Annotated in this window: 78 protein-coding genes (2 of these 78 only partly in view); 30 read left to right on the forward strand and 48 right to left on the reverse strand. The window is 70.9% G+C overall.

The window, feature by feature from the left end; translation table 11 throughout:
• The 3 genes from WME82_RS49470 to WME82_RS49480 form a co-directional block, all read right to left on the reverse strand.
• A protein-coding gene (locus WME82_RS49470) for a hypothetical protein (RefSeq protein ID WP_438041016.1) crosses the window boundary here: on the reverse strand, positions 1 to 1,675 show its 5' portion. It extends 761 nt beyond the left edge of the window; the window shows 1,675 of its 2,436 coding nt (coding positions 1-1,675); its start codon is at positions 1,673 to 1,675; its stop codon lies beyond the left edge, outside the window.
• 250 nt (positions 1,676 to 1,925) lie between these two features.
• Positions 1,926 to 4,355, reverse strand: a complete 2,430-nt coding sequence (locus WME82_RS49475) for a hypothetical protein (protein ID WP_438041017.1) — start codon at positions 4,353 to 4,355, stop codon at positions 1,926 to 1,928.
• A gap of 14 nt (positions 4,356 to 4,369) precedes the next feature.
• Entirely contained in the window at positions 4,370 to 8,428 is a 4,059-nt protein-coding gene (locus tag WME82_RS49480; protein WP_438041018.1) for an RHS repeat-associated core domain-containing protein, read from the reverse strand.
• Positions 8,429 to 9,009: 581 nt separating this feature from the next.
• Here WME82_RS49480 and WME82_RS49485 point away from each other — a divergent pair.
• A complete protein-coding gene (locus tag WME82_RS49485) occupies positions 9,010 to 9,555 on the forward strand; it encodes a hypothetical protein (protein ID WP_437857165.1) in 546 nt (181 codons plus the stop codon).
• 455 nt (positions 9,556 to 10,010) lie between these two features.
• On the opposite strand, the gene WME82_RS49490 is transcribed toward WME82_RS49485, so the two are convergent.
• Positions 10,011 to 11,003, reverse strand: coding sequence for a fatty acid desaturase family protein (locus WME82_RS49490; RefSeq protein WP_437857169.1), 993 nt, complete (start codon positions 11,001 to 11,003; stop codon positions 10,011 to 10,013).
• A gap of 189 nt (positions 11,004 to 11,192) precedes the next feature.
• On the opposite strand from WME82_RS49490, the gene fumC reads away from it, so the two are divergent.
• Together fumC and WME82_RS49500 are read left to right on the forward strand one after the other, a co-directional pair.
• Positions 11,193 to 12,617, forward strand: a complete 1,425-nt coding sequence (gene fumC, locus WME82_RS49495; RefSeq protein WP_438041019.1) for a class II fumarate hydratase — start codon at positions 11,193 to 11,195, stop codon at positions 12,615 to 12,617.
• Between the two features lie 462 nt (positions 12,618 to 13,079).
• Entirely contained in the window at positions 13,080 to 13,664 is a 585-nt protein-coding gene (locus WME82_RS49500; protein WP_438041020.1) for a hypothetical protein, read from the forward strand.
• A 29-nt stretch (positions 13,665 to 13,693) separates the two neighbouring features.
• Here the strand turns inward: WME82_RS49500 and WME82_RS49505 are convergent, their stop codons facing one another.
• Genes WME82_RS49505 through WME82_RS49515 form a run of 3 tightly spaced genes read right to left on the reverse strand, consistent with a single transcriptional unit; the run spans position 13,694 to position 14,783 of the window.
• On the reverse strand, positions 13,694 to 13,996 hold the full coding sequence (locus WME82_RS49505; RefSeq protein WP_438041021.1) for a hypothetical protein: 303 nt from the start codon (positions 13,994 to 13,996) through the stop codon (positions 13,694 to 13,696).
• Positions 13,993 to 14,343 (reverse strand): hypothetical protein, encoded by a 351-nt coding sequence (locus WME82_RS49510; RefSeq protein WP_438041022.1) that lies wholly within the window; start codon positions 14,341 to 14,343, stop codon positions 13,993 to 13,995. Before WME82_RS49510 ends, WME82_RS49505 begins: the two co-directional genes overlap by 4 nt.
• Positions 14,328 to 14,783, reverse strand: a complete 456-nt coding sequence (locus WME82_RS49515) for a hypothetical protein (protein ID WP_438041023.1) — start codon at positions 14,781 to 14,783, stop codon at positions 14,328 to 14,330. Before WME82_RS49515 ends, WME82_RS49510 begins: the two co-directional genes overlap by 16 nt.
• 842 nt (positions 14,784 to 15,625) lie before the next feature.
• Here WME82_RS49515 and WME82_RS49520 point away from each other — a divergent pair.
• Both WME82_RS49520 and WME82_RS49525 read left to right on the forward strand, forming a co-directional pair.
• The gene (locus tag WME82_RS49520; RefSeq protein WP_438041024.1) at positions 15,626 to 16,729 is read left to right on the forward strand and encodes a porin; all 1,104 of its coding nucleotides are present in this window, start codon (positions 15,626 to 15,628) and stop codon (positions 16,727 to 16,729) included.
• Between the two features lie 9 nt (positions 16,730 to 16,738).
• Positions 16,739 to 20,302 (forward strand): PHP domain-containing protein, encoded by a 3,564-nt coding sequence (locus WME82_RS49525; protein ID WP_438041025.1) that lies wholly within the window; start codon positions 16,739 to 16,741, stop codon positions 20,300 to 20,302.
• Between the two features lie 80 nt (positions 20,303 to 20,382).
• On the opposite strand, the gene WME82_RS49530 is transcribed toward WME82_RS49525, so the two are convergent.
• The 3 genes from WME82_RS49530 to WME82_RS49540 all read right to left on the reverse strand — a co-directional run bounded on the left by WME82_RS49530 (position 20,383) and on the right by WME82_RS49540 (position 28,422).
• Entirely contained in the window at positions 20,383 to 25,500 is a 5,118-nt protein-coding gene (locus WME82_RS49530) for an AAA family ATPase (protein WP_438041026.1), read from the reverse strand.
• Positions 25,501 to 26,015: 515 nt separating this feature from the next.
• Positions 26,016 to 27,512 carry an HTTM domain-containing protein gene (locus tag WME82_RS49535; protein ID WP_438041027.1) on the reverse strand — a complete coding sequence of 499 codons (1,497 nt, stop codon included), beginning with the start codon at positions 27,510 to 27,512 and terminating at the stop codon, positions 26,016 to 26,018.
• Entirely contained in the window at positions 27,406 to 28,422 is a 1,017-nt protein-coding gene (locus tag WME82_RS49540; RefSeq protein WP_438041028.1) for a hypothetical protein, read from the reverse strand. The genes WME82_RS49535 and WME82_RS49540 overlap by 107 nt, the downstream gene beginning before the upstream one ends.
• A 457-nt stretch (positions 28,423 to 28,879) precedes the next feature.
• On the opposite strand from WME82_RS49540, the gene WME82_RS49545 reads away from it, so the two are divergent.
• Positions 28,880 to 29,920, forward strand: coding sequence for an oxidoreductase (locus WME82_RS49545; RefSeq protein ID WP_438041029.1), 1,041 nt, complete (start codon positions 28,880 to 28,882; stop codon positions 29,918 to 29,920).
• Positions 29,921 to 30,462: 542 nt separating this feature from the next.
• Here the strand turns inward: WME82_RS49545 and sucD are convergent.
• From sucD to murA, 5 genes are all read right to left on the reverse strand, one after another.
• Complete coding sequence (sucD, locus tag WME82_RS49550; protein WP_437743365.1) at positions 30,463 to 31,344, reverse strand: succinate--CoA ligase subunit alpha; 882 nt, start codon at positions 31,342 to 31,344, stop codon at positions 30,463 to 30,465.
• Between the two features lie 95 nt (positions 31,345 to 31,439).
• Positions 31,440 to 32,636 (reverse strand): ADP-forming succinate--CoA ligase subunit beta, encoded by a 1,197-nt coding sequence (gene sucC, locus WME82_RS49555; RefSeq protein ID WP_438041030.1) that lies wholly within the window; start codon positions 32,634 to 32,636, stop codon positions 31,440 to 31,442.
• A 298-nt stretch (positions 32,637 to 32,934) separates the two neighbouring features.
• Positions 32,935 to 33,885, reverse strand: a complete 951-nt coding sequence (locus WME82_RS49560; protein WP_438041031.1) for a hypothetical protein — start codon at positions 33,883 to 33,885, stop codon at positions 32,935 to 32,937.
• Positions 33,886 to 34,010: 125 nt separating this feature from the next.
• The gene (gene hisG, locus WME82_RS49565; protein WP_437743368.1) at positions 34,011 to 34,646 is read right to left on the reverse strand and encodes an ATP phosphoribosyltransferase; all 636 of its coding nucleotides are present in this window, start codon (positions 34,644 to 34,646) and stop codon (positions 34,011 to 34,013) included.
• On the reverse strand, positions 34,643 to 35,911 hold the full coding sequence (gene murA, locus WME82_RS49570; RefSeq protein WP_437743369.1) for a UDP-N-acetylglucosamine 1-carboxyvinyltransferase: 1,269 nt from the start codon (positions 35,909 to 35,911) through the stop codon (positions 34,643 to 34,645). The genes hisG and murA overlap by 4 nt, the downstream gene beginning before the upstream one ends.
• Before the next feature lie 185 nt (positions 35,912 to 36,096).
• Here murA and WME82_RS49575 point away from each other — a divergent pair, with 185 nt between their 5' ends.
• Together WME82_RS49575 and WME82_RS49580 are read left to right on the forward strand one after the other, a co-directional pair.
• On the forward strand, positions 36,097 to 37,281 hold the full coding sequence (locus WME82_RS49575; RefSeq protein ID WP_438041032.1) for a hypothetical protein: 1,185 nt from the start codon (positions 36,097 to 36,099) through the stop codon (positions 37,279 to 37,281).
• Positions 37,256 to 37,807, forward strand: a complete 552-nt coding sequence (locus WME82_RS49580; RefSeq protein WP_437743371.1) for a DUF2452 domain-containing protein — start codon at positions 37,256 to 37,258, stop codon at positions 37,805 to 37,807. Before WME82_RS49575 ends, WME82_RS49580 begins: the two co-directional genes overlap by 26 nt.
• 13 nt (positions 37,808 to 37,820) lie before the next feature.
• Here WME82_RS49580 and WME82_RS49585 read toward each other — a convergent pair whose 3' ends face one another.
• Positions 37,821 to 38,807, reverse strand: coding sequence for an NAD(P)H-quinone oxidoreductase (locus WME82_RS49585; RefSeq protein WP_438045014.1), 987 nt, complete (start codon positions 38,805 to 38,807; stop codon positions 37,821 to 37,823).
• 25 nt (positions 38,808 to 38,832) lie between these two features.
• A complete protein-coding gene (locus tag WME82_RS49590) occupies positions 38,833 to 39,993 on the reverse strand; it encodes a serine/threonine-protein kinase (protein WP_438034326.1) in 1,161 nt (386 codons plus the stop codon).
• A gap of 512 nt (positions 39,994 to 40,505) precedes the next feature.
• On the opposite strand from WME82_RS49590, the gene WME82_RS49595 reads away from it, so the two are divergent.
• The 5 genes from WME82_RS49595 (at position 40,506) to speB (ending at position 51,217) form a co-directional block, all read left to right on the forward strand.
• Positions 40,506 to 42,173 (forward strand): protein kinase domain-containing protein, encoded by a 1,668-nt coding sequence (locus WME82_RS49595; protein ID WP_438041033.1) that lies wholly within the window; start codon positions 40,506 to 40,508, stop codon positions 42,171 to 42,173.
• 412 nt (positions 42,174 to 42,585) lie between these two features.
• The gene (locus tag WME82_RS49600; RefSeq protein WP_437743373.1) at positions 42,586 to 45,672 is read left to right on the forward strand and encodes an AAA family ATPase; all 3,087 of its coding nucleotides are present in this window, start codon (positions 42,586 to 42,588) and stop codon (positions 45,670 to 45,672) included.
• Positions 45,673 to 45,888: 216 nt separating this feature from the next.
• Entirely contained in the window at positions 45,889 to 48,105 is a 2,217-nt protein-coding gene (locus WME82_RS49605) for a SulP family inorganic anion transporter (RefSeq protein ID WP_438041034.1), read from the forward strand.
• A gap of 660 nt (positions 48,106 to 48,765) precedes the next feature.
• Positions 48,766 to 49,881: a polyamine ABC transporter substrate-binding protein gene (locus tag WME82_RS49610; RefSeq protein ID WP_438041035.1), complete on the forward strand. Its 1,116-nt coding sequence runs from the start codon at positions 48,766 to 48,768 to the stop codon at positions 49,879 to 49,881.
• Between the two features lie 355 nt (positions 49,882 to 50,236).
• Positions 50,237 to 51,217, forward strand: a complete 981-nt coding sequence (gene speB / locus WME82_RS49615) for an agmatinase (protein ID WP_438041036.1) — start codon at positions 50,237 to 50,239, stop codon at positions 51,215 to 51,217.
• Between the two features lie 134 nt (positions 51,218 to 51,351).
• On the opposite strand, the gene WME82_RS49620 is transcribed toward speB, so the two are convergent.
• From WME82_RS49620 to WME82_RS49645, 6 genes are all read right to left on the reverse strand, one after another.
• Positions 51,352 to 52,212: a carbon-nitrogen hydrolase family protein gene (locus WME82_RS49620; protein WP_438041037.1), complete on the reverse strand. Its 861-nt coding sequence runs from the start codon at positions 52,210 to 52,212 to the stop codon at positions 51,352 to 51,354.
• Between the two features lie 84 nt (positions 52,213 to 52,296).
• Positions 52,297 to 53,808, reverse strand: a complete 1,512-nt coding sequence (locus WME82_RS49625; protein WP_438041038.1) for a flavin monoamine oxidase family protein — start codon at positions 53,806 to 53,808, stop codon at positions 52,297 to 52,299.
• 850 nt (positions 53,809 to 54,658) lie between these two features.
• Positions 54,659 to 57,616, reverse strand: coding sequence for a TonB-dependent receptor domain-containing protein (locus WME82_RS49630; protein ID WP_438041039.1), 2,958 nt, complete (start codon positions 57,614 to 57,616; stop codon positions 54,659 to 54,661).
• 670 nt (positions 57,617 to 58,286) lie between these two features.
• Positions 58,287 to 59,117 carry an ABC transporter permease gene (locus WME82_RS49635; RefSeq protein ID WP_438041040.1) on the reverse strand — a complete coding sequence of 277 codons (831 nt, stop codon included), beginning with the start codon at positions 59,115 to 59,117 and terminating at the stop codon, positions 58,287 to 58,289.
• Positions 59,114 to 60,007: an ABC transporter permease gene (locus tag WME82_RS49640; RefSeq protein ID WP_012241768.1), complete on the reverse strand. Its 894-nt coding sequence runs from the start codon at positions 60,005 to 60,007 to the stop codon at positions 59,114 to 59,116. The genes WME82_RS49635 and WME82_RS49640 overlap by 4 nt, the downstream gene beginning before the upstream one ends.
• Complete coding sequence (locus tag WME82_RS49645) at positions 60,000 to 61,115, reverse strand: ABC transporter ATP-binding protein (RefSeq protein ID WP_437743381.1); 1,116 nt, start codon at positions 61,113 to 61,115, stop codon at positions 60,000 to 60,002. The genes WME82_RS49640 and WME82_RS49645 overlap by 8 nt, the downstream gene beginning before the upstream one ends.
• Before the next feature lie 421 nt (positions 61,116 to 61,536).
• On the opposite strand from WME82_RS49645, the gene WME82_RS49650 reads away from it, so the two are divergent.
• Together WME82_RS49650 and WME82_RS49655 are read left to right on the forward strand one after the other, a co-directional pair.
• Positions 61,537 to 65,367 (forward strand): serine/threonine-protein kinase, encoded by a 3,831-nt coding sequence (locus tag WME82_RS49650; RefSeq protein ID WP_438041041.1) that lies wholly within the window; start codon positions 61,537 to 61,539, stop codon positions 65,365 to 65,367.
• 119 nt (positions 65,368 to 65,486) lie between these two features.
• Positions 65,487 to 66,872 carry an IS4 family transposase gene (locus WME82_RS49655; protein WP_438037969.1) on the forward strand — a complete coding sequence of 462 codons (1,386 nt, stop codon included), beginning with the start codon at positions 65,487 to 65,489 and terminating at the stop codon, positions 66,870 to 66,872.
• Between the two features lie 128 nt (positions 66,873 to 67,000).
• On the opposite strand, the gene WME82_RS49660 is transcribed toward WME82_RS49655, so the two are convergent.
• The 3 genes from WME82_RS49660 to WME82_RS49670 form a co-directional block, all read right to left on the reverse strand.
• Positions 67,001 to 67,309, reverse strand: a complete 309-nt coding sequence (locus tag WME82_RS49660; protein ID WP_437743383.1) for a hypothetical protein — start codon at positions 67,307 to 67,309, stop codon at positions 67,001 to 67,003.
• Positions 67,310 to 67,456: 147 nt separating this feature from the next.
• Positions 67,457 to 68,950 carry an aminomethyl-transferring glycine dehydrogenase subunit GcvPB gene (gene gcvPB / locus WME82_RS49665; RefSeq protein ID WP_012241772.1) on the reverse strand — a complete coding sequence of 498 codons (1,494 nt, stop codon included), beginning with the start codon at positions 68,948 to 68,950 and terminating at the stop codon, positions 67,457 to 67,459.
• Positions 68,951 to 68,964: 14 nt separating this feature from the next.
• Positions 68,965 to 69,462 (reverse strand): hypothetical protein, encoded by a 498-nt coding sequence (locus WME82_RS49670; protein ID WP_438041042.1) that lies wholly within the window; start codon positions 69,460 to 69,462, stop codon positions 68,965 to 68,967.
• A gap of 374 nt (positions 69,463 to 69,836) precedes the next feature.
• Here WME82_RS49670 and WME82_RS49675 point away from each other — a divergent pair, with 374 nt between their 5' ends.
• Positions 69,837 to 71,588 (forward strand): FG-GAP repeat domain-containing protein, encoded by a 1,752-nt coding sequence (locus WME82_RS49675; RefSeq protein WP_438041043.1) that lies wholly within the window; start codon positions 69,837 to 69,839, stop codon positions 71,586 to 71,588.
• A gap of 145 nt (positions 71,589 to 71,733) precedes the next feature.
• On the opposite strand, the gene hemL is transcribed toward WME82_RS49675, so the two are convergent.
• Complete coding sequence (hemL, locus tag WME82_RS49680; protein WP_438041044.1) at positions 71,734 to 73,047, reverse strand: glutamate-1-semialdehyde 2,1-aminomutase; 1,314 nt, start codon at positions 73,045 to 73,047, stop codon at positions 71,734 to 71,736.
• 263 nt (positions 73,048 to 73,310) lie between these two features.
• On the opposite strand from hemL, the gene WME82_RS49685 reads away from it, so the two are divergent.
• Complete coding sequence (locus WME82_RS49685) at positions 73,311 to 74,795, forward strand: serine/threonine-protein kinase (RefSeq protein WP_438041045.1); 1,485 nt, start codon at positions 73,311 to 73,313, stop codon at positions 74,793 to 74,795.
• A gap of 43 nt (positions 74,796 to 74,838) precedes the next feature.
• Here the strand turns inward: WME82_RS49685 and WME82_RS49690 are convergent, their stop codons facing one another.
• Positions 74,839 to 75,402 (reverse strand): GNAT family N-acetyltransferase, encoded by a 564-nt coding sequence (locus tag WME82_RS49690; protein WP_438041046.1) that lies wholly within the window; start codon positions 75,400 to 75,402, stop codon positions 74,839 to 74,841.
• A gap of 303 nt (positions 75,403 to 75,705) precedes the next feature.
• Between WME82_RS49690 and WME82_RS49695 the strand changes: the two genes are divergently transcribed.
• Positions 75,706 to 76,218 carry a hypothetical protein gene (locus WME82_RS49695; RefSeq protein WP_437857456.1) on the forward strand — a complete coding sequence of 171 codons (513 nt, stop codon included), beginning with the start codon at positions 75,706 to 75,708 and terminating at the stop codon, positions 76,216 to 76,218.
• A 226-nt stretch (positions 76,219 to 76,444) separates the two neighbouring features.
• Here the strand turns inward: WME82_RS49695 and WME82_RS49700 are convergent, their stop codons facing one another.
• On the reverse strand, positions 76,445 to 76,807 hold the full coding sequence (locus WME82_RS49700) for a hypothetical protein (RefSeq protein WP_438041047.1): 363 nt from the start codon (positions 76,805 to 76,807) through the stop codon (positions 76,445 to 76,447).
• A gap of 1,342 nt (positions 76,808 to 78,149) precedes the next feature.
• On the opposite strand from WME82_RS49700, the gene WME82_RS49705 reads away from it, so the two are divergent.
• Both WME82_RS49705 and WME82_RS49710 read left to right on the forward strand, forming a co-directional pair.
• Positions 78,150 to 79,643, forward strand: coding sequence for a ferritin-like domain-containing protein (locus tag WME82_RS49705; protein WP_438041048.1), 1,494 nt, complete (start codon positions 78,150 to 78,152; stop codon positions 79,641 to 79,643).
• 156 nt (positions 79,644 to 79,799) lie between these two features.
• A complete protein-coding gene (locus WME82_RS49710; protein ID WP_438041049.1) occupies positions 79,800 to 80,543 on the forward strand; it encodes a DUF4142 domain-containing protein in 744 nt (247 codons plus the stop codon).
• Positions 80,544 to 80,736: 193 nt separating this feature from the next.
• Here WME82_RS49710 and WME82_RS49715 read toward each other — a convergent pair whose 3' ends face one another.
• The gene (locus WME82_RS49715; protein ID WP_438041050.1) at positions 80,737 to 82,179 is read right to left on the reverse strand and encodes an aldehyde dehydrogenase family protein; all 1,443 of its coding nucleotides are present in this window, start codon (positions 82,177 to 82,179) and stop codon (positions 80,737 to 80,739) included.
• 81 nt (positions 82,180 to 82,260) lie between these two features.
• Between WME82_RS49715 and WME82_RS49720 the strand changes: the two genes are divergently transcribed.
• The 7 genes from WME82_RS49720 to WME82_RS49750 all read left to right on the forward strand — a co-directional run bounded on the left by WME82_RS49720 (position 82,261) and on the right by WME82_RS49750 (position 91,538).
• Positions 82,261 to 83,682 (forward strand): aminotransferase class III-fold pyridoxal phosphate-dependent enzyme, encoded by a 1,422-nt coding sequence (locus tag WME82_RS49720; protein WP_437914244.1) that lies wholly within the window; start codon positions 82,261 to 82,263, stop codon positions 83,680 to 83,682.
• Positions 83,679 to 84,668 (forward strand): hypothetical protein, encoded by a 990-nt coding sequence (locus tag WME82_RS49725; RefSeq protein ID WP_438041051.1) that lies wholly within the window; start codon positions 83,679 to 83,681, stop codon positions 84,666 to 84,668. The genes WME82_RS49720 and WME82_RS49725 overlap by 4 nt, the downstream gene beginning before the upstream one ends.
• Before the next feature lie 186 nt (positions 84,669 to 84,854).
• A complete protein-coding gene (locus tag WME82_RS49730; protein ID WP_438041052.1) occupies positions 84,855 to 85,724 on the forward strand; it encodes a formate dehydrogenase accessory sulfurtransferase FdhD in 870 nt (289 codons plus the stop codon).
• Complete coding sequence (locus WME82_RS49735; RefSeq protein ID WP_438041053.1) at positions 85,721 to 88,045, forward strand: FdhF/YdeP family oxidoreductase; 2,325 nt, start codon at positions 85,721 to 85,723, stop codon at positions 88,043 to 88,045. The genes WME82_RS49730 and WME82_RS49735 overlap by 4 nt, the downstream gene beginning before the upstream one ends.
• A 34-nt stretch (positions 88,046 to 88,079) precedes the next feature.
• Positions 88,080 to 89,486, forward strand: coding sequence for an aminotransferase class III-fold pyridoxal phosphate-dependent enzyme (locus tag WME82_RS49740; RefSeq protein WP_438041054.1), 1,407 nt, complete (start codon positions 88,080 to 88,082; stop codon positions 89,484 to 89,486).
• Entirely contained in the window at positions 89,483 to 90,451 is a 969-nt protein-coding gene (locus tag WME82_RS49745; protein ID WP_438041055.1) for a histone deacetylase family protein, read from the forward strand. The genes WME82_RS49740 and WME82_RS49745 overlap by 4 nt, the downstream gene beginning before the upstream one ends.
• Positions 90,452 to 90,494: 43 nt before the next feature.
• Positions 90,495 to 91,538: a GAF domain-containing protein gene (locus WME82_RS49750; protein ID WP_438041056.1), complete on the forward strand. Its 1,044-nt coding sequence runs from the start codon at positions 90,495 to 90,497 to the stop codon at positions 91,536 to 91,538.
• A gap of 18 nt (positions 91,539 to 91,556) precedes the next feature.
• Here the strand turns inward: WME82_RS49750 and WME82_RS49755 are convergent, their stop codons facing one another.
• Positions 91,557 to 92,789: a hypothetical protein gene (locus tag WME82_RS49755; RefSeq protein WP_437914251.1), complete on the reverse strand. Its 1,233-nt coding sequence runs from the start codon at positions 92,787 to 92,789 to the stop codon at positions 91,557 to 91,559.
• Positions 92,790 to 92,845: 56 nt separating this feature from the next.
• On the opposite strand from WME82_RS49755, the gene WME82_RS49760 reads away from it, so the two are divergent.
• The 3 genes from WME82_RS49760 to thrC all read left to right on the forward strand — a co-directional run bounded on the left by WME82_RS49760 (position 92,846) and on the right by thrC (position 96,759).
• On the forward strand, positions 92,846 to 94,210 hold the full coding sequence (locus WME82_RS49760) for an NAD(P)/FAD-dependent oxidoreductase (RefSeq protein WP_438045015.1): 1,365 nt from the start codon (positions 92,846 to 92,848) through the stop codon (positions 94,208 to 94,210).
• A 70-nt stretch (positions 94,211 to 94,280) separates the two neighbouring features.
• A complete protein-coding gene (locus WME82_RS49765) occupies positions 94,281 to 95,366 on the forward strand; it encodes a serine/threonine-protein kinase (protein WP_438041057.1) in 1,086 nt (361 codons plus the stop codon).
• A gap of 52 nt (positions 95,367 to 95,418) precedes the next feature.
• On the forward strand, positions 95,419 to 96,759 hold the full coding sequence (thrC, locus tag WME82_RS49770; RefSeq protein ID WP_438041058.1) for a threonine synthase: 1,341 nt from the start codon (positions 95,419 to 95,421) through the stop codon (positions 96,757 to 96,759).
• Between the two features lie 28 nt (positions 96,760 to 96,787).
• On the opposite strand, the gene WME82_RS49775 is transcribed toward thrC, so the two are convergent.
• From WME82_RS49775 to WME82_RS49855, 17 genes are all read right to left on the reverse strand, one after another.
• A complete protein-coding gene (locus tag WME82_RS49775) occupies positions 96,788 to 98,629 on the reverse strand; it encodes an STAS domain-containing protein (RefSeq protein ID WP_438041059.1) in 1,842 nt (613 codons plus the stop codon).
• A 73-nt stretch (positions 98,630 to 98,702) separates the two neighbouring features.
• Positions 98,703 to 99,980 carry a type II secretion system protein GspN gene (gspN, locus tag WME82_RS49780; RefSeq protein WP_438041060.1) on the reverse strand — a complete coding sequence of 426 codons (1,278 nt, stop codon included), beginning with the start codon at positions 99,978 to 99,980 and terminating at the stop codon, positions 98,703 to 98,705.
• Entirely contained in the window at positions 99,977 to 100,573 is a 597-nt protein-coding gene (locus tag WME82_RS49785; protein ID WP_437743407.1) for a hypothetical protein, read from the reverse strand. The genes gspN and WME82_RS49785 overlap by 4 nt, the downstream gene beginning before the upstream one ends.
• Positions 100,570 to 102,084, reverse strand: coding sequence for a type IV pilus biogenesis protein PilM (gene pilM / locus WME82_RS49790; protein ID WP_437743408.1), 1,515 nt, complete (start codon positions 102,082 to 102,084; stop codon positions 100,570 to 100,572). The genes WME82_RS49785 and pilM overlap by 4 nt, the downstream gene beginning before the upstream one ends.
• Before the next feature lie 27 nt (positions 102,085 to 102,111).
• Entirely contained in the window at positions 102,112 to 103,584 is a 1,473-nt protein-coding gene (locus WME82_RS49795) for a general secretion pathway protein GspK (protein ID WP_438041061.1), read from the reverse strand.
• A 3-nt stretch (positions 103,585 to 103,587) separates the two neighbouring features.
• A complete protein-coding gene (locus WME82_RS49800) occupies positions 103,588 to 104,247 on the reverse strand; it encodes a type II secretion system protein GspJ (protein ID WP_438041062.1) in 660 nt (219 codons plus the stop codon).
• Between the two features lie 56 nt (positions 104,248 to 104,303).
• Positions 104,304 to 104,963: a type IV pilus modification PilV family protein gene (locus WME82_RS49805; RefSeq protein WP_438041063.1), complete on the reverse strand. Its 660-nt coding sequence runs from the start codon at positions 104,961 to 104,963 to the stop codon at positions 104,304 to 104,306.
• Positions 104,963 to 105,661, reverse strand: a complete 699-nt coding sequence (locus tag WME82_RS49810; protein ID WP_437857685.1) for a pilus assembly FimT family protein — start codon at positions 105,659 to 105,661, stop codon at positions 104,963 to 104,965. The genes WME82_RS49805 and WME82_RS49810 overlap by 1 nt, the downstream gene beginning before the upstream one ends.
• A 24-nt stretch (positions 105,662 to 105,685) precedes the next feature.
• Positions 105,686 to 106,135, reverse strand: a complete 450-nt coding sequence (locus tag WME82_RS49815) for a type II secretion system protein (protein WP_437743413.1) — start codon at positions 106,133 to 106,135, stop codon at positions 105,686 to 105,688.
• A gap of 3 nt (positions 106,136 to 106,138) precedes the next feature.
• Positions 106,139 to 106,552 (reverse strand): type II secretion system protein GspG, encoded by a 414-nt coding sequence (locus WME82_RS49820; protein ID WP_437857717.1) that lies wholly within the window; start codon positions 106,550 to 106,552, stop codon positions 106,139 to 106,141.
• A 6-nt stretch (positions 106,553 to 106,558) separates the two neighbouring features.
• Positions 106,559 to 107,785 (reverse strand): type II secretion system inner membrane protein GspF, encoded by a 1,227-nt coding sequence (gene gspF / locus WME82_RS49825; protein ID WP_437743414.1) that lies wholly within the window; start codon positions 107,783 to 107,785, stop codon positions 106,559 to 106,561.
• 8 nt (positions 107,786 to 107,793) lie between these two features.
• The gene (gspE, locus tag WME82_RS49830; protein ID WP_437857738.1) at positions 107,794 to 109,572 is read right to left on the reverse strand and encodes a type II secretion system ATPase GspE; all 1,779 of its coding nucleotides are present in this window, start codon (positions 109,570 to 109,572) and stop codon (positions 107,794 to 107,796) included.
• Positions 109,569 to 112,175, reverse strand: a complete 2,607-nt coding sequence (gene gspD / locus WME82_RS49835) for a type II secretion system secretin GspD (protein ID WP_438041064.1) — start codon at positions 112,173 to 112,175, stop codon at positions 109,569 to 109,571. The genes gspE and gspD overlap by 4 nt, the downstream gene beginning before the upstream one ends.
• Positions 112,176 to 112,225: 50 nt before the next feature.
• Positions 112,226 to 112,552: a hypothetical protein gene (locus tag WME82_RS49840; RefSeq protein WP_438041065.1), complete on the reverse strand. Its 327-nt coding sequence runs from the start codon at positions 112,550 to 112,552 to the stop codon at positions 112,226 to 112,228.
• Positions 112,553 to 112,593: 41 nt separating this feature from the next.
• Complete coding sequence (gene gspC / locus WME82_RS49845) at positions 112,594 to 113,577, reverse strand: type II secretion system protein GspC (RefSeq protein ID WP_437857771.1); 984 nt, start codon at positions 113,575 to 113,577, stop codon at positions 112,594 to 112,596.
• A 205-nt stretch (positions 113,578 to 113,782) separates the two neighbouring features.
• Complete coding sequence (locus tag WME82_RS49850) at positions 113,783 to 115,189, reverse strand: sigma-54-dependent transcriptional regulator (RefSeq protein ID WP_437762462.1); 1,407 nt, start codon at positions 115,187 to 115,189, stop codon at positions 113,783 to 113,785.
• Positions 115,190 to 115,319: 130 nt separating this feature from the next.
• Positions 115,320 to 115,343: the 3' portion of an isochorismatase family protein gene (locus WME82_RS49855; protein ID WP_438041066.1), read on the reverse strand. Its footprint extends 543 nt past the window's final position; only the last 24 of its 567 coding nucleotides appear in the window; the start codon falls outside the window, past its right edge; its stop codon occupies positions 115,320 to 115,322.

The raw sequence follows: 115,343 nt of genomic DNA on the forward strand, positions 1-115,343 counted from the left end.
GTACGCGCTCGGGATCGCCGAGGCCGCGCGCGAGCGCGGCGAGCGCTCGCGCCCGCGCGGGCCCAGGCAGCGCCTCCGCGTCGGGCCAGAGCGCCTCGGCGACCGCACGCGGGTAGCGATCGGCGAACAGGTCGAGATCGCCAGGATCTCCGCCGCTGTCACGGAGGACGGCGAGCGCCTCGCGCACGACGGCGATCCCTTCCTCTGGAGGCAACCACTTCGCCACGAAGAGCATCTGGCGCGCTCGCTCCTCCGCGTTCTCCGTGGTCCGATACGCGGCGAGCGCTTCCCGCGCGAACGCGTATCCCGCCTCGCCCCCGACGACGTCGGCGAGGCTCAGGAGGCCATCCCCGCGGAACTCGGCCGCCGGGGTGCGCCGTGCGGCGTCCGTGGCCCACGCGAGTACCTCGGCGCGCGCCGGGCCGGCCGTCATCGCCGCGCCGAGCGCGGTGAGCGCCCTGGCCTGATCTCGCTCGTCCGCGATCGGCGTTTCCCGGATCATGGGCTCGACGCCCACAGGAGCTTCGTGGTCCTCGCGGTCGGCGTATGAGTTCATGCTCGCCTCGACCAGAGCCGCGCGCACCGCGAGGGCCGTTGCCTCGTGACCCATTGGAAGCGGCTCGACGGCGCGGCGGCGCACGCGCTCGAGGTCGGCGACGAAGCCGAGGCAGCCCTCGGGCCGAGCCATCCAGCGGGCGAGGTGCTCCTCGGTGACCAGCGCGGCGAATGCCTGGAGCGGTGCGGCGGCCTGCTCGAGGTGGGCGCGCGCGTAGGCGCACGGATAGCCGTCCGGCGGGAGCGACAGCAGGCGGCGGAGTGACGCGTCCCGCGCGCAGCGGTCGAGGCGCTCCTCCACCTCACGGCGGGCCGCGTTCGAGCGGAACGCGTACGTGCCCTCGAAGGCTGCGACGAGCGGCTCGATCCCGGCGAGGGCGCCGTCGATCGGGGCTCCGAGGGCGGCGGTGATCTCGTCCTCACGAAGCCGGCCGTAGGCGACGGAGAGCAGGCCGAGGAGCTTGGCGGATGCGGCGCCCGCGGTCGCGAGGAGCTCCGCGGGATCGCCCGGCGCAGGCCAGGGCCGCGCCGGCAGTGGATGGATCCGCGTGCGCGCCGGATCGAAGCCGAGGCGCTGAATCCACGCGCGGGCCGCGGCGTCGTCGCCCTCGACGGTGGCGAGCACCTTGACGCGGGGACCCACGGCGGAGAACAGCGCTGGCCAGGCGACGAGCGGCTCCGCTTTCTCGACGTCGGTGATCGCGAGCAGCAGCGAGGGGTCGTCCTGCGTCGGCTCCGCGCGCAGATGCTCTTCCGCGATCCGCGTGCGCAGCAGCCGAGGCGGACCGCCCACATAGTCGGCGCGCAGCCGCGAGGTGAGCAACGCGACCAGGTCGCGCTCGAGCCTGAGATCAGGGCCGATGGGAGCGAGCTGCGCGTTCCATGCCGGGCTCTCCTGGGACGCGCGGACGATGTGGCCGCCCACGACCGCGCGCCGGCTCGGGCGCGGGCCGTGCAGGAGCGCATAGGGCTGGTCTGGCTCCTCGATCCACCGGCCGAGCGCGGCGAGTGCGGCTTGCTCTGCAGGGTCGAGCGTGGCGCGGGACGCCGTGTCCCAGGCGCAGCGGCAGGCGCGCTCGATGAGCCCGGGGGCGGGTATCCGGGGCGGGGGTGTCGTCATCGCACGTGGCTGGCTGCTCTGCGTGATGCTTCCAAATGAAGAGAGGTGTCCAGAGATATTCTGACGGGAGGGCGACTCGTAGAAGAAGGTGCGGTGTCGAATTCCTGCTGCGCGGGGGCGAGCTCGGATGGAGGATGGGTGAGAAGGTTCAGGGATGTTGCGAGGATAGCGGGGGTTGGCACTGAGCTGGCGAATGGCAAACACGCCGCTTCGCCAGGAACCGTGGTTCCGCGCTCCACCCGCTCGGCGCTCAGGGGAACCATGCCGCGACCTGCACGACCTCGCGCGCTGCGCCGGCCAGGCCCTCGTCGCCCGCGAGCGCTGCGATGAGCGGCGCCAGCCGCTCGAGGCTGACGCCATCGCCCGCGAGCGCGTCAGAGCGGATGTCTCCGGCCACCGCGTCGAGCAGGATGCCGAGCGCCGCGGCGGCCCCCTCGGCCGGGAAGTGGCGGGCCAGCGGGACCAAGTTGAGCACGCGGTCCGGCTCGTCGGCGCCGAGGCGCAGGGCCAGGGGAAGGGCCCGGCGCGTGAGCTCGGGTGCGTGCGCGGGATCGTGGCGCGCCAGGAAGCCGAGGGCGCACAGGTGGTGGGCGTCGCCGAGCGGCGCGATCCAGGCGAGCAACGCGTCGCTCTCGCCCGCAGCGCCGAGCCACGGGCCTACGTCGAACAGCAGCCCATAGCGATCGAGCGGCTCGGCCCGGCGCAGCGCCTCGTCCATTCGCGCCCAGAGCGGCCCCGGCTCGGTGGCGAACGGGAGGCTACGGGCCAGCGCCCGTATGCGCGATGATTCCGACAGCGCCTCGAGCAGGTCCTCGGCGGGATCGCCCTGCGCCCGCAGGCGCGGTATCAGCCCCTCGAGGAGCTCGGCGGCGTGCTCGCCGAACCCTGGCGCGAGCGCCGCGGCGCGGCGGGCCTCCGGGGCGTCGAGGAACGGCACGAGCCGCGCGAGCGCCCAGTGCTCGTTCAGGTCGTACGGCTCGATGTGCCGCTCCACCGCGGCGAACGCGTCGCGCACGCGGTCGGGATCGCCGAGGACCCCCGCGAGCGCGGCGAGCACCCGCGCCCGCGCGGGCCCAGGCAGCGCCTCCGCGTCGGGCCAGAGCGCCTCGGCGACCGCGCGCGGGAAATGTTTGGAGAAGCAGTCGACATCGCCAGGATCTCCGGCGCCGTCGCGGAGGCTGGCGAGCGCCTCGCGCGCGACCGCGGCTCCTTCCTCCGGAGGCAATCCCCCCGTCGCGACGAGCATCTGGTGCGCTCGAGCCTCCGCGTTCTCCGCGGTCCGGAACGTGGCGAGCGCTTCCCGCGCGAACGTGTACCCCGCCTCGCCCCCGACGACTTCGGCGAGGCTCAGGAGGACATCCCCGCGGAACTCGACGTCCGGGATGCGCCGTGCGGCGTCCGCGGCCCACGCGAGCACCTCGGCGCGCGCCGGGCCGGCCGCCATCGCCGCGCCGAGCGCGGTGAGCGCCCTGGCCTGCCGCCGCTCATCCGCGATCGGCGTTTCCCGAGTCATGGGCTCGACGCCCACAGGCGCATCGTGGTCCTCGCGGTCCGCGCATGTGTTCACGCTCGCCTCGACGAGGGCCGCGCGCACCGCGAGGGCCGCAGCCTCGTGACCCATTGGAAGCGTCTCCACAGCGCGCCGGCGCACGCGCTCGAGGTCAGCGACGAAGCCGAGATAGCCCTCGGGCCGAGCCATCCAGCGGGCGAGGTGCTCCTCGGTGACCAGCGCGGCGAATGCCTCGGGCGGCGCGGTGGCCTGCTGGAGGTGCGCGCGCACGTAGGTGCAGGGATAGCCGTCCGGCGGGAGCGACAGGAGCCGGCGGATCGACGTTTCCCGCGCGCCGCGGTCGAGCCGCTCCTCCACCTCGCGGCGGGCGGCGTTGCAGCGGAACGCGTAGGTGCCATCGACGGCCGCGACGAGCGGCTCGATCCCGGCGAGCGCGCCCTCGATCGGGGCTCCGAGGGCGGTCGTGATCTCGTCCTCGCGAAGCCGGCCGTAGGCGCCCGCGAGCAGGCCGAGCAGCTTGGCTGGCGCGGCGCCCGCGGCGGCGAGGAGCGTCGCCGGATCGCCCGGCGCGGGCCAGGGCCGCGACGGCAGCGGATGGAGCCGCGTGCGCGCCGGATCGAAGCCGAGGCGCGGGAGCCACGCGCGAGCAGCGGCGTCGTCGCCCTCGACAGTGGCGAGCACCTTGACGCGGGGACCCACGGCGGAGAATAGCGCCGGCCAGGAGACGAGCGGCTCCGCCTCCTCAACGTCGGTGATCGCGAGCAGCAGCGAGGGCTTGTCCTCCGTCGGTCCCACGCGCAGCTGCTCTTTCGCGATGCGCATGCGCAGCCACCGAGGAGGACCGCCACTGTACCCGGCGAGCAACCGCGAGGTGAGCAACGCGACCAGGTCGCGCTCGAGCCTGAGATCAGGCCCGATCGGCACGAACTGCGCAGCGTAGGCGATGCCTTCCTGCTGTACACGGACCAGGTGGGCGGCCACGACCGCGCGCCGGCTCGGGCGCGGGCCGTGCAGGAGCGCATAGGGCCGGTCTGGCTCCTCGATCCACCGGCCGAGCGCAGCGAGTGCGGCTTGCTCTGCAGGGTCGAGCGTGTCGCGCGACGCCTCGTCCCAGGCGCAGCGCCAGGCGCGCTCGACGGGCGCAGGGGCAAGGATATGGGGCGGGGGCATCGTCATTGCGCGGGTCAGGTGGTGAATGGGGGAGTCGTGGACCGCATCGTCCGGATGTTCTGTTGTCGAGAGCGCTTCCGCTGGCTGCTCTGCGTGATGCTTCCGTCCCACCGGCCCATCTTGTTCACCTTGGTTTCCGTTTCGTCGTTTGGGCCGACCACGCCGCCCTTCGCGTCGTTGCCGATGTTCGCCGGGTGGAGGCCGAGCTCGCGGAAGATCTGCGCGCACATGGGGCAGGGCGCCATGGCCTCGCCATCCTCGTTCGTGGTCTCGATCGTCGCACCGTTCCTGAAGCGCTTCTGAAGCGCAGCGCGCACTTCCTCATCGGTCATCTTAGGCTTCCCCTGCGCCGTTCGCTGTGCGTCTCCTTCGTTGCGGACCTGCCGCGCCATCTTGTGCAGCGCGTCCACCTCCGCGCATGTTGTGTCCCCCGTCGGAGTGTTACGCGGATCGTGCGCCCTCTGCGCGTTCTTGACGGCCTCGGTGATCGCAGGGTCCTTCAGCTTCTCGCGCTGCTGCTCTGCCGTGTTCCCGCCGCGCTCTCCCTGGCTCTTGCCCTCGATATCGGCCGGCACCCCGCGGCGGTTCTTCGGATCGGTGAAATCCTTGCCTCCAGGGTTGTTCCCGGCCGCGTTCCGGACGGTCGAGAACGGCATCAGCCCGCTCGGGTCGACGAAGCGCGTCGGCACGTTGCCGGCGTAGTCGAAGCCGTTGAACCCCCCGTCGAGGCCGGCCGGGTCCGCGCTCAGGTACCGGCCGAGCGCTGGATCGAAGTAGCGGTAGCGGTTGTAGACAAGCCCCGTCTCCTCGTCCTCGTACTGGCCCGGGAAGCGGAGCGGCGTCGTGGTTCGCCCGCCCTCCTTCACCTTCGCGCTGAACGCGGATCGGTCGAGCTCGCACACCACCTCGCCCGCTGAGCCGACCAGGCGCTCGGGGGCGCCCACGTCGTCGTTGAGGTAATGGAACCACGGGCTCTCCTCGCGGCGCCCGCCCGCCATGCGCGCGTCGCGGTGAGCCCAGGGGGCGTACCGGGCCTCCTCGAAGCAGTACGTGCGCTCCTCCACGATGGGATCGCCCGACGCCTGCGCCACGCGCTTGATCTCGTGGACGAGCACGCCGCCGTCCCACACGAAGCGCACGCTCGACACCTCGCGCCGCCGCCCGTCGGGCGCTCGTTCGAACGTGCATTTCCCGATGCGCCGCGCGAACGGATCGTAGCTGTGCTCGACCACCCTCCCGTCGGGCTTCTCGACTGCAGCGAGCAGCCCGAGGCTGTTCCATGTGTAGCGGGTCAGCCGGCCCTCCGCGTCTCGCGCGCTCGTGAGCCTGCCCGACTCGTCCCATGCATACGTGGTGTCGCCCTTCTGCAGCAGGCGGTTCCCGGCGCCGTAAGCGCGCCGCTCGCCGTCCGGCTCGTGGAGGTTGCCCGCGGCGTCGTACGCAAAGCGCTCGCCTTGGCCCCGCTCGTTGCGGACGCCCAGGATCTGCCCGGCGGAGTCGTGCTCGAACAGCCTCCGGCCGAGCGCGTCGTCCCACGTCTCGACGAGCTCCGAGCACGCCCCGTAGCGGAACGCCTGGTACACCGTCGTCCCCGGCGGGCGAGGGCCGACCCAGTCGGGACGACCCCCGCCGGCGCTGGCCTGCGCGGGGTGGCCCACCCAGCGCTGGGCCATGCGGCCGAGCGCGTCATAGACGACCTGGATGCGCCCGCCGTCCGGCAGCGCGCGGGCGATCTCGCGCCCGAGCGCGTCGTGCGCGACGCCGACCGTGACACGCCCGTCCAGCACGACCTGCGTGGCCCGGCCGCAGGCGTCCCGCGCGAAGGCGACCGAGTGGCCGAGCGACGTCGTCCGCTGGGCGACGTTGCCCATGAGATCGTACGTGCGCCGCACGAAGAACGCGTCCCCCGACGCGATCTGCCGCTCCTCCACGACCCAGCCCACGGCGTTGCGCGTGAACGTGAGCTCCCCGGCGGGCGTGACGGCGGCGATGAGGTGGCCGCAATGGTCGTACTCGAACGATTCCGTGGCGCCGTCCGGCAGGGTGCGCTGGACCAGCTGTCCGGCCGCGTCATAGGTGAACTCCGTGAGCTCGCCCGCGCCGGTCTTCTCGTGGAGGAGCTGCCCGGCCATGTCGTGCCGATAGTACTTCTCCAGCCCGGCGAACGTCCGCTCGTACACCATGCGGCCCGCTGTGTCGTAGCGCATGAGGTAGGCGTCTCCACGCGCGTTCTCGGCCCGCACGAGGCGACCCTCGCGATCGTAGCCGAGCCGGTTCACCTCACCGTTCGGGCGGCGGATCGCGCAGACCTTGTGCAGGCCTCCCCGATCGAAGCGCGTCGAGGTGCCGTCCGGGTGATCGACGCGCACGACGTCCCCGTTGCGGTCGTGGGCATAGCGGGTCACGCCCCCGTCCGGGTGGCGCACGGCGACGCGATCGCCCCGGTCGTTGTAGGCGTACGACGTGATGTGCCCGAGCGCGTCGCGCACCGACAGGCAGCGTCCCCAGGTGTCGTAGACGTGCTCGGTGACGGCGCCCGTCCCGTCGATCTTCTGGATCACGTTGCCGTGCGCGTCGTGGAGGAAGCGCGTGCGCGCGCCGTTCGGCGCGACGGTCTCCGTGATGAGCCCCCGCGCCTCGACGCGGACCTCGAAGGTCGCGCCGATCGGATCGGTCCAGTACAGGACGCCCGGGGTGCGCGTCACCTCCGTGACGCCGCCGGCCGGGTCGGTGACGCGGCGGATGTGCCCGTCCGGCTCGCGCTCGATGACGGTGGTGCGGCCCAGCGGATCGCTCACGCGGAGCGTGCGGCCGCGGGCGTCACGGACCCAGGTCGTGGTGGCCCCGAGCGGGTTGGTGAACGAGCGGAGATTGCCGTTCTCATCGTAGGTGCGGCAGTAGACGGCCCCGCCGGATACGGCCTTGTCGAGCTTGCCGAACTCGTTGGCGAAGTAGCGGTGCACGGTGATCGAGTCCGCCACCTCCGAGTACCCGTCGTCGCCGTAGACGAGCTTGCAGTGGTAGATCCCCCGGGCCTTCGTGCCGTCGGCGAGCGTCTCGGGCACGCCCTCCGCGAGGCCGAGGCGCCCGGGATCGGGGTGATCGCCCCAGGTCTCGACGCAGCGAGCACGCTCGTCGTACCGGAAATGGAAGGTGAGGTCCTCGGGATCCGTGCGCGACGTCAGCCGGTGATCGTCGTAGGTGTAGCGGGTGACGCAGCCCTCGGCGTCCATATCGGCGATCAGGTCGCCGCGCTCATCGTGGGTATAACTCCGGAGGGTCACCCATCTCCCTCGCTCGGGTGCGTTCTTGACCTCGAGCGCGGCGACGCGGCCGTCGGGCGTCCGCCGCACGCGCACGACGCGGCCGGCGGCGTCGGTGATCGACTCGATACGCCCCTCGCGGTAGGTGAGCCGCGTCGTGTTGCCATGGGCATCGCGCACGGCGGAGAGGCGGTATGTCGAGCCGTCGCGCTCGGAGAACAGGTAGAACGAGCCAGCGGCGTCATCGAGCACGAACCCGCTGGCGTCGCGGGTCAGCACCCAGCCGTCGGGGCCGACGCCCGCGTCTCCCTCGGCGATGGGGTCGAACGAGACCGCCGCGCCCGTGTCGGTCCACAGCACGGTGGTCTGGCGCCGCACCTCGACGGCCCACGCGAACGAGTGCACCCAGCCGAAGCCGAGGCCGACGTCGCGCTCGCGGGCGCTCGTGCTGTAGCGGCGCACGAACCGCAAGCCGAGAGGGCCGAGCAGCTCGAGGTCGACCACGGGATCGGTGAACACGCGGCCGGTGGCGACGTCGACGGGGTCGCCCTTCGACACCTTCCCGCTCTTCTTCGACCCGTGGTGGTTCGGGCAGCCGGAGCCGTCGCCGCCCGCGCCGCCGCAGGCCGACTTCCCTCCTCCGCTGGCGCCGTCGCCCCCGTTGGAGCCGTCGGCGCCCTGGTCCTTGCCGCTCCCCTTGCCGCCCTTGCCGCTGCCGCCGCCGCTGCCGCCGCCGCCGCCCATGATGAAGACGCCGGGGTTCATGCCGGGGATCGCCGGGATATTCGGGACGGGGGCCGTGCGCGCCATGGGCCGAGCGTAACAGGGGGCGCACAGCACCTGACAGCCGCATCCTCCCCCCACGGACGCACAGGAGAGCACGTCGATCCGATCGGGCAGCCGAGAGGTTCATCGCGCTGCCTCCTCGTCCGGCCTGTCTCAACACCGTTGGCACCTCCATGCGCCTCCGCGCAATTTTGTCCATTCCCGCGCAATTGGCGTATTTGCGCGCTCGATGTTGCGGCAAGAGGCGAGCTGTCGGTATCGTGCGCGCCATTCGCCCACTCAGGAGCTCTGCCGTGCACAAGATCTACCTCGCCCTTTCCGCAGCATTCCTCGTCACCTCTACGGCCTGCTCGGATGAATCCAATCCAAGCGGTACGAGTAATGATCAGTCCAGCAGCAGCACTTCGACCAGCAGCGCATCGGGCAGCGGTACCGGAGGCAGCGGCGGGTCAGGGAGCACGGGCGTCGGAGGAGGCGGCGCTGGTGCGACGAGCGGATCGGGCGGCGCAGGCGAGGGCGGTGCAGGCGAGGGCGGCGCGGGGACCGCTGGCGGGCCCGCGACCGGGGCCGGCGGGGACCCGGGCACCTCATCGCTGGGTTTCTTCGTGTCCACCCCGAGCGACAGCGGCGGCGATCTCGGAGGGATCGCCGGCGCGGACGCGACCTGCCAGGCGCTGGCGGCCGAGGTGGGCGCCGGCGGTCGCACGTGGCGCGCGTACCTGAGCACGAGCACGGAGGATGCCCGCGATCGCATCGGCAAGGGGCCCTGGGTCAACGCCAAGGGCGTCACGGTGGCCGCCACTGTCGAGGCGCTGCATGCGTTGCCCGGGGGCAACCCGGAGCTCTTCGTCGATCACAAAGGCAACCCCATCAACGGCCAGTGGCAGGGCTCTCCCTCGCCGATCGAGCACGATATCCTCACGGGCTCGGCGGCGGACGGCACGGCCCTGGCCGCCACGTGCAACGACTGGACGTCGTCCACCGCCACGCCTGGGCCGCAGGTGGGGCACTCCGACGGCCTCGGTCCGAACATGAACGGGCAAGCGCCCTACAACTCGTGGAACTCCGTGCACGCCCCCGCGGGTTGCAGCCAGCAGCAGCTCGCGGCGGTGGGCGGCGCGGGCCGTATCTACTGCTTCGCCGCGGACTGAGCCTTCGCCCGGCTCAGGCGGTCACGCCGGGCTGGACGCCGTTCAGCGCAATCACGTCCTGCTTGATCGACGCCCTCGTCGAGGCCGCGGCAGCGCCGGCGGCCTTCGCGAGGGCGTCGCCGCTCAACCGTCGAACGGGTGTATGCGATCACCGCAACCCGCGGCGCTCAACCACACAACGCTGGCAACCAGAAACCTGATGAGTCGCACGGACGCACCTCCCATGATGCGAGCATCGTGGATGCGACCGGGAGGAGCAAGACGATCTCGGTGACGCTGCCCCGGACAGCGCATCTCCGTCGGGCAACCCCATCCTCGTCGGGTTCACCGCGGCATCGGCATCGGGCGGCGCCGGCCGCGGGAGAATCGAGCTGGTGGATAGTCTATCGCGCGGCCTGCGGATGGCCGGAGTCTGGCGTTCGTCGACCGAACCTCGGTCGCGAGCGGGGCGAAGCTCAGGCGGTCGCGCCGGGCTGGATGCCGTTCAGCGCCATCATCTTCCGCCGCTCGTCGTCCTTGTTGAGGCCGCGGTACCGCTCGTCGAGCTTCGCGATATCGAGCTTCAGGATACGGCCGTAGAGCGAGAGGGCGAGGCCGACGATCGACGGGTGGCAGGCGGACTTCACCCGCTCGTCGTAGTAGGGATACGCCGCCTCGTGGAAGCTGCGCAGGTTGTAGAACGGGATGCCCGGGAACTTGTGGTGCTCGTTGTGGTACGTGACGTTGTTCCAGAGGAAGTTCGTGACGCGCGCGCTCGTCCCGTAGGTGCGAGAGCTGTAGGCGTCCTCCCCCGGGAGCATCTCGTAGTGCTCGATCATCGAGGTCACGCTGGCGAGGATGGCGCCGAAGACGAACGGCAGGACGTAGAAGAAGAAGAACACCTGGAGCGGCATGACCCAGAAGAAGAAGGCCATGAGTCCGTAGAAGCCGAGGAGCTCCACGTTCATCTTGACGCGCTGGAGCGGCGACAGCCGCTTCACGTACCGCGCCATGCAGCCGAGGAAGTAGAGCGGATAGGCGAACGTGTAGACGGCGAGGAGCAGGAGCCTCGCGAGGACGGGGTTCCGCGTGTAATCCGTGACGACGAAGTTGTCGACGTCAGGGTACGTGTTCGCGATCTTGTGATGATGAAGGTGGTAGTTCGTGTACAGCGTCACGCTCATGCCGGTGGGCGCCCAGCAGAGCAGGGCGATGACGTACGAGGTGAGCTTCGAGCGCGAGCAGCTGCCGTGGACGGCGTCGTGCGCCACGGCGCCGAGGCCGCGGACGAGGTTGGCGATCAACCACGAGCAGGCGACCCCGATCGGGATGGCGAGCGGGTGGTGCTGCGTCGCGTACAGCACCCACGTGACCGCGGCCCAGATGCCGAAATGAAGCGGGATCTTGAGCAGGTGAATCGGGTTGCGCCTGTAGGCAGCCTGCAGCAGCTCCCGCGGTACTGTGTCCATGCCGGCCATGCTGATCTCCGTGTTTCTCGCGCGTGCGCGGCCCGGAACTTCGCAAAAAACAGGCGGGAAAACAAGAGCACGCCCGCTTTTTACCCCCGCGGCGCGAATGCCCCTACGCGCCTGCGCAGGGGCCGGCGACAGGGCTTCGCGCCGCTTGAGGGGCGCGTTCGCCGCCGCTAAGACGCGGCCATGGGGACGCGCATCGAGAAGGACAGCTTCGGGCCGATCGCGGTGCAGGACGACCGCTACTGGGGGGCGCAGACGCAGCGTTCCCTCGAGAACTTCCGGATCGGGGGCGAGCGCTTCCCGCGGGAGATGATCGCCGCGCTCGCCACCGTGAAAAAGGCGGCGGCGCTCGTGAACCGCGATCTGGGGCTCCTGCCGGCGGACAGGTGCGCGCTCATCGTCGCGGCGGCCGACGAGGTCATCGACGGCAAGCTCGACGACCACTTCCCGCTCGTCGTCTGGCAGACGGGCAGCGGCACCCAGACCAACATGAACGTGAACGAGGTCATCGGGAACCGCGCGATCGAGATGAGCGGCGGCGTGATGGGCTCGAAATCGCCGGTCCACCCGAACGACGACGTGAACAGGTCGCAGAGCTCGAACGACGTGTTCCCGACGGCCATGCACGTCGTCGCCGCGCTCCAGATCGAGCGCCGCCTGCTCCCGGAGGTCCGCCGGCTGCGCGAGACCCTGGCGCAGAAGAGCGCGGCGTTCGTGGACATCGTCAAGATCGGCCGCACGCACCTGCAGGACGCGACGCCGCTCACGCTCGGGCAGGAGTTCTCCGGCTACGTGGCGCAGCTCGACGCCGGCATCGCCGCGGTGGAGCGCGCGCTCCCGCCGCTGCGCGAGCTGGCGCTCGGGGGCACGGCGGTCGGGACGGGGCTCAACGCCCACCCGGAGTTTCCGGCGAAGGTCGCCGCCAGGATCGCCGAGCTCACGGGGGCGCCCTTCGTCACCGCGCCGAACAAGTTCCAGGCGCTCGCGTCGCACGACGCCCTCGTCGCGGCGCACGGCGCGCTGAAGGTGCTCGCCTGCAGCCTGACCAAGATAGCGAACGACGTCCGCTGGCTCGCGAGCGGGCCGCGCTGCGGGATCGGCGAGATCACGATCCCGGAGAACGAACCGGGCAGCTCGATCATGCCGGGGAAGGTGAACCCCACCCAGGCCGAGGCGATGACGATGCTGTGCGCTCAGGTGCTCGGCAACGACGTCGCGGTCGGCATCGGCGGGGCGAGCGGCAACTTCGAGCTCAACGTGTACAAGCCGCTCATCGTGCACAACGTGCTGCAGTCGATCCGGCTGCTCGCCGACGGCTGCGCGTCGTTCGAGGAGCACTGCGCGCGGGGCATCGAGCCGAACCGCGAGCGCATCGAGCGGAACCTGCGCGAGAGCCTGATGCTGGTGACCGCGCTGAACCCGCACGTGGGCTACGACAACGCAGCGAAGATCGCCAAGAAGGCGCACGCCGAGGGCACCACGCTGCGCGACGCGGCGCTCGCGCTGGGGATCCTCGATGGCGAGGCGTTCGACGCGATCGTGCGGCCGGAGAGGATGATCGGGCCCTCGGCGGAGGGGGCGGGCGGGGCTGGGGCGAAGACGGGGTAGCGCCGGGCTTCCCGGCCCGAGAGCCGCCGGGTGACCCTCATCGGGTCGTGGCACGGGGCGCGCGCGGAGCGCCCAGCGCGACTCCGTTGTCATGCACGAGAGGCCCGCGACCCCAGGCCGAGCGTGACATGCCGTGCGCTCGCAGTGGCACAGCATTTTCTGCACGGCCCCATGAGCTCATCGCGACCCATCGACGAGGTGCGGCACCGGTCGATGTCGATGACGGGCGGCCGCCTGAAGGTGGCGGGGGCGGCTCCCGCGGAGGCGCACTCTACTGCGGCTCGGGTGCTGGAGGGCTCGCGCAGCTTGGCGGAGCTCAAGGTGTCCCCGGCATCGGATAACGTTCAATTTTCGAAGAATAGAGCTTGTGCTAAGGCTCGATAGATAAGCGCCGAGGTTCTGTAAAAGAGAACGAAGATCTGGCCGTTGGGCGTAATCTCTATGACAAAAAATGTACGTCTTGTGAAAGGTAAGGTTGTCGTCGAGGATAAGTTTGCGTCGTTGGAAGAGGAGGTTATCAAGGCCAAGTATGGGAGTAAGAGGGTGTTTGAGTTTTGGAGGACCAATCATGCGTCTTTGTCGTTTCTGACAGGGCTGAGCGATATTGAAGATCTGAGCTTGATAAATGCCAAAATCGAAGATCCTTCCGCGCTTTCATGCCTGACCACACTCAAGAGATTGTTTCTGAATGGCGTGAAGGTGAGCTCAGGGTTCGGGTTCTTGTCAGGTCTGAGTCAAATTGAGGAGCTGTATCTGTTGAACCTGAAGGGTGAATTGGCGCTCCCCAGCCTCAAGGGGCTTGATTCGCTAAAGACATTTCGTGTTTGGGGGTGTAAGAGATTTTCGGACGTTTCGGTGCTGGAAGAGGCTCAGGGTCTAGAAGAGGTGGAGTTCGTGGATACGGCCATGGAGCCCGATGATCTTCTTGTGTTGTTCGAGAAGGCGTCGATAAAATATATCAATTCGCAGTTCAGAACAAAAAAGCAGAACGACGTCTTCTCGGAGTACTTGGTGAAATTTAATAAGAATCAATACCGTGGCCCTTGACGGAGCGGCGCGACGAGGCGGAGGCTCGCTCAGCGCACCTCGCGTGTCGCCGCCGTGGGCGTCGGGACGTAGTAGCCGCGGGCGAACAACACGACGTGTCCTCCCGCGTCGAACACCAGATCGAGCGCATCGCCCTGGCGCAGGACGTGAGGACGCCCGCCCGCGGCGCAGTACGCAGGGCTCGGCGTGACGTCGCAGCCGCGGGGGTGGATCCGCGCGCCGCCTGACTCGACGAACACCTCGTCGAGGAGCGTCACCTCGGCCTTCTCCTCGGAGATCCGGATCGTGATCGGCCCGGCGTGGTCCACGAGATCGAGCGACCGCACCGTCACCGAGCGCGCGCGCCGCGCACGTCACGGAAGATCTCGCCGACCCTGCGTGACCTGCCGGCGTCGAGCACGTCGACGTAGGGGCACGCCGCGAGCTCGTCGCAACCCTGCACATGGCGCGTCGGCTTGCGGCCGCTCTCGGTCATCTTGGTCCCGGCGGCGTCGAGCCGAAACGTGACCTGCTCCCTCGCGACCTTCTTCGCCCCCGCGACGCGGTAGCACGCAGTCCACCCGTCCTCGATGTAGCGGGCGGTCGAGGAGACCCCGTCCCCCGCGCGGCGCGGGGGAGCTGTCGAGAGCCTCCAGGCTGAATTCTCTTCGATGCGGCGCCGGATCAAGGAACGGCCCACGGCAGCCGCACCAGGGCGCCGGGAAGGATCCCCTGCTCGCCAGGCAGGTTCCAGACCACCGGCGACACGGGCAGCACCACCGGCGCAAGCGTGACCTCATAGCGGCCCAGCTCGAATGTCGCGCCCGCCTCCGGAAACCCCTGCGTCGGATCGTCGAGCCCCACCAGCGCCTCAGGATCCGCAAGAATGTCCGAGGACGGAAGCTCCGGCGCGCTCGCCTGCGGCAGGTCGGTCACCCGCTGTAGCGCCTCGTCGACCACACGCTTCCAGTTACGTCCCATCTGCGCGGACGGAAGCTCCGCTGCGAGCGCCTCCAACCGCGCCTTGAACTGTGCGTCGGACAGCACCGTCGCGGTCCGCTCTGCGGGCGACCGGGGCGGCGGCCCGACCTCCTGCGCCTGCGCCAGGCCAGGCGCAGCCAGCACCGCGAGCAGCGCCACGGTAGCTTCGTGCGCTCTCCTGCACACCCTCATTCACCACCTCCTTTGCGCGCCTTCGCGCGGCTGACGGACATCCAGCGAGAGGTCGACCACGCGGAGCGCCGGTTATTCCGGCCTTCCGCGCGGCGGCGGGGCGAGCCCGCCTCCGGGAACGGGCGGCGATCGACGTCGATCGCCGCGGGGTTCGGGAGCAACCAGTGTACGCCCATCGCAGGTGCCCGGAAAGGGCAACACGCCTGGTGCGCGCGGGTGCGAGGCGGCGCGTTGACACCCTGTCGACACGTGGGATAGACGAAAGGCGCCTGCCAGCGGCGCTGTTGCCGAGTTCGCTGCGATACCCTCTCGCCCGCCGGCCAGCACGGACGCCAATGACACCTTGCGCATGGACTCGTCGCGGTGCGGATCCTCGATGTGCGCGGCCGCGGCGCCGCGGGGGCAGCGCGGCGCCGGACGGCGCTGCGATCGCCCCAATCCTCCTGGCAGCGGTGGCGCTCTGGTGTCCGCAGGCCAGCGCGCAACCCGCCCAGCGGCAGCCAGCCCAGCCTCCGGCCGCCGACGCGCTCCCGGTTCCCCCGCCCGCCGCGCCGACCATCCCGGTCGCGCCGGCCATCCCGGTCGCGCCGCCGCCCGGCGCGGTTCCCCCCGGTGGTGCGCCGGCCACGCCGCCTTCCGGAGCTGCGCCGCCCAGCGGCGCGCCGGTCACGCCACCTCCAGGCACCCCCGCGGCCACGCCGGACGCACCGCCTGCCACCGTTGCGCCCTCCGCTGTCACCGCACCCGGAGCAGCCGCCGCCAGCACGTCGCCGGCAGGCGCCGCGCCGTCCAGCGCTGCGCCGCCCGCCGTGATCGAGGCCGCACCGTCTCCTGCCGGGTCGGCCGCTGCGCCGGCCGCTGGCGGACCGCCGTTCCAGCTCGCGATCGGCCGCCTCGTGCTCTCTCCCCTCGTGCTCGTGCAGGCGCAGGCCGTCCCCTACGTGGGCGAGGACGCCTTCCTCCAGGCGGGCGACGTCGCCGAGGGGCAGGGGTTCCGCCTGCGGCGCGCCCGCGTCGGCTTCGCGGGGAGGCTCGCCGGGTACGTGCCGTTCGCGGTCTCGGGCGAGCTCGCCGGGGGCGCGGACGCCTCGGCGCGGCTCTCCGAGGCGTGGATCGGCTACGCCCACTTCTCCTTCGCGAACCTCTACTTCGGCGCGCACGACGTGCCGTTCAGCCGCTCCGCGATGGCCGGCGCCGGCGAGGGCGCGCTCATCGAGCGGCCCCTCGCCGTGCGCGCCATGGCGCCCTCACGCCAGGTCGGCCTCCACGTCGAGGGGCACTTCCGGGGCAGGGCGTTCAGCTACTTCGCCGGCATGTTCAACGGCTTCCAGCGCTCGGATCAGTTCTTCGCCGGCTATATCGAGAACGCCGCGAGCTTCGGCAACCGCTTCGACCACATCGCCTACGTCGCGCGGCTCGCCACCGAGCCGCTCGGCCCCCTCCCTCGCTCGGTGCAGGACCTCACCGCCTCGCGCCTCCGCGTCGGCGCAGGCGCGAGCTACTTCTTCAGCGACGGCGGCACGCGCGACATCCACGGCATCGGCGCCGACGTCCTGGTCCAGGCCGCGGGCGCGCACGCGCTGGCCGAGCTCCTCTGGAACCAGAGCGACCCCGAGAGCACCCCGACGCAGCCGCTCGGCCAGCTCGCCCCGGTCACGTCGATTGGGCTCGTCGGCGAGGTGGGGTATTTCGTGAGGCGCATCAAGCTCGGGGTGAGCGCGCGGTTCGAGTGGCTCGATCCCAACCTCGACCTCCCGGACGAGACGGACAGCTGGGCCCTCACCGCCGGCGCGAGTTACCACTTCATCGACAACACGCTCAAGGCGCAGGCCGACTTCACCCACCGGCAGGAGCGCCACGGCGTCGCGCTCGACAACGACGCCGTCGCGCTGCAGCTCCAGCTCAACCTCTAGCGGCCCGCCATGCGAAAACGCCGCTCCGCCCTCGCCCTGCCCGCGCCGCGCGGCGCCCTCGGCCTCCTCGCTCTCCTCGGCCTGGTCGGCCTGGTCGGTTGCGACGAGCCGAACCTCCTGCGCGCCAAGCCGATCGAGAACCGGTTCGAGCTGGTCGGCGGCCCGGTGGCGATGGCCGATGTCGGCGATTTCCTGTTGGAAAACGATGAGATCCGGGTCGCGATCCTCGGCCCGCGCCACTCGCCGGGGCCGGGCGTCTACGGCGGCTCGCTGGTCGACGCCGATCTGCGCCGCCCCGATCCGCGCTTCGCGAGCGCGTCGGGCCGCGACCGCTTCGCCGAGTCGTTCCCGGTCGCCAACCTGCTCGTGCCCGATCCGGGCGCCACCGAGGTCTTCGTGGTCGACGACGGCTCCGACGGGCAGGAGGCGATCGTCCGGGTCGAGGGCGACGGCGGCTTCCTCTTCCACGCGCTCGGCGTGCTGAAGACCCAGGAGGACCTGCTCGGCCTCCTGTTCGACGGCCTCAAGCCGGCGATGCGCTTCCGCACCGACTACGTCCTGCGCCCGGGCGAGCGGTTCGTCACGATCCGCACGACGCTCCTCCTGCCGGACGAGGTGCTCGGGTGCCCGAGCGTCGCCTCGTGCGCGCTCGAGTGCGCGGACGGCCTCGCGGCGGGCGACGACGGCTGCCCCGCGTGCGCCTGCGGGGAGCCGCTCTCGCTCGACAACTACGCGGGCCCCTCCGACATCTTCAGGGGCATCCTTGGCGACGAGCGGAACGGAGATCCCGAGCGGAAGGGCGGGATCGTCGCCGGCGATTTCGTCTTCTTCGGCAACCAGAACGACATCTTCGGCCCTGGCATGGGCTTCGACGAGGAGAAGGCGGTGTTCGACGCCCTCTTCTCTGGCCGGGACACGTTCCAGCAGCCGCTCAGCTTCGATTTCGTCGCCGCGGCCGGCGGCGACGTCAGCTACGGCTATTTCACGAAGGCGCCGGAGGGCGGCCCGCCCTCCACGGTCAACGTCCCCGTCTTCACGAGCGCGGCGACGGCCTTCCTGAGCGCCGGCCGGAGCTGCCTCGCCGCGGGCTCCGACGACGACGCGTGCGACCGGAAGCGGTCGTTCACCTACGAGCGCTACTTCGCCGTGGGCGAGGGCGACATCGCGAGCGTCGCCGAGGTGGTGTACGGCGCCCGGGGCACGCCGACAGGAGCGCTCGAGGGCGCCGTGCGGTGGCGGTCGACGGGCGCGCCCGTGCCGAACGCGCGCGTCCACGTCTTCCGCGACCCCGACCCGGGCGCCGCCTTCGCGAGCGTCGACGCGCTCGTCGAGGCGAACCTCGCGCGCTCGGGGGACGTGGGGCTGCTCAGCTCCGTCGACGCCGACCTCGGGCTCGATCCGGTGGAGGACGGCGACTTCCACGCGCGGCTCGCGCCCGGCGGCTACCTGCTCGTCGCCGAGAACCCCGAGGGCACCGCCGTGTCCGCGCCGATCCGCGTGGCGCTCGGCGCCGGGGCCACGGTCTCGGTGGCGGCGGAGCTGCCGAGCCCCGCGCGGATCGCGTACCGGGTGGTCGACGAGGGCGGCCGGCTCGCGCCCGCCAAGCTGACGTTCATCGCGCTCGACGCCGCGGGCCAGCCGCTCGAGGGCGACGGCACGAGGCGGGTCTACCTCGGCCACGGCCGCCTCGGCAGCGGCGTCCGGCAGATCGAGCGATCGGCGACGGGCGAGGGCGCGGTCGAGATCGAGCCCGGGCGCTACCGCGTCCTCGCCACGCGCGGGCCCGAGTTCGGCCGGTTCGAGGTCCCCGACCTCGATGTGCGCGCCGGGGAGGTCCGGCGGATCGAGGCGGTCGTGCCGCGCGAGGTCGACTCGACGGGCTGGATGTCGATCGACATGCACCTGCACCAGCGCCCGAGCTTCGACAGCGGCCTGCCGCTCGAGGAGCGGGTGACCTCGGCGGTCGTCGAGGGGCTCGACGTCGCGGTGGCCACCGACCACGACGTGCACACGGATCTCGCGCCCGCGGTGAGGCAGCTGGGGCTCGAGCCGCACCTGAAGACGGCGGTGGGCGCCGAGGTCTCGACGCTCGAGCTCGGGCACTTCATCGGCTTCCCGCTCCGCTACGACGAGCTCGACGTGCCGGATCACGGCGTCTTCGACTGGGTCTGCCGCGCGGGCGGGGACGTGATCGACGGGGTGCGCGGCACGGCGGCGGAGGGCGACGACGCGCTCGTGATCGTCGCTCACCCGCGCGACGGGTTCATCGGGTACATCGACCAGCTCGGCGTCGACCCCTTCACGCTGCGCCGGTCGATCCCGACGCTCGAGGCGAGCAACCCGCTGTTCCAGGCGGGCAGCTGCGATTTCGACGCGATGGAGGTCTTCAACGGGAAGCGGCTCGATCTGCTCCGGACCCCCACCGTGCAGGAGGTCGTCGATTTCAACCGGTGCCTGTCCCGGATCGACGCCGCGACGGACGAGGCGTCGCTCCGCGCGGCGTGCGCCGAGCTTCCTGGCGGCCTCCCGGCGTGCAAGCCTGGCGAGCGGTACGCGGCGTGCCAGCAGCGCGCCCGCTCGGCGCTCGCCTGGAGCGTGACCAAGCGGATCCTGACGAGGACGCCCGAGGAGCAGGACGCCGTCTGGGACTTCGACACGACCGCGGCCGACGGGGAGGCGCTCTGCCTGGGAGGCGAGGGCGGCGCGGTCCCGCCGGAGGACGCGGATCGGCCGTGCACCTTCCACGCGGGTCAGGTCGATGACCTGTTCCGCTACCTCGACCACGGCTTCTCGCCGACGCAGGTGGGGAGCAGCGACAGCCACGGCGCCTCGCTGGAGCCGGGCTTCCCGCGCACCTATTTCCGCTCGCCGACCGACCAGCCGGCGGCGCTCGATCTCGAGGAGGCGACCGGGGCGCTCCGCGCGGGCAGCGCGTTCGCCACGTATGGGCCATTCATCCGCGCGAGCGTGGGCGGCGCGACGTTCGGCGGCGTGGCGCGCGTCGAGGGCGACACGGTGCCGCTCGCCCTGCGGATCGAGACGGCGAGCTGGTTCGGCGTGGATCGCGTCGAGGTCTACGTGAGCGGCCGCCTGGTCCGGGTGCTCGAGCCGCCTTCGGGGCCGTCGGCGATCGTGGACGTCGACGAGCGGCTCGTGTTGCCGGCGCCGCCGTCGGACGGCTGGGTCGTCGTGGTGGCGATGGGCCTGCGCGACGAGAACCTCCTCACGCCGGTCGCGCTGCCGGTGTCGTTCGGCGAACTCCAGCTGCCCCGGGTCGCGAGCCTCGCGTTCACGCAGGTCGAGGCGCTCTCCCGGTTCTTCACGGCGTCGCCGCCGGTCCCCGACTGGTACCCGGTGGCGCCTTACGCGGTCACGAACCCCATCTTCCTGGATCGCGACGGCAACGGCGTCTACGACGCCCCGCGCGGCCCGCCCCCGTTCTGCGCGAGGCCGTGCGACCCGGCCGTGCTCGATCCGTCGCAGTGCCCGGAAGGGCAGCAGTGCCTGGTGAACGAGCGCGTCTGCGGGATCTTCGTGCTCGGCCGCTGCGAGGACAAGCAGGCGTCGCCGTAGCGCCCAAAAGGTGGGCGCGCGCGCGCGGCCCGCGCAGACCTCACCAACGGGCAGGAGCGACGGCGGAGCGCGCCGCGCGCTCAGCGGGGCCGTGCGGCAGGGGACGGCGTGATCGCGTGGGCGATGGCGCTCTGGAGCGTCGAGCGGGTGATGATGCCGCGGAGGTCGATCCCGCCCTGCGTGAGCGCACGGGCGACCTCCGGCTGCATCCCGGTCAAGATCGCCTGCGCGCCGAGCAGCCGCAGCGCCGAGGCGGTGCGGATCAGCGAGTCGGCGACCCCGGCGTCGACGCGCTTCAGGCCGGTGATGTCGATGATCACGATGGACGGGTTGTGGCGCTCCACCCCGGCGAGGGTCGCCTCCAGCACCTGCGCGGCGCGCGCCGCGTCCATCGTCCCGATGAGCGGCATGACCAGGACGCGATCGGTGATCGGGATGATGGGCGTCGCCATCTCCGAGAGGCGCAGCCGCTGCACCCCGATGATCTCCTCCTGGAGCGCTGCCCGGGCCTGCTCGGCGCGCTCGCGCTCGCGGAGCTCCTCGAGCAGCAGCTCGTTGGCCCGGTTCAGCTCGTCTGCCTGCTTCGACAGGCGCTCGTTGACCGAGAACAGCTCCTCGGTGCGCCGCTGCACCTCGCTCTCGAGCCGATCGTTCATGGCGCGGTGCCTCTCGGAGACCTCCTGCAGCCGGCCGTAGAGCAGCGCGTTCTCGAGCGCCGCCGCGACCTGCGCGCCCAGGAGGCGGAGCAGCTCGGTCTGCTCCGGGGTGAAGGCGCCGCTCGCGAGCGTGTTCTCCACGTACAGCACGCCCGTCAGCCGGTTCTGGTGGACGAGCGGGAGGCCCATCACCGACTTTGGCCGGCGCGCGGCGAGGTAGGGATCCGCCGCGAACCGAGGGCTCGCCGCGGCGTCGTCCAGGATGAGCAGCTCTCGCGTCCGCGCCACGTAGTGGACCACGCTGACCGGCAGGGCCGAGGACTCCTCCAGCGGACGCCGGAGCTCCACCTCGATCGACGCAGGATCGATGGTGACGGACGCCTCGATGAACAACCGCTCTTCGCGCGCGAGCACCAGGAAGCCGCGCTGGCCGCCGGCGCTCGCGAGGACGGCGCGCATCACGCGGTCGAGCGCCTTCCCGAGCACGAGCTCGCTGGAGATCGCGTGCGTCGTCTGCAGCACCGCCGCGACGTCGGCGAGCTTGTGGAGGAGCGGGTGGCTCACCGACATCGAGCTCGATCTCGCGGCGGCCTTCTCGTGCTCCGCCGCGGGCCCCCGAGCGATGGGGAGCGGGTCGAGCCCGTGCTGCCGGATAAGCTCCGTGGCTTTTCGCTCTGCCCCCCACTGCCGGTAGGCGTGCATCGCCGCGTCCAGGTAGAGCGTGGCGATGCGCCGCCGGCCCTTGCGAGCGTAGTACAGGCCAGCCAGCTCCGACGCGAGCGCCTCGTACTGCACGAACTCGCTCTGACGGGCGGCGTCGATGGCGTCGTCGTAGAGCCCCATCGCCTCGACGTCGCGGCCGGAGGCGCGCGCCGCCTCGGCCAGGACGAGGACGTGCTTCACGCGGAAGTTGTCGGGGCAATGGCGCGCCCAGAGCTCGAGCTTCTCGAGCGACGCGGAGAGCGCCCCGGCGTGCCGCTCGCGCTCGCGCTCGCCATGCTCGCCGAGCGCGACCAGCGTGAGCGCGAGATAGAAGTGATAGGTCGCCTCGATCGGCATCGCCATGACGGCCCCGAGCACCGGGCGCGCCGCCTCCGCGGCGGCGAGCGCCTCCTCGGGGCGTCCCTGGGAATAGAGCAGGATGAGCCGGATGATGTGGTAAAAGGCGATACCGCACCCGAAGCTCGCCCGGGTGAGCGCGGCCAGGCATTCCTCCTCTGCAAAGCCCTCCTCGCTCAGCGAGGCGTCGGCCGCCGTGAGCCCCTTCAGGCTGCGCAGGAACTGCTGCTCCAGCCGGATCGTCTCGAGGACGGCGTGATTGCCTGTCTTGCGCGCGAACGACGCGAATCGCTCGGCGACGCGGTGGACCTCCGCCAGCGGATCGCCCTTCTCGTAGACCTGCCAGACGGTCTCGAAGGCCAGGTAGCTCGCGTACACCAGATCGCCGGCCTCGATGCACGCGAGGAACGCCCGCTCCAGGATGGGGAGATCGTTCCGGATGTGCTGGACCCAGAAATTGATGTGATCGCCGTGGAGGTGCAGCAGCGTCCCCCGCAGCGAGATGTCCCCGAGCTTCTCGTTCAGCCGGATCGACATCTCCGAGAAGCGGAATCCCGACGGGATATCGCCGAACGCCGCGACGAGCATGAGCCCGTAGACGCTGTAGGCGAAGCACGACGCCTCGGTGTTGCCGTGCCGCAGCGACAGGTTCAGCATCTTCAGCGCGATGAGCGGGAACACGCCCGGCCGCCCGATGTACGCGCAGGGAGCGCAGTCGGCGAGCAGGTTGATGACCGCGCGGATCTGCTCGTCGGCGAGCAGCGGCGCGTTCAGGATGTCCTCGATGCTCCTGCCCGCCATGCTCTCCGGGATCTGCGCGACCTCGGCGGAGACGGCGGCGCCGATCTCCTCGCTCGCCCCGGGGATCTCGACGCCGAACAGGCGCAGCGCCTCCTGTCCGACGGTGACGCCCTCGTCGTAGCGGCCGGCGACCTGGTAGAGCTTCATCCGCAGGCTCTGGACCCGCGCCCGATCGAGGTTCGACGCCGCCACCTCGAGCAGCCGCTGGAACAGCGCCTCGGCCTCGGTGAAGCGGCCGCACAGGTACTCGCACTCGGCCGCCTCCAGCGTGAGCGCCCAGCGCAGCGCCTGATCCCGCGAGGCGCCGTCGTCTCCGAGCGCGCTCCGCCCGGCGCTGAAGTACTCCGCCGCGGCCCCGTACGCGGTCGAGCTCTTGGCCTTCCTCCCGGCGCGCAGGTTCAGGCGCGCGAGCAGATCGCGCTCGCCGGGATCGGCGATGAGGGCGGCACCATAGTTAAGATGGTTTACAGTGTCGAACAGCTGCTCTTCCTGCGGCTCGCCGCGCTGGCTGGCCAGCATCAGGCGGCCTACGCGCAGGTGGGCGGCACATCTGTGCTCGTCCGCGATGAGGGCATAGGCCGCCTGCTGGACGCGATCGTGCAAGAACTGGTAGGAGACGGCGAACGACGCGTCGGTCGCGGGCTCGCCGTGGGACGGGTCTTCCGGGTGCACGAGCCGGTAGTCGGCGTCGATGGGGAGCAGGACCCCTTCCTGCATGGCCGCCCAGAGATCCTGCGCCGCCTGCGCGGCCGGCAGCTCGGAGATCGTCGCGAGCGTGCGCAGGTCGAACCGGTGCCCGATGCACGCGGCGAGCGTCAGGGCGCGCTGGGTGGGCGGCGCGAGCCTCTGCAGCTTGGCGATCATGAAGTCGACGACGTTGTCCGTCACGGCCCGCGACTCGATGGCTGCGAGATCCCATGTCCATCTGCCGGTCTCCGGGTCGCACCGGAGGAGCCCGTCGTCGCTCAGCATTCGCAGGAACTGCCCGATGAAGAACGGGTTGCCCAGCGTCTTGTCGTGGATGAGCTCGGAGAGCTGGGCGACGTCCTGCGCCGCGCGGCCGAGGGCGTCCGAGGCGAGCGCCGTCACGTCGTCCTGCGAGAGCGGGGCGAGGGGGATGTCGGTCACGGCCGCGTTCGCGGCGCGGACGGCGTCGAGGGTGATGACGAGCGGGTGTGCCGGGCTCACCTCGTTGTCGCGGTACGCCCCGACGACCAGGAGATGGCGTGTATCGGCGTCGGTGAGCAGGAGCCGCAGCAGCCTGAGCGACGCCGGGTCCGCCCACTGGAGGTCGTCGAGGAAGAGGACCAGCGGGTGCGCCGGAGCGGCGAATACGCCAAGGAAGCTCCGGAACACCATGTCGAAGCGGTTCTGCGACTCGGAGGGGCCGAGCGCCGCGACCGCGGGCGCCTCGCCGACGATGAGCGCGAGCTCGGGGATGAGGTCGACGAGGAGCCCGGCGTTCGGGCCGAGCGCCGCGCCGAGCTCCGCTCGCCAGTGGGCCAGCGCGTCTGTCCGCTCGGAGAGGAGCTGCTGCACGAGCCCCCTGAACGCCTGGACGACCGAGGCGCAGGGCACGCCGCGGTTCAGCTGATCGAACTTGCCGTGCGCGAAGTGGCCGCCGACCCTGGCGATGGCCTTGTAGGTCTCGTGGACCAACGCGCTCTTGCCGACGCCGGAGTAGCCGGAGACGAGCACGAGCTCCGCGGCGCCCGCGCGGGCCCGCTCGAAGGCGGCCAGGAGCCGGTCCCGCTCCTCGTCTCGGCCGTAGATCTTCTGCGGGACGCGCAGCTCGTGGCTGCGATCGCGCTGACCGACGGGGAAGGGGTGGACCCGGCCTGTCTGCTCGAGGGACCGCAGGCACTCCGCGAGGTCTGCCTTGACGCCGTACGCGCTCTGGTAGCGGTCCTCCGGCGCCTTGGCGAGGAGCTTCATGACGATCTCGGAGACCGGCCGGGGGACGTCCCCGCTGCGCTCGTGCGGCGGGGCGGGCTGCCGCGCGATGTGGCTGTAGAGGACGTCCACCGGATCGCCGTCCGGGAACGGCAGGGCTCCGGTCAGCATTTCATACAGCGTGACACCGAACGAGTAGAGGTCGGCGCGGTAATCGATGCCCCTGTTCATGCGCCCTGTCTGCTCGGGCGACATGTACGCGAGCGTGCCTTGCAGGGTGGACGCCGAGGTCGACTGTTGAAACTCCTGCTTGAGCCGCGACGAGGCGCCGAAGTCGATGAGCGTGGCGCGGCGCAGGTCCGAGCTGACGATGATGTTGCTGGGATTGATGTCCTTGTGCGTGACGTGACAGCGGTGCACCGCGCCGATGGCGTCGGCGATGGCCGCCGAGAGCGCCAGCGCCGCGCGGAGGTCCAGCCGGCGATCGTCGAGGATCGCCCTCAGGGTCGTGCCCTCGACCGCCTCCGTGACGAGGGCGAGGCCGCCGCGCGTCCTCTCGAGCGAGCACACCCTCACCACGGACTCGAGATCCAGATCGCGCAGGAGGCTGAACTCGTGCCGCAGCAGGGCGAGATCGCGGACGCTCGGGTGCTCCCCCTTCAGCGTCTTGATGACGACCGGCCGCTGATCCGCGGCGCGGCGGCCGCGGTAAACGTGGGTCTTGCCGCCCTCATGGATCAGCTGCTCGACGACGTGTCCTGGCAGATCGAACGGTGCTGTGGTGGTCATGACGTGCTTGCGCTCCACCTCGTGATGGCTTCGTCCACACGTACCGTGCGGCAGATTACGTCCGGGAAGGACCAGTATAGGGCGGTCTTCTGCGGATTCACCCAGGGAGTGCAAAGAAGGGGGCTCGACGTGTGCTGTGTCACGCTGCAACGCCGCGTCCCTTGTCGTTGTGTGTGATGCGGAGTACTCGACGCGAAGCACCCAGGTTCGTTCCTGGGCGCGGGTGAGGCGTTTCCGGGGCCGCCCGGCCCTCGTGGCGGGGCGCCTCACAGGCGGCAACCAAGCTTCGCGCCGCGTTCTCCTACATCCGAACGTTTACGTGGTCGTGGTCGTGGTCGTGGTCGTGGTCGTGGTCGTGGTCGTCAACGGTAGGCCGTGAACGACCACGACCACGACCACGTAAACGTTCACGACCACGTAAACGTTCACGTTGGTGACCGATGGTGGGGTGGAGGGGGGGCGGGCTTCGCGCCCTGAGCGTGACCGAGCTTGGTTAACGCCTATGCCCCGAGGGCCTACCGTGAGCGTGCCATCAAGGACCCCTCTGGCGACGCGCAGCTCGGGTGGTCGAGGAGGCCGCGCGGCTGCGACGCGAGATCGAGGGTCGGATCGACGAGGTCGCGGAGGGGACCTCCGTTCAGCGACGCGACGACCGTGGCCGTGACGATGGGCCGCACCCCGGAGTCCTTTTGCAAGCGATCGGCCACGTGGTGCGCGAAGTCGACGAGCATGTCGGGCCGCGCGCACATCTCCCCGAGCTGGCGGCTCGTGAGCCACGCCTCGACGTCGAGCGGCTCGCGCACGCCGGTCCTCGGATCCAGCACGTGGATCCCGAGCTCGCTCACATTCTTGTCGCGCAGCTTCATGCGCCACGAGAAGCGGTGTCCGGCCTCGTTCCAGGCGACGTCGCCCGGATAGACCCAGTGCCGGAGCGGCACCACGAGGTGGAACAGGAGATACCCGTGGAGCAGCGCGAGCGGCAGCGCGCTCCGGCGCGGCGCGGCGGGCGAGGGGACGCGGGCGACGTCGCCGGGGGCGTCCGCGCCCTTGAACAGGAAGGGCAGTCGCCGCCTCGGCCACGAGGGATCGCCGAACAGCGCGAGCGAGGCGATCATCGCGTAGGGGAAGATACCGATCTTGAACAGGAGGGCGTTGGACAGGTTGAACGCCACGGCGAGCGCCGCGCCGAAGGGGAAGGTGCGCCGGGAGAAGAGCAGGAAGCCCATCGAGAGGTCGATGAAGAGCCCCGCATACGAGAGCGCGAGCCCCGCTGTCGGCGAGGCCAGGAGCGGCCCGACGAGGGGCGCGTCGCCGTGCGCGGCGAGCCACATGGTGAGCGGCTGCCCCCGGAGCCAGTCGCCGTTCAGCTTCGCGACGCCGCCGTAGAAGTAGACGATGGCGATCTGGGCCTTCAGGGCGAAGAGATAGAAGCGCGGCACCGTCTCCGCCGGCGCGCCGGGCGCCGCCCCTGCGGGCGAGGCGCGCCGCGCGCGGAGGCGATCCAGCGAGAGCGCGCGGTGCGCCGGGGCGGCGGCGAGCAGCAGCCCGAGGAGGCAAAGGAGATAGAGGTGGTTGAGGTATTGTGCCTTGTCGAGGAGGAAGACATAGGTGAGCGCAGCGCAGAGGAGCGCGGCGCTCACCCGGTAGAAGAGCCCGACGGCGCAGAGCAGCGCGAGGACGAAGAGGGCGCCGAAGTGCCAGTACATCCCAGTCCCGCCCCACGGGCGGACGAGGGGGACGAAGCTGAAGAAGAAGCCTGGCTCGATGTAATAGCGGTAGATCCGATCGTGGAGGGCGTACCGGACGACCTCCCACGCGATCAGGGCGCCATAGCCGGCGCGGAAGACGGCGAGCGAGGCGGCGTCGACCTCGGCGGTGAGGTAGGCCGCCCAGCGCCGCGCGAGGTCACTTCCAGTGCCCGTGCCCGCGCCCGTGCTTGTGCTTGCCCTTGTGCTTGCCGTGCACGTGGATGTGGACCCTTCGCCCGTCGTCGTCATCGTCGTCGTCGTCATCGTGGACCACCACCACGCCAGGAGCCCTGTTGACCTTCACATCCACGTTCCACGCCGTCGCCACCACGACGTTGAGGGCAGGCGCGCTCGGGCCGACGATGACGTGCACGCCGGGGCGGTAGCCGACGAGCACCACGTCGGCGTGCGTCGGGTGCGCCACGACGACGGTGAGCTTCACCGGGTTGACCTTCGCCCCGACCTTGCCGACGCAGTAAAGGCCGCCCGGGCCGGGGGTGAGCACGACGAGCTCGGAGCCCTGTCCCACGAAGCCGAGCTTGATCTTGCGGTCGCCGACGGGGATCGGCTTCAGGTCCGCGTCGAGGACGTAGACTCTGACCTGACCGGAGGCCTTGTCCGCGACGACCTCGATCGTGTCGTCGCCGACCACCTGGATCACCCCGCCGTTCGGGCCCGTCTTGCCGGGGGGGATGGGCCTCTTCTCGGCCTTTCTCGCGCCCTCGACGATGACCTTCGTGCCCCCTGAGGGCACGTGGAGCGTGCCATTCCACGGCTTCCCGGAGACGCTGATGTTGTACTTCACCTCGGTGAGATCGGCCTCGAGCTTGGGCCCGGTCGCGACGAGGAGCCCTGTCTTCGCGTCGAGCGCGAGCGGGGCCTGCGCGTCGCCGTTCGGCCCTTTCCAGGTGAGCGTGCCGCTCACGTCCTTGTCGATGGGTTTGCCGTCAGGCGCCTTCACGATCGCCTTCACGGCGCCGTCGGGCGCGAACTCCCACCCGACCGAGCCGCCGTCGTGCTCCTCGGTCAGCGGATCTTCGATCGCCACGGGGACCGCCTGGACCGACTCCTCGGTCACGCTGGCCTCGGCGGTGGTCTTGCACCCTGTCGCGAAGGGGCTACCGGCGATCAAGGTGGTCAGGGCCACCACGGAAAGGATGCTCTTGGCTTGCATCAAAGCCTCCAAGCGCAGGAGGGTATCGCAACCGCCGCGCCGCGTCTGCACGAACCGCCTCGTTCCACGGCGATGAGGGGCACGGGCGACGACATTGGATGTGCGGTGACCACTTCGCCCGTGATCGTCGCTCGCGCGTGCCTCCGGCGTGGGCTCGTAGGGCTCGAAGAAGCCTTGTGCGGAGTGCCTCGTGGGATGACGAGCGATGTGGATGCTCTGGGCATATCGCCGAGCGCGCTGGCGAACGCGGCGGACGCCTGTGGCAGCTCGCCAGGCGCAATCGCGGCGTGCCGGATGCTCGTGGCGGCTCACCAGGGCGAGCGTGCGTGGTGTTGCCGATGCCTGGGGCGGTTCGCCAGCCGCCGTCACGCGCCTCTGGAGGCTCCTCGGCGTCTTCGCGCCTGGGCTTCCCCCCAGCGCCTCTTCGGGCTAGCGTCCCGGACGAGCCCGTCCTGCCATGTCCCAGCGCGTCTATGTCGGCCTCGTCGGCTACGGCCTCGCCGGCGCCGTTTTCCACGCCCCGCTGATCCGTTCCGTCTCTCGGCTGCGCCTCGCCGCCATTGCGACCCGCCGGGAGGGCCAGGTCATGGCCGACCACTCGGGCGTCGCCGTGCATCCGACGCCCGAGGTGCTGATCGCCGAGCCAGGGATCGACCTCGTGGTCATCGCCTCGCCCAACGAGACCCACTTCCCGCTCGCGCGCGCCGCGCTCGAGGCGGGCAAGCACGTGGTCGTCGACAAGCCGTTCACGATCACGAGCGCCGAGGCCGACGAGCTCATCGCGCTGGCCGCGCGCCGGGGCCGGCTCCTCTCGGTCTTCCAGAATCGCCGCTGGGACGCGGACTTCCGCACCGTGCGCAGCTGCATCGAGCAGGGTCTGCTCGGCGAGGTGGCCTCGTACGAGGCGCACTTCGATCGCTTCCGCCCCGCCATCAAGCAGGGTTGGCGAGAGCAGGAGGCGCCGGGCTCGGGGATCCTGTACGACCTCGGCGCGCACCTGATCGATCAGGCGCTCGTGCTCTTCGGCTTGCCGCGCGCGGTGACCGCCGACGTCCTCGCGCAGCGCTCCGGGGCGCGCACGGTGGACTATTTCCACCTGACGCTCGACTACGGCAAGCGCCGGGTGATCGTGCGCTCCTCGACGCTGGTGCCCGAGCCGGGGCCGCGCTTCGCGGTCCATGGCGACGGCGGGAGCTTCCTCAAGCACGGGATCGACGGCCAGGAGGACGCCCTCAAGGCAGGCACACGCCCGGGTGTACCGGAGTGGGGGCGTGACGACCCGCGCTCGTTCGGCACGCTCGTCACGGCGAGCGGCGAGCGCCGCGTAATCGAGAGCCTGCCCGGCGCCTACGAGGCCTATTACGAGGGCATCGCGGCGGCGATCCTCGACGGCGCCCCGCCGCCGGTGCGCGCCGAGGAGGCGCGCGACGTGATCCGCGTCATCGAGGCCGCGATGAAGAGCGCCGTCGAGCGGCGGACGATATCGCTGGGGGCGTGATCGACGCTGCGCAGGAAAACCGCTGCTTGCGTTGAGAAGCGGTTGAAGAGCGCATGTTCACGCGACCTCCGTCGCTTCCTACCGAGGGTGCCTATCGGGCGGTGGGAATGCGCCGATATCCGAGGTGCGTCACCAACGACAGCGGTAGTCCTCGAGAGGGACGGCGGTAGGCCCGCGGTGAGGGTGCTCGCCGGGCGGGGTGGGGGATGAGCCGATGTCTGAGGTGGGTTAAAAAGGGACGGCGGTAGGCCCGCGGCGAGGGTGCTCGTTGGGCGGGGTGGGGGATGGGCCGATGTTTGAGGTGGGTTAAAAAGGGACGGCGGTAGGCCCGCGGCGAGGGTGCTCGTTGGGCGGGGTGGGGGATGGGCCGATGTTTGAGCCCGAGGCATCTCTCCTCCGGCGAAGCTGGAGGAGAGATGTCTCGGGCGAGTTCGGCGGGGCCCCCGCCCCGCCCAACGAGCACCCTCGCCGCGGGCCGGGCAATTCGGAAGATCGCGCACAGCAAGGCCGCTGCACGCTCGACGCCCTCTCGGGCCAGAAGATCAGCGCGCCGCCGCCATCGCCGCCTGCATCGCGATGCCCATCTCGGCCGGCGTGGCGGCCACCTTGGCCCCCGCCGCCTCGAGCGCCGCGATCTTCTCGGCCGCCGTGCCCTCGCCGCCCGCGATGATCGCGCCGGCGTGGCCCATGCGCTTGCCCGGAGGCGCCGCGCGGCCGGCGATGAACGCGGCCACCGGCTTCTTCATGTTCTTCTTGATCCACGCCGCCGCGCGCTGCTCGGCCGTCCCACCGATCTCGCCGATCAGCACCACGCCGTGGGTGTCGGGATCCTGGTTGAAGAGCTCGAGCACGTCGATGAAGTCCATGCCGCCGACCGGATCGCCGCCGATACCCACGCAGCTCGACTGGCCGATGCCGAGGGCGCTCAGCTGGCCGACCGCCTCGTAGGTCAGCGTGCCCGAGCGGGAGAGGACGCCGATGTGGCCCTTCTTGTGGATGTGGCCCGGCATGATCCCGATCTTGCACTCTCCCGGGGTGATCACGCCGGGACAGTTCGGCCCGATGAGCCGCGTCGGCTTCCCCTCGAGGAAGCGACGGACGCGGATCATGTCGAGCACCGGCACGCCGTCGGTGATGCAGATGACGAGCTTGCAGCCCGCATCGACGGCCTCGGTGATCGCGTCGGCCGCGCCGACCGGCGGCACGAAGATGCACGAGACATCGGCGCCCTCGTTGCGCACGGCCTGCTCGACCGTGTCGAAGATCGGCACCTTGTCTTCGAATCGCTGGCCGCCGCGGCCCGGCGTCACGCCGGCGACGACCTTCGTCCCGTACTCGATGCAGGCGCGGGCGTGCTGCGACCCGTAGGCGCCCGTGATGCCCTGGAAGACGACCCGCGTGTCCTTGTTGACGAGGATGCTCATCGCTTGATTACTCTACCTTCAACGTGGACAGGAGCTCGGCCATCGCCGCTGGCTCGCTGCTCAACTGGGTTCGAGGCTCGGTGCTCGCGGGCGCCCTAGGCGCCGGCCTTGCCGCCGCGCGTGGCGGCCACGATCTTCTGCGCGCCATCGGCCATGGAGCTCGCCGACTGGATGGTCAGGCCGCTCTCGTCGAGCAGCTTGCGGCCGGCCTCGACGTTCGTCCCCTCGAGGCGCACCACGAGAGGCACCTTGAGCCCGAGCTCCTTCGCCGCGGCGATGACCCCGGCCGCGACGACGTCGCAGCGCATGATGCCGCCGAAGATGTTCACGAAGACGCCGCGGACCCGCTCGCTCCGGAGGATGATCTGGAACGCGGTCTTCACCTGCTCCTGCGAGGCGCCGCCGCCGACGTCCAGGAAGTTCGCCGGCTTTCCGCCGTAATGGAGGATGATATCCATCGTCGCCATCGCGAGCCCGGCGCCGTTCACGAGGCAGCCGATGTCGCCGTCGAGCGACACGTAGGACAGCCCGGCCCGCTTCGCCTGCAGCTCGACCGGATCCTCCTCGTCGACGTCGCGCATCCCGTTCCAGTCGGCGTGCCGGAACTCGGCGTTGTCGTCGAAGCTCACCTTCGCGTCGAGCGCGAAGACGTCGCCGGCGCCGGTCACGACGAGCGGGTTGATCTCGAGCAGCGAGCAGTCCTCCGCGGTGAAGCACGCATAGAGCGAGGCCACGAGCTTCAGGAACTGGCGCTGCGTCTCCTTCGCGGTGAGCCCGAGCGCGATCGCGAGCTGCCGCCCCTGGTACGGGGCGAGGCCGAGCACCGGATCGATGAAGAGCTTGTAGATCTTCTCCGGCGTGCTGTGGGCCACCTCCTCGATGTCCATGCCGCCCTCGGTCGAGGCGATCACCGCGACGCGGCGGCGCTCGCGATCGACGAGCATCGCGAAGTAGAGCTCGCGCGCGATGTCGAGGCCCTGCTCGATGTAGAGCCGCCGGACCTTCTGCCCCTCGGGGCCCGTCTGCTTGGTGACGAGCTGCATGCCGAGGATCTTCTCGGCGAGGGCGGTCGCCTCCGCGCTGCCACCCTTCGCGACCTTGACGCCGCCGCCCTTGCCGCGGCCGCCCGCGTGGATCTGCGCCTTCACGACGACGACCGGGTTGCCTGTCTGGGCGATCAGCCGATCGGCGATCGGCGCCACCTCACTTGCCTGGAAAGCGGGCTCCCCTTTCGGTACCGGCACTCCGTAGCGAGCGAAGAGCTGCTTGCCTTGATACTCGTGGATTTTCATGAGAGGGGCCGCCACCCTATCACAAGGCCGCGCCCGCGCGAGACTCGAAAAACAGGGCCGACGGACGTCGGTGTGCCCGGTGCCTTGGCCTTACCCTGGCCGCGCGCGAGTCACGTGTTACGTTTTGTTACGCTCCGGCACGTTACGTTTCGAGTGTTTCGCGCCGGCTCACCCATCCATGGAAAAGTGCGGCGGCGCAGCGCTCGACGTCGTCTGGCTTGGCGGTGCATGACGTCGGCGCCCGCGGCGCTGCGCCCAGGCGCGTGCGGCGCGGGGCCACAGCGCCGCTTCCGTCGCCTCACTTGGTGGCGTAGGGCGGCGGCTCAGGCCGGCGGAGCGCCACGAGGGTGAACAGGCCGGGCAGGATGTCGTCCTCGACCCTGGAGACCTTGCCTTCGAGGCTGATCTTGAGCTCATCGAACGGCGTGTAGGTGAGCCCGGCGCTCGCGGAGACGCTCGGCTGAGGCGCGAACAGAAAGGCAGAGAGGGCGCCTTCCGGTTCGTAGAGAGCCTGGACTCTAAAGACCGGATGGATTGCCACCTTCGGGAGGACATTGGCGATGATCTCGCCTCCCACCCAGGGATTCAGCGCGATCGCTCCCGCCTCGTCCGCCGCGCCGACCAGCCCGACGCTGCCGTCGATCGACACGGACAGCGCCTCGGCCGGGTAGAGCTCCAGGGCGACGACCGCCGAGTAGAAATCGATCGACGGATACAGCGCGACGCCCGACCAGGTCGACCAGAGCGGCTGCATCGTGGTGAGACCGGCGCCGAACGTCGGCGCGTCGACGTCGAGATCGAAGCCGCCGAAGAGGTTGATCTCGTATCCCTCGCCGAGGACGAGCCCGGGCTCGACGCCGAGCATCCGGCCCGGGACGGTGCTGATCATGGTCGAGGTCGTCGGGAAAGTGTTGATCCAGCCGTCCCAGTCCTCGAGGCCAATCGGGTGCGTGATGATGCCCAGCCGGAGGTGGTGATCCTCGCGGCCAATCTGGAGCATCGCCCACTCGGGCGGGCCGATCTTGATCCCCGGCGTCAGCAAGGACCACGTGGGGTAGACGAACGCCGGCAGCCCGAACGCCGGCAGCCCGAGCGGCGCCGTGGTCGCCTGCACGTCGAGATCGAGCCGGAAGTACAGCGAGCCGCTCGCGAGCCGGAGCCCGACCTCGGCCTGCGCGAGCGCGTCGAAGCGAAGGGCCGCGGGCTGCTCGCGGTGCACGCCCGCGACGACGCTGGTCCCCCCTCCCACCCAGGTGTCGATGTCGGCCGGGAGCGCGGCGAGGTGCGGTAGCAGCTGGGCCTCCTCTCTCTCTCTGGGTCTCCGGACGGCGGCTGTCCTCGATCAGCGAGCGGCGACGAGCGCCCCCGCGGCGATCACCGCCCCGCGCCGGCCGTCGCGGCCCGCAGGCGCTCGACCAGCGGGCGGATGACGTCGCTCCGCAGCTTGTAGGACGCGCGGTTCGCGATGAGCTGAGTGCTCACCTCGGTGACCGTCTCGAGCACCTCGAGGCGGTTCTCGCGCAGCGTCGAGCCCGTCTCGACGATATCGACGATCAGGTGGGAGAGCCCGACGAGCGGCGCGAGCTCCACCGAGCCGTGGACGGGGATGATCTCCGCCACCACGCCCTTTCTCGCGAAGTGATCCCCGGCGATCCGCGGGTACTTCGTGGCGACGCGCGGCAGATCGGGCACCTCCGTGTCCTCCGGCCCGGCCACGACGAGGCGGCAGCGGCCGATGCCGAGATCGAGCGGCGTGTAGAGATCGTGGCGGCGCTCGAGGAGCGTGTCACGGCCGGAGACCCCGAGATCGGCGGCGCCGTACTCGACGTAGGTCGGGACGTCGTCCGGCTTCAGGAACACGTACCGGAACGCGCCGTCCGCCGTCGGCCGGACCAGGCGGCGATCGTTCTCCTCGAGGGGCGTGCTGTCGAGGCCCGCGCGCCGCACGAGCGGGATGAGGTCCTTCAGGATCCGCCCCTTGGGGACGGCGATGGTGAGGGGCTTCGTCATCCGGCCCGCCCCTCGACGCGCACCGTGTCGGCGCCTAGCTGCGCGAGCTTGCGCTCCATGAACTCGTAGCCGCGATCCAGGTGGTAGACGCGCAGCACCTCGGTCTCGCCCTCGGTCGCCACGAGCCCGGCGATGACGAGCGACGCGCTCGCGCGCAGATCGGTGGCCATCACGGTCGCGCCCGACAGCGGCGCGCCGCCGTGCACGTGCGCCGTGTGGCCGTCCACGTCGATGTGCGCCCCCATCCGCGAGAGCTCGGGGACGTGCATGAAGCGGTTCTCGAAGATGGTCTCGACGATGCGCGACGTGCCCTGCGCGAGGCACATCAGGACCATGAACTGCGCCTGCATGTCGGTCGGGAAGCCCGGGTGCGGCGCCGTCGTGACGTCGACGGCGCGCAGCGGCCGCCCCTCGCGGCGGACGCGCACGCAGTCGCCCTCGCGGCCCACCTCGACGCCCGCCTGGCGGAGCTTGGCCGCGACCGCCTCGAGGTCCTCGAGCGGCGCGTTCTCGATCAGCACGTCGCCGCCGGCCGCGGCCGCCGCGACCATGTACGTGCCGGCCTCGATCCGGTCGGAGATGATCGCGTGGTCGAACGGCTCCAGCTCGTCCGCGCCCTCGATGTGGATGACGTCCGTGCCGGCGCCGCTCACGCGCGCGCCCATCTTGTTGAGCACCCGGCCGAGCTCCTCGACCTCGGGCTCGCGCGCGCAGTTGACCAGCGTGGTCCGCCCCTTCGCGAGCGCCGCGGCCATCATCAGGTTCTCGGTGCCGGTCACCGTCGGCAGATCGAACACGACCTCCGCGCCGCGCAGCCGCTTGCACTCCGCGACGATGTAGCCGCGCGACAGCCGGATCGTCGCGCCGAGCGCCTCGAGGCCCTTGAGGTGCTGATCCACCGGGCGCGTCCCGATCTGGCAGCCGCCGGGGAGCGACACCTTGGCGCGGCCGAAGCGCGCGAGCAGCGGGCCGAGGACCATGACGCTCGCGCGCATCTGCTTGACGAGCTCGTAAGGCGCCTCGGGCCGCACGTTGTCGCCGGCGCCGACCTTCACGAGCGGCGGCGCGGTCTCGACGTTGCGCCCGAGGAACCGGAGCAGCGCCGAGGTCGTCTCGATGTCGCGCAGCGCTGGCACGTTGCGGAGCAAGCTCTCCCCGTCGGAGAGCAGCGTCGCGCAGAGGATCGGCAGCGCGGCGTTCTTCGCGCCGCTGATGCGGATCTTGCCGGAGAGCGGCTTCCCGCCCCGGATCCGGATGGAGTCCATGCCCCCGCTATCGCACAACCCGCGGCGGAACGCGATGTTTCGGGGGCCGCGCGCCGCGCGCCGTGTTTCGCCCCGCGCTCGGCGCCGGCGGTCGCGATCGCCGCCGGCTCACCGCGCGGGGCCGGCGGGCGACGGGACCCACTTTCCCGTGCGCTTCCCGTGCGCTCGTCTAGTCTCCACCGGCCATGCGACCGAGCGCCATCGCCCTGTCCTCGCTGCTCGCCGCGTCTGTGGCCCCGCTCGCAGCCGCGCAGCCGTCGGCCGATCTCCGCGGGTTCCGCGCCTCGATCGACCCCGGGGCCGGCGTCTACCTCGAGCCCGCCGCGACCCCGGACACGGGCGAGTGGAGCGCGAGCCTCTGGGCCTCGTACGCCTACCGCCCCATCGTGCTCCGCGATCCCGCCTCGGGCGAGGTCCGCTTCGACGTCATCCGCCACCAGGTCAGCGCGGATTTCGCGGCCGGCGTGGGCATCGCGCGGCGCTTGCTCGTCGGGCTCACGCTGCCCGTGGTCCTCCACCAGACCGGCGACGCGCCCATGTCCGACGCCACGCGGGTGCTCGGCGACACGTGGCTCCCGGCGCAGGCGCTCGGTGATCTCGGCCTCGTCGGCAAGCTCACGCTCGTGCAGCCCACCGGCGGCGATCTCGGCGGGCTCGCGCTCGCGCTGCACGAGCGCTTCACGCTGCCCACGGGGGACGAGGCGTCGTTCGTGGGCGAGGGGGGCGTCACGAACGAGCTCAGGCTCCTCGCCGAGTACCGCCTGATCGCGCTCGGCGCGCACCTCGCGGCGGGGGTCAAGCTCCGCGCCGGCGAGGCCCGCTTCGGGTGCCAGGCGACCCCGGCCCCCGCCGCGGGCGACGATCCGTGCCCCACGGTGTTCGGCCACGAGCTCCCCTTCGGCCTGGGCCTCTCGTTCCGGCCGCAGATCCTGGGCATCGACCCGGAAGGGCGCGCCACGTTCTTCCTGGAGGCGCACGGGCACCTCCCGCTCTCGCCGATCGCGCCGTTCGCGAGCCAGGAGGCGGCCGCGCTCGAGCTCGGCCTCGCCGCGCGCTACGCGCTGGGCGACGTCTCGTTCCTGGCCGGCGTCGAGACGGCGCTGGCCGGCGGCGTCGGCACCACGCCGCTGCGCGCCGTCCTCTCGGTGGCCTGGACCCCGCGCGTCCACGACGCCGATGAGGACGGCGTTCCGGACGACGTCGACCAGTGCGGCGAGCTCGCGGAGGACCGCGACGGCTTCCAGGACGACGACGGGTGCCCCGAAGGGGACAACGACGAAGACGGCGTCTTCGACGACGAGGACCGCTGCCCCACGCAGAAGGAAGACGAGGACGGCGTCGCGGATGAAGACGGGTGCCCTGACCCGTGACGCCGGGCCGTGGACGATCCATGACGACGTGGACCGCATGAGCGACGACGGCTACACGAAGCACGGCGGCGGCCGCCACGAGGGGCCCTCCCGCACCTCGCCGTATCCCCTGAGCCGGCTCTCCGCGCCGCACGAGCTCGTCGACGTGGCGCGGGAGATCCAGCAGGCGGACGCGCTGCTCGGCGCGGTCACAGGCGGCAAGCTCGCGCAGATCGCGCGGCAGATCCGGTCGCTCCAGGAGGAGGCGCGGCGGGTCCTCGAGGCGGCGCAGCGCGACGGCGAGCTCCACCGGGCGGCGTGCAACTTCAAGAAGCGGCCCGGCCACGTCTACCACCTGTACCGGCGCGGCGACGGCGTCCCTTACCTCTCGATGCTCTCGCCGGAGGAGTGGGGCGGCTCGCCGCCGCACGCGTTCGAGGGCTCGTACCGCCTCGAGGTCGACATGTCGTGGACGCCGGCGCAAGAGGCCGAGGCGCACGACGCGGAGGCCGGCGCGCTCGCGCGGCTCACCGGCCGCGGCGCCTGACCGCGGCGCTCGCTCACCCGCCGAGCTGGAGCAGCACCTTCCCGAACGACGCGTTGCTGGCGACGTAAATATGCGCTGCGGCGGCATCGCCGATCGGGAAGACCCGGTCCACGACCGGCCGCACCGCGCGGCTCGCGAGCCAGGGGGAGATGTTCCGCTCGAGCACCTGCGCCGCCGCGATCTTCTCCTCGAGCGGGCGCGAGCGGAGCACGGTGCCGAAGAGCTCGACGCGCTTCCGCAGGAGCTCGCGCAGATCGAGCTCCGTGGACGCGCCGGCCGTCAGCCCGACGAGCGCGATCCGGGCCTTCAGCGCGCACGCCTTGAGGTCCTCGCCGACGTACGCGCCTCCGACGAGCTCGAGGACCACGTCGACCCCCGCGCCTCCGGTCGCCTTCAGCACCTCGTCCGCGAACGTCGCGCCCGACGTCGCGATCCCGGCGTGCAGCCCGAGCTCGCGGCAGCGATCCAGCTTGTCCTGCGTGCGCGACGTCCCGACGACGAAGCACCCGAGCGCGCGGGCGATCTGGAGGCCGGCCGTGCCCACGCCGCTGCCGACCGCGTGCACCAGCGCGCGCTCGCCGGGCGCGAGCCGGGCGCGCGTCACGAGCGCGTCGTAGGCGGTGACGAACGCCTCGGGGACCGCCGCCGCCTCCTCGTCCGTGAGCCCGTCCGGCACCGGCGCGACCTCGCGCTCGTGCGCGACGACCCGCTCGGCGTAGGCGCCGCCCGCGAGGAGGCCGAAGACGCGATCGCCCGGCGCGAAGCGGCGCGCGCCCTTCCCCGTGGCCTCGACCACGCCGGAGTACTCGAGCCCCGGCACGTCCTGCGGCGCGCCGGGCGGCGCCGGGTAAAAGCCCAGCCGCTGGAGCAGATCGGCGCGGTTCACCCCGGCGAAGCGGACGGCGACGCGCACGTGCCCGTCGGGCACCTCGGGCGCATCGACCTCGCGCACCTCGAGGACCTCCGGCCCGCCCGGCTCGCGGATGACGACGGCGCGCATCTTCAATGTGCTGCTCACGCCCCGTTCATTCTTCCATGGGCGGCGGGAGCACGCTCTTCCGGTAGAAGTATTCCACCTTCTCGGAGTCCGGATCGGCCGGCTCCTTCTCCGGCTCGGCCGGCGCGTTGCCGCCGATCGCCGCCTCGATCTGCACCTGCTCGAGGGCGTCCATCATCGAGGCCGCGCTCGGGAAGCGCTCCTCGCGGTCGAGCGCGAGCGCGCGCATCGTCGCGACGTCGAGCGAGTGGGGCACCTCGGGCCGCAGCATGCGCGGGCGGATCGGCTTCACGCGCTGGATCTCCGCGAGCAGGGCGGCGGCCGTCGGCGCCTTGAACGGCAGCTGCCCGGTGAGCATCACGTAGAGCAGCATGCCCACCGAGTAGAGGTCCGCGCGCGCGTCGAGATCGCGGACGCCCTGCGCCTGCTCCGGGGCCATGAACGCGGGCGTGCCGGCGATGGCGTGGCTCCCCGCGGCGGCCATCGACACGAGGATCGACGGCGCCACCCCCGTGTTGAACGCCTCGGCGACGCCGAAATCGAGCACCTTCACGGTGAGCGGGCCGCGGTCGCCGCCGACGAGGCAGATGTTGTCCGGCTTGAGATCGCGGTGGAGGATGCCCTCGGTGTGCGTGACGACGAGCGCGCTGAGCACCTGGACGGCCACGTCCAGCACGACGGGAATGGGCATGGGGCGCTCGCGCGCGAGCCGCTCGGTGATGGTCTCGCCCTCGAGACGCTCCATCACGAGGTAGGGCGTGCCGTCGTCGAGCACGCCAAGATCGTAGACCTCGACGATGTTCGGATGGCCGAAGCGGCCGGCGACAGCGGCCTCGTTGTGAAAGCGCGCGATGGCCGTCTTGCTCTGAGCGTACTGGCCGCGGAGCGTCTTGATCGCGACCCGGCGCCGCAGGCCGATGTGGATCGCGTCGTAGACCATCCCCATCCCGCCCTTGGCGATGACGCCGAGGATGCGGTAGCGGTCGTGCAGCAGGCGGCCGACGAGCGGCGCCTCCTTCGTCGGCCGCGGCTGATCGGGATCGATATCGGGCGGCAGCGGCCCGTCCACCGGCCACCCCGACTCGCCCCTGCTCGTCGGCGGTACCCGCGTCGAGGAGGGCGGGGCGACGCTCGGCGTGAGCGCCGTGCCGTGCACCGGGCACCTCTCGGTGTCCGACGGGTGCGGCAACCCGCACGCCTGGCATCGGATGAAGTGCTGCGGCGGCATCGGGGACCCGGTCAGAGTACGGGTACATCCGCCCATGCAGCAAGCTCGTTCAGGGAGCGAGCGTCCCGGCTGGGGGGGCACGCCCACAGCGTGTGGTTGGGTAGCCAACCCATGTCATCTTCAGCAGCTGGGTTGGATCGGCTCGCGGCTTACGGTAGGCTGAGCTCAAACGTGCCGCAGCCGGTCCGAAAACCAACCCGACGAGCGCGAGAGGTACCGCAGCGGGGCGGGTACCAGAATTTGCATCCGAACGTAAGACGAAACGTAAGGCGAAACGTAATCCGGAACGTAAGACGAAACGTAAGGCGGTACGTCGACCTGAACGTTGACCAGCACGTAAGCCAGTACGTAAACCAGTACGTAAATCGAACGTAAGTCGAGCGTTGGGCAGCGCGTGACGGGCTCGGGGTACGCTTTCCCCGACTGCCAGCAGTGGGGGCCAGCGGGATGGGAAGGGGAAAGAGACAGAGGCCATGAGCACGGCGGAGAAGCTTTCGGACGGTGCCTCGGCCAGCGGTGAGTCCGATCCGCTGCTGGGAAAGGTCTTGAATCAGAAGTTCAAGATCCACTCCCTCCTCGCGACGGGCGGCATGGGCGTCATCTATCGCGGCGAGCAGATCGCCCTCGAGCGGCAGGTCGCGATCAAGGTCCTGACGCCCACGAACTCATCGAATCAGATCGACCCCAACTTTCATAAGCGCTTCTTCCTCGAGGCGAGCATCCTCGCCAGGCTCCAGCACCCGAACATCGTCACGGTCTTCGACTACGGCCGAGTCGAGAACATGGAGCCCGAGCGGTACTTCATGGCCATGGAGTTCCTCGAGGGCGAGACGCTCTTCCGGCGGCTGCGCAAGGCCGGCCGCCTCTCGGCGCCCGACTCGATGGGCATCGCCCGGCAGATCGCCCGCGGGCTGCGCGAGGCGCACAAGCACGGCGTGGTGCACCGCGATCTGAAGCCGTCGAACGTCATGCTCGTCCCCGGCGAGGACACCGGAGAGCTCGTCAAGATCCTCGATTTCGGCCTCGTGAAGGTGCTCGCGGACGACTCGGAGGAGCTCACGCAGCAGGGCTCGTTCCTCGGCTCCCCGCGCTTCATGTCGCCGGAGCAGATCTCGCACGGCAAGGTCGATCTGCGGACGGACGTGTACTCGCTGGGCGTGATCCTCTACCAGATGCTCTGCGGGAAGGTCCCGTTCGAGGCGCAGAACTCGGTCCAGATCCTGATCGCCCACCTGCAGCAGCCCGTCCCGCGGATGAAGGAGCGCAACCCCGAGGCCGACGTGCCCGAGCCGCTCGAGGCGTTCGTGCTGCGCTGCCTGTCGAAGGAACCGGACGGCCGACCCGCCAACATGGAGGCCCTCATCCGCGGGCTCGGCGAGTGCGCGCAGGCGATGGGCCTGTCCCCGGCGTTCGGCTCGACGGGCCTCGTGACCATGGACTCCACCGGCACCGGCAGGATGCCGACGCCGATGCCGCCCGTGCGCGTGATGACGGCGATCCCCGCCAGCTCGTCGTCGCCCACGTCGACGTCCGGCGCCACGACCTCGCAGGTGGACGACGCCTCGCTCGGCGCCGCCTCGCGCCCGGCCGACGCGGCGCCGCAGGGCCGAAAGGGCATCGTGCTCGTCGCGGTGGGCGTCCTCGCCGTCGCGGGCATCGGGGTCGCGATGTCGCAGATGCGCTCCGGCGAGCCGCCGCCGGCGCCGGCCGCCGCGCAACCGGAGAAGCCGCAGGTCGCGCCGCCGCCCGCCGACGTCGGGTCGTTCGTGCTGATGGTCGAGTCCATGCCGTCCGGCGCCGAGGTGCTGGAAGACGGCAAGCCGCTCGGGAACACGCCGCTCCAGCTGTCGCTCTCGAACAGCTCCGTGCGCGCCAACCCGCGCCGGTTGACCGTGCGCCACGAGGGGTACGAGCCGTACTCGATCGTCCAGGGCCCCTCCGATCAGTCCGTGCGCCTGGTCGCCACGCTCACGAAGCAGGCCGCCGCGCCGACGAGCACGCCTGCAGCGCCGACGCCGCCCCCGGCCGCCCCGGCGCCTCGCCCGTACTCTGGCCGGCCGGCCCCCAGGCCCGCGCCCGCCCCCGACGCTCCGCCCCCGCCTCCTTCTCCTCGGCCGCTGGATATCCAGATCGAACGATGACCCTCCAGCGCCACACACACCACATCGTCGTCTCCCCGTCTGTCTTCACCGCGCGGCCGCTCTGGGCGGATGTCCTCGCCGACGTGGAGGCACCTTGTTCCAGGCTTTCCGTCGGCGGGCACCCCCCGCGCGGCGCGCACGGTGACGGTGAAGGAGACGATGTGCCGCATTCTCCGGAACATGCGCAAATGTACGCGCACGAACGCGCGCACGAACACGCGCACGCTCAGCCCGTGCAGCGCGGCGAACGTCAAATCCAGCGGCGAACCCAGGCCGCGCTGACCGCCCGAACGATCGATCGAAGATCCCGGTATTCATCCGTTCCCGCCGGCAGTAGACTCCAGGCTCTGCGTCCCGCAGACGCGCTTCCCAGGCCGATTCCAAGCGGGATCCGTTGCTGAGGAGCAAGGAAATGAACCCGCTCGTCCCCGACTTCATCATCCAGCAAGACGCTCTCGGCAACACCGAGGGCAGCTTCACGGGGGCGGTGCTGATGATCGACATCCCCGGCTTCACCGAGCTCACGGAGAAGCTGATGCAGCACGGCCGCGCGGGCGCGGAGACGCTCGCCGGCACGCTCCGGTACTACTTCGACCCGCTCATCGCCGCTGTCCACCACGCCGGGGGCTTCATCACGAACTTCGCGGGCGACGCGTTCACGGCGCTGTTCCAGGACACGCCGGACCGCAAGGTCGCGGAGTACGTGCTCGGCGCGGCGCTCGCGATGCGCGACCTGTTCGCTGAGCACCCCGAGCGCGACACGCCCTTCGGCAGCTTCCCGTTCTCGTTCCGGATGGGGCTCGCGTGGGGCTCGGTCGAGTGGGGTATCGTCCGCATCTCCCCGGAGCGCGCGTACTACCACTTCCACGGGCAGGCGCTCGCCGCGTGCGTCGCGATCGAGCGGCAAGCGCTGAAGGGCGACATCCTCCTCGACCGCGCGCTCTGCGATCGCATCCCGCCCGCGAGCGCGAAGTACCACGGCGAGGGCGTCTACAAGCTCGGCGACGTGCCGGCGCCCAGGATGCCGCAGGTCCCGAGGAACCCGCCGCGCGGCGAGGGCACCGCGTTCGTGGCGAGGGGCGTCGCCGACATGCCCCCGGAGGGCGAGTTCCGCAACGTCACGAGCGTCTTCCTCTCGTTCGAGCAGATCCCGAGCTTCGCGGAGCTCACGCGCCTCCTGCACGAGCTCTCCGAGCTCTACGGCGGCACGTTCACGGGCATCGACGCGGGCGATCTCGGCATCGCCGCGCTGATCCACTTCGGCGCCCCGATCACCCACGAGAACGACAACGATCGCGCGCTCGACTTCGCGCTGGAGCTGAAGAAGCGCGGCCTCCGGCAGATGCGCCTCCGCGCGGGGATCACGCGCGACGTCCGGTACGCCGGCTTCAACGGCGGCACCGAGCGCCACGAGTTCGCGTGCATCGGCCGCGCGACGAACCTCGCCGCGCGCCTCGTCGCGAAGGCCCCCTGGTCGGCGATCTGGGCCGACGAGCAGGTCTTCCGCGCCGGTGAGACGAGCTACCAGTGGACGACGGAGAACATCTTCCGGTTCAAGGGCTTCGATCTGCCCATCCTCGTCTACTCGCTGGAGCGCCGCCGCATCTCGGTCCAGAAGGAGTTCTACGACCTCGGCCTCATCGGCCGCGAGGCGGAGATCGAGCAGCTCGTGCGCTACGTCGGGCCGATCTTCGAGGGCAAGCCGGCCGGGATCACGTACATCGACGGCGAGCCGGGGCTCGGGAAGAGCTACCTCGTGCAGCGCTTCCGCCACCGGTGCGAGGAGCACCAGAGCGACCGGCCCTTCCTGTGGATCGACGCGCGCTGCGACCAGACGCTCCAGAGCTCGCTGAACGCGTTCGAGTTCGCGCTGAAGGAGTACTTCTGGGAGTCCTCCGCGCTCGGCAAGGAAGAGAAGCTCACGAACTTCGACGACGCGTTCGAGTACCTCCTCGAGCGCCTGCCCGAGAGCCAGGCCGCGCTGAAGCGCGAGCTCGATCGCGCGCGCTCGGTGTTCGCCGCGCTCATCGGCATCCGGTGGGAGGACTCGCCGTACGAGCGCCTGCACCCGAAGCTCCGGTACACGAGCACGCTCTCGGCGCTGAGCTTCGTCTTCCTCGCCGAAGCGTCGCTCCAGCCGGTGATCCTGCACCTCGAGGACGCGCACTGGGCCGACGAGGACTCGCTCGAGGCGGTGCGCGTGATCGCGCGCGCGTGCCGGGGGCTGCCCATCGCGATCATCTGTACGACGCGGCGCAAGGACGACGGCACCCCCGTCCGCATCCCGCTCGACCCGGGCATCTCCGAGAACGTGATCGAGCTGAAGCCGCTGCCGCGCGAGCAGCTCCTCGCGCTCGCGGTCCCGTTCTTCGGCGGCCCGATGCCGGACATGCTCGCGACGCTCCTCTGCGAGACGGCCGGCGGCAACCCGTTCTTCGCGCAGGAGATCCTCGCCTACTGGCTCGAGGACGGGCGCTACGGCTCGAGCTCGAGCTCCATCTCGATCTCGAACACGTTCATGCCGCCGAAGAACGTGAACAGCCTGCTCATCTCGCGCCTCGACCGGCTCGACGCGAAGGTGAAGCAGACGATCGTCGCCGCGGCCGTCCTCGGGCGCGAGTTCGACCTGCGGGTGCTCGCGCTGATGCTCCCCGACGCCTCCGTGCTCGAGGAGCACGTGCGCATCGGCGAGGCGCAGTGCATCTGGTCGCAGATGACGGAGCGGCGCTTCCAGTTCAGCAACGCGCTCCTCCGCAACGCGGCCTACGAGATGCAGTCCCGCGCGCGGCTCCAGGAGCTCCACCGGCTCGCGGCCGAGGCGATCGAGAGCCTCTACGGCGATGACCTCGAGGACCAGCTCGTCGCGCTCGGCCGCCACTGGCGCCGCGCGGGCAAGGTGGACCACGCGCGCCGCTACTTCCTCGCGGGCGCCCGCAAGGCGGCGGCGCGCTACGCCCACGAGGAGGCGACACGCCTCTACCGCGTCTACTTCAAGCTCTCGCCGGAGCCGACGCCCGAGAGCGTCGTCGTGCGCTACGAGTTCGCCCGCGACGTCCTCGAGGCGAGGGGGCGGTACCAGGAGGCGCGGCAGGAGCACATCCGCGTGCTCACCGACGCCCAGAAGCTCGGCGACCGCGGGTCCGAGGCGCTCGGCTTCCTCGGCCTCGGCCGCACGCACTGGGCGATGCAGCAGCCGGACGACGCGCGCACCTACTGGGAAGAGGGGCTGCGCGCCGCGCGCGAGGCGGGCAACCTGCCGGCCGAGGGGCTCACGCTCGCGAGCCTCGGGATGGCCTACGCCGTCCAGGGCCGGTACGACGCCGCTCGCACGCTCTACTCGCGCGCGATCACGGTCGAGCGGCAGATCGGGAACCGGCGCGAGGAGGCGAGGCTCCTCGGGGAGTTCGCGAAGCTGCACCGGCTGAGCGGCCACCTCGGCGAGGCGGAGGCTCTGCAGGAGCAGGCCGCTGCCATCGAGCGTGAGCTGGGGGCCTCTTGAGCCGGTGGGGGACGCTGCCGTGCGCTCCGCCCACGCGAAGGCGACCCCGTCGTCCGACGTCGTCGCACGTTCCCTAGATCGCGGTGCAGAGGCCCCGCCGGCCCGCGCGGCGCCGGCGCGCCCCGGCCCTCGCCGCCCTGCGAATTCCGCTGACAATCGATCACGAGGTCTCCCAAGAGCATGACACGACAGGCAACAAAGGAGTCACCTGCGCTGTTGAACGAGGAGCTCCTTGAGAAGGCGAAGCCTTCCAAGCTCGTGCCCGCCGTGATCGCCGGAATGGTCTCGGGGACGCTGGTCGTCTCGTTCGATATCTCTCTTGGCGCGCTGATCTTCAACCACGGGCTCGCCGAATACCTCTCGAGAGGGATCGGCATCATCCTGATCAGCTCCGTCATCGTCGGCGTGATCGTGTCTCTCCTCAGCTCCTACAAGCCGGTGATCGCCGCGCCGCAGGAGGACGCCGCCGTCATTCTCGCCTCGATGGCGGCGGCGATCACGACGGCCATCGCGCAGAAGGACCCGGCGGCGAGCCCGTTCCCGACGGTCGTGGCCGCCATCGCGATCACCTCCGTGGTCGCAGGCGGCTTCTTCCTGCTGCTCGGGCTCTTACGGCTCGGCATCCTGGTCCGCTTCATCCCGTACCCCGTCGCCGGCGGCTTCATCGCAGGCGCCGGTTGGCTCCTCCTCCAGGGCTCGATCTCGGTGATGTCCGGGCAGCCATCGACGCTCGACATTTTTCCGACCGTGGTGATGGATCCGGAGCTCTTGAAGCGGGTCCTGCCGGGCCTCGTGTTCGGCGTCCTGCTCCTCGTGGTGCTGCGCCGGTTCTCGTCGCTCCTGCTCCTCCCCGTGCTGCTCGGGGGCTCGATCGTTGTGTTCTACGTCTCGCTGGGCCTCGCCGGCGTCAGCGTGCAGCAGGTGCTCGAGGGTGGCTGGCTCCTTGGTCCGTTCCCGACCGCGTCGCTCTGGCCGCCGATCGGGGCCTCGGACCTCGCGAAGGTGGACTGGTCGGTCCTGTTCAGCAGCGCGGGCAACGTCGCCGCCGTGATGATCATGGCCGCCATCACCGTGCTGCTCAGCGCGTCAGGCGTCGAGCTCGCGACGGAGCAGGAGATCGATCTCGACCGCGAGCTGCGGGCCACGGGCGTCGCGAACATCGTCACGGGCCTCTTTGGCGGCATGGTCGGCTACCTGTCGCTGGCCGAGTCGTCGATGAGCTACAAGGCCGGCTCGAACAGCCGCGTCTCGGGGCTGGTTGCGGCGGCTATCAGCTGCATCGTGCTCTTCGTCGGCGCCGACGCCATCCTGTACTTCCCGCGGCCCGTCCTCGGGGGCCTGATCGCGTATCTCGGGTTCCACTTCCTCATCAACACGCTCTACGAGGGCTGGTTCCGGCTGCGGCGCATCGAGTACTTCGTCATCGTGGTGATCCTCCTTGTCGTCGCCGTCCGGGGCTTCCTTGTCGGCATCGGCGTGGGGCTCGGCGTCTCGTTCATCCTCTTCGCGCTCAGCTACAGCCGCATCGAGGTGGTGCGCAACGCCATCACCGGGGTCCACCTGCGCAGCAACGTCGCTCGCAGCGAGGGCGAGCTGGAGACCCTGACGGCGCGCGGCAAGCAGCTCTACGTGCTCCAGCTCCAGGGGTATATCTTCTTCGGGACGGCGTACAACCTGCTCTCGACCGCCCAGCAGCGCATCCAGAGCGACGAGGACGAGAGGCCGCGTTACCTGCTGCTCGACTTCCTCCACGTCAACGGCATCGACTCGTCCGCCATCGCGAGCTTCCTCCGGCTCCGCAGGCTCGCCAAGTCGAACGGCGTCAAGCTCATTTTCACGGCGGTGCGTGAGGACATCCGCAATCACCTCGAGCGGGGTGAGGTCTTCCTGGCCGAAGGCGACGAGGTCTCCCTGCTCTACCCGGATATCGATCGAGGTCTCGAGGCGTGTGAGAAGGAGATCATCGCAGACGCGCCGCCCAGCATGCTGCCGCCTCCGATGCTGTTCTACGATCTCCAGGATGTGTTCGGCGGTCGCCCGGAAATGCTACGTTTCAAGGACTACCTCGAGCGCGTGGAGCTTCCGGCTGGGTTCGATCTGTTCCGGGCCGGAGATATCTCGAAGGACCTCTACCTCATCGAGAACGGGGAGCTCACGGCCTGGGCCGAGATCGACGGAAAGAAGGAGAAGCGGCTCCGCACGATGGGGCCGGGGTCGGTCGTGGGCGAGTCCGGGCTCTACATGGGAGAGAAGCGGTCGGCGACGGTCACCGCCAGCCAGAAGTCCACGCTCTACCGGCTCTCGGAGGAGGCGCTGCAGCGAATGACGGCGGAGGCGCCCGAGCTGGCTGCGGCCTTCCACCACTTCGTGGTCACGCTGCTGGCCAAGAGGATCGTGCACGCGACGTCGCCCGTGAAAGCGCTGTTCAACTAGACTCGATCGGTCCGGCCTGGAGCGTTGCGTTCCCGTGGAGACTCGCTTGCAGCATGGTGCGACGGCAGTACGCCTCCCGCCGGTGCGCGCCGCGCGCCGGGGAGCCGGCGTGCCCGCTCTTCAATGCTGCACGCGCGAGCACCTGGCTCCCGCAGATCCGATCGCGCACGACCACCGAGCGCAGCCCGCGAGCATTGCGGTCCTGTGTTCCGGTAGCGTCGAAACACGCATTGCCGTGCCGCGCGCCGTTTCACCTGGGGGAGAACAATCTCGTGTAGACGCTATCTTGGATGCGCGTGGATGCGCGGCGAACACACATTTGAATGCAATTTCGACGATCTCTTTCGGATTCAGAGCCACGGAATGTACGATTCGCCTAAGCTTGCGAACAGTCGTGGTTTCGCTCCGAATGAGAAGGCCAGTCGTGTTGCTTACCGCGCAACACATTTTCCTTGACAAGGGGACGCGCGCTTGCAATCCACGGTCCATAGGGTTGCGGCCGGGGCTGCCCGGCATCCCGCGCGTCCTACCGGCCGATGGGGGCCTCGGTCCGCAGACGCGCTCCGCTGGTTGGCGTTTCCGGAGACCCCAGAGGCCAGCATCGCGCCAGCGAACACCCGCAGGCCTGTCCGCCTTGAGCAGCTGGAGAAAGGACAACTTATGAAAACTCAACGTCGCCCCCTGATGGTACTAGCCATTCTGTTGGGTGTCCTATCGGTCGCCGCCTGCGGCAAAGATAAGGCTCCTGCTGAAGGACGTGCAGAGTCGGGCACCAAGGAAGCTGCGGCTCAGCCCTCCGAGCTCAGCGTCCTCATCTTCCCGAACTACCTGGATGACAAGAGCATCAAGGACTTCGAGACGCAGAACAACGCCCGTCTGCGGCTCACGATCTACGACTCCACCGAGGAGATGGAGAGCAAGCTCGCCTATGCGGGCGCCGACGCGCAGTACGATGTCGTCGTGATGGCGGCGCACGCCAGCGGGCGGCTCGCGCGGCGCGGGCTCATCCGCCCCCTGGATCACGCCCAGCTCCCCAACCTGAAGAACCTCGAGTCGCGGTTCTCGGGCCCGAACTTCGACGAGGGCAACAAGTATTCTATCCCTTACCAGTGGGGCACTGTCGCGATCATCTACAACAAGAAGAAGATCCCCAACATGGATCCGACGTGGGGCGTGCTCTTCGACGCCCAGAAGACGCCGGGCACGTTCGTGCTGATCGACGAGATGCGCGACATGGTCGGCGCGGCGCTGAAGTACAAGGGATTTTCCAGCAACACGTCGAAGCCTGAAGAGATCCGGGAGGCCGGGCGCATCCTCAAGGAGGCCAAGAGCAACCCGAAGTGCCTCGGCTTCAAGGGCGGCATCGGCGCGACGCAGGACGTGAAGGGCGGCTCCGTCGACATGGCGGTCGTCTGGAACGGGGACGCGCAGAAGGTGGTCTGGGAGGACAAGGATCGCCTCGCCCTCGTCATTCCGAAGGAAGGTTCCGTGATCTGGGTCGACGTGATGACCGTGCCCACCAAGTCGCCCCACCCCGAGCTGGCTCACAAGTTCATCAATCACATGCTGACCCCCGACGGCGGCGCGCAGCTCTCGATGATGACGAAGTACGCGACCCCGAACAGCGCCGCGCAGGCCAAGCTGCCGGTGGAGGACCGCACGAACCAGCTCATCTATCCGACGGGCGACCAGGCGAGCCGCCTGGAGCACCATCGCGATCTCGGCGAGGCGGCCAAGCTCTACGACGAGGTCTGGGCGGCCGTGAAATCGAACTGACCGCGAGGCGATGGCGCCAACGAGGTGCTCAGCCTCCGATCACGCCGATGCCCATCCTGCGCGACGCGCCGGTGTCGAGCGCACGCCCGAGCTGGAATCAGGGCCGCTGCGTGGAGCCCCTGGCAAGGCTGAATGCTTCGTTGCCACCGACGTGTCCCGCTGGCGCGGCGCTCGTCTCGCCGGCGCGTCCCCGACGCGTGCGCGACGAGCCCGGCTGGAGCGCACGGCGTAGCTCGCTGCCACCGGAGCGCACCGCGCCCGGTGCGCCCGGCGCTTCGAGGTGGAGTGCGTCGATCTGAACGTAAGGACCTCCATGGAAGATCATCGCTCCAAGACCACGGCTCGCGCGAGAGGCATGGTCGTAGACAACGCGTTCATGGCCGATAGTCTCTATGGCGTCCGGCGCGAGCCGACCTACAGCGGCGCGCTCTCCTTCCTGCGCCGCAAGTACACGCGCGACCTGACTGGCGTCGATGTGGCGGTCACCGGCATCCCGCTCGACACGGCGACCAGCAACCGCCCAGGGACGCGCTTCGGCCCGCGCGCGGTGCGGGAGGCCTCGGCGCACCTCGCGTGGAACCGCCCTTACGGCTACGAGTTCGATCCGCTCGACCGGCTCGCCGTGGTGGACTATGGCGACTGCGTCTGGGATTACGGGCGTCCGGAGGAGAGCCCTGTCGCCATCGAGGAGCACATCGGCCGGATCCTCGACGCCGGGGTGACGCCCCTCTCGATCGGGGGGGATCACTTCGTGAGCTACCCGATCCTGCGCGCCGTGTCCAAGCGCCGCGGGAAGCTCTCGCTGATCCATTTCGACGCTCACTCCGACACGTGGAGCGACGAGGTCGGATCGGGTCGGGTCGATCACGGCACCATGTTCTTCCACGCGGCGCAGGAGGGCCTCGTGGAGCCCAGCCGCTCGGCGCAGATCGGGCTCCGCACTTACAACGCCGATACGCTCGGCTTCCAGGTGCTCGACGCGCCCTGGGTTCATCGCCATGGCGCGAGGGCGGTGATCGAGCACGTTCGTAATATCGTCGGGGACCACGAGGTTTACCTGACGTTCGACATCGATTTCCTCGACCCGAGCTTCGCGCCCGGCACCGGCACGCCGGTCTGCGGGGGGATGTCCACCGCGGTCGCGCTGGAGATCCTGCGGGGGCTCCAGGGCATCGCGCTCGTCGGCATGGACGTCGTGGAGGTCGCGCCCGCGTACGACGTGGGTGAAATCACGGCGCTGGCTGGCGCGACGATCGCGCAGGAGGGGCTCGGGCTCTTCGCGTGCCGGCCTGGCGCGCCCAGAGCAAGGGAGCCGGCCGAGGGAGAGCGGCGTTAGAGCGGCGGTCACCCGCTTCGGATACGGGCCCATCTCGTCGTTTTCGGTGCTCAGCGCACAGGAGTGCGCTTCCGCGCCGAAAACGACGATCTGGACCCGTCTCCTGTGCGGGAGACCGCCGCTCTGCGTCGCGTCTACGAGCGTGTTCGGCGGCGGGGGGACTGCGCTCGGTATGGCGCGAAGACCGCTTCTGGCGAGTCTTCGGTGAACTGGCGGAGCACCCGGTTCAGCCCGCGCGTGCCGTGGGCGCGGACCGTCTGGACGCGGTCGAGATCGAGCACCTCCCCGAGGTACTCCTCGCCGGAGCCCCCCAGGAAGAGGACGCGGCCCTCGGGATCGACCGCGATGGAGCGCCCGCCGCCGATCTCCACCGCGGCATTGACGTTCACCACATAACACTGGTTCTCGATCGCGCGGGCGCGGGCGAGCACGAGCTCCTCCTCGCGATCCGGCGTCGTGGTGAGCGTCGGGTGCAGGATCACCTCGGCGCCGCGCAGCGCCAGGCCGCGCGCGACCTCGGGATACCAGCCATCGTAGCAGATCATGAGCCCCAGCCGGCCGACGCGCGGGATGTCGAACACGGGCGCGGGCTCATCGCCCGGCGCACAGGTCTCGAAGGGCATCCAGGGATAGAGCTTGCGGTACCGGGTGACGAGCTTGCCGCTCGGCGAGAAGACGAGCGCGGTATTGTGCAGCTTGTCCCCCGCGCGCTCGTAGATCGACCCGGCGCAGAGCCACCTCCCAGCCCTGCGCGCGATCGCGCCGAGCCGCCTGGTGAGCGGCCCCGGGATCGGCTGGGCGAGCTCGTGCGACGGGGAGGTGTGGCGGAACGGGTGATCCCCCGTGAGCCACAGCTCGGGAAAGAGGTAGAGCTGCGCCTCGGGGAACGAGACCCCCAGCGTCTGCACCTCGCGCTCGAGCTTCTCGAGCGTCGCAGCAGGGTCGCCGGGCACGGGCCGGGACTGGACTCCGATGACGTGGAGGAGGCGAGCCATACAAGCGACGTTATACACCCCCTCTGCGGCGTGCGTTCGAGGGGCGTCGTGAACGTCGCGCCGGGGGGCGCCTGGCGAGCTCGCTCAGGTGGTCGGCTCGATCGACCCGCGAGCCGCCGCGATCACCTCGGCCGTGGCGAAGTGCGCCGACTCGAGGGCACCCTGCGCCCAGCCCGTGTAGAGACACGTGTGATCGCCGGCGAAGACGATTCGCCCCTCGCCGCGCTGGAGATCCGCGATCAGGTCGGTCTGATCGGGCCGGTACGCGGGCCAGCCGCCTCGCGTGTACGGCTGGTGGTGCCACGAGAACGACAGCCCCTTCTGGAAGTACTGCCGAGCGTTCGGGAAGAACGACTCCATCGTCTTGAGCCCGAACTCGATGCGATCGGCCGCGGTGGGCAGCTCGTCGAGCGCCGCGGCGTTGCGGTCCTGCACGTACGCCGTGAGGATGCCCGAGGAGCCGGACTGGAGCGAGGTCAGGTCCCACAGGCGCTCGATGGGCGTGGTCGTGCAGGCCGCGAGCAGCCCGATGATGCCCTCATCCGCCCAGAACCGGTGCGAGAACTGGAAGTTGAGGCGCGTGACGGTGAACATCGGGATCTCCGACGCGGCGCGGTGCTTGGGGCCGGAGAGCGGCGGGTCGAACGCGACCTCGAGCAGGATGCGGTGGGGGAGCGCGCACACAACGAAGTCGCCCTCGATCGTCTCGGGGTCCCCGTTCCTGAGGAACTCGACGGTCACGCCGTCCTCGCGGGAGATCACCCGCTGCACATGGGCCCCCTTGAGGATGCGATCGCCGAGATCGTCGGCGAACGCGGTGGTCAGCCGGTCGTTCCCGCCGGCGATCGCGTAGGTGTGGAACCACTTGGCGTCGAGCCGCTGGTTCGCCGACCAGGCGAGGCCGCTGAACATCTCGATCTCCGTCCCCTCGTACGCGCGGCAGATCTCCCTCGCGGCGTGCGAGGCCCCGGTCCGATCCAGGCTGCGGTAGAACGTCTCGCCCGAGAAGTCCTTGCGGACGGTGGCCGGTGGCCACTGCGTGTCCCGCGGGTCGCCGATCACCGAGAACGCCTTCGCCGCGAGCTGCAGGTTGAGGGACTCCGCGTCGATGTCCCTCTCTTCCGGAGAGAGCGGAAAGTCGGCAGGATAGTGCGCTTTGCCCCGCGAGGTGCTCAGGAAGCGATGGCCCATGACGTAGTACAGCTGCGTCGCGTCGAGCGGATACTCGAGGATCTCCAGCCCGAAGTGGCGCGCATAGGCGAGCGTGAGGACGTGGGTGTCGGCGATCCGGGTGACGCCGAGCTCGGCGTACTGGTCGCCGAAGTGGTTCCGGAGCGTGTAAAAGCGGCCGCCCACACGGTCATTCCGCTCGAGGATGATCGGGTCGAACCCGGCCTTCCGCAGCGACCATGCGGTGCACAGCCCTGAAATCCCGCCGCCGAGCACGATGACACGGCGTCCGCCGCCGACGCTCGGCCACTCAGGTAGGGTGTCCCACATCTGTGGCAACATCTCCCCTGCGGCCGCGAGGCGACGCCGGTCGTAGACGGAAGCGAACGGCTGCTCGGGAACATCGATCGGGCGGTCGGGCAACATGGACCTCTTGCTCGGGCTGGCTGACGATCGTCAGGTTGGCAAAAACGCCGTTGAGACGGCGCGCCGCGGGTGGCAGACCCGACGCGCGCTCCCCTCGTGGCCTACGGTTCGGCGCGAAAATCGGCGCCCATCGCTCTCCTGATCGCTCCCATTCGCGGCGCGCTCCGCCGAGCGGCGCGCCCGTCGTTCCGCCGTCGCTCCGGACCGCGCGCGCCGTGCGTCGCGTGATCCGAGGTCGAGGAGCGGATATTCACGAGTGACCATGATGGACAAGCGATGTTTTGCTTTCAAGCAAAATCATGACCGCGCGGATTGTCACAAGAGTGTGCGGGCGTCCGATGATGTGGTCACCTGGTTACGTGGCGCGTGACACGTGGCGCGCAGCGCGCGGCCGCGCGCCGTCAGATCGCAGCGTTTCCGGCGACGGCCATGAAGCGAACGCACCGCCCCACACCATCGCGCCTCGATCGTGGATTGCGGAGGAACGTGCGTGATTTGCGCCACGGCGCACGATTTGCGTCGGGCAAGGAAACACACGAGAGCGCTGCATGACACGCGAGGCCGGCCCAGGCGCTGAGTTCACGCGAGACGCTGAATTCGAGCGTGGCGCGAACCGCGTGCAGCGGTGGAGCTCCTGCCAGAGCGGAACGGTACCGCAGCTGTGGCTTGCGCCACGCCTGGAATGGATGAGGCCGCCAGGGCGACGCCGCTCGATGGCCGCGGGGCGCGAGGCTGCGCGCTGCGCTGCCCGCCCTGCGCCGCGGTCGAGCGGGGCGGCGCGGGGGCGGAGCGCCGAGAGGTGATGGCCGTGAGGTGGAGAGCGCGCGCGGCCAGGACGGCCGCGCGATGATCAGAAGTTCAGGTTGGCAGAGAGGAGGAAGGTGCGGCCTGCCTGGGGCATCCTGGTCGCCGTGAACTGGGGCGAGATGGGGGCCTCGTACTCCCAGTCGGCGACGTTGTAGACGCCCATGTTGTAGCGGAGGCCGGCCACGTCCGTCTGACCGGAGAGGACGACGTCCCAGATCACCGCGGGGTCGGTCTCCGTCAGGGTCTTGTCGATGCGCGGCGACTCGACGGTGAGGCGCGTCGACAGCATCAGGGCCTTTCCGAACAGCGGCACGGTCCCCTTGACGGCGGCCATATGCTCCGGCGAGTTGGGCACCTTCTTGAGCACATCGTCGACGTCTCCTTTATCGAGGTACCGCGCCCGTGAATAGGAGTAGGAGACAGAGGCCATCCAGCCCTGGCGCCACTCGCGGCGCAGCTCGGCCTCCGCGCCCAGCACGAGGATCGGCTCCTTGGTGTTGTCGTACCTTCCCGGCACAGCCTCCGTGAAGTCGCCGGTCTGCGCGATCATGTCGGTCATGTAGTTCACGTACCCCGCGCCGAGCAGGGAGAGCGTGGACGAGAGCCGGTGCGTGAACTCGACCTCTCCCGAGAGCACGCTCTCGGGACCGATCCGCTCTTCCTCCGACTCCGCCGGATTGTACCCCGGGGCAAAGTTGCTTGCGGGCACCTGCAGGAAGAGCTCGTAGATGGGCGGAGCGCGGAACGCGCGGCCGCCGGTCACCTTCAGGTTGCCCCCTTCGTAGGGCTTGACGACGAGCGCGATACGCGGGCTGATCCCGGAGTTGAAGCTGAGCTTCTTCTCAGGCTCGTCACTGCTATAGTTGTAATAGTCGATACGAGCACCCGCGGAGATGCGGACGCGATCGGACGGGACGAAGTCGACGACGCCGTAGCCGGCGAGGATCTGGTAAGGGTGCGCGTCGAACAGACCGTCATCTCGCGCATTGAAGATGGCGACATCATCCTTGTTGATCATGCCGTCGTTGTCGAGATCATCATCGTCATCGCTGCTGGCGCCAGCAGCAGGCGCCTCAACGTTACCATCCTGGTCAACGTCCTGTCTCTCGACCGGGACGGGGAGGATGAGCGAGTCGGTGCAGGGTTGGTCGGGGACGCAGACGGTCTCCTCGATGCGCTGCCGGCCGACGAAGTGCATCTGGCCCTCGACGCCCACGGTGACCTTCAGCTGTGGAAACGGGGTGATCTCGAATCGCTGATCCGCGAGCAAGAACATGTCCTGGTACTGCTCGACATCGGAGATCCTGAGGCCGGTGCTGTCGTTCGCCAGCCACAGCGTGTCGTCATAAAACTGGATGTCGTAGGCCACGCGGGTGACCGTCGAGAAGACGTCCGAGATCCGCGGCGCGAACGTGACCTCGGCGAACCCGCGCCTGTCGCGGTAAAACGTCCTGTCGTCGCCGACGACGGTCTTGTTGGCGCCGCTCGGGAGCGCCTTCCTGCGCTCGTTGTAGAACACCTGCGCCGAGAGGGACTTGTACCAGAGCCGCCCCTGGACCGTCCCGACATTGAAGTGGTCGGCGTCGCGGGCGTTGGCGTCCTTGTTCTTCCACTGCTCATCGAGTCCGGGCGTGATCGGCAGGAAGTAGTCTCGCCCTTGGCCGTGGCCGCCGGCGACCGACAGCCACATGCCGGAGTCGCGCCCGAAGGGCACCTGCGCCTGGGCGCGGCCGCGGATGAAGCCGTGCTGCGCCGCGCCCACGCCGACGCCCGCGCCGAACGACGTCGGGCGGCCCTTGGTCACGATGTTGATGACGCCGACGAACGCGCCCGTACCGTAGAGCAGCGAGCCCGGGCCACGGACGACCTCGATCCGCTCGACGTCCTCCAGGTCGGTGCGCGCGGCTTGATCGGCGAAGGCGAGGCCGTCCCAGGTGTCGTTGATCGAGTGCCCGTTGAGCAGCACGAGCACGCGGTTGCTGTAGTCGCCAGGGATGCTGATCCCGCGGATGCCAACCCAGGAGTAGGTGCCGTCGTACGTCGTGTAGACGCCGCGCATGCCCCTCAAGGCCTCGGCGACCGTCGGATACCCCATCGCGCGGAGCTCCTGGCCCGAGATGATCGTGACCGAGCCGGGCGCGTCCTCGACGGCCTCCGCCGTACGCGACGCGGCCTCGACCTCCTCGAGCTGCCGGAGGGAGATGTCGATCCGGGTCTGCTGTGCGGCCACCACGTTCGCTGTCTGCTCCACCGGGCGGAAGCCGCGCAGCGAGACGCGCACGCGGCGCTGGCCGCTCTGCACGTTGAGGACCGCGGGCGTGAAGCCCATCGGCTTTCCGTCGACCTCGACGAGCGCGTCGCGCTCATCCGCGTTGACGACGAGGCTGCCGGTGAGCGGGTTGAGCCGGTAACGCGCGGTCACCGTGCTCGCGGCCGCCACGTTCACGTCCTGCTCCGACGGCTGATACCCCTCCTGCGAAAGGTAGAGGCGGTGCCGGCCAGGAGGCAGCGTGAGATCGCACGGCGCGGTGCACGCCGGGGGGCCGCTCGCGTCGTTGACCCGCACCGTCGTGCCCGCCATCTCACCGACCACGCGCACCGTCCCGACGATGCGCTTCAGCTTGACCGCGACGTTCGTTTGCTCGCCGATCTTCGCCTCGACGTTCTCGACCTCCGCCGGCTCGTAACCCTCGAGATCGACGATGATCTTGTGCTTGCCGGGCTGGAAGCCGAGGAGGCGGGGCGTGTTGCCGCGGCCGCCGAGATCGCGGCGGTTGATGTACACCGTCGCTCCGGGCGGGTCCGTCGTCACGTTGATGACGGCGACGTTGGGCCGGATGCGCGCGAGCGCCTCCTCGATGGCCGGCCTGCGCGCGGCGTTGGGCTCGAGATCGAGCGCCTGAACGTAGTAGCGAAATGCGTCTGGATACTCCTGGAGAGCCTCGTAAGTTCGGGCGATGTTGAAGATGACGTTTCGGTTCGGGACAAGCCGGTTCGACACCAGGAAGTGCTCCAGGGCGCCCCGGTAGTCACGCGCCGAATAGCGCTCCGTGGCGATCCTGAAGTGCAGATCGGCCTCATCGGCCAGATCATCCGCCCAGGCAGGCCGACCGGAGAATGTGAGGAGTGCTACGAGTATGAGTAGGAGTGCGGAGCGACGAAAGCTCATCTTTCGATCTCGATTCCCAACGGTCGAAGTGGAGCGCAAAGCGCCGTCCGCCGGGTCCAGCCGTCACGCAAAAACCCGGCGAGCTTGGGACGAAACAGCCGCATTGCCGGGTCAGCTTACCGTAAGCCGTCAGCTGATCCAACCTGTTCGCACAGGCGGCCGGAGACCTCACGCCGGCGTGGACGCCGCTGTGTAGGCGCCGTGCGCGGAGCGCATGACAGAGTGAGCGGAACCCGGGGCGGCGCGCGGTCCGGGCCCGGCGCCCCGCAGGAGGCGCCGTCAGGCAAGCGCTCGAGCTCGGCGCCCCAGGGCCGGGCCGCGCGAGCCAGAGCGAGGTGGAGCGCTGGTCAGGCCCAGCGCCAAGGTGAACAAGGGCGGTGCATCGCTGCGCTGACGCGCAGGAGTCCGCCGGGCTCCGCGCGGCGCGCGCGAGCCCGTTGGCCGCCCGGCGCGCCGCCTCCACCGAGCTCCGCCGCCTCCGCCGCGAGCCCGGGCCGGCGGCTCAATTGTGCCTCCAGCGGGTGAGCCGCTCCAGGAGCACGATGGACACCGCCACGCCGATCAGGAGGAGCGTTGAAATCGCGAACAGGTCGGTCCGCACGCCTCGCATCTGAGATTGGTAGACGTAGAGCGGGAGCGTGACCGAGCGCGGGCCGGACGTGAAGAAGCTGATCACGAAGTCGTTGAGCGACAGCGTGAACGCCAGCATGGCGCCCCCCACGATCGCCGGCCACAGGAGGGGGAGCGTGACCCTCCGGAAGTGGATCCACGGCGACGCATAGAGGTCCATCGCGGCCTCGCTCAGCGTCGGCCCGATGGCGACGAGCCGACTGCGGACGATGAGCGTCACGAACGCGATCTCGAACGTCACATGACCGATGATCATCGTCGTCATGCTGGGCTCGAACCAATGGTCCACCACGCGGCGGAGCACGTTGAACGCCATGACCAGCACCGCCGCGAACGTGATGTCGGGAGCGACCGCCGGGATGTCCACGATCGACTCGAGCACGCGACTCACGGAGCTCGGCCACGGAAAGTGCATCCCCAGGGCGAGCAGCGTCCCGAGGACCGTCGCGATGAGCGTGGAGGCGCCGCCGAGCATCAGGGTGTTCACGGCGACCTCGCGGATCTCCATGGCACGCCGGTTGGTCTCGGGATCGGCGAAGAGATCGAGGTACCAGCGAACCGAGAAGCCGGTCCAGAGCAGGCCCCGCTCCGCGGCGTTGAACGAGTAGACGGCGACCGCGAAGAGCGGCAGGTAGAGGAGCGCGAAGCCGAGGAAGGCGGCGATCGTCGTCAGCGCGCGCCAGAGGCCCCGGCCGAGCTTCACAGGATCTCCACGGAGCGCCCATTCCGGCGGTAAAGGGACACGCCGCCCAGCGTCAGAACGATGAGCACCAGGCTGAGCGCCGCGCCGTAAGGGATGTTCCTCCCCGGGCCGAACTGGTGCTGGATGAGGTTCCCTATCAGCCAGTGCTTCGCGCCGCCGAGCATGTCGCTCACCACGAAGACGCTCATCGCAGGGACGTACGTGAGGAGGACTGCGACGCTGAGGCCGGGGAGGGTCTGCGGCAGGATCGCCGCGAGGAAGATGCGCAGCCGCGACGCATAGAGGTCCTGCGCGGCCTCGACGAGCGACCAGTCGAGACGATCGATGCTCGTGTAGAGGGGGACCACGGCGAACGGGAGGGAGGCCGCGACGAGGCCGATCGTGACCGCCGTCCAGCTGGGATAGACGTCGCGGCCCGGGTCGATCCACCCGAGCCAGGCGGCGAGCTTGGCAGGCAGGAGCTGCGCCGACAGGAGGAGCTTCCAGCTGAACGTGCGGATCACGAGGTTCGTGCAGAGCGGGACGATGATGAGCGCGAGCCAGAAGAAGCGCCGGCGACGCGAGCCGCGCGCGATGAAGAAGGCCATCGGATAGGCGAGCATCACGGAGGCGGTCGTCACGACCAGCGCGAGGACGATGCTCCTGATGAGGATGCGCGCGTTCTCGCCGGACGCGGATCCGAAGATGCGCTCGAACGACTCGAACGACAGCTCCCAGAGCAGGGCGCCGTCCGCGTCGCGCTTGAGGAACGACACGACGAGGAGCGCCAAGCTCGGCAAGAGGAGGAACACGGACAGCCAGGAGACGCCGCCCGCGATGAGCAGCGACCCCCGCGCGAGGAGCCTGCGCCGCGTCGTGAGCTGGCCATACCAGACCGTCGGCTCAGTCACTGAGCACCTCGAGCCGCTCGGCGGGCAGGGCGAGCCAGACCGAGGAGCCGGGCTTGAGCCGCGAGCGGGGGCTGAGCTGCACGCGCAGCGGCCCGGGCTCGATGATGAGCTCCACGTGATCGCCGCGGTAGAAGCTCTCCTTCACCACGCCGCGCACGCCGTTCTCCGCCGGCTCGTTCTCGCAGAGCTCGATCCACTCGGGGTGGATCGCGAGCGTGCCGTACTCCCACTGAGGCTTGGTCTGCACCCTCAGCGCGCCCACCGTCGTGAAGACGAGCGTGGCGCCGACGCGCTGCGCGGAGATGAGGTTGGCCGCGCCGAAGAACTCGGCGGCGAAGCGGCTCTGCGGCCGCTCGTACACCTCGGCCGTCGCCCCCTGCTGCTCGATGCGGCCCTTGTTCATCAGCACGATGCGGTCCGAGACGGTCATCGCCTCGTCCTGATCGTGTGTGACGAGCACGAACGTCTTCCCGAGCGCGCGCTGGAGCCGGCGCAGGTCGAGCTGGACCTCGGCGCGCAGCTTCGCGTCGAGCGCCGACATCGGCTCGTCGAGCAGCAGCACCTCAGGCTCGTTGACGACCGCGCGCGCGAGCGCGACTCGCTGCTTCTGACCGCCCGAGATCTGGTGCGGATACCGCTCCGCGAGGTCATCGAGCTTCAGCATCGAGAGGCTCGAACGCACGCGCTCGCGCACCTCGGGATCAGGGAAGCTGCGCGACCTCAGGCCGAAGGCCACGTTCTCGAACACGGTCAGATGCGGGAACAGCGCGTAGTTCTGGAACACGGTGTTCACCGGCCTGCGGTTCGCCGGCAGGTGGTCAACCGCCCTGCCCGCGAGCAGGATCTGCCCCCGATCGGCGCGATCGAGCCCCGCGATGATGCGGAGCAGCGTCGTCTTGCCGCAGCCGGAAGGCCCGAGGAGCGTGACGAACTCGCCGGCCTCCGCCGTGAACGACACGTCGTTCAGTATCTGTGTCTTACCGAAGCTCTTGCTGACGTTCTCTACAACGAGGCTGCATCCCGGGTTGCGGTCGGCCGCGCTCTCGGTCAGGGGCGCCATGCTGCGCTGCCCCGACGACGAGAAGAAGTCTCTCAACCTCTGGATCACCCCAGCAAACCCTTTGCGCGTGGCGCTTTCCGAACCGCTTCCGAAGCCTCGGAGCGTACTACGCAGACCATGATGCCCTCCCGTTGTCAACTGGGCGCGCGCCGGGCTGACCGGCTGAGCGGCGCGCGCCCGGCCGGGCTCTTTTCGCTCGCAGGCGGCGTACGCTACCGCCCTTCCCCTGGGCGTGCCACCTTTCTGCCGATCCTGCTCGCGGTGCGCTCCAGCGCCGCGCAGGGCTCGCGCGTCGCTGGAGCGCGCCCAATGCGTTCGGAGCGCGCTTCCCGTGCGCGTCCGGGCGCGCTTCGCTGCGCGCTCCCCGCGCGTTCGCTGCGCGTTCCCCACGCGTTCGCCGCGTGTTCCCCACGCGCTCCCCACGCGCTGCTTGCCACCGCTCGGCGCCGGTGATTTCTTGGTCCCACGCATGGGCCTGAGGAACGCGAGACCCGAGTTTGGAGGCACGCGTCGCTTCCAGGTCGTTCGCGTCGTGGGCCGCGGCGGGATGGGGGTTGTCTACGAGGCCTTCGACCGCGAGCGGAAGGGGCGGGTCGCGCTCAAGATCCTCCGGAATCTGAGCGCCGACGCGCGCCTCCGGTTCAAGAACGAGTTCCGCGCGCTCCAGGACATCCAGCACCCGAACCTGGTCAGCCTCGGCGAGCTTCACGAGGAAGAAGGGCAGCTCTTCTTCACGATGGAGCTCATCCGCGGCGTCGACTTCGTGGTCCACGTGCGGGTCCACGAGGAGGGCGACGCCGGGCCGAGGGGCGAGCCCGCGGGCGTCGGGCGCCGCTCGACCCTGCCGTCGAGCCCCATGTGGTCTGCTGTGCAGGGCCCTGCCTCGGAGCCACAGCCCCGGATCAAGCGCCCCTTCCACGAGGCCCGCCTCCGGTCGGCCCTGGCGCAGCTCGCCCAGGGGCTCGCGGCGGTGCATGCGGCTTACAAGGTTCACCGCGATATCAAGCCTTCCAACGTCCTCGTCACCGCGGAAGAGCGGGTGGTCCTCCTCGACTTCGGCTTCGTCGCCGACGCGAGCGGCACAGGGCGCGAGCAGGCCGTCGTCGGAACGCTCCATTACATGGCGCCCGAGCAGGCCGAGGCCAAGGCGGCCGGGCCCGAGGCGGACATCTACAGTGTCGGGGTCATGCTTTACCTCGCGCTGACCGGCGTCTACCCGTTCCAGACGGCGCCCAAGGCGGCGCTCGACATGATGCGGCGAGCGGAGCCTCCGCCGCCGAGCCGGCTCGTCGAGGACATGCCCGCCGACATCGACGAGCTCTGCGTGGACATGCTCCGCATCGACCCGGCCGCCCGGCCGACGGCGCGCGACGTGCTGCGCCGGCTGCAGGTGCAGGAGCTCATCGAGGAGCCGCCCGTCCTCTCGCAGCGCATCGGCTTCGTCGGCAGGCGCAGCGAGCTCGCCGCGCTCGAGGGCGCGTTCGCGGAGGCGAAGCTCGGGCGCGCGGTCACGCGGTTCATCGAGGGCGAGTCGGGCGTCGGCAAGAGCGCGCTCCTGCGCCGGTTCCTGGAGCGCATCGACAAGGAGGCGCTCGTCCTCGCGGGGCGCTGCTACGAGCGCGAGGCGGTCCCCTACAAGGCGGTGGACGAGCTCATCGACGGGCTGAGCCGGCACCTCGTGCGCCGCCCCCCCGAGCAGGTCAAGGCGCTGCTGCCGCCCAACGCGGGCCTGCTCGGCACGGTGTTCCCGGTGTTCCGGACGGTCCCGGCGATCACGGAGGCGCGCGCTCGGCGCAAGGCGATCGACCCGCCCGAGATCCGCGCCCTCGTCTTCGCCGCGCTTCGGGAGCTGCTGGGCCGGCTCGCGGCCGAGCGGCCGCTCGTGCTCGCGATCGACGATCTCCAGTGGGCTGACGCCGACAGCGTCGCGCTGCTCTCGGAGGTGATGCGCCCGTGGACCGAGGCCGATCTCCACGCCGCGACCAGGCCCGGCTCGTTCGCCGGCCTCGATGGGCCCGTGTCCTCGGGCGCGCTGGTCGACCCCTCGCGCCCGCGCGCGATGATGCTCGTGGCGACGGTGCGGACCGCCTCGGAGACCGCGCCGCCCGTCTCGCGGCAGCTCGGGGTGCCGATCGACTCGCTCGGGCACATCATCGTCCACCGCCTGTCGCTCGCGGAGGCGCAGGAGCTCTGCGCGCTCCTCCTCCGGGGCGCCCAGGTCGGCCACCCGCTCAGCATCGAGGCGATCGCGCAGGAGGCCGGCGGCCACCCGCTGTTCATCGACGCGCTCCTGCGCCACCGGATGATGTCCCCGGACGCCGACGGCGGCCCGGTGCGCCTCGACGACGTCCTCTGGGCGCGGATCAGCCGGCTCGACCCGCGGGCGCGCCAGCTGCTCGAGCTCGTCGTGTGCGCCGGCGCGCCGGTGCTGACGTCGGTGGCCGCGCACGCCATGGCGGCGGATTTCGGGGAGCTCACGCGGGTGCTCTCGGCCCTGCGCGCGGCGAACCTCGTGCGGACCGGCGGCTCGGGTCAGGACGAGTTCCTCGAGCCGTTCCACAACCGCATCCGGGAGACGGTGGCGAGCCGGCTCGACGAGCAGGCGGCGCGCAGCTGGCACGGCCGGCTCGCGCTGGCGCTGGAGGCCTCGGGGCGCGCGGAGCTCGAGGCGCTGGCCGAGCACTGGCGCGCTGCCGGGGACCCCGAGCGCGCCGCCGGCTACGCCGTGCGCGCCGGCGAGCACGCCGAGGCCGCGTTCGCGTTCGACCACGCGGCGCGCCTCTACCGCATGGCGATCGACCTCCACCTGCCTGGCGCGGCGGAGCGGCGGGTCGTGCTCGCCAAGCTCGGCGACGCCCTGAGCAGCGCGGGGCGCGGCGCCAAGGCAGCGGAGGCCTACATGGCCGCGAGCGACGGCGCCCCCGAGTCCGAGGCGATCGATCTCGGCCGCCGGGCCGCGGAGAACCTGCTCCGCGCCGGCTACGTCGACGCCGGGATGGCGGGCCTGCGCTCGGTGCTCGGCGCGGTCGGCATGCAGGTGCCGAAGACGCCGGAGCTCGCGGTCGCGTCGCTGATGCTGCGGCGCGCGCAGGTGCGCCTGCGCGGGCTCAACTTCGTCGAGCGCCCCGCCGACGAGGTCTCGCCCGAGGACCTCATGCGCATCGACGTCTGCTGGTCGGCGGCGATGGGGCTCGCCATCGTCGATCCCACGCGCGGCGCCGACTTCCAGGCGCGCAACCTCCTCCTGTCGCTCAAGGCGGGCGAGCCGTACCGCGTGACGCGCGCGCTCGCCTTCGAGGCGACCTACCTCGCGATCGACGGCGGCCCGTCCGCGTCCCGCGTCGCCGACCTGCTCTCGACGGCGAGCGCGATCGCGGCGCGCATCGGCAGGCCTCACGCGCTCGGCCTCGTCGGCTTCGTCGGCGGCGTCACCGCGACGCTGTTCGGCCGCTGGCAGCAGGGCGTGGCCGATCTCGACCGGGCGGACACCATCTTTCGCGAGCGCTGCACCGGCGTCACGTGGGAGCGGAGCTGGGCGCACACCTTCTCGGTCTGGGCGCTCTGGTACGGCGGCGAGACGCGCGAGTTCATGCGCCGGGTCCCGATGTACCTGCAGGCGGCCGACGAGCGCGGCGATCGCTACCTCGCCACGAGCCTGCGCTCCTCGCAGAGCAACGCCTACTGGCTCGTCGGCGACGACCCCGACTCCGCGCTGCGCCAGGCGCAGGACGCCATCCGGAGCTGGTCCAAGGCGGGCTTCCAGCTGCAGAGCTACTTCGATCTCGTCGCCCGCGCGCACATCGGCCTGTACCGGGGCGAGGGCGAGGCGACGTACCGCCTCTTCGCGGAGCAGCGGGCGGGCCTCGAGAGCTCGCTCGTCCTGCGCATCCAGGCCGTGCGCATCATCATCACCCACCTCCGGGCCTGCGCCGCGCTGGCCGCCGCCGCCGCGTCCACGCCGGCCGACGCGGAGCCGCTGTACGAGGAGGCGACGCGCGCCGCCCGCAAGATCGACGCGGAGCACATGCCCTGGGCCGACCCGCTCGCGGCCGCGGTGCGCGCGGCGATCGCCGCGGCCCGCGGCGAGGGAGAGGCGGCCGTCCAGCAGCTCGCCGACGCGGTGCGCGGCTTCGAGGCCGCCGGCATGGCCCTCTACGCCGCGGCGGCGCGGCGCCGCCACGGCGAGCTGCTGAAGGGCGACGAGGGCCGCGCCGCCGTCGAGGCGGCGAACGGCTGGATGCACGAGCAGGGCATCGTGAGCCCGGACCGCATGACCGCGATGCTCCTCCCTGGCTTCTAGCGGGCTCACCCGCTTCGGATACGGGCCCATCTCGGCGTTTTCGGTGCTCAGCGTACAAGAGTCTCAGGATCCTACACATCTCGCTTGATGTGTGCTGAGCGACGTGATCAAAGCTGCGGATGGGTTCACCTGCAGCAGAGCACGCAGCGGCGCTCGCCGAGGAGATGAGCGACGCGCACTTCGGCGATGCGCGGCTTTCGAAGCGCCAGAGCAAGCTGGTGCAGAAGCTGGCGCAGGCGCCGGACAAGAGCTTCCCCTCGCTGCTGTCCGACAGCGAGCTGGAGGCGGCGTACCGTTTCTTCGGCAACGACGCCGTCACGCCCGCGGCGATTCTGGCTCCGCATGTGCGCGCCACCCTCGCGCGCATGGAGGCCGAGCCGGTCGTGCTCGCCATCCATGACACCACGACCCTGTCCTTCCGCTCGGACGGCCAGCGGCAGGGGCTCGGACGGCTGCGCTCCTCGGGGCAGACGTTCTTCGCCCACTTCACGCTGGCGGTCAGCGGCGATGGAACGCGCCGCCCGCTCGGCGTGCTCGATCTGAGCACGCACGTGCGCGACGACGGCAGGACGGACAACGAGCACGACCGCTGGGGAGAGCAGGTGGAGCGAGTCGCGGCCTTGGGCGCTACTGCGCACGACGTGGTGCACGTCATGGACCGCGAAGGCGACGACTACGGCCTGTTCGCGCAGCTTTTGAGCGCAGGGCATCGGTTCGTGATTCGGCTCGCGCACAATCGCCTCGTCGAGGCTGACGCCCTCGGAGAGCAGGCCAAGCTCGAGCAGGCGCTCGCGCATGTTCAAGCGGTGGCCGTACGCGAGGTAGAGCTTTCGCCGCGGCCGGCGGGCAATCGCAGCCCTCAACAGAAACGGCTGCATCCTCCGCGCGCAGGACGCTTGGCCAAGCTCGCCCTTGGAAGCACGCGCGTGACCCTGCGGCGACCGAGATCCCAGCCGCGCGAGCTGCCTGCGACGCTGTCGCTGTGGGTCGTACGCGTCTGGGAGATCGAGCCGCCGCCGGGCGAAGCGCCGGTCGAGTGGGTGCTGCTCACGAGCGAGCCGGTCGAGTCCGTCGAGCAGCTGACGCAGCTGGTCGACTGGTACCGGGCGCGCTGGATGGTGGAGGAGTTCTTCAAGGCCCTGAAGACCGGATGCGCCTACGAGAAGCGCCAGATCGAGGACCTGCACGGCTTGCGCAACGTGCTGGCGCTCTTCGCGCCCATCGCCTGGCAGCTATTGCTGCTGCGCAGCGAGGCTCGGCGCGCTCCGGAGCAGCCCGCGACCGCCGTGCTCACGCCCACCCAGATCGAGGTGCTGCGGGTCTTCGCGCGCAAGCCCCTGCCCGAGAACGCCACGGCCCGCGATGCCTTCCTGGCAATCGCCGGGCTCGGCGGACACCTCCGGCGAAACGGCGAGCCCGGCTGGCAGACCTTGGGCCGTGGCTACGAGCAACTCCTCACCCTCGTCCAAGGCTGGAGCGCCGCGAGGGAGGTGGGGAAAATATGATCAATCCTGAGACAAGAGTACGCTTCCGCGCCGAAAACACCGAGCTGGACCCGTCTCCTGTGCGGGTGAGCTCCGGCGACGGTAGGGGGAAGGGGAAAGGGAAGGGGAGGGGGGCCGGCGGGCGCGTCTCAGGGCTTCACGCGCAGGACGGCCGTGCCCTTCGCCTTGCCGTAGAGCTGCTTGATCTCGATCTTGTACTCGCCGGGGGACGACGCGCTGAACTCGACGGGGGAGGCGCTCTGCGGCTTGCCGGTGGGCAGATCGCGCAGCACGCGCTCGATGATGATCTTCCCGGACGGGGAGCGGATCTTGATGTTGAACGGCGGGGTCGCCTCGTCGTAGGCACGGAACACGAGGCGCACGCTGTCTCCGACCGAGACCGGGGTGGTCTGGCTGATCGTCTCGATGTCGCCTTCGTTCTCAACGGTATCGGCCACGCGTCGCTCATCCCGTGAGGTGCCTCACTGCGGTCCCTCGGCGCTCATTGTAGTCGCGTCTGGCGGAGATTCGCGAATTTGGAGCGCGCGGCCGGCTGGCGCCGCCCGCCGCAGGAGGCCGACCGCGGGCCGCCTCCTCCGGGGAGCTCAGGCCTTCGACCATCGCAGGCGCGGCTGGCGCGCGGCGCGGGCCTCGTCGAGGCGGCCGACCACCGTGCCGTGGGGCGCTTGCTTCACGACCTCCGGCGTCTCCTGCGCCTCCTTGAGGATGCTGAGCATCGCGGCCACGAACTCGTCGAGGGTCTCGCGGGTCTCCGTCTCCGTCGGCTCGATCATCAGGGCGCCGGGCACGACCAGCGGGAAGTAGACCGTGGGCGCGTGAAAGCCGTAGTCGAGCAGCCGCTTGGCGACGTCGAGCGTCTTGACCCCGGTCTCCTTCTCCAGCTGGCTGTCGGAGAGCACCACCTCGTGCATGCACGGCTGCGGCACCGGCGCGAGGTAGTGGTCCTTCAGCTTGGCCCACAGGTAGCGCGCGTTGAGCACGGCGAGGCTGCTCGCCGCCGTGAGGCCGTCGCCGCCCATCTCGCGGATGTACGTGTACGCCCGGATGAACATCCCGAAGTTGCCCGTGAAGGCCCGGAGCCGCCCGACGCTCTGGGGCCGGTCGCGGTCCCACGCGAAGGCGTCGCCGCGCCGCACGAGGACAGGCGAGGGCTGGAACGGCTCCAGGTGCTTCTTGAAGCAGACCGGCCCGGAGCCGGGGCCGCCGCCGCCGTGCGGGGTCGTGAACGTCTTGTGCAGGTTGATGTGGATGACGTCCATGCCGACGTCGCCCGGGCGCGCGTGCCCCATGATCGCGTTCGTGTTCGCGCCGTCCCCGTACACGAGCCCGCCCTTGTCGTGGATGAGCTTGATGATCGCCGGCAGGTGCGTCTCGTAGGCCCCGAGGGTGTTCGGGTTCGTGATCATCAGCCCGCAGACGTCGCCGTCCGACCCCTCGCGCTCGATCGCGGCGAGGACCTGCTCGGGGTGGGTGATGCCGTCGGCGGTCTTCTCGATCCGGACGGCCACGAGCCCGTTGAGCGCGCAGCTCGCCGGGTTCGTGCCGTGGGCGCTCTCCGGGATGAACACCTTCCTCGGCGAGCGCCCCTTCGACTCGTGGAACGCCCGCATCATCATCAGCCCGGCGAGCTCGCCCTGCGCGCCCGCGGAGGGCTGCAGCGAGCAGCCGTCCATCCCGCTGACCTCGCAGAGCGCCTCCTGCAGGCGCCACATCACCTCGAGCGAGCCCTGGCTGAGCTCGTCGGGCGTCATCGGGTGCAGCTTCGCGAATCCGGGGATGCGCGCGGCCCACTCGTTGATCTTCGGGTTGTACTTCATCGTGCACGACCCGAGCGGGTACATCTGCCCGTCGATGCAGAAGTTCCACTGCGAGAGCCGGATGAAGTGCCGGAAGGCCTCCGGCTCGCTCACCTCCGGCAGGCCGGCTGGCTCCTTGCGGGCGAGCGCGCCGTAGTGGGCGGCGGGCTCGACCTCGGGCACGTCGAGCGGGGGGAGCGACGCGCCGGTCCTGCCCGGCGTGCCACGCTCGAAGATGGGGGGTTCGCGGAACTGAATGCCTCGAGGCTGCGGTTGGGTCATCGGGGGCTGTTATGTCAGAGGCCGGGGGGCTCGGCAGGTGCTTCGTCAGAGGGAGCGGCGGGCGGCTCGGGCGCTCCTTCCTCCTGGTTCGCGCTGTCCCAGTCGCCGCCGCCCATGTCAGAGGCGCCGGAGCCCCCGATCGACTTCAGATCCGGGAGCATGTTGCGCTGCTTGACCGCTTCCCAGGGCTCGCCGACCTCGTCCTTGTTGCGGCCGATCTCGCCCGCCAGCCGGTCGTCGACGTTCTCGCCCTCCGGCCGCGTGTACTTGAAGTACCCCCGGCCTTCCTTGGTCGCGCTCTGCCCGATCGCGCCGATGGTGTGCTCGGTCCACGTGAATTTGATGAGGTCGCCTGTCACCGTCCCGTGCAGCACGCCCCAGCGATCCTTGACCGGACGGATCCAGCGCCCCTCGATGGCGTCGTTGTCCTGCACGAGGTGCAGGTAGCCGTAGAGCTCGCTGTAATAGACCCCCGTCCAGTCGCCGCCTTCGGGCATGTCACCGGCTTGCACCTTGGCCGTCTTGGGCGCGGGATTCGAGCTGCAGCCAAGCGCCGTCGTCCCCATCAGGAGGGCACATGCGGCGCCAGCAATCCAAAGCCGTCGCGATACGTTCATGGCGGCGGAGCCTAGCACAGCACCTACCCGCACCCATACCCCCGCCATGCGTCTCCGACGTCGCGCGGGGGCGCGAGCGGAGGTGGGGAACGGGGGTGGGGCGCGTGCGCGCTACGTCACGAACGTGTACTTGCCTCCCTCCTGCAATGAGGTGTGCCACCTGCGCGCCAGAAGGAGGAGCGTAACGTACCGTTCGGCGTGTGCGCGACTGCGTCAATTTTCCGCTTCCACCTCCTTGTAGGGCCCGGAGCGCTGGTAAGCTCCCTGGCATGATGAACTCCCTTGTCTCCAACCGAGGTTTTGTAATTCCCGGTAGAATCGCTCTCTTCACCAGCGTCCTCGCCCTCGCGGCCTGCGAAGGGCAGCTCGGCAACCTCGACGGCACCTCTCCCACCACCGGCAGCGGCAGCGGCAGCGGCAGCGGCAGTGGCTCCTCTGGCTCCGGTGGCTACCGCCCCCCCGTCGGTGGGGGCTCCAAGCCGCTGCCGGCCGCCGCGTCGTGCGCTCCGGCGTCGAGCGGCTCCTCCGACGTCGCGGAGCCCCAGCTCCTCCTCCAGCTGTCCGACGACGACGAGAGCGCGTGGCTCGGGTCGCCGGTGGTCGCCGATCTCGACGGCGACGGCGAGCAGGAGATCCTGGTGACGCACAACGGCAACGTCGTCGTCTGGGGCCCCGACGGCGAGCAGAAGTGGCGGTACGACGAGTCGCGTCAGAACGGCCGCATCTGGGCGAGCCCGATCGTCGCGGACTTCCGCGGCGACGGGCAGCTCGAGGTGGTCTTCGCGGCGCGCACCACGATCTACATGCTCGACGCGAGCGGCCAGCTGGTGAGCGGCTGGCCCGTCACCTGGAACGACGAGATCCGCTCTCTCGCCGCGGGCGACATCGACGGCGACGGTCAGCTCGACGTCGTCGCCGCGAGCACCGACAGGTCCCCCGACTACTCCGACATCCTGATGGCCTTCCACGCGAGCGGGTCGGCGGTCGCCGGCTTCCCGCCGATCGAGAGCCAGACGATCGGCTGCGACGCGCGCCGCAGCGACGACGCCGAGTGCTGGATCGTGGGCGCCTACGACCAGAACCTGGCCATCGGTGATCTCGACGGCGATGGATCGCAGGACATCGTCTCGCCGATGGATAACTCCTATGCCGGGTTCTACCACGGCACGGGAGAGGCCTTCGACGCGAATCCCATGTTCGAGGGCCGCCCGAAGACGCCGGGCGTGCGGTACATGCACGATCTCGAGCTCGCGCAGCAGGGCTTCGGCGACAGCAGCGACCTGCAGGCCTATTTCAAGAACTCGGCCCCTGCGATCGCGGACCTCGACGGCGACGGCACGCCGGAGATCATCATGCTCGCGGCGGCCGAGGACGTCGCCATGAATGACCAGTCCCAGGGCGTCGGCCTGTGGGCGGTCCGCAACGACGCGAGCCGCATCGAGGGGTGGGAGAGCCCGTTCTACGCGCCGGACTACCTGTCCGGCGGCGAGGATTTCGACGGCAACATCGTGGCCATGACGCAGCAGGTGACCGTGGCCGATCTCGACGCGACGCACGCCGGGCCCGAGATGATCTTCGCGGGCCTGGACGGGCGGATCCACGCGGTCTACGCCGACAAGACCGAGTTCTGGGACGTCACCTACACGGACGACACGCAGGTGCTCACGGGCGGCGTCGTGGTCGGGGATCTGTCGGGCGACGGCATCCCCGAGGTCGTGTTCAACACCTACTCGACCGAGGAGGACAGGAGCCACCTCTTCGTCCTCGACGCTGGCGGCACGATCCTCCACAAGATCGCGCTGCCGCGGCTCGGCGCGATGCCGGTGCCGACGCTCGCCGACGTGAACGGCGACGGGACGATCGAGATCGTCGTGTCGCTCCGCGAGATCGGGTGGGACGGGGCGGACCCGGAGCCGAACACGTACGTGTACACGGTGCCGGGATCGGCGACGAACTGCCTGCTCTGGCCGACCGCGCGCGGCAACTACTACAGAAACGGCTGGGTCCGCGCGGCGGACTGACACGCTCCGAGGACCGTTCGCGCGCCGGCGCTGAAGCTGAAGAGGGAGCGCCGGCGCGGGGAGGGCCGATCGCCGCGGCGGTCGGCCCTTCGCCGCCCTGGCCCCGCCGTCGCGGGTGTCCTCCTGGGAGAGGTCGGCGCGGCCCTCAGGCCGCGAGCGCCTCGCGGCAGGCCGCGATCGTCCGCTCGATGTCCTCTTCCGAGTGCGCGCCGCTCAGGAACGCCGCCTCGTACTGCGACGGAGGCCAGTAGACTCCTCGCGCGAGCATCGCCGCGTGGAAGGCGCTGAAGCGCTTCGTGTCGGACGTGGCGGCGTCGGCCCAGGAGCGGACCGGGCCCTTCGTGAAGAACAGCGTGATCATCGAGCCGACCCGCTGGACGCACGCGGCCGCGCCGGCGCCCTCGGCGGCGGCCCGGAGGCCCGCCTCGAGGGAAGCGCCGAGCTTCTCGAGCCGCTCGTAGAGCGCGGGCGTGAGGCGATCGAGCGTCGCGAGCCCCGCCGTGACCGCGAGCGGGTTGCCGCTGAGCGTGCCCGCCTGGTACACGGGGCCGAGCGGCGAGACGACGCGCATCACGTCGGCGCGGCCGCCGTAGGCCGCGAGGGGCATGCCGCCGCCGACGATCTTGCCGAGCGTCGTCAGATCCGGCCGGAGGCCGAAGCGCTCCTGCGCGCCGCCGCGGGCGAGGCGGCAGCCGGTCATCACCTCGTCGAAGATCGAGAGCGCGCCGTGCTTGCGGCAGAGGTCGATGACGAGGGCGAGGAACCCGGGCTCGGGCGGGACGCAGCCCATGTTGCCGACCACGGGCTCGAGGATGACCGCGGCGATGTCGCCGCCGCGCGCGGCGAAGGCGGCCTCGAGGGCGGCCGGGTCGTTGTAGGGCAAGGACAGCGTGGTGCGGGCGATGCTCTCGGGGACGCCGGCGGAGTCGGGGGCGCCGAAGGTGGCGAGCCCGCTGCCCGCCTTGACGAGCAGGTGATCGGCGTGGCCGTGGTAGCAGCCCTCGAACTTGATGATGGCGTCGCGGCGCGTGAAGCCGCGCGCGACGCGGATGGCGCTCATCGTGGCCTCGGTGCCGCTCGAGACGCAGCGCAGCATGTCGATGCTCGGGTAGAGCTCGCGGATCTTCTCGGCGAAGCGGACCTCGAGCTCGGTCGGCGCGCCGAACGAGAGGCCGCCGAGCGCTGCCTCGCGGACGGCCTCGATGACGGCGGGGTCCGCGTGGCCGAGGATGGCCGGCCCCCAGGAGCCGACGTAGTCGATGTACTCGGCCCCGTCGGCGTCGAACAGCCGCGCGCCCTTGGCGCGCGCGATGAACAGGGGGTCGCCGCCGACGGCGCGGAAGGCGCGCACGGGGCTGTTCACGCCGCCCGGCAGGACGGCGGCGGCGCGATCGAACAGGGCTTTGGAGGCGGGGGCCCGGTCCGCGCGGGCGGGCGGAGCGCTTGTCGCGTTCGTCATCGTGCTCCGGCCATAGCAGGGGCGAGGCGAGGGAGCGACGCGGATCGCGGGCGAGGGGAAGCAGAGAAAGGCGCGCGCGGGGCGTCGCGGGCGTCGCGGACGCCGGGATCGAGGCGTCGCGGGCGCGGGCGCGCCACACGAGCCTTTCCGGCGCGGTCGCGCTTGGCTATGGTGATCGTCTGGAGAGAGGGGCCGCGACCCGCGGCCGGGCTGCTCCTGGGGACCGCGGGCGCGGCTCCCCGAGCACCAGCATCTGGTGAGCCATGCGGATCTCCGAGGACCCCGCTCCGGGGCAGCGTCTCGGGCGATATGAGCTTCTGCGCCTCATCGGCGAAGGCGGGATGGCGCAGGTCTGGGCCGCGCGCATGGAGGGCTCCCGCGGCTTTCACAAGGTGGTCGCGCTGAAGACGCTCATCCCGGCGCTCGCGCGTGATCCGCAGTTCCAGCGCATGTTCCTCGACGAGGCGAACCTCGCCTCCAAGATCCACCACCGCAACGTGGTCGAGATCCTCGACCTCGGCGACACGGACGGCGTGCTCTTCCTCGTGATGGAGTGGATCGACGGGCAGACGATGCAGCAGCTGCTCCGGCCGGGCCTCCGTCCGATGCCGCTCTCCCCGGCGATCGCCTCGCGCATCGTGGCCGACGCGGCGCACGGGCTGCACGCGGCGCACGACCTCCACGACGACCGGGGGGAGCCGCTCGGCATCGTGCACCGCGACGTCTGCCCGCAGAACATCCTCATCGATCGCGACGGCACGGTGAAGGTGGCCGATTTCGGGATCGTGAAGGCGTTCGAGCGCCTGGGCGACACGACGCAGACGGGCGAGATCAAGGGCAAGGGCGAGTACATGTCGCCGGAGCAGGCGCAGGGCCAGCCGGTCGATCGCCGCTCGGACATCTTCTCGCTCGGCGTGGTGCTCTTCGAGGCGGTGACGGGCGCGCTCCCGTTCCAGGTGCTGCACGACCTCGTGCTGCCGCAGACCGGGGTGCCGGAGCCGCCGCGGCCCACGCTGATCGCGCCGCATTGCCCGCGTGATCTGGAGGAGATCATCGTGAAGGCGCTCGCGCGCGATCCGCGGCAGCGCTTCCAGACGGCGGGCGAGATGGCGAGCGCGCTGGAGGACTTCCTCATGCGCAGGTCGGGCGTGGTGACGCCTGCGCACGTGGCGGAGCTCCTCCTGGAGCGCTGCGGGGAGAGCATGGAGGAGGAGCGGCAGCGCATCGCGGCCGCCGTCGCCCCGCAGCAGCGCGCGGGGTGGCGGCCGAAGCCGGGCGCGACGCTGAGCGCGGGGCCGCCCTCCGAAGGCCGGCGGAGCGTGCGGTCGGAGCCGCGGCGGGGGCTCGGCGGGCTGATGCGCGCCGGCGGCGACGCGCTGCGCCCGGTGGCGCTGCCGTGGCTCGTGGCCTCGGTGTCCACGGGCGTCGCGGTGGCGTCGCTCATGTTCGTCGCGCTGAGCCGGCCGAGGGATCAGCGGTCGCTCGTGGATCCGATCGCGGTGCAGATCGAGCCGAGCGCCGCGGTCGTGCGGCTGAACGGCGTTGTGCTCGGCGTGGGCAGCCAGGTCATCGCGCGGCCGATGCCGGGGGTGTCGCTCTCGGTCGACGTGCGATCGAGCGACGGCGTCTCGCAGACGGTCGAGATCACGTCGGAGTCCCCCGCGCGGATCCAGCTGAACCTGGCGCGCAAGGGCGAGGCCGGGACCGCGGCGCCGCCGAGCAGCAAGGGCGCGCCGGCGCCGAGATAGCGCGGGAGGGGGGACGCGCGCAGGCCGCTCGGGCGACCTCGGGTCACCTCGCGGCGCTGTCGGCGTCGCTGCGCAGGAGCCCGTAAATCGCGGTGTCGGTGTACCGCCCGTTGTAATACCAGTTCTCGCGGAGCAGCCCGTCCCGCACGAAGCCGAGTCGCTCCAGAACGCGCATGCTGGCGCGGTTCTCGGGATCGATGTGCGCTTCGATGCGGTGGAGGTCCATCACGTCGAATCCGAAGGGGAGCATGGCGCGCAGCGCCTCGGTCATGATGCCCCGGTTCCAGAGCGCGGGCAGCAGCTCGTAGCCGATCTCCGCCCAGCGATGGGGCTTGTGCCAGCGCCAGAAACCCGTGGTCCCGATGAGCTCTCCGCTCTCGTGGAGGGTGATGCCCCAGCGGATGGATGTGGCGTCGCGGATCTCGGCGAGGATGGAAGCGATGCGCTGCTCCGCGTCGGCCAGCGAGCTGTCGGGCGCGCGGCCGAAGTAGCGCGTCACCTCCGGGTCGGAGTGGATGCGGAGGATGGTCGCGGCGTCGGCGGGCTCGATCGCGCGGAGGCGGAGGCGCGGCGTCATCAGGACGGGGAACGGATCGAACGACACCATCGGGCGAGGGGATGGGCGGAGGTCCGGCGGACGTCAAGCGTCGGACACGGCGCTGGCCACCGCCGTCCGGGGCGGCGTTCGACTGGAGCGGTGCTCGCCTGGAGCGGCCTGCGATCCCGATCCTCGCCGTGCGTCCCTCGCTGTGCGTCGTGGGCGTCGCGCGCTGCGGGAGGGCGAGCGCTGCGCGTGCTGGAGGCTGGAGGACGCGCGCCGTCCGAGCTGGCGCGCGCGAGAGGGCGGGCGACGCAGCGGGCTTGACGGCGCGGCGACCTCGTCCGAGATCCGCGGAGGAGGACACGGCGCATGGCTCCGCTCGAGGATCGGCAACCGGAGCAGCTCGCCGCGATCGACGAGGCGGAGAGCGCTGCCCGCGGCGGGCGCGGCGCGGGCTCTGGGGCACCGGGGCACCGCGTGCGCTTTGCGCTCGGGATCTCCGAGCTGCCCGGCGAGCGCGCGGTGGTCGTGCTTCACGAGGACACGATCCTGCGCTGGCGGCCCACGCCGAAGCGGCCGGACGGCGCGCTCTCGCGGCTCTCCGAGGTGGCCGTAGGCGCTGCGATCGCGGTCGAACACGGCGGCATCTGGGATGAGGGGCTTGTCCTCGGCCGCGTGGTGCGCCCGGCGCGCGAGGGGGGCTTTCAGGTCGACGGCGACGTGGAGCGCTATCCATCCATCGCCGACGCCGAGCACGCGCACGGCCCGCTCGAGGCGGGCGAGCCGCAAGCGCCGCCGGCGAGGACCGGCGAGCCGGCGTTCGAGCTGGGCGAGCCGATCGGGCGCGACGCGCGCGGGATCGGGCGCAGGGCGAGGAGGTAGCCGCCGCGCCGGCGCGATGCCGGCGCAGCAGCGCTGCGAACAGTCTTCGCGCCGCGTTCTCCTAGCCCCGAACGTGAACGTGGTCGTGGTCGTGGTCGTTCACGGCCTACCGTTGACGACCACTGACGATCTCGACCACGTTCACGTTCGTGAGTGATGGTGGGGGCTTCGGGCCCTGAGCGCGACCGAACGACGTTGGTCAACGCGGCTGTCGGGAGCGTCCGGATCAGGCGATGCCGACCGGCGGATCGACGGTGACGGCTTCGGGCTTCACGGGGCTGGCGTCCGGCTTCTTCTCGGTCCGAGGGGGCGTCGGTGTGGCGCGCGTCGCCGTGTACAGGTTGGGGAATCGGCCCTCGGGATCGTCGTAGTAGAAGAGGAAGCGGCCGACGCGGACGGCCTCGTCGTAATGGCGGAAGAGCAGCTTGGCGGCGCGCGCCTGGTAGCCCTTCCAGAGCGTCTGCTCGGGCGTCGCCGTGGCGCCGAGCAGGCGGAGGATCTGCGCCGCGAGCGCGGCCGCGTCCTGCTCGTCCTCGCTGCGGAAGTTCCGCTTGTCGTCCTGGATGGCCTCGCGGTGCTTCCGGTACATCTCGGCGGCGCCGGACAGATCGTTGGGAGTGAGCGCGGCTTCGAACGAGGTGGTGCGGGACGTCGGGGGAAGCGGGCGGGGCTTGGCCGGAGGTGGCGCGGGACGTCGGGGGAAGCGGGCGGGGCTTGGCCGGAGGTGGCGCGGGACGTCGGGGGAAGTGGGCGGGGCTTGGCCGGAGGTGGCGCGGGACGTTGGCGGAAGTGGGCGGAGCTTCGCCGGTGCCGACGATGCCGCTGTTGCGGTGGAGAGTCGGAGCGAGCCGAGACCCGGGCAAGCCGACAGGCAGGACCAGACCACGCAGAAGGCGACAATCGCGCGGATGGCATGGGACAGCCGAGATAACCTCGGCTGAGCGGGAACCCATCAGCGATCGACCGGCGCTGCGCTAGGGCCGATGGGCTGCGTTATGGGCGGCAGCTGGGATCGGGGATATCCCACTCGCCCCACATGCGGTCGGTGGTGATGCAGCGGTCCGGCACTCTGCCGTGAAGGCCTGGCGTGCGCCAGCACGCGTCCTCCCAGGACTGGCCCGACGGGATACCATGCAGGACCGAGGAGAACTGCCTGGCATTGGCTGCCCGGCAACCATCGTCCTTGAAACGACCCCAGTATGGCCTCGCGGCGAGGGCAGTGCTCGCTGCGAGAACCGACACGACGACGACCAACACGGGGTGGTAATGCGGGTTGGGACGGTGAGACATTTTCCCCTCTCGGCCAGCCGCGGGATCACCTGCCGACGTCCGCTGTAAACCCGGGATCGAGGCGGGGACCGGCGAACTCGGCGTCGCTCGCAACATGGGGCAGGCAGACGCCTCCGCAAGGCGATGCTGCGGTGGAACACCGCCTCTGGATCGGCTTCCTCAGACTCCCGCGCTTCCGCTCGCTACAGGCTTCGATGCGTCCCAGCTGCCTGCGGATGAACCCAAGGGGCGTACTTCGCCACCCTGCTCCGAAAAGCCATGATCTCGCCGCTCGATTCCGGACTGTGCGAGGGACGAGCGCGCTGAGCGGCGCGATCGAAAGCGGCCGTATCATTGGTGCCGAGCGCCATCAATTCCCGCGTACGGCCGGCGCTCGCCGCAACGACGTGATGGACGTGAGCCGTCCGTCCCCGTCGACGACAGGTCCGGCGAGGGGCGATGTCCAGGCGCGAACCGCCCAGCTCGGCTGACGATCGTTCGCATCGCGACAGAGGGTCTCGTCACCGGGCCAGCGTCGCACCGGATCGCGCCAGCGTGCGTCCGCCCCCCGCGGCGCGCTGCCTCGTCATCGACGCTCAGCTCCCGCGACGCCGCGAGCCCGCCGATCCGGTCTCGCGCGCCCCTCTGCTACCCTGCCGCGAATGGAACGCCACCGCTCGCTCCGCATGACCCTCCTCCTCGCCGCTGGCGCCGCCGGCTGCTCCAACGCGAAGAGCCCCGAGATCGCGGTCGTCACGCTCGGCGAGCCGCAGGCGGCCACGCCCCGCGACGCCGGCGTCCCGGACGAACAAGCCGCGCCCGCGCCTCGGCCGCCGCGCGGCGTGGGCTGGGTAGAGGAGCGGGACGGCACCGTGCACCGCGCGACGCGGGTCCGGTGCGACGCGACCATCGACCAGCGCGCGTGCAGCGGCACCGAGCGAACGTTCCAGTGCAGGACGGACGCCGATTGCAAGGAGGGACCCCGCGGAAAATGCGTGAGCTCGTTCGGGCAGATAGGCGCGTATTGCGGCTGCGAGTACTCCTGCGAGAGCGACGCGGAGTGCGGCGCGTCCGAGGCCTGCGTGTGCAAGGGGACGGGCGCCCTCCGAGAGCAGCACTCGGTCTGCGCAAAGGCCCTCTGCTCGGTCGACGCCGATTGCCCCGGCAGCACCTGCGGCCTGTCGGCGTACTTCAACGGCTGCTGGGAGCAGGTGACGCTCGCCTGCCGCACCAAGGAAGATACCTGCCTGCGCGACGCGGACTGCCGATCTTCTGACGAGAACCGCGGCGCCGCCTGCGTCGTCACCGACCCGGAGGGAGAGCGCGTGCGCTGGGAGTGCGCCGGCATCTCTTGCGCCATCGGCCGCCCGTTCGTCGTCGACGGCCAGCCGCGCGCCGCGCAGGGCGCCGCCCGCGACGACTGGCGCGCTCCCGCCGAGCTCGACGTCGCGTCCCTCTCGCCCGAGGTGCGTGAGCTCGCCGCGGCGCACTACGCCGCCGTGGCCGCGCTCGAGCACGCGTCCATCGCGAGCTTCGCCCGCTTCTCCCTCCAGCTCCTCGCGCTCGGCGCGCCGGCCGCCCTCGTCGGCGAGGCGCACCGCGCCGCGCTCGACGAGGTGGAGCACGCGCGCCTCGCCTACGGCGTCGCCTCCCGCCTCGCCGGCCGGGCCATCGGCCCCGGGCCGCTGCTCGAGGCGGCAACGGCGCCGCTCGGCGCCAGCGTCGCCGAGGTGGTGGAGGCGCTCGTCGAGGAGGGCTGCGTGGGCGAGGCGCTGGGCGCGGCGGAGGGCCGTGAGATCGCGCAGCGCGCGGGGGATCCGGCGCTCGCGGCCACGCTCGCGCGCATCGCCGCCGACGAGGAGCGGCACGCGGCGCTCTCGTGGAGGGCGCTCTCGTGGATGCTCGCGACGTTCGGCGAGCCGGCGCGCTCCGCGGCGGAGCGGGCGTTCTCCCGCGCCGCCGCCCGCTACGCCGTCGACCCGGCCCCCGGGCCCGCCGTGCACGAGACGCTCGGCCTGCTCCCGGCGCGCGCGCTCGGGGCGCTGCGCCGCGAGGTGCTCGCCGAGGTCATCGCGCCGTGCCGCGCCGCCTTACCGGGGCTGTCGTGCGACAGCATTGCCGCGCAACCGTCGAGTCCGCCACAGGCATCCTCCTGAGCGGACTGATGAGGCAGATTCGCCCACTCCCGTGGCAACTTGCCACAGCGGGGAGGGGGGCAGTCGCGTGGATTCGGGAGAAAACGGTGCACCCGTGCCGTGCACCGGATCTTGCACGGGGCCGGCACTCGAATCCACGTGAGGAGGTCTTTACCCATGGTTGCATCGCGCAACGCTTTCGTCCTGACGATCGGTCTCGCTGTTGGCGTCGGTTGCTCCAACACGCCCCCGGCGAGCAGCCCGAGCACGAACGAAGCACCACCGCAGCCGGCCCCGACCGCGGCCCCGCCGCTCCCGGAGGCGGCCCCTCCCGCGACGCCGCCGGCTCCGCCGCCCGGCACCGAGCCGCAGCCGGGGACGGCCACGACGCCGAGCGCCCCGGAAGAGGCCCCGCTGACCGACGAGCAGATCCTCGCCGTGCTCGACGCCTCGAACAAGAAGGAGATCGACGAGGCCCAGCTCGCGCAGACGAAGGCCAAGAGCAAGGACGTGAAGGCCTATGCCAAGGTCATCGCCCAGCACCACACCGAGGCCAAGGCGAAGCAGGCCAAGCTGGTCAAGAAGCTCGGTATCACGGCGGCGGACTCGGACAAGAGCAAGCAGCTCACCGAAGAGACGCAAAGCGCGCTCGAGCAGCTGAAGGCGCTGCAAGGGGCCGATTTCGATCAGCAGTTCGTGGCCACCATGATCAAGGACCACCAGAACACGCTCGATTTCCTCGACAGGAAGGCGCTGCCGAACGCGAAGAACGCCGATCTGAAGGCGATGGTCGAGAAGGACCTCCGGCCGACGATCGAGAAGCACCTGAAGGACGCGGAGGCGCTCTCGCAGAAGCTCGGCCCGGCGGGCGCGCAGCCGCCGGCGCCTGGCACGAAGGAGACAGCGCCCCCGCCGAAGTAATCGGCCGTAGGCGAAGCACGGAAGAGGGAGACGCTCGGCGGCGCGTCGTTACAGTCGATGCGTCCCCGAGCGGGGCTCACCCGCACAGGAGACGGGTCCAGATCGGCGTTTTCGGCGCGCAGGCGTACTCACGTACGCCGAGCACCGAAAACGTCGAGATGGGCCCGTATCCGAAGCGGGTGAGCCCCGCTCCTCAGCTGAGAGAGACCCAGACCGACTTCAGCTGTGTCAGCTCGTCCAGCACCGCGCGGCCGTTCTCCCGCCCGAAGCCGGACTGTTTGGTTCCGCCATACGGGCTCGCCGCGTCGAAGCGGTTGTACGTGTTGATCCAGACCGTGCCCGCCGAGAGGCGCGCGGCCAGCGCGTGTGCCTTGCCGACGTCGCGCGTCCAGATGCCCGCCGCGAGGCCGAACTCGGTCGCGTTCGCGACGCGCGCGGCCTCCTCCACGTCGTCGAAGGGGAGGACCGCCAGCACGGGGCCGAAGATCTCCTCACGGGCGAGGCTCATCGACGGGGAGACCGCCGAGAACACCGTCGGCTCGACGAAGAACCCCGGGCCCTCGCGGCGCCCGCCGGTCTCGCGGCGCGCCCCCTCGGCCGCGCCACGGTCGATGTAGCCGAGCACCTTCGTGAAGTGCGCCTCCGAGACGAGGGGGCCCATCTGCGTCGACGGATCGAGCGGATCGCCAGGGACCATCCGGCGCGCGCCGCTCGTGACCACCTCCAGCACGCGGTCGTGCACCGCCCGCTCCACGAGGAGCCGGCTCCCCGCCGTGCAGAGCTCGCCCTGGTTGTAGAAGATGGCCGTCACCGCCGCCTTCGCGGCGCTCTCCACGTCCGCGTCCGCGAAGACGATGTTGGGGCTCTTGCCGCCCAGCTCCAGCGACAGCTTCTTCAGCGTGCCCGCCGCCGCGCGCATGATCGTCCTGCCCGTCTCCGTGCCGCCCGTGAACGAGATCTTCGCGACGCCCGGGTGCTCGACGAGCGCAGCCCCCGCCTCCTCGCCGTGCCCCGTGACGACGTTGACGACGCCCGGCGGCACCCCCGCCTCCGCGAGGATGCGCGCCAGCTCCAGCGTCGTGAGGCTCGCCTCCTCCGGCGGCTTGATGACCACCACGTTGCCCACCGCGAGCGCGGGCGCCACCTTCCGCGCCGCGAGCAAGAGCGGGAAGTTCCAGGGGATGATCGCGCCGATGACGCCGAGCGGCTCGCGCACGGTGTAGTTCAGGAACGGACCCCGCACCGGGATCGTCTCGCCGCCGAGCTTCGTCGCCCACCCGGAGAAGTAGAAGAACGTGTCCGCCGTGCGCGGCACGTCGATCGTCCGCGCGGCCGTGATCGGCTTGCCCGTGTCGAGCGCCTCGAGCCGCGCCAGCTCCTCGCACCGCGCGAGGATCAGCTCCCCCGCCTTCCACAGGATGCGCGCGCGCTCGTTCGGATCCATCGCCGCCCAGCGCGGAAACGCCGCGCGCGCGGACGCCACGGCGGCGTCCACGTCCTCGCGGCGGCCGCGGGCGAGCCGCGCGAGCGCCCCGCCCGTCGCGGGGTTCGCGGTCTCGAACGTCTCGCCGGAGAGCGCCTCCCGCTCGGCGTTGTCGATCCAAAGCCTCTTCACCGTCTCGCGCGTGTCACCCATGCCCCCGTCGTAAACCCGCGCACCCGGGCGCGGCAAGCGGCGATGACACCCGCCCCGGCGTGCGGGATACTCGCGCTGCCTATGGATTTCTCCGATCGCCCCACGCTCCCGTCCGTCCCTCCGCGAAGAGTCGTCACCGAGCTGCCCGGGCCGAAGGCGCGCGCCTGGATGGCGCGCGGCGGCTTCGACATGCAGTCGAGGTACCGCGCGGTCGTGATGGATGACATCGCGAGCCGCGGGTGCTCGCTCGTCGACGTGGACGGCAACGTGTTCCTGGACCTGTTCGCGAACTTCGCGCTCGGGGCGCTCGGCTACAACCACCCCGCGCTGGTCGAGGTGGCGCACCGCGAGGCCTTCATCCGCGCCGTCGCGAACCCGACGTCGACGCCGTTCGTGACGACGCCGGCCTGGTTCGAGTTCGTGGAGGCGCTCGAGCAGCGGTTCGCGCCGCGCGGCATGGCGCGCGTCTTCTGCGTGGACGCGGGGGGCGAGGGCGTCGAGTCCGCGATCAAGGCGGCGTTCATCCGGCACGGCGAGCGCCGGCGGGAGGCCGCCGGGCTGCCGAGGAACCCGCTCGATCTGCCGGAGGAGCTCCAGAAGAGCATCCTCGACAACGCGGGCACCGACGCGGTGGTCGTGTCGTTCGCCGGCGCGTTCCACGGCCGGGGTCTCGGGCCGATGTCCGCCACGCACTCGAAGGTGATCCACAAGGCCGACCTGCCCGCGTTCCCCTGGCCGACGGCGCCCTTCCCCGCGAGCCGCTTCCCGCTGGCGCGCTTCGCCGACGAGAACGACCGCGCCGAGGCGGAGGCGCTCGCCGCGCTCGAGCGGATCCTCGACGCGCACGACGGCCGGGTGGCCGCCGTGATCGTCGAGCCCGTGCAGTCCGAGGGGGGCGATCGGCACGCGAGCGCGGCCTTCTTCCGCCGCGTGCAGGAGCTCGCCGGGAAGGCGGGCGCGGCGCTCATCCTGGACGAGGTGCAGACGGGGATGGGGATCACCGGCGCGCTCTGGGCGCACGAGCAGCTCGAGCTGCCGCGCCCGCCCGATCTCATGTGCTTCGGCAAGAAGATGCAGATGGGCGGGTTCTTCGCGACGAGCGCGTACGACGTCGCGCAGTTCGGGCGCATGTACCAGACGCGCAACGGCGACCGCGCGCGGTCCGCGATCGCGCTGGCGACGCTCCGCGCGATCGAGTCGGAGGACCTGCTCGGCAACGTGCGCGCGACGGGCCGCCACTTCCTCTCGCGGCTCGAGGAGCTCTGCGAGCGCTACCCCGCGCTCGCGAGCGAGCCGCGCGGCCGCGGCTTCCTGCTCGCGTTCGACCTGCCGACGACCGCGGCGCGCGACGATTTCCTCTCGCGCGCGCTCCGCCGCGGGGTGTTCGCGAGCTACACGGGGACGCGCTCGGTGCGGCTGCGGCCGCACCTCATCACGACGGTCCCGGACGTCGACGAGGCGATCGGCGTCTTCGACGCGGTGCTGCGCGAGATGGCCGGATGATCGTCGATCCGCGCGACGTCTGCCCGGGGGAGGGGCCGGAGAAGGTCGCGCGGGCGCTCGCGCAGTTCTCCGTGGACGAGGCGCAGGACGGCGCGGCGTTCGACGAGGGCTACCGGGCGCTCGACGCGGTCTTCGGGCCGAAGGGGGAGCTCGAGCGCCGCGAGGTGCTCTGGGCGTGGCTCACCGGGGCGCACACGGACGCGGGGGCGCCGATCACGGCGACGTACCACCTGCTGCTCGCGCGCGACGCGGAGGGGCACCTCGCCGGCGTGCGCGATTGCTACGTCACGCTGGACCGCGCGGCGCGGCGCTGCGTGGCGCTCCTGTCGCACGCGCTCGTCCTGCCGGCGTTCCGCCGCAGCGGGCTCGCCGCCCTGCTGCGCGCTGCGCCCGTCGCGCTCGCGCGCCGCGCGATCGAGGGCGCGGGGCTCGCAGGGGGCGAGGGGGCCGGCGGCGATGGCGCGGAGGTGATGCTCGCCGCCGAGATGGAGGCCGTCGACCCGGACGACCGCGACACGGTGGTGCGGCTCATCGCGTACGGGCGCGCGGGGTTCGCGATCGTCCCGCCGGACGTGCTCCCGTACGCGCAGCCGGACTTTCGCGATATCGCGGCGCTCGGCGTCACGCCGGTGCCGCTGCCGCTGCTCGCGGTGGTGCGCCAGGTCGGCGAGGAGGAGCGCGACGAGCTCCCGCGCGCCCGGGCCGAGTCGTTTCTGCGCCATTACCAGGCCGTCCACGCGCGCGAGGTGAGCCAGGGCGAGCTCGCGCCGATCCGGGAGAACGCGCTCGCGCGCCTCGCGGCGTTCCCGGGTGAGCGCGTGCCCCTGATCCGGATCCCGCGGGGGCCGGCGGAGGTCGCGGGGTTCGCGCCGGTGCTCCGGAGCGCGGTGATGCCGCTGTTCCCGCCGGCGTGGCGCGGGAAGGCGCCGCTCGACGTGCCGGACCGGGAGCTCGAGAGGCTCTGCGCGGCGTGGTCCTCGGGATAGCCGGGGTCAGCAGGCCCCGGGGCTCCGCGCCCCATCGTAGGCGCCGGCTGTTCGGCGGAGATCCTTGCGAGGGCTCCGCCCGGGGCGCGTCGGAGCGCGGCCGGCGCCGGCCAGGCGGGCGGCTCCACGCGAATCCTGCTCGGCGGGTCGCCGCGGGCTACGATTGAGAGCGCCGGACACGCCGCCATGCCGTCAAGCACCACCACCGTTTCGATCCGCAGGATCACGGACGAGGCCGCCTCGGACGCCGAAGATCTGCTCGCCGTCGAGGAGCCGCTCGAGATCGTCGTCGTCGCGCGCGTCCCCGGGGACGCGCGCCGCGCCGAGCGCCGCCTCGGCATCACGATGCGCACGCCCGGCAACGACCGCGAGCTCGCGGTCGGCCTCCTGTTCGCCGAGGGCGTCATCTCCCGCGCGGCCGACGCGGTCGCCGTCGAGGAGGCTCTCGGCCCCTCGGGCGACCTCGTGCGCGTCACGCTCGGCGACGACGTGACCGTCGATCTCGGGCGCACCGAGCGCGCCCTCGCTGTCGCGAGCGCGAGCTGCGGCGTCTGCGGCAAGGCGTCGATCGACGTCGCGGCGCTCGCGCCGCCCTCGCCGCTCGCGCGGGGCGTCCCCCGGCTCGCGCCGGGCGTCGTGCACGGGCTCGCCGCGCGGCTCCGCGGCGCGCAGCCGGTGTTCGGGCGGACCGGGGGGCTGCACGCGGCGGCCCTCTTCGACGCGAGCGGCGCGCTCGCCGACCTCCGCGAGGACGTCGGGCGCCACAACGCCGTCGACAAGCTGATCGGCGCCGCGCTGCTCGCAGGGCGGCTGCCCGATCCGGGCGCGGTGCTCATGGTCAGCGGGCGCGCCGGGTTCGAGCTCGTGCAGAAGGCGCTCCGGGCCTCGATCCCGGTGATGGTCGCCGTCGGGGCGCCCTCGAGCCTGGCCGCCGAGCTCGCAGCGGCGCATGGGATGACGCTCGTCGGCTTCGCGCGCGATGGGCGGTTCAACGTGTACGCGGGCCGGGAGCGCATCGAGGTCCCGGTCGCGGTCCCGACGGAGGCCGCGTCGTGACGGCCCGCGACGTAGTGCGCGACGTGCAGGCGGAGCCGCCTCTGGAGCCCGAGGCGCCCAGGATCGGCGAGCGCAGCGCGGCGGCCGGCGGGCTCCCGGCGGTCGGCGCGACGCTCCGGCACGCGGTCGGCGAGATGGGGGTCGCGCGCGCCGTGCGCACGCTCCTCCGCGTGAACCAGGGCGAGGGCTTCGACTGCCCCGGCTGCGCGTGGCCCGAGCCCGAGGAGAAGCGCTCGCTCGCCGAGTTTTGCGAGAACGGCGCCAAGGCGGTCGCCGAGGAGGCGACGCTCCGCCGCGTCACGCCCGAGTTCTTCCGGGAGCACAGCGTCGAGGCGCTCTCGCGGCAGTCCGACCACTGGCTCGGCAAGCAGGGGCGGCTCGTCCACCCGATGCTGCTCGACGAGGGCGCGTCGCACTACCGCCCGGTGTCGTGGGACGAGGCGCTCGGCGTCGTCGCCTCGTCGCTGCGCGCGCTCGGCTCGCCGGACGAGGCCGTCTTCTACACGTCGGGCCGCACGAGCAACGAGGCGGCGTTCCTCTACCAGCTCTTCGTGCGCGAGCTCGGGACGAACAACCTGCCCGACTGCTCGAACATGTGCCACGAGTCGAGCGGCGTCGGCCTGCGCGAGGCCATCGGCGTGGGCAAAGGGACGGTATCCCTTCACGATTTCGAGCTGGCCGACGCCATCTTCGTCGTCGGGCAGAACCCGGGGACGAACCACCCGCGCATGCTCTCGGCGCTGCGCGAGGCGCGGCTGCGCGGGTGCGAGATCGTGACGGTGAACCCGCTCCCCGAGGCCGGCAACGAGCGCTTCCAGCACCCGCAGCACCCGCTCGATCTCGTCGGCTCGGGCGTGCCGCTCTCGACGCTCTTCCTCCAGGTGCGCATCAACGGCGACGTCGCGCTCTTCACCGGGATCATCAAGGAGATGCTCGAAGAGGAGGAGCGGAGGCCGGGCGCCGTGCTCGATCGCGCGTTCATCGCGGGCCACACCCACGGCTTCGAGGCGTTCGCGGACGCCGTGCGCGGCGCGCCCTGGGACGACATCGTCGCGCAGAGCGGGGTCCCGCGCGACCGGATCCGGGCGGCGGCCGAGATCGCGATGCGCTCCGAGCGCACGATCGCGTGCTGGGCCATGGGCCTCACGCAGCACCAGAACGGCGTGGCCAACGTGCAGCAGGTGATGAGCTTCCTGCTCCTCCGCGGCAACATCGGGCGGCCCGGGGCGGGCGCGTGCCCGGTGCGCGGGCACAGCAACGTGCAGGGCGACCGGACGATGGGCATCTGGGAGCGCCCGCCCGCGGAGCTCCTCGATCGGATGGAGCAGAACTTCGGCTTCTCCCCGCCGCGCCGCCACGGGCTCGACACCGTCGCCGCGATCGCGGCGATGGCCGAGGGGCGCGCCCGCGTCTTCTTCGCGCTGGGCGGCAACTTCCTCTCGGCCACGCCGGACACGGCGCTGACCGCCCGCGCCCTCGCCCGGTGCGACCTCACCGCGCACGTCTCGACCAAGCTGAACCGGGCGCACCTCGTGACGGGAAGGCGCGGGCTCATCCTGCCTTGCCTCGGCCGCACCGAGCGCGACGCGCAGGCGGGCGGGCCGCAGTTCGTGACCGTCGAGAACTCGATGGGCGTCGTCTCGAGCTCGCGCGGCAACCTCCCCCCCGCCTCGGAGCTGCTGCGCAGCGAGGTGGCGATCGTGGCGGGCCTCGCCCGCGCGGCGCTGGGCGCGCGCTCGCGCGTGCCGTGGGAGGAGCTCACCGCCGATTACGACAGGATCCGCGATCTCATCGAGCGCACGATCGACGGCTTCGACGACTTCAACGCGCGCATCCGGGACCCGCGCGGCTTCGCCCTGCCGAACGCCGCGGCGCGGCGCGAGTTCCGCACGGCGACGGGCAAGGCGAACTTCGTGATCCACCCGCTCCCGCGGCACGATCTCGAGCCGGGCGAGCTCCTGATGATGACGATCCGCAGCCACGACCAGTACAACACGACCATCTACGGGCTCGACGACCGCTACCGCGGCGTCCGGGGCGGGCGCCGCGTCGTGTTCATGAACGCCGAGGACGCGGCCGAGCGCGGGCTCGCCCAGGGGGACCTCGTCGACGTCACGAGCCGCTTCTCCGACGGGGAGCGCGTCGCGCGCGCGTTCCGCGTCGTGCTGTACACGATCCCCCGCGGCAACGTCGCGGCCTACTTCCCCGAGGCGAACGTGCTCGTGCCGCTCGGCAGCATCGCCGAGAAGAGCCACACGCCCGCGTCGAAATCGATCGTGGTGCGCGTCCGGGCGGCGGTCGCGACCGACGGATCTGCGTGACGCTCCGCCGCCCCCGTTGCATTGGAGTCCGACCATGAACGCCCCGACCCACATCCCCCCGCCCATCCCCGGCGAGCCCGAGCGCGCCTCGATGCGCACCGCCATCCCGGGGCCTGCGTCCGAGGCGCTCCGCGCTCGCCACCATCGCTACCAGGACGCGCGACCGATCCACTTCTATCAGGACGCGCGCAAGAGCCTGGGCAACTACATGGTCGACGTGGACGGCAACGTGCTGCTCGACGTGTACGGGCACATCGCCGCCGTGCCCATCGGCTACAACCACCCGGACCTGCTCGCCGCGTGGCGCGACGGCCGCTTCGACTGGTGCGCCGGCTACCGCTCCGCGCTCGGCGTCGCGCCCGCGCCCGAGTGGGTCGACCTCGTCGAGAAGACGCTGATGCGCGTCGCGCCGAAGGGGCACACGCGCGTCTTCACGTTCACGACCGGCGCGGAGGCGGTCGAGAACGCGCTCAAGGCCGCGTTCATCCGCCTCGCCCGGCGCCGGCGCGGCGGCGCGCAGCCGAGCGACGGCGACCTCACCGCCGCCATGCTCAACCGGCAGCCCGGCGTGAACGCCTTCAAGGTGCTCTCCTTCGATGGCGGCTTCCACGGCCGCAGCATGGGCGCCCTCTCGGCGACGCGGAGCAAGCCGATCCACAAGCTCGACATCCCCGCGTTCGACTGGCCCGTCGCGCCGTTCCCCGCGAGCCATTTCCCCCTCGCGGCGCACGCCGAGCAGAACCGCGCCGCCGAGGCGCGCTCGCTCGAGGCGGTCGAGGCGGCGCTCGACGCCCACCCGGACGAGGTCGCCGCGGTCATCGTCGAGCCGATCCAGGGCGAGGGCGGCGACCGCCACGCGAGCCCGGCCTTCTTCCAGGCGCTCCGCCGCCTCACCGCGGAGCGCGGCGTCGCGCTCATCATCGACGAGGTGCAGACGTGCGGCGGCGGGACCGGCGCGCTCTGGGCGCACGAGGCGTGGGACCTGCCCGAGCCGCCGGACATGGTCACGTTCTCCAAGAAGATGCAGCTCGGCGGCTTCTATTGCCGCGAGGAGCTCGCGCCGATCGAGCCGCTGCGCGTCTTCAACACCTGGCTCGGCGACCCGCTCCGCGGCGCGCAGCTCGAGGTGATCCTCGAGGTCATCGAGCGCGACCGGCTCCTCGAGAACACGCGGTCGACCGGCGAGCGCCTGGTCGCCGGCCTCGAGGACCTCTGCCGGCGCTACCCCGGGGTGCTCTCGGGCGCCCGCGGCAGCGGCACCTTCGCCGCGGTCGACTTCCCCCACGCCGCCCGGCGTGACGCGGCGCTCACGGCGCTCCGCAACCGCGGCCTCGAGGTGGGCGGCTCGGGCGAGCGCACGCTCCGCTTCCGGCCGGCGCTGATCTTCGCCCCGCGCCACGTCGGCGAGGCGCTCGACCACCTCGAGTCGGTCTGCAAGTGACCTCTGACGCCGCCGCCTCGCCGCCGATCCGGGTGTTCCACACGCCGCGCTATTTCGCGGACATCGGCGAGCACGTCATGCCGATGCGCAAGTTCGCCCTCGTGCGCGAGGCGATCGAGCGGAGCGGCCTGCCCGCGCGCATCGAGGAGCCCGAGGCGGCGTGTGACGAGGACCTCCTTCGCGTCCACGCGCCCGGGTACGTCCAGGCGATCGCGACCGGCGAGCCCCGGGCGCTGGCCGAGTCGCAGAAGCTCCCGTGGTCGCCGGCGCTCGCCGGGGCGGTGCGCTTCACGAACGGCGGCTGCGTCGCCGCCGCCGCCGCGGCCCTCGAGGACGGCGTCGCGGGCAACCTCGCGAGCGGCTTCCACCACGCGCACGAGGCCCACGGCGAGGGCTTCTGCACCTTCAACGGCCTCGTCGTCGCGCTGGAGCGCGCGCGCGCCGAGGGGCGCATCCGCCGCGGCCTGGTGGTCGACATGGACCTCCACTACGGCAACGGCACCGCCTCGCTGCTCGCGTCGCGCCCCTGGGCGTTCCAGCTCTCCATCTACGGCAGCTGGTACAGGCAGAACAAAGCGCACCGGGACGTCGAGGGCGAGCGCGCCCCGGACACCGAGAACTGCTGGTCCGTCCCGGTCCCGAACGGGAGCGGCGGCGCCGCCTACCTCGAGATCCTGGAGCGGCACCTCGGCCCGGCGATCGACCGCGCCGCGCCCGACCTGATCCTGTACCAGGCCGGCGCGGACCCGTACCGCGAGGACCCGTACTCGCCGCTCGACCTGACGCACGACGATCTCCACGCGCGCGACCAGATCGTGTTCCGGGCCGCGCTCGAGCGGGGCGTCCCGATCGCGTGGGTGCTCGCGGGTGGGTACACGCCCGACGTGAGCCGGGTGGTCGAGGTGCACCTCCGCACCTTCATCGCGGCGGTGCGGGCGAGGGAAGCGGCGGCGCGCCCGGGGTGACCTCGGCCGACCCGCGCCCCGCCAGGCAGGGTAGCATCGCGCGATGGCCGACCTGAACGACGCCGCCCGCCTGGCCGAGCTGCGCGGCGCCCTGCTGCGCGCCGACGCGGACGCCATCCTCGACACCTGCGTGGTGCGGGCCGCCAAGCTGGCCCGGTCGCCCATCGCCGTGGTCAGCCTGCTCGTGCGCCATGTCCAGCTCCTGCGCGCGCAGCACGGGCTCCCCCTCGAGCTCGCCGTGAGCTGCGCGACGTCGAGGAGCAACTCCTTCTGCCAGCTCGTCGTGCTCGACGAGGTGCCGCTCATCGTCGACGACGCGCTGCGCGACGAGCGCGTCCCGAAGGAGCTCGTCGAGAGCTACGGCATCCGCGCGTACGCGGGCGTGCCGGTGCGCGCGCACGGGCACGTGCTCGGAGCGCTCTGCGTGCTCGACGTCGTCCCGCGCCGCTTCGACCAGCGCATCGTCGGCGCCCTCGAGCAGCTCGCCATCGACGTCTCCGGCCGGCTCTCGGCGCTCACGCTGAGCGACGCCCCGCTGGCCAGCGCCGACGTGCAGGAGCGCCTCGTCCGCGTCGAGCAGGCCACCCGCGCCCTGGAGCGCGCGCTCCTCGCCCTCTCGCCCGTCATCGCCGCGGCGCAGGCGGCGACGGCGGGGCCGCGGGTCGACGCGGCGCGCGGGATCGACGCGTCGCGCGCGACGCACGTCACGCCGGCCAGCCTGCGCGCGGCCGTGTCGTGCTGGCGCGACATGGGCCCCGTCGCGGAGGGGCTCTGCGAGGAGGCCGCGGCCATCGCGAGCGCCTCGCCCTGCGAGGCGGCGTCCGGGCTCGCCACGGAGGCCCGGGCGCTCGCGCGGAACCTCGCCGAGATCGGCCCGCTCGTACGGCTCGCCGAGGGCGTGCTCGACGGGACGCTGGGAGAGGCCGCCGCGGCCAAGGGGCGGGCGCTCGTGCTGCGCGGCGCGCTCGACGCCCACGAGGCCGCCTCCGCGGCGGTGCAAAGGCTCCGCGCGGGCGCCCTGCGCGCGCGGGCCGCGACGGCCGGCCCCGGGAGCGGCGGCGCCGCCGGTCCGCCTGAGGCGCGGTGATCACGGCGCCGTGGGGGATCACCGCGGCGGCAGGGTCGACGGCGGCGCCGGCACCTCGCGGGTGATCTCGCCCGCGTCGGGCCCGTCAGCGAGCGGCTCCGAGCCCGGAGCGAGCGGGTTGCCCTCCCAGGTCGCGGTCTTGTCCCGGCTCCCGTAGACGAACGGCGGACGGGTCTCCAGCTCCCGGGCGATGCGGGCGAGCTCCTCGTCGAGGTGGCGCGGGTTCGCGAGCAGCCTCTCGCGGATGCCGCTGTTCAGGTAACCGCGGATGTCGGGGCTGTCCGGGTAGTACTTCGTGAACACGTTGTGCCGGAAGAGCGGCTTCAGCCGGTGCAGATCCCTGGGCCCTGTCGGGAGCGGCAAGAGCTCGACGAAGCTCTTCCGCCTGGCCCGCTCCTCCAGCCGGTCGAGGACGAGCTGGAGGCTGTTCTCGAGCAGGTGCGGCGCGCAGTGATCCGCGAAATCGTCGTACAGGAGCCGCATGAGCGCCCTCGCCTCGTCGATCGGCAGCTGCGCCTGCCGCTCGCGGCCCATGCGCCGCACGAGGACCATGAAGGGAGACGGCTGGTTGCCGGTCGCGCGGATCACCTCGGGATCGCGGAAGTCGGGCTGGCGGTAGGGGAAGTGGCGCGGGTTGATCGCGTCGAACCCGCCTCGGCCGTAGAACAGGATGCGCTGCCACGACAGGCGCTCTTCCGGCGTGAAGTACTCGACCTCGGCCGCGAGATCGACGTTCATCCCGAAGTACTTGCCCGGGGCCGACGGCGCGGGGAGCGTGATCTTCCCCATCGCGTGGAGGTCGGTGAGGTACTGCATGGCGAGCTCGACCGGCGAGATGCGCAGCCAGTACGACAGCACCGTCCCGCGCGCCTCGGGGATCATGAAGATATGAGCGAGGTAGATGACGCAGAGGTCCGGAGCGTACGCCGGATTGATGAGCACGGTGCCGTCGCGGACGCCGCGCACCTTTCCGTCCGCGTCTCGCGCCACGAGCAGGAAGTAGCGCATGTACGTGCCCGACGGCTCGGGCGTGAACGGGTCGTCGCGGAGGAACGCCTCGATCGCCTCCTTGCGCTCCATCTCTCCATGAGGACCGAAGCAGTCCCAGAGGATCTGATACGCCGCGTCGAAGTCCGGGTCGGAAGGATCCTCGATGGACCAGATCTGGTATTTGCGAGTTTCGCGCTCGATCATCTCCACCACGTCCTGGTGGAAGAGATCCTTCATGCAGAGCCGGACACGTCGCTTCAAGCAGGGCTCCCGGGGTTCATGGTGCCAGAGGCGCATCCCTCTGATAGGTGATCATCGTGGCTCGTGCAGCGCTCGTTGACACGTACACGCACACGCACACACACATCGATTCCGCGCGCTCCGTGTGGAGCGAGGCGGGTCCGGTCTATGAGCCCGTCCCTCCGCTGCGCGCGGACGCGACGGCCGACGTGGCCATCATCGGAGGAGGTTTCACCGGGATCTCCACCGCATACCATCTAATCCGCCGATTTCCGAGCCTCCGCGTCATGATCCTCGAGGCGCGCCACCTCGCGAACGGCGCGAGCGGGCGCAACGGGGGGATGATGCTGAACTGGATCAACGGGGTGGGCTCTCGCGATCCGGAGCTCACGCGCCGCGTGTATGACACGACGCGCGCGGGGATCGACGGCATCGTCGGGATGATCCAGGAGCACGACCTCCTGGTGCGCCACCGCCGTGACGGATGCATGGAGGTGCTCACCGACGCGCGCCGGGCCGAGGCGGCGCACGCGCGGGTGGAGCAGCTGGCCAGCTGGGGCATTTCGCTACAGTACCTGGACGGCGCGGCGCTCTCGAAGCGGCTCGGGATCCAGGGCGCGGCCGGGGCCGTGCTGGACGCGACCGAGGGGCAGCTGAACGGGGTCGACCTGCTGCGCTGCCTGCGCCCGCTGCTGCTCGCTTGGGGGGTCGCCGTCCACGAGGACACGCCGGTGCTCGGGATCCGGGAGGGGCGCACGATCGAGCTGACAACGCCGGGCGGCGTCGTCCGGGCCGCGGCCATCGTGCTCGCCACCAACGGCTACACGCCGCGCCTGGGCTACTTCAAGACCGGCATCTTCCCGCTACACTCGCACGTCATCGCGACCGAGCCGCTCGACGCCGAGGCGCGCGCCGCGCTCGGCTGGGGGCAGGTCGCCGGCTTCAGCGACGACCGCGACCGGATCGCGTACGCCAGCATGACGCCGGCAGGTGAGCTCGTGTTCGGCGGGGGCAGCAACGCCGCGTATGCCTACCTTTATGGGAACAAGACCTCCTACCCTGGCACACCCGGGTCGGCAGGGCCGGCGTTCGAGGCCATCCGGCGCCGGCTCACCGGCTATTTCCCTGCGGCCGAGCGGCTGCGGATCGCGCACCGCTGGACGGGCACCCTCGGCATCACGATGAGCCGGCTCTGCAGCATGGGGGTGCGCGGCGAGCACCGGAACGTGTACTACGCCCTCGGTTACAGCGGCCACGGCGTGACGCTCGCCAACCTCGCGGGCCGCGTGCTCTGCGACATCTACGCGGGCGACGACGCGCGGTGGCGGGATCTGCCGTTCTACATGGCCCCCCTCCGGGGCGTCCCGCCCGAGCCGCTCCGCTGGCTCGGCTATCACGCGTACACCAAGCTGACGGGGCGCTCGCCGCGCAAGGCGGGCTAGAGCGGCTAGCGCGGGGGCCGCCGAGCGGGCTTGCGTGGCCGGAGCGCGGGGCGCTATTCGATGCGGGGCCATGTTCTGCGCGCGCTGCCACCGGGAGTACGACGCGGGCCATCGGTTCTGCCCCTACGACGGCGCGGAGCTCACCGAGGGCCGGCGCGTCGACCTGTTCCGGTACAAGCCGACCCGGCTGCGCGGGACCGTCCTTGGCGAGCGCTACGAGGTGCGCGGCTACCTCGGCAAAGGGGCGATGGCGCGCGTCTACCTCGCGGTCGAGATCGAGACGGGCCAGCCGGTCGCGATCAAGGTCCTCGAGGAGTTCGCCGCGCGGGCGGAGCGGACGCGCGAGCGGTTCGTGCGCGAGGCGCAGAGCGCGGCGACGATCGGGCACCCGAACATCGTCCGGGTGCTCGACGCCGGCACGCGCTCGGAAGACGGCGCGCCCTACCTCGTGATGGAGTACCTCTTCGGCGAGTCGCTCGGCGACTGGCTCCGGCGCGAGCGCCGCATGGACGCGGACCTCGCCATCCCGGTGCTCTCCCAGGCCGCGTCCGGGCTCGCCGCCGCGCACCGGGCCGGGATCATCCATCGCGACGTGAAGCCGGACAACATCTACCTCGTGGGCCCGCAGGGCGATCCGTACGCGGTCAAGGTGCTCGATTTCGGTCTGGCGAAGATCCAGGCCGCCGACCTCATCACGGCGACCGGCACCGCCGTGGGCACCCTCGAGTACATGGCGCCCGAGCAGGTCGTGAGCGACCTGCCCGACGCCCGCACCGACGTCTACGGGCTCGGCATCGTCATGTTCCGGGCCTTCACCGGGGAGCTCCCGTTCCCGCGCTCGGAGCAGTCGGAGCTCCTCGCCCGGCAGCTCGTGACCCCGCCGCCCCGCCCCTCGGAGAGGCGCCGGAGCCTCGATCCGCTGCTCGAGTCCGTGATCCTGAAGGCGATCCGGAAGAGCCCGAACAACCGCTATCCCTCGATGGAAGCGTTCCTCGAGGATCTCGAGCGGCTGGCCGGCGACCGGGACGGGCCGCTCTCGGCCGACGAGCCGCTGCGGGAGCCCGGCGACGTGTATCTCCCGCAGGGATCGTTTGCCAGGAACGCGGCGATCTACTTCTATAGGCGGCTCGGCATGGAAGCCCCACGCTTCGACTGAACCGACACCACCTCCCGCGGGCGCTTCCCGCCACCCAGGAGATTCGATTGCCATGGCCTACTCTGCTGCATTCCGATGCCTGACCGGTTGTGCCGGCAGCTACCCGCTGACGCAGCCCCTCTACCGTTGCCCCACCTGCGGCGGCCTGCTCGACGTCGCCCACGACATCGACGCGCTCCGTGACCGGAGCCCCGCGACGTGGATGAAGCTCTTCGACGAGCGCTACAAGCGCACGGTGTGGCCCTACGGCTCCGGGGTCTGGGGCAAGCGGGAGTGGGTCGCGCCCGAGGTCCCGGACGAGGCCATCGTGTCGATGGACGAGGGCGGCTCGAACCTGTTCTGGGCAGACCGCTACGGCCGCACGCTCGGGCTCGATGACGTCTGGGTGAAGCTCTGCGGCAACAGCCACACGGGGTCGTTCAAGGACCTCGGCATGACGGTGCTCGTCTCGGTGGTGAACAAGGCGATCCGCGAGGGCCTCGAGGTGCGCGCGATCGCGTGCGCGTCGACGGGGGACACCTCGGCGTCGCTCGCGGCGTACGGGGCGGCGGCCGGTTTGCCCGTGGTCGTGCTGCTGCCGCGGGGCAAGGTGTCGACGGCGCAGCTCGTCCAGCCGATCGCGTCGGGGGCGCTGGTCCTCTCGCTGGACACCGACTTCGACGGCTGCATGGCCATCGTGCAGCGCCTCTCGGCCGAGGGCGTCGTCTACCTGGCGAACTCGATGAACGCCCTGCGGCTCGAGGGCCAGAAGACCGTGGCCATCGAGATCGTGCAGCAGTTCGACTGGACGCTGCCCGACTGGGTCATCCTCCCGAGCGGCAACCTCGGCAACGCCTACGCCCTCTACGCGGGCTTCAAGATGCTGAAGGACCTCGGCCTGACGACGCGGTTCCCGCGCCTCTGCGTGGCGCAGGCGGCGCGGGCCAACCCGCTCTTCAAGGCGTGGTCCGAGGGGCGGAGCGAGGTCGTGCCGATGAAGGCGGGGGAGACCCTGGCGAGCGCGATCCAGATCGGCAACCCGGTGAGCGCGCCGAGGGCGATGCTGGCCCTCAAGGCGATGGACGGCGTCGCGGAGGAGGTCACCGAGGACGAGCTCTGCGACGCGGCGGCCCGCGCCGATCGCACCGGCATGTACACCTGCCCGCACACGGCGGTCGCCCTCGCCGCGCTGGAGAAGCTCGTGAAGAAGGGCCTCGTGGAGAAGCGCCAGCGGGTCGTCGTGGTCTCGACCGCGAACGGCCTCAAGTTCACGGAGTTCAAGGTGAAATACCACGAGCGCGCGCTCGCGGACGTCACGAGCCGGCTCGCCAACCCGCCGGTCGCGCTGCCGCCCGACTACGACCGCGTCCTCGCCGCCCTCGACAAGCACGCCGCGCAGACCAGCAAGCGCTGACGCTCCGGCAAGGTCGGGCCGCCGGCCGCTACCCGCGCGACCTCGCGCGGCGCCGCCGGCGCCGTCCGCGCGCGTTCGCGGAGGTCATCGCGGAGGCGATGCCGTTTTGCAGGGTGTTGTGCGTGACGATGCCGCTCATGTCGACGCCGATCTCGACGAGCGTCCTGGCCACGTCGGGGCTCAGGCCCGTGATGATCACCTCCGAGCCGAGCAGGCGCACCGCCGTCGCGGCGCCGAGGAGCGCGTCGGCGCACGCGCCGTCGATCCGCGGCACCCCGGTGATGTCGAGGATCGCGACGTGCGCGCGGCGGGAGGCGACGCCGCGGACCAGCGTCTCCTGCACGCGGCGCGTCCGCTGGCTGTCGAGGGCGCCGACGAGCGGCATCACGACGATGTCGTCGCTGATCGGGATGAGCGGGGTCGACAGCGCCGCGAGGATCTCGTTCTGCGCCCGGAGGGCCTCTTCCCGGGCGCGCCGCGCCTCGGTCTCCGTCTCGGCGCGCTTTCGCTCCGTGATGTCCCGCACGATGACCACCGCCTCCGCCCGATCGCTGCCGGCGATCCGGACCTCGTAGTCGCGCGCGCCGCCCGCCAGCTGCTCCTGGTACTCGAAGACGTGCGTCGCCTCGTCGGCGAGCGCTCGCGCCACGAGGCCGGTGATCTGCTCGGCGACGTGGGCGGGGAACACGTTGGCGACGTGCCTGTGCAGGAGATCCTCGGCGCGGAGCGACGGCCTCGGGTCCCGCGAGGCCTTGAAATCAAGGCAGATGCCGTCGCTGCTGATCCGGAGGATCGTGTCGGGGATGGCGTAGAGCAGCGCGCGGTTGTTCGCCTCGCTCCGGCGCAGGGCCGCCTCCACGCGCTTGCTGCCGATGAAGTGGCCGGCCTTGGCGGCGATGGCGAGCAGGACGTCGAGCAGCCCCGGATCGGGCGCGCGCGGCTCGGCGTCCATGAGCTCCAGCACGGCCGCGACCTGCGCGTCGGCGCGGACCGCGATGGGGAGCTCGACCGCGAAGCGGAGGCCGGCGCCGCGCGCCGCCTGCGCGCGCGGGTCGTCCGCCTCGGCGTCCAGGTCGCTGAACCAGGTCGGCTCCCCCTGGGCGAGCGCGCGGCCGGGCAGCCCGGCGTCGCGGGCGAACCGCGCGCCCCGGGTCGCCGCCTCGAGCGCGATCGAGTCGTCGGGCGCGGCGCTCCAGGTGTGCTCGCAGCGCAGCCCGTCGCTCTCGTCGTCGCCGAGCCACAGGGCGGCGAACCGGAAGCCGAGCATCTCCCCGAGCGCGCCGAGGAGCGCCGGGACGCCCTCGGAGAGCGTCGTCGACTCGACCATGATCCTGGTCACGGTGTACTGCGCCGACACCTTGTAATTGGCCTCGGCGAGGGCGCGGCGCTGGTTCCACTTCTCGGTGAGCGCGAAGGCCATCTGGCGGACCTCGCTCGGGTCGAACGGCTTGGCGAGGATGAGGAGGTTGTCGGTCTGCCCGAACCGGGCGGCGATCTCCTCCCACGAGTCACCCGAGTCCGCCGCGCAGAGGACCGCCTGGATGGCGCCGTCCTCCTTCCAGATGCGCGAGAGCGTCTCGACGCCGTCCCACCCCGGCATGCGCGCGTCCACGAACACGAGCGCGTACGGCGCGCCGCTCTGCAGCGCCTCGCGGACCTTCGCCAGCCCCTCCTCCCCGCGGGTCGCGGACGTGAGCTCGAACCTCACCGGCCGCCGGGCGGGCGGCTCGCGGAACAGCGTCGGCTGGAGGCTCGCGAAGGTCGAGCCCTCCGCCTCGGATCGGAGGATCCTGCGGAAATCCTCGTGGATCGCCTCGTCGTCGTCGATCAGCAAAATGCGCCGGTTCTGCTGCCAGCTGGGATCCCCCATCAACGAGTCCTTGGAGCGTGGGTCCGGGTCCTAGAGCGAGGCGCGTCTTCGTCGCACGAAGCTGCACCCCGCTCTATTCAACGGGAGGCGTGCCCTCGCCGTCTACGGGCGGAGGTGACGGCGGCCGTGTGGGGGACTCGTCCTCGGTGGAGGGCGGGGGCGGAGGCGGGGGCATCACAGGGGGCTCGTGCTCCTCGCCTTCCCTCGGGGCGGCCTCGGAGGCGCCGAGGGGCATGTTGACGCCGCCGGGCTTCCTCGTGGTCGTGGCCGGGCTCGCGCCCGGCGTGCCGCGGCCCCGCGCGGCGGGCGACTCGGCCGCGTGCGGGTCGAACCGGGGCCGCTTCAGCGGGCCGTGGACGTGCCAGCCGTAGAAGCCGTCCGCTCGCTTCGACCGCTTCATCTTGGGCTGCTGCATCTCGATCAGCCCGGGCACGCTCGACCCCGGCGCGCCGAGCAGCGATTTGGTGAGATCGCTCTTCGAACGGTACGCGTCGGTGAACTTGAAGCGCACGTAGAGATCCGCCGTCGAGTTGTTCCACGGCTCGCGCATGTTGACCTTGCCGTCGCCGTCGAGCTCGAGATCCTGGCCGTTCGCGGACATCTTCGTGACCTTGAGGACCCCTTCCTTCGCCTCCGCCGACAGGAGCAGCTCCCCCAGCTTGGCCTCCGGGAGCGCGATGAGCCCCTGGATCTTCGTCTTGCCGTCGCCGACCGAGACCTCCTTGGCCGAGACCTCGAGCGCGCCGTTCGCCTTGTTGAACTTGCCTTCGGGCGCGCTGAGATCGAGGTTCGCGCTCAGCGTGCCGGCGATCGGCAGGCCAAGGATGTCCCCGAGCGGACCCACCTTGGCGAGCTCCACGTCCGAGACCTCGACGTGGACGTCGCCGCCCGATCGGCCCATCGGGACCACGCCCTCGATCTCGCCGCCGAACACGCTGGCCCAGAACGAGACCCGCATCCGCCCGATCAGGAGGGGCAGGATCTTCACCCGCGCGTGCGCCTCGTCGATCTCGATGACGCTCGGCTTCGGCGCGCTGTCCTTGGCGGCGTCGCCCGAGGCGAAGGCCGCGGCGGCGCTCGGCCTGCTGCTCGTGCCGAGCTCGCCCGGCGGCAGGATGAGCCGCACGCCCTTCATCTCGACCCCCGTGAACCAGTACGAGTCGAGCTCGTCGATCTCGAGGCGCTGCGCCTGGCTCGGGCCCCGCTTCTGCTGCGTGCGGTCGAACTCGGCGATCAGCCGGTCCTTGAGCCGGTCGTAGGGGAACGTGAGGTAGCCGAAGAGCCCCAGACAGAAGAGGTAAAAGAGCGGGTAGGCCGCCCATCTCGCGATCTTGATGAGCCGCGCCTTCATGGCTCTTGCTCCTCCTCCTCGGCGGGGGGCGCGGACGGCGCGGGGGTCGCCGGCTGGGGCTCGCCCTTCCGGTCGAACGCGGAGATGCCGAGCTCGACCTCGTAGGAGTCCGGCTCCCCGGCGCGCGGCTTGAGGTTCAGCTTCGTCACCGCGACCGGGTGGCCCGAGCCCTCGATGTGCTCGAGCATCTTGGCGAGCCCGAGCATCCCGATCCTGTGCATCTTCACCACCGTGATCCGCTCGGTGTACTTCTTGCCGTGCGGGACGTCGGGGCGATCCTGCGACTCGGCGGCGGTGAGCTGCTGCTGCTTCGCCGCGTCCTCGATGAAGCCGGCGAGCGCGGGCGCCGGCCGCGAATAGCGCGCGAGCAGCGCGTCCTTCAGCGCCTTGCGCTCGCTGACCTTCCCCGAGGCCTCGTAGATCGACTGGAGCAGGTCGCGGATCTCCTGGTTCTCGGCGCGCTTGCTGGACGCGACGCTCGCGAGCCCGATCGGCACGAGCAAGAGGACGATCACCGCCAGGAATCCGAGGAGGATGGTGAGGAGCCTGCGCTCGCGCGGCTCCAGCTTGTCGAGTCGCTCGCGGAGCGTCATCGCGATCCCTCCGGCTTCTCCGGCGCGCCGGCCGAGGCGCTCTCCGCCGCGTCAGCGGCGCCGGTCTTCTTCTTCTTCGTCTTGTCCTCGCACTTGAGATCCAGCTCGAGGACGTACTTGTGCTTGCCCTCCGTGAACTGGCTCGTCCGGCCGACCTTCACGTCGCGGAAGCAGCGGTGCTCCTTCATGTGATCCGCGATGATCTGCGCGTCCGACACCGACGGGACGACGCCCTGGAGGGTCACGTGGCCGCGGTTCACGTCGAGCTCGAGCACGTCGTGCGTGATCTCCTTCGGCACGGCCTTCGAGAGCTGCACCATGACGTCGAAGGCGTCGACGCGGGGCATCGGGTCCTCGTCGGCCGCGCCGGGGCCCTGCTCGAGCAGCTCCCGGGCCTTCTGCGGGTCGCTCGTCTCCTCGCCGAGCACGTCGTGGGAGGCGGTCGCGAGCGAGGCGGCGAGCAGCTCCCGCTCCGCGTCGAGGGTGCGCAGCTCCGCGACGATGGAGAACCCGAAGCTCAGCGCGATGACGGTGCCGAGTCCGGCGAGGATCGGGATCTTCTCGCGCAGGAACGGGTAGCTGCGCTCGGCCTCGAGCGCGCCCTTCCGGAGGTTGAACCCCTTGGTCTTCGGCGTCAGCCCGAGCGCGAGCCCGAGCGCCTTGGCGAAGCGGGGCAGCGCCGCGGCCTGCTCGGGCGTGAGCCCCTCGATGCGAGGGGTCGGCAGCGGCAGGATCGTGAGGCCGAGCTGCGTCGCCAGGAACATCTCCGCGCCCTGGGCGGTGGCGCCGCCGCCGACCAGGTAAAGCCCCGCGAGCGGCTCGCCGCCGAGGTTGCGCCACGCCGCGAGCGTCTGGCGGAGCTCGCGCGCGAGCGCCGGCGCGGTGCCGGGGAGGCCGGCCGTCCCGCGCGACAGCGTCCGGGCGAAGACCGGCTCGCCGCCGGAGACGATCACGATCTCGGACGTGAGGTAGTCGAGGTCGAGCAGGGCGATCGGCGCGCTGGCGGGCGACGGCGCGGCGAGCTCCGGCATCACCGCCTCGAGGTTGGCGAGCGCCACCGCGCCCAGCGCGACCCGCTCCGGCTCGAAGCCGAGCGCCTCCTTCACGACGGCGATGCGCTCGCGCACGTCGTCCACGCGCGCGACGGCGGCGAAGACCGGCAGCGTCTCCACGCCGGGCGGCCGCTTCAGCAGGCGGTGGTCGAAGACCGCGTCTTCCATCTCGAACGGCACCGTGGCCTCGAGCTCGAAGCCGAGGACGTTCTCGACCTCCTTCTGCGCGGCCGCCGGCAGGTCGAGGCGGCGGTAGAACGATTTCTCCCCGGAGAGCGCGATCGCCGCGGCGTCGGGGCGGTGGAGCCCCACGGCGGCGCGGATGGCCTCGGCCTCGGAGACGCCGTCCGTGACGGCCGCCTCGCCGAGGGCCTCGACGAAGACCCTCCTGTACGTGGTGCGGATGAGCGCCGCCCGCACCACGGATTTTCCAGCATCTATCCCGAGCAGCCTGTGCATTTGCGCGCTTCTTCCCGGAGGGGTGTCCTAGTCGATGCGATAGTAGATGATCGTCCCGGCAGGGTTCGATCGCACCTGTTGTTCGTACGTTTCCGGCGTCGGAGGGGTGCTGGGCTGAGCGGGGTCCTTGGGATCCTTGGCCGGATCGTCGAGCTTCGTCGCCCCCGTGAGATCGACCACCGCATGGACGCGCACGCGCGTCTCACGCTTGTTCCCCGGGACGATGCCATCGGCGTAGATGCTCAGGAAGTTGGTCCTGTTGCCGAGGGACTTGGTGACGTTCGGCTTGAACTTCACCGGTTCGACGCCCATCGCCTTGAACTGCTGCCCGAGCATCCCCCCGAGCGAGCTGCCCGCCTTCTGGGTCATCGCATCGACATAATCTTTCGGGGTGGGGAAGAGCAGCCCCCCGGTCATGCTCTGCACGAGCGACGCCACGGTGAGGAACGCCGTCTGCTGGTTCACGTCGGTGCAGAGCGTCGTCGTCGCGATATCCACGAAATCGGCGGTGCACGTGAGCCTGAGCAGCGTCAGCGCGTTCGCCGACGAGACGTTCACCTTCTGCTTCCGGCTGCCCCAGACGGTCAGGACCCGCTTGTCCGGGTTGCTCGGATCCGGGTCGACGAACGTCGCCCAGAAGTCGTCGTTCATGCCCCGGATCAGCCGCAGCTCATCGACCGAGTCGAACGGGGCGTTCTTGCGCTGATAGGAGAGGCCGACCGTCTGGTAGAAGCTGTCCTCGGCGCCGGTGGAGCTCGGGGCGTTCGGCGTCGCGTCGCAGGCGAACGTCTGGTCGCCGGGGTCGGCCCAGTCGATGAGCGCGCTGCAGATGGTCGCGCGGTCCGAGAACTGGCCGTCGCCGTCGCGCTCCTCGAAGAGCGTGTTGTACTGCGCGTCGCTCATCAGGCTGAGCAGCTGGTTCCCTACCGCGATCTGATCGGAGATGCCGCCCACGTCGTCGGCGGCGCGGTTGACGTTGATCTTCGAGTCCTCGTCGACGATCTTGAGCTCGAAGCGGCCGCCGCCGGTGAGCCCCAGGTTCTTGCCCGTCGCGCTGCCCTCGCCCGCCGCCTCGGGGGGCGGCGCCGCGCTGCCCTCGCCCTCGGCGAGCTGCGCGTTGAAGGGGCCGAGGAACATGTCGGTGAACTTCCAGACCGGCACCTGGAACTTCCCCCTGATCCCGACGATCGCGAGCATCGGCCCGATCGCCGTGCTGACGCTCGGCTCGGAGGCGATGAGCATCCGCGACAGGTTCACGGCGCTCTTCGCGTAGTACTCGGCCCGCAGCGCGTCGCGATCGGCGAGCGCCGCGGAGAGCTCGGTCGATGTCTCCTCCTGGAGCTCGGTCAGGAACACGGTGAGCACCGTGATCGCGCCGAGCACCATGACCAGCGCCACGCCGCGCCGGTCGCGCCGCCTCCGGAGGCGGCGGCGCGCGCGCCCGGAGGTCGGCCTCTCTGCGGCGCGGTCCTCGGCGTGGGGGCTCTTCGGGCGGCTCATGGCTCAGTTGGCCCCGAAGGCGATGGGGACCTGCATCGGGAGTGGCACCTTCGACTCGAACTTGATCGGCTCCCCGCCAGGCCCGCCGTTCAGGACCAGCGTCACCCACACCTGCGAGGGGAGCCGGTCGAGCTGCGCCGCCGGCTGCGTCGAGTCCCACGAGTCGACCCACTCCCCGGTGATCGGGTCGAGGTACTGCAGATTGAAGCTCTCGATGTCCTCGGCGAGCACGTTGACGACTCCGCCCCTCGTCGGCTCGGTATCGATGGTCCTCGCCTCTCGCCGCACGAGATCGAGCCTGTCGCGCTCCGGGTCGCGCGCACCGAAATAGCCGATCTCGCACTGATCGGACTCGTGCGCGTTCCGGAGGAGCCTCCGGTGCGCGAACGCGGTGAAATCGACGCGGTCCGCGGGCGACGAGTCGTCCCCCGCGAAGGCGGTGAGCCGCACGACGATGTTCTTGTCGGCCGGCTGGTGCCTGGACAGGAAGGCCGTCTGGAGCTCGCGCGAGATGCGGGCGATCGCCGCGCGGCCCTGGTGGTAGCGGTCGCCCATCCGCGCGATGCCCGAGCGCGCGCGGCTCATGCCGTCGAACGCGCCGTAGATGAGCGTCCCGATGAGCGCCAGGATGCCGACCGAGACGAGGACCTCGAGGAGGGTCACCGCGCGCGAGCGGCCGCGGCGCCTGCGGGGAGAGCTTGGCCTTCGCGTCGCCACGGTCAACTCCCTCCTCCCTCACCGCCCGCGCCCTCGTCGGGCTGGCCCATCTGGGGGATCGTGACCCACTGCACGAGCTCGAACGCGTGCTCCCGAGACCCTTGCTTCCAGGTCAGCTTGACCGTCACCCGCCGCGCGCTCGCCTCGAAGATGGGCTGGAGCGTCGGCGCGAGCATGTCGACGAACGGCTGCAGGAGCCCCGAGATCCCGCCGCCCGACTCGCCGCCTCCCGCGCCGCCGCCGACCAGCGATTGCGCGAGATCGTTGATGTCGCCGCTCGGGGCCGCGGTGCCGCTCGACTCGCCCGGCTTGCCGAGCGCCCCGAGCCCCTCGAGGTTGGTGTCGAGGTCCAGATCGCCGTACTTGGGCTCGGGCATCTCGGGCTTCTCGATGCGCCAGCTGCACTTGATGTTCGGCGACTCGTCGCCCTCGCAGCACGGCCCGCTGTCGGCCTCGTCGAGCGCCGGCAGGCCGTCCTTGGCGAGCCGCTCCTCGAGCTCGGTCATCTTGCAGCGCGCGAGCCCGTTCGCGAGGCTGAGGTTCCGCGCGTGCGCCGCGGCCGAGAAGGCGCCGGCCTGCGCGGAGAGGATCGCCGTCAGCCCGAGGCCGAGGATGGCGACCGCCACCATCACCTCGAGCAGGGTGAAGCCGCGGGCGCGCATCAGAGCCCCGTGTCCTCGCGCTCCGACGCCTCGGCGTCGTCGCGCGGCCTGGGCATGCTCGCCTTGCCCTTCCGGATGTCCGTCTTGCCGGTCAGCGGCGAGACGAGCACCGTCATCACCGCGTCCTCGGTCTCTCCGCCGCCCAGGCTGAGCTGGATCGCGGCGTGCTCGGTCTGGCCTCCGGGCCAGAAGTAGAGATACGCCCGCCCCTCTGTCACGGGCTCGTCCTGGTGTCCGGTCTCCACCTGGAGGAAGCGCACGCCGCTCGACAGCTCCTTGCCGGGCCTGTCCTTCTCGGGGTTGAAGCCGAACACCTTCGCCGGCTCGAACGAGGGCCGCGGCGCGCGCGGCCCCTTCAGGATCGCCTCGGCCTCCGCCGTGGCCGCCTTCTCGGCCTCCGTCGCCGCGGCGGCGCCGCCGGCCCGGTCGTTCCGCTCGACGAGCAGATCACCCGCGGACTCCTCGAGCACGATCATCCGCTCCTCGAAATCGAACACCAGCCGCACCGGCTTCGACTTCGCGTTCGCGTGGGCGTACGCGACCCGGACGGCGCCCGCGAGCAGCGCCGCGCTGCGCTTCAGCCGCGCGCTCGTGACAGCGCCCATGCCGAGCATGACCGAGCCGCTGATGAGCGCGATCACCGTGACGGTGATCAGCACCTCGACCAGCGTGAGTCCCCTCGTGCGACGGCGTGTCATGGGCGCTCCTGCTCCCGCGCGGCGCTACATCTCCGCGATCTTGTTGAGATCCGATTGCTTCATGTCGTCCCGGATGTCGTCCGGCGTGTTCTCTTTCCTGTCGTCTCCGGACGACACGACATGGACGTCGTTGTTCTCGTCACACTTGATCTTGTAGGGCTGGCCCCAGGGATCGTCCGTCTTGTTGCCGTCGATCTGCTTCGCGCTGACCAGCGCCTGGATCGTCGGGCACCCCTCGCTGCCCGCCCCGAGCTGCTGGTACTGCTCGGCGGCGCTCTTGATGATCGTCGCCCCGGTATAGGCGCTCTTGACGCGCGACTGCTTGAGCTTCGGCCACACCACGAGCGTGGCGCCGCCGGCGATGATCGCCATGATCGTCACGACGATGAGCACCTCGACGAGGGTCACGCCCCGCGAGAGCTTCCGGCTCAGCCGTCGAATCCTTCTTGCGCTGCTTGCTCTGTTCGTCTCCATCTCTCACTCCACCCTGTCAAGGCCGCCTATTTCGCCGTCCGGTCCGTCGCTCATGAGATCGTATCCGTCCGGATCCTTCCTTCCGGGACAGGTGAGCCGGAGCGGCCTGCCCCACGCGTCGACCGGGTCGATCGCGAGGTATCCCTCGCGCTTCAGCTCTTCCAGGGAACCCGGGCACCGCCGCTCGTGATCCGCGCGGTACAGGGTGATCGCCCCGTGGACGACGGACAACGTGGCGCGGGTCGATCGAATTCCCACGAGCCGCCGCTCGCGCGCGCCGAGGAGCAGCAGGAGGACCACCATCGCGAGGCCCGCGGCGAAGGGCCTCGCCCGCGCCACGCCGGTCCGCCGGAAGAGCCCGCCGCCGCGCTCCCAGGGGAAGAAGATCGTGCTCTCTCGCTGCCTGCGCCGCCCCATAGCCACCTACCCGACGAAGCTCGACATCTGGATGAGCGGCATGAGGATGGATATCGCGATGAACGCGACCGCGCCGCCCATGATGACGATCATGAGCGGCTCGAGCAGGCTCGTGAGCACCTGGACGCGGGTCTCCACGGCGGAGTCGTAGGCATTGGCGACGTTCTCCAGCATCGCCTCCAGCTGCCCGCTCCTCTCGCCGATGGCGATCATGTGGGTGACGATCGGCGGGAACCGGCCGCTCCGCTTCAGCGGATCGGCGATGCTCTGGCCCTCGCGGATCGACGCGATGGCGTCGACGATGACCTTCTCCAGGGCCGCGTTGCCCAGCACGCTCCGCACGATATCCATCGCGCTGAGGAGCGCGACGCCCGACGACAGCAGGGTCGCGAGGGTCCGCGCGAAGCGCGCGATGGACAGCATCTGGATGAGCTTGCCGAAGATGGGCGCCTGCAGCACGAACGTGTCCCACGCGAGGCGGCCCTTCGGCGTCCGCACCCAGCGGCGGAACCCGTACACCGCGCCCACGAGCGCGAGAAGGACGAGCCACCAGTAGCTCGAGGCGAACGCCGACGTGCCGATGAGCGCCGCCGTGTACCAGGGCAGCGCCTGGTCCATGGAAGCGAAGATGCCGGTCACGTTCGGCACGACCGCGACCATGAGGACCGAGATGAGCCCGATGCCGATGAGGGCCATCAGCGCGGGGTAGGCGAGGGCGGCGGTCACCTTGCCCACGAGCTTCGCCTGGTTCTCCATGAACAGGGTCAGGCGGGTCAGCACGCCCTCGAGCGTGCCGGACGCCTCGCCGGCGCGCACCATGCTCACGTAGAGCGGCGGGAAGACCGAGGGGTGCGCCTCGAGGGCCTTGGCGAAGCTCGTGCCTTCGCGCACCTGCTCGCGCACCTGCGTGAGCACCCTCTTCAGCGACTCCTTCTCGACCTGCTCGATGAGCGCGTTGAGCGACTCGAAGAGCGGTATGCCGGCGCCGATGAGCGTCGCGAGCTGGCGGGTCATCACGGCGACGTCCGACGTCGAGGGGCGGCCCGCGAAGGCGAAGATCTTGAGATCGCGCTTCGCCTTCGCCTTCGCGGCCTGCTCCTCGGTCGCGCCGGTGAGCATGATGCCGTCCTTGCGCAGGGCGGCACGGAGGGCCTTCGCGTTCTCCGCGTCGCGGACCCCTTTGACCGGCTTGCCGGTGCCGACGAGGATGCCTTTGTATTCGAATACCGCCACGGCCTTCCCTACTCGTCGACGATGACGTCTTCCTGCGTCGCCGCGAGCACCTCCTCGACGGTGGTGATGCCCTTGAGCACCTTGCGCGCCCCGTCATCCCGGAGCGTATCCATCCCCTGGGAGATGGCGACCCGCTTGATGGTCTGCGCGTCCGCGCTCTTCAGGATGTGCGGACCCACGGCGTCATCGACGACCATCAGCTCATAGATGCCCCGCCGGCCGATGAAGCCCTTCTGGTTGCAGGCGTCGCAGCCCCCGGGCTTGTAGAACACGGCCCGGTCGATGTCCTGACCGATGTAATCGTATTTCTGTCCGTGCACGCTGTAGCGGTTCGAGAGCTTCCGCCGCGCCTTCCAGGCGAGCCGGTCCTCGTCGAGGCCGAGCTGCTGCAGCTCGTAATCGGAGGGGCGGTAGGCGACCTTGCACGCCGGGCAGAGCAGGCGCACGAGGCGCTGGGCGAGGATGCCGATCACGCTGCTCCGCACGAGGAACGGCTCGATCTCCATCTCGACGAGGCGGGTCACGGCGGCGGCCGCGTCGTTCGTGTGGAGGGTCGAGAGCACCAGGTGGCCGGTCAGCGACGCGTGGATGGCGATCTCGGCGGTCTCCTTGTCGCGGATCTCGCCGACCATGATCACGTCCGGATCCTGGCGGAGGAACGCGCGGAGCGCCGAGGCGAAGGTGAGCCCGATCCCGGGGTGGACGTGGATCTGGTGGATGCCGCCGATCTCGTACTCGACCGGGTCCTCGGCCGTGAGGATGTTCCGGCTGGGCTCGTTGATCCGGTTGAGGCAGGCGTAGAGCGTCGTCGTCTTGCCGCTGCCGGTCGGGCCGGTGACGAGGATGATGCCGTCCGGCCGCTGGATGAGCGCGTCCATGATGGCGTACTCGCGCGGCGCGAAGCCGAGGTCGTCGAGCCCGAGCAGGACCGACGCCTTGTGCAGGATGCGCATCACGATCCGCTCGAAGCCGCGGCTCGTCGGCACGGTCGAGACGCGGATGTCGACGCTCTTGCCCGCGATCTTCAGCGTGATGCGGCCGTCCTGCGGGAGCCGCTTCTCGGCGATGTTGAGCGCCGCCATGATCTTCACGCGGGCGATGATCGGCGCCATGAACTGCTTCGAGGCGCGCTTCGCGACGTAGAGCTCACCGTCGATCCGGTAGCGGACGACGACGTCGCGCTCCTCGGGCTCGATGTGGATGTCGCTCGCCCGCTCGCGGACCGCCTGCGCGAAGAGGCCGTTGACCCAGGCGATGATCGGGGCGTCGTCGTCCGAGTCGATGATGTCGACGAGGTTGTCCTCCTCGAGCGCCGTGTCGCCCTCGAGCTTCGCGCCGCCGTCCTCCTTGCGCTCCCAGATGCGGTTGATCGCGTTCAGCACCGCGTCGCTCGTGGCGACCGCGATCTCGACCGGCTTGCCGAACAGCGCCCGCACGTCGTCGATCGCCGTCGTGTCGAGGGGGTCGGCGACGGCGCAGTAGACGACCCCGTCGTGCTCGGCGAGCGGCAGGATCTTGTGCTGCTTGGCGTAGGTGATCGGCACCCGGCTCGCGAGCTCGAGCGGCACCGCGTCGATGTCGATGCGCGGGAGGAGGCCGACCTCGCACTCCTCCGCGAGCGCCTTGGCGATGCTCGCCTCGTCGGCGATGTTGGACGAGACGATGAGCTCCGCGAGCTGCTGACCGCGCTCGCGGACGGTGTCGTAGAGCGGCACGAGCCGCTCCGCGGGGACGACGCCCCGCCGGACCAGGATCTCGCCGAGGTACTGCTGCTGCTGCAGGCTCATTCCACGCGCTCCATCTGCCGTCCGCCGCCCGGCGGCCGCCGCGTGGGCCGCGGCGGCGGGGCGCCGTTCGGGGGCGGCGGCAGCTGGGCCGGCTCGCCCTCCATGTCGTTTGCGCCGGGCTGCATGTGCGCGGCGCCGGTGGCCTTGCCGCCGAACGTCGGCAGGCCGACCGGGTCCACCGGCACGTGCTCGCGCGGCCCCTTCGGGCGCGCCTCCTCCTCGAGGCGCGCCCGCTCCTCCTCGGCCAGCATCGACTGGCGGATGTCCTCGAGGAGCCCGTTCGCGCGGCCGAAGTCGCGCGGCGGCTCCCACGCGGCGCTCTCGCTGAAGACGAAGTAACGGTCGATGAACTCCTGCCGCTCCTGCATCTTGCGCTCGAAGATGGTCCGGAGATCGTCCTGGTCGCGGATCACGTAGGGCGTCAGCACGAGGAGGAGGTTCGTCTTCGTCTTGGTCTTGACCCGCTGCCGGAAGAGGAACCCGAGCACCGGGATGTCGCCCAGCACGGGGATCTTCGTCTCCGAGGTGGTCATGCCGTCGCGCATGAGGCCGCCGATCACGACCGTCTGCTGGTCCCGGACGACGAGCGTGGTGCTCGCGGTGCGCTTGTTGATGGGGATCGCGCCGAGCGCGCCCTCGAGGGGGGCGCCGGCGTCGGAGATCTCCTCGGAGAGCTCCAGCCGCACCTGGTCCGAGTCGTTGACGTGGGGGACGACCTTGATCTTCGTGCCGACGTCCTGGCGCGCGGCGGTGCCGCCGCCGAGGCCGCCGAGGCCGCCGAGCAGGCCGCCGAGGCCGCCGAGCGCGCCCGCCGCGGCGCCAGCGCCGCCCGCCAGGCTCGCGAGCTGGTTGAGCCCGCCGCCGCCCACGTTGGTCTGGAGCGGGATGTTCTGGCCGATCGAGATCTCGGCCGCCACGTTGTCGGTCGCGAGGATGTGAGGCGTCGCGAGGACGTTGGAGTCGCCGTCCTGGGCCAGCGCGTGCAGGACGACGCCGAACGCGGGGATCGAGATGCCCGTCCCGAGGATGTTGTTCGAGCCCGTGATCGCGGGGCCCTTGATGCCGAGCGCGAGCGCGCCGAGCTGCGCCGGCAGGCCGATGACGGACTGGCGGATGTTGTTGCCGCCGTAGACGACGCTGTCGTTCGGGTCGAGGCCGTCGAACGGCGCGCCGGCGTGGTAGCCGATGCCGAAATCGAGCGAGCGGCTGACGTTCACGTCCATGATCACGGCCTCGATGAACACCTGCCGCCGCGGCTCGTCGAGCTCGTCGATCACGGCGCGCAGCTGGGCATAATCGTGGGGCGACGACGTGATGAGGAGCTTGTTGCTCGCCTCGTCGCAGGTGACCTTGACCTGCCCCTCGAAGATGTCGTCGGTCGAGCCGGGCACCGCGGGGGCGGCGCGCGCGCCCGGCCTGCCGCCCACGGGCGCGCCGCCGCCGCTCCCGCCGCCGAGGACCTGGTTCAGCGTCGCCGACAGCTCCTTGCAGCCGGCGTGCTGGAGCGAGAGCACGTGGACCTGCCCCTCGCCCGTCTGCGCCACGTCGAGGCGCTTCAGGATGCCGAGGACGCGCAGGTAGTCCGGCTCGGTGGCGGTGATGATGAGGGAGTTGGTCCTGTCGTCCGCGATGATGCGGGCGCCGGTGCCGCCGGCGCCGCCCCTGCCGGGCCTGCCGCCGCCCGCCGCGCCCCTGCTCGGGTCGACGATCTCGTTCAGCTTGGTCGCGACCTCCGCCGCGGAGCCGTAATGAACGGGCTGCACCCAGAGCTGATCGCCGGCGCCGCCGACGTCGATCTCCTCGACGATCCGGAGCATGCGCTGGATGTTGGACCCGGTGTCCGTGATGATGAGCAGGTTGCCGGGCGGGTAGACGGTGACGTCGCCGTCCTTCGATTTGAACTTGCTCAGGACGCCGCCCGCGTCGTTGGCGTCGATATGGGACAGCCGGTACATGCGGGTGACGAACCGGTCCTCCGCGGGCACGGGCGCGGCGGCCCCGAACACGGGGGTCGTCTCGGACACCGCGCCCGGCGTCTCCACGATCTTGAGGAAGCGGCCGTGGGGGATGACGGTGAGATCGTTCGAGGCGAGGATCGAGAGGAACGCGCTGTACGCCTCGGCGACGGTCACCTTCTCCGGCGCGTACACCGTGGCCTTGATCTGCCGGAGCTTGCCGCCGTAGATGAAGCGGCGCCCGGTGATGTTGCTGATGGCCTTCACGAGCTCGGGGAGGTCGGCCTCGTCGAGGTTGAAGCTGACCTTGTAGCCGCCGGGCTTCGGCTTGAACTCGATCTCCTGGACCCCTTGCTTGACCGCGGCGAGCGGGTCGTCCCCGGCGTCGGCCGGGGCGCCAGGCGTGCCTGGCGCGGGCGCGGCCGCGCCAGGCGCGCCAGCTGGCGGAGCGCCTGCGGCCGGCGCGCCCGGCGCGGGGCGGGCGGGCGGCGGAGGGACCTGGCCGGGGGTCCGCAGCACGGGGACGCCGCGGTTCGCGGGCTGCGCTGCGGCGGGAGGCGCCGCGGCGGCGAGCACGAGCGCCGCCACCGGCGCGGCGAGGAGCCTCCTCCGGAGGCAGCAGGATCGCTCGAGGATCGTCATCACCATCAGTCGACTCGATATTCTCTGCGTTGGTTGGTAGGGGGAGGCGGCGCCGCTCAGTCGGCGTTCGGCGCGTTCGGCGCGTTCGGCGCGCTCGGCGCGTTTTCGCGCGCGGCCGGCGAGGGGGGCCGCGGCCGCTTCGAGCGAGAGGTCTTGCCCAGGGCGGTCTTGCTCGCGCCGGCGGAGGCCTCGCTGTCGGCCTCCTCCGTCGCGTCCGTCGCGGACTCTTTGTCGTGGGGCGGCAGGACGGCCTTGGCGACCGACACGAGGACGAGGCTCATGACCCCGACGAACGTGAGCGAGCCGAGGACGAACGTGCCGATCACCATCAGCGTCCGCCGGAGCAGGCTCCCCTCGTTCAGCGTCCCTATCCATCGCGCCATGCCGCTACCCTGCTTTCGTCCCTGGATTCAGTCCGGAGCGCTCACTTGATGTTGAAGTCGATGTTCATCGGCTTGCCCTTGCGGTTGATGCTCACCGTGAGTCGGTCCGCCGTCCGGAGCCGCGCGTAGGCCTCGAGGGCCTTCTGCGGATCGCTCATCTCAAACCCGTTGATGCTGGACAGCCGATCTCCGTTCTCCAGCCCGAGCGTCCCTAGCAGAGAGTCCGGGCGAATCCCGAAGAGACGGATGCCCACCACCTTGTCTCCCTCCTTCTCGGGGACGATACGCGCGGAGCGCATCAGCTCGCCCTGGTTCTCCAGGATGTGGTCGACGGCGCTGCGCTCCACGTTGAACTCGTTCTCGCTCACGCGCTGGATCTTCGAGGCGATCTCCGGCGGGATCTTCTTGCCGCCGCGGGCGGCGGGCTTCGACGCCGCGCTCGTCGACGTCGTCGCGGGCGCCGGCGCCGGCGTGGCGCTGGCGCGGGCGACGGCGTGGTTGCTGCCCACGACGGCCTGGCAACGCGAGCTGCCGGACGTCAGCCAGACCCGATCCCACCCCACGTAGTAAACGGTCTGCCCGCTGATCTCATCCCCTTGCCGGCGCAAGATCGCCTTGCCGTCCGAGCCGGCCATGGCCGCGAACGACCACGCGGGATCGTCGGCCTGCGTGATGAGCAGGACGCGGGCGCCGTCGCAGGAGGGGTCCGCGTACGGGTCCTTGTTGGGCAGCTCGTGCGGGACGCTCGGGATCTCGACCGGCTTGCCGTCGAGCGGCCCCGTCACCGAGTCGAACGGGTTGCGCGAGAGGATCGCCGCGGCGCTCGTCGTGTGGTCCGTGTTGCTCGCGGTCGACCCGAACGACGCCGGGCGCGTCGGAGGGCTCGGCGGCGCCGGCGGGGCGTCGATGGCGACGCTGGAGACCACCAGCTGACCCATGCCCGACGCCTGGAAGTAGGCGGCGAGCGCGATCAGCGCGCCCAGCACCCAGGGAAAATACCGCTTCAGGATCGCGTCGATGCCCATGCGCCCATCCTCCTCTAGGCGAGTTTCATGCCAGCGGTCAATCGCCGGTGGTTTCCCGCGTCTTCACGAAATTTCGGAAGCTGTCCCGCCAAGGTGACGCACCCCAGCCGCGTCGGACGGCCTTCGTTGCCAAAGTGACAAATGGATTTTCGCGGGGTGCCGGCGCACGGGAGCGCGCCGTGTCCGCAAGACGGCGCGCGCGGCGTCACTCCAGCTCGCCGAGCTTTCGGTAGATGGTGCGCGTGGAGATGCCGAGCAACTGCGCGGCGACGGATTTGTCCCCGCGGGCGTGGCGGAGCGTCTCGCGGATGAGCCTTCGCTCGACCTCGTCGAGGGGCGTGCCGACCGAGAAGGTGAGCGAGCTCGGCTCGGCGGGGGCGGCCTCGCGGATGAAGTCGGGCAGGTCGTCGACGGAGAGCTGGTCGCCGCGGCAGAGGACCACGGCGCGCTCGATCACGTTCTCGAGCTCGCGGACGTTGCCCGGCCACGTGTAGTCGGTCAGGCGCGCGAGCACGTCGCGCGGCGCCTCCAGGCGGGGGCGGTTGTTCTTCGTGCAGTAGACGCCGAGGAAGTGGTCGACGAGGAGCGGGATGTCCTCGCGGCGGGTCCGGAGCGGGGGCGCCGTGATCGCGATCACGTTGAGCCGGTAGAACAGGTCCTCGCGGAAGCGGCCGGCGGCGACCTCGGCGCGCAGATCCTTGTTGGTGGCCGCGACCACCCGCACGTCGGCGCGCACCGTGTCGCCGCCGACGGGCTCGTACTCGCCCTCCTGCAGCACGCGGAGGAGCTTCACCTGCACGGCGGGCGAGAGCTCGCCGATCTCGTCGAGGAACAGCGTGCCGCCGGCCGCCTTGGCGAAGCGGCCGTCGCGCTTCGCGAGGGCGCCGGTGAACGCGCCGCGCTCGTGGCCGAAGAGCTCGGCCTCGAGGATGGTCTCCGGGATGGCCGCGCAGTTGACCGCGACGAACGGCCCTCGCGATCGCGCGCTGCGCTCGTGGATGAAGCGCGCGAGCAGCTCCTTGCCGGTGCCGCTCTCGCCGAGCACGAGCACCGTGGCGCTCGAGGGCGCCGCCTGGGTCGCGATGTCGAGCACGCGGCGGAGCGTCGGGCTCGATCCGACGATCTCGCGCTTCGTGAGCAGCTTGATCTCCTGCCGGAGCGAGCGGTTCTCGGCGACGAGCGACTGGCGCTCGGCCGCCTTGCGCACGCTCTTGATGATCGTCATCCGCTTGAGCGGCTTCTCCACGAAGTCGTAGGCGCCCTCGCGCATGGCCTGGACCGCGGTCTCGACGGTCCCGTAGGCGGTCATCATCACGACCTCGGTGTCGGGCGCGAGCTGCTTCAGCGCGCGGAGCAGCTCGAGGCCGCTGACGCCCGGCATCATCAGGTCGGTCAGGACGACCTCGACGCGGCGGCTGCGCACGATCTCCAGGGCCGCCTTCGCGCTGTCCGCCGTGATGACGCGCATGCCGTCGCGCTGGAAGATCTTCTCGATGGAGGCGACGTTCGACGGCTCGTCATCGACCACGAGGACCGTCGGCGCGCCGGGCGGCGGCGCAGCGGGGCCAGCAGGCGGCGCGCTCGGGGGGACCTGTGCCAGATCGTCAGCCATGCGCCACTGTGTCACAGACGTCAGCGGCGTGTCCAGGAGAGCACGGGTCTGACAAAGTCCGATCCGGCGCCTGACAAACTGACACGCCGACCTGGTCCCCGCGCGCCGCCCGCGAAGATCGCGGGATCGGTCAGCGGATGAGCTTCGACAGCTG

The organism is Sorangium sp. So ce128 (genome assembly GCF_051525245.1).
Classification (GTDB): domain Bacteria; phylum Myxococcota_A; class Polyangia; order Polyangiales; family Polyangiaceae; genus Sorangium; species Sorangium cellulosum_B.

What these genes read in the sequence shown, in the direction of transcription:
- WME82_RS49620 (WP_438041037.1), bottom strand. Translation starts at nt 52,212, where the DNA reads ATGGCTCGCCTCCTCCACGTCATCGGAGTCCAGTCCCGGCCCGTGCCC.
- murA (WP_437743369.1), bottom strand. Translation starts at nt 35,911, where the DNA reads ATGGACTCCATCCGGATCCGGGGCGGGAAGCCGCTCTCCGGCAAGATC.
- WME82_RS49475 (WP_438041017.1), bottom strand. Translation starts at nt 4,355, where the DNA reads ATGCCCCCGCCCCATATCCTTGCCCCTGCGCCCGTCGAGCGCGCCTGG.
- fumC (WP_438041019.1), top strand. Translation starts at nt 11,193, where the DNA reads ATGGGGACGCGCATCGAGAAGGACAGCTTCGGGCCGATCGCGGTGCAG.
- WME82_RS49850 (WP_437762462.1), bottom strand. Translation starts at nt 115,189, where the DNA reads ATGGCTGACGATCTGGCACAGGTCCCCCCGAGCGCGCCGCCTGCTGGC.
- speB (WP_438041036.1), top strand. Translation starts at nt 50,237, where the DNA reads ATGGTCGTAGACAACGCGTTCATGGCCGATAGTCTCTATGGCGTCCGG.
- WME82_RS49625 (WP_438041038.1), bottom strand. Translation starts at nt 53,808, where the DNA reads ATGTTGCCCGACCGCCCGATCGATGTTCCCGAGCAGCCGTTCGCTTCC.
- WME82_RS49480 (WP_438041018.1), bottom strand. Translation starts at nt 8,428, where the DNA reads ATGGCGCGCACGGCCCCCGTCCCGAATATCCCGGCGATCCCCGGCATG.
- hemL (WP_438041044.1), bottom strand. Translation starts at nt 73,047, where the DNA reads ATGACGAACGCGACAAGCGCTCCGCCCGCCCGCGCGGACCGGGCCCCC.
- WME82_RS49710 (WP_438041049.1), top strand. Translation starts at nt 79,800, where the DNA reads ATGGTTGCATCGCGCAACGCTTTCGTCCTGACGATCGGTCTCGCTGTT.
- WME82_RS49535 (WP_438041027.1), bottom strand. Translation starts at nt 27,512, where the DNA reads ATGACGACGACGACGATGACGACGACGGGCGAAGGGTCCACATCCACG.
- gcvPB (WP_012241772.1), bottom strand. Translation starts at nt 68,950, where the DNA reads ATGACCCAACCGCAGCCTCGAGGCATTCAGTTCCGCGAACCCCCCATC.
- WME82_RS49600 (WP_437743373.1), top strand. Translation starts at nt 42,586, where the DNA reads ATGAACCCGCTCGTCCCCGACTTCATCATCCAGCAAGACGCTCTCGGC.
- WME82_RS49810 (WP_437857685.1), bottom strand. Translation starts at nt 105,661, where the DNA reads ATGACACGCCGTCGCACGAGGGGACTCACGCTGGTCGAGGTGCTGATC.
- WME82_RS49490 (WP_437857169.1), bottom strand. Translation starts at nt 11,003, where the DNA reads ATGGACACAGTACCGCGGGAGCTGCTGCAGGCTGCCTACAGGCGCAAC.
- WME82_RS49805 (WP_438041063.1), bottom strand. Translation starts at nt 104,963, where the DNA reads ATGCGCGCCCGCGGCTTCACCCTGCTCGAGGTGATGGTGGCGGTCGCC.
- hisG (WP_437743368.1), bottom strand. Translation starts at nt 34,646, where the DNA reads ATGACGAAGCCCCTCACCATCGCCGTCCCCAAGGGGCGGATCCTGAAG.
- WME82_RS49740 (WP_438041054.1), top strand. Translation starts at nt 88,080, where the DNA reads ATGAACGCCCCGACCCACATCCCCCCGCCCATCCCCGGCGAGCCCGAG.
- WME82_RS49750 (WP_438041056.1), top strand. Translation starts at nt 90,495, where the DNA reads ATGGCCGACCTGAACGACGCCGCCCGCCTGGCCGAGCTGCGCGGCGCC.
- WME82_RS49655 (WP_438037969.1), top strand. Translation starts at nt 65,487, where the DNA reads ATGGGTTCACCTGCAGCAGAGCACGCAGCGGCGCTCGCCGAGGAGATG.
- gspN (WP_438041060.1), bottom strand. Translation starts at nt 99,980, where the DNA reads ATGAAGGCGCGGCTCATCAAGATCGCGAGATGGGCGGCCTACCCGCTC.
- WME82_RS49725 (WP_438041051.1), top strand. Translation starts at nt 83,679, where the DNA reads ATGATCGTCGATCCGCGCGACGTCTGCCCGGGGGAGGGGCCGGAGAAG.
- WME82_RS49840 (WP_438041065.1), bottom strand. Translation starts at nt 112,552, where the DNA reads ATGGCGCGATGGATAGGGACGCTGAACGAGGGGAGCCTGCTCCGGCGG.
- WME82_RS49715 (WP_438041050.1), bottom strand. Translation starts at nt 82,179, where the DNA reads ATGGGTGACACGCGCGAGACGGTGAAGAGGCTTTGGATCGACAACGCC.
- sucD (WP_437743365.1), bottom strand. Translation starts at nt 31,344, where the DNA reads ATGAGCATCCTCGTCAACAAGGACACGCGGGTCGTCTTCCAGGGCATC.
- WME82_RS49690 (WP_438041046.1), bottom strand. Translation starts at nt 75,402, where the DNA reads ATGGTGTCGTTCGATCCGTTCCCCGTCCTGATGACGCCGCGCCTCCGC.
- gspE (WP_437857738.1), bottom strand. Translation starts at nt 109,572, where the DNA reads ATGAGCCTGCAGCAGCAGCAGTACCTCGGCGAGATCCTGGTCCGGCGG.
- gspC (WP_437857771.1), bottom strand. Translation starts at nt 113,577, where the DNA reads ATGGGCATCGACGCGATCCTGAAGCGGTATTTTCCCTGGGTGCTGGGC.
- WME82_RS49575 (WP_438041032.1), top strand. Translation starts at nt 36,097, where the DNA reads ATGCGACCGAGCGCCATCGCCCTGTCCTCGCTGCTCGCCGCGTCTGTG.
- WME82_RS49595 (WP_438041033.1), top strand. Translation starts at nt 40,506, where the DNA reads ATGAGCACGGCGGAGAAGCTTTCGGACGGTGCCTCGGCCAGCGGTGAG.
- WME82_RS49730 (WP_438041052.1), top strand. Translation starts at nt 84,855, where the DNA reads ATGCCGTCAAGCACCACCACCGTTTCGATCCGCAGGATCACGGACGAG.
- thrC (WP_438041058.1), top strand. Translation starts at nt 95,419, where the DNA reads ATGGCCTACTCTGCTGCATTCCGATGCCTGACCGGTTGTGCCGGCAGC.
- WME82_RS49610 (WP_438041035.1), top strand. Translation starts at nt 48,766, where the DNA reads ATGAAAACTCAACGTCGCCCCCTGATGGTACTAGCCATTCTGTTGGGT.
- WME82_RS49700 (WP_438041047.1), bottom strand. Translation starts at nt 76,807, where the DNA reads ATGTACCGGAAGCACCGCGAGGCCATCCAGGACGACAAGCGGAACTTC.
- gspD (WP_438041064.1), bottom strand. Translation starts at nt 112,175, where the DNA reads ATGGTGATGACGATCCTCGAGCGATCCTGCTGCCTCCGGAGGAGGCTC.
- WME82_RS49705 (WP_438041048.1), top strand. Translation starts at nt 78,150, where the DNA reads ATGGAACGCCACCGCTCGCTCCGCATGACCCTCCTCCTCGCCGCTGGC.
- WME82_RS49585 (WP_438045014.1), bottom strand. Translation starts at nt 38,807, where the DNA reads ATGCGCGCCGTCGTCATCCGCGAGCCGGGCGGGCCGGAGGTCCTCGAG.
- sucC (WP_438041030.1), bottom strand. Translation starts at nt 32,636, where the DNA reads ATGAAAATCCACGAGTATCAAGGCAAGCAGCTCTTCGCTCGCTACGGA.
- WME82_RS49815 (WP_437743413.1), bottom strand. Translation starts at nt 106,135, where the DNA reads ATGGAGACGAACAGAGCAAGCAGCGCAAGAAGGATTCGACGGCTGAGC.
- WME82_RS49765 (WP_438041057.1), top strand. Translation starts at nt 94,281, where the DNA reads ATGTTCTGCGCGCGCTGCCACCGGGAGTACGACGCGGGCCATCGGTTC.
- WME82_RS49795 (WP_438041061.1), bottom strand. Translation starts at nt 103,584, where the DNA reads ATGAGCCGCCCGAAGAGCCCCCACGCCGAGGACCGCGCCGCAGAGAGG.
- WME82_RS49675 (WP_438041043.1), top strand. Translation starts at nt 69,837, where the DNA reads ATGATGAACTCCCTTGTCTCCAACCGAGGTTTTGTAATTCCCGGTAGA.
- WME82_RS49545 (WP_438041029.1), top strand. Translation starts at nt 28,880, where the DNA reads ATGTCCCAGCGCGTCTATGTCGGCCTCGTCGGCTACGGCCTCGCCGGC.
- WME82_RS49540 (WP_438041028.1), bottom strand. Translation starts at nt 28,422, where the DNA reads ATGCAAGCCAAGAGCATCCTTTCCGTGGTGGCCCTGACCACCTTGATC.
- WME82_RS49580 (WP_437743371.1), top strand. Translation starts at nt 37,256, where the DNA reads ATGAAGACGGGTGCCCTGACCCGTGACGCCGGGCCGTGGACGATCCAT.
- WME82_RS49720 (WP_437914244.1), top strand. Translation starts at nt 82,261, where the DNA reads ATGGATTTCTCCGATCGCCCCACGCTCCCGTCCGTCCCTCCGCGAAGA.
- WME82_RS49820 (WP_437857717.1), bottom strand. Translation starts at nt 106,552, where the DNA reads ATGGGGCGGCGCAGGCAGCGAGAGAGCACGATCTTCTTCCCCTGGGAG.
- WME82_RS49530 (WP_438041026.1), bottom strand. Translation starts at nt 25,500, where the DNA reads ATGACCACCACAGCACCGTTCGATCTGCCAGGACACGTCGTCGAGCAG.
- WME82_RS49695 (WP_437857456.1), top strand. Translation starts at nt 75,706, where the DNA reads ATGGCTCCGCTCGAGGATCGGCAACCGGAGCAGCTCGCCGCGATCGAC.
- pilM (WP_437743408.1), bottom strand. Translation starts at nt 102,084, where the DNA reads ATGCACAGGCTGCTCGGGATAGATGCTGGAAAATCCGTGGTGCGGGCG.
- WME82_RS49785 (WP_437743407.1), bottom strand. Translation starts at nt 100,573, where the DNA reads ATGACGCTCCGCGAGCGACTCGACAAGCTGGAGCCGCGCGAGCGCAGG.
- WME82_RS49525 (WP_438041025.1), top strand. Translation starts at nt 16,739, where the DNA reads ATGCGAAAACGCCGCTCCGCCCTCGCCCTGCCCGCGCCGCGCGGCGCC.
- WME82_RS49650 (WP_438041041.1), top strand. Translation starts at nt 61,537, where the DNA reads ATGGGCCTGAGGAACGCGAGACCCGAGTTTGGAGGCACGCGTCGCTTC.
- WME82_RS49685 (WP_438041045.1), top strand. Translation starts at nt 73,311, where the DNA reads ATGCGGATCTCCGAGGACCCCGCTCCGGGGCAGCGTCTCGGGCGATAT.
- WME82_RS49775 (WP_438041059.1), bottom strand. Translation starts at nt 98,629, where the DNA reads ATGGGGGATCCCAGCTGGCAGCAGAACCGGCGCATTTTGCTGATCGAC.